Raw genomic sequence first — 112,065 nt, 5'->3', positions numbered from 1 at the left:
AAAATGTTCCGCCGGTGTGGGTGAGGACCACGGCGCGGACGTCCCGATCCGCGCCCGCGTCGCGGAGCCCCGCCGTCAGGTCGTCGACCAGGGCGGTGGAGAGGGCGTTGCGATTGTGCGGGGTGTCGAGTGTCAGAGTCACCACGCCCTCCGACCGATCGACCCGCACAGGTGGTCCGTCGCCCCGACCGGCCTCCGGCCTGCCCTGGCCCCGACCGGCCTCCGGCCTGCCCGCCATCAGTAGCTCTTCGGCAGGCCCAGCGAGTGCTGGGACACGAAGTTCAGGATCATCTCCCGACTGACGGGAGCCACGCGGGCGATGCGCGCCGCACCGAGCATGGACGCGAGGCCGTACTCCTCGGTCAGGCCTGCGCCGCCGTGCGTCTGGATGGCCTGGTCGATGGCCTTGATGCTGGCCTCGGCGGCCGCGTACTTCGCCATGTTGGCCGCTTCCGCCGCACCGAAATCGTCACCGCTGTCGTAGAGCACCGCGGCCTTCTGCATCATCAGCTTCGCCAGTTCGAGCTCGATCTTGCACTGCGCCAACGGATGCGCGATTCCCTGGTGCGCCCCGATGGGGCTCTTCCACACGGTGCGCTCGTTCGCGTACTTCACCGCGGCGTCGAGGGCGTAGCGGCCCATGCCGACGGCCATCGCCGCACCGAGGATGCGCTCGGGGTTGAGACCCGCGAACAACTGCATCAGCGCCGCGTCGGGCTCACCGACCAGCGCCTCGGCCGGCAGCCGGACGTCGTCGAGGAACAGCGTGAACTGATGATCGGGCTCGATGATGTCCATGCGCATCTGCGTCTTGTTCAGGCCCGGTGCATCGGTCGGCACGATGAACAGCGCCGGCTTCAGCTTCCCGGTCTTCGCGTCCTCCGTACGGGAGACGATGAGCACCGCGTCGGCCTGGTCGACGCCGGAGATGTAGATCTTGCTGCCGCGCAGCACCCACTCGTCACCGTCGCGTCGCGCGGTGGTGGTGATCTGGTGGGAGTTGGAGCCGGCGTCGGGCTCGGTGATGCCGAACGCCATGATCGCGGAGCCGTCCGAGAGGCGGGGCAGCCAGGACTGCTTCTGCTCGGGGGTGCCGTACTTCGCGATGATGGTGCCGCAGATCGCCGGGCTGACGACCACGAGCAGCAGGCCCGCACCGAACGAGGACATCTCCTCCTGGACCAGTGCGAGCTCGTAGATGCCGGCACCGCCGCCGCCGTACTCCTCGGGGAGGTTCACCCCGAGGAAGCCCAATTGCCCGGCCTCGTGCCACAGTTCGGTGAGTGCCTCACCCTTGCGTGCCTTGGGCAGCACGTAGTCGATGTAGTTGTGGCGCTTGCCCAGTCCGGCCACCGCGGCGCGGAGGCTCTTCTGCTCGTCCGTCTCGATGAAGCTCATGCCTGATCTCCTTCTGCTGCGACGACCGCCAGTACGGCGTCGACGTCCACCTGGTGTCCCACGGTGACCGTGAGCTCGGTCAGCACGCCCGCCGCGGGTGCGGTGATCGTGTGTTCCATCTTCATGGCCTCGAGCCACAGGATCGGTTGGCCGGCGGTGACGGTGTCGCCGACGGCAGCACCGATCCGCACGACGCTGCCGGGCATCGGTGCCAGCAGCGATCCGGCGGCGACGATCTCGCTCGGATCGACGAACACCGGAACCCGTTCGAGCCGTACCGGTCCGAGCGACGAGTCGACGAACACGGCGTCGCCGTGGACCGCGACGTGGAACTCGCGTCGCACACCGTCGGCCAGCAGCACCACCCGGTCGGACTCGGCCCGGACCAGCGCGCAGTCGTCGACGTCGGTGACGAGCGTTCCGCGCGACAGCCGGTACTCGGCGACGATCTCGGTGCCGTTCACCGCGTACGTCTTGCGTTGCGGCACGGAGGCGAGGTTGCGCCAGCCGCTGGGGAGGGATCGGCCCACCGTCGCCGATTCTCTCGATCGGGTGGCGTCCACGAGCGCTGCGGCGAGTGCGGACAGCCGCACACCCCGGTCGTCGACGAGCGGCCGAGCGAGGACCGCCAGATCGTGCGTCGCGAAGAACGCGGTGTCGGTGTCGCCCGCGAGGAACGCGGGGTGTCTCAGCACCGTGACGAGCAGGTCGCGGTTGGTGCGCACCCCGTGAATGCGCGAGCGCAGCAGCGCTTTCGCCAGGATTCCGGCCGCCTGCTCCCGGGTGGGCGCGTACGAGATCACCTTGGCGAGCATCGGGTCGTAGTGGGTCCCCACCACGCTGCCGTCGACGATGCCCGAGTCGACTCGCAGGCCTGTCCGCGTGAGCACCTCGAACTCTCGCGCTCCGTCGAACTCGACGTGGTGCACGACGCCGCTCTGCGGCTGCCAGTCGCGCGCCGGATCCTCCGCGTACAGACGCACTTCGATCGAGTGTCCGCGCGTGGTGGGCTGCTCGGCCGGGAGCGCGCCGCCCACGGCGACGTGGATCTGCAGTGCCACCAGATCGAGACCGGTGGTGCACTCGGTCACCGGGTGCTCGACCTGCAGGCGCGTGTTCATCTCGAGGAAGTAGAAGTTGCCGCGCTCGTCGCTGAGGAATTCGACGGTGCCGGCCCCCTCGTAGTCGAGCGCCTCGGTGGCGATGCGTGCCGCCTCGAAGAGCTTCTCCCGCATACCCGGAACGCGCTCGACGAGCGGAGACGGCGCCTCCTCGACCACCTTCTGGTGGCGTCGTTGGATGGAGCACTCCCGCTCGCCCACCGCCCACACCGTGCCGTGGCGGTCCGCCATGACCTGGACCTCGATGTGGCGGCCCGTCTCGAGATAGCGCTCGCAGAAGACCGTCGCGTCACCGAAGGCGGACAGCGCCTCCCGCGACGCCGCGTCGATCTCGTCCTGCAGTGCGTCGAGTTCACGCACCACGCGCATACCGCGACCACCACCACCGGCGGACGCCTTCACGAGCACCGGCAGATCGTCCTGCGTGACGGACGCGGGGTCGAGCCGATCGAGCACCGGCACACCGGCGCTCTGCATCATGGCCTTGGACTCGACCTTCGACCCCATCGACTCGATCGCCTTCACCGGCGGACCGATCCAGGTGAGGCCCGCATCCTGCACGGCGCGCGCGAACTCCGCGTTCTCGGACAGGAACCCGTAACCGGGGTGGATCGCGTCGGCGCCGGCGCGCTGCGCCGCCTCGATGATCAGGTCTCCGCGGAGGTACGTCTCCGACGACGCGGAACCGGGCAACCGGACGGCGACGTCGGCGTCGGCGACGTGCGGTGACGCGGAGTCCGGATCGGAGAACACGGCGACCGTGTCGATGCCCTCGGCGCGGCAGGTCGTGAACACGCGGCGGGCGATCTCGCCGCGGTTGGCAACGAGTACTGACGAAATGGTCATGACGGTCACATCCGGAAGACACCGAAGTTGGCGGTGCCCTCGATCGGGGCGGAGGCGATGGCCGACAGGCACATCCCCACCACCGTGCGGGTGTCTCGGGGGTCGATCACGCCGTCGTCGTACAGGCGTCCGGACAGGAACATGGGAACCGACTCGGCCTCGATCTGCTGCTCGATCATCGCGCGCAGACCCGCGTCGGCCTCCTCGTCGAACGCCTGTCCGCGGGCCTCGGCGGAGGCGCGGGAGACGATCGAGATGACACCTGCGAGTTGGGCACCGCCCATGACCGCGGACTTGGCGCTGGGCCAGGCGAAGAGGAAGCGCGGGTCGAAGGCGCGACCGCACATGCCGTAGTGCCCGGCGCCGTACGACGCACCGAGCAGCACCGAGATGTGCGGGACGGTGGAGTTCGAGACGGCGTTGATCATCATCGACCCGTGCTTGATCATCCCGCCCTCCTCGTACTCCTTGCCCACCATGTAGCCGGTGGTGTTGTGCAGGAACAGCAGTGGCGTGTTCGAACGGTTCGCCAGTTGGATGAACTGCGTCGCCTTCTGCGACTCCTCACTGAAGAGGACGCCGCGGGCGTTGGCGAGGATGCCGACCGGATACCCGTGCAGTTCCGCCCATCCGGTGACCAGAGACGAGCCGTAGAGCGGCTTGAACTCGTCGAAGTCGCTGTCGTCGACGATGCGCGCGATGACGTCGCGGGGGTCGAACGGGATCTTGAGGTCGGCCGGCACGATACCGAGCAGTTCCTCCGCGTCGTACCGGGGCGGGAGCACCTCGGTGCGCGGCGCAGGACCCGTCTTGTGCCAGTTGAGCCGCTTCACGATGCCGCGGCCGATGCGGATGGCGTCCTTCTCGTCCGCGGCGAGATGGTCTGCGAGACCGGAGGTCCGGGCGTGCATGCGGGCGCCGCCGAGCGATTCGTCGTCGGTCTCCTCGCCGGTGGCCATCTTGACCAGCGGCGGACCGGCCAGGAACACCTTCGAGCGTTCCTCGATCATGACGACGTGATCGGACATGCCGGGAATGTAGGCGCCGCCGGCGGTGGAGTTGCCGAACACGAGGGCGATGGTGGGGATGCCGGCCGCGGAGAGGCGCGTCAGATCACGGAAGATGCGGCCACCCGGGATGAACACCTCCTTCTGCGTGGGGAGGTCGGCACCGCCGGACTCGACCAGTGAGATGACCGGCAGCCGGTTCTGCATCGCGATGTCGTTCGCTCGCAGCGTCTTCCGCAGGGTCCACGGATTGCTCGTGCCGCCCCGCACGGTGGGGTCGTTGGCGACGATCAGGCACTCGACGCCGCTGACGACACCGATGCCGACGACCACGCTGGCGCCGACCGGGAAGTCCGTGCCCCAGGCCGCGAGCGGGCACAGCTCGAGGAACGGCGAGTCCGGGTCGACGAGCATCTCGATGCGCTCGCGCGGGGTCATCTTGCCGCGGCCGCGGTGCCGTGCGACGTACTTCTCGCCCCCGCCGCCCAGTGCCTTGGCGTGTTCGGTCTCCACCTCGGCGAGCTTCGCGATCATGGTGTCGGCGGCCGAGACGTACGCGTCACCGGAGCTGTCGAGTCGGGAGGTCAGAGTCGTCATGCGGTGTACCCCAGTCGCTTCGCGGCCAGCGAGGTGAGGATCTCGGTGGTGCCGCCGCCGATGCCGATGATGCGCATGTCGCGGTACTGACGCTCGACCTCGCTCTCGGCCATGTAGCCGAGTCCACCGAACAGCTGTACCGCCTGCGAGGCGACCCATTCGCCGGCCTCGACCGCGGTGTTCTTCGCGAAGCACACCTCGGCGATGCAGTCGTCGCCGTCCTCGACGTGGCGATCGATCAGTGCGTGCGTGTACGTGCGCGCCACGTCGATCTTGCGGTGCATCTCGCTGAGCGTGTTCTGCACCGCCTGACGGGCGATGAGCGGCTTGCCGAACGTCGAGCGGTCCCGCGTCCACGCCACCGTCAGATCGAGGCACCGCTGCGCCGAGGAGTAGGCCTGCGCGGCCAGCGCAGCGCGTTCGGAGACGAAGGCCTGCGCGATCTGGGCGAACCCGGAGTTCTCCGGGCCCACCAGGTTCTCCACGGGCACGCGCACGTCGGTGTACGACAGTTCGGCGGTGTCGGAGGCCCGCCATCCCATCTTGTCGAGCTTGCGGGACACCTCGAATCCCGGTGTGCCGCGCTCGACGACGAGCAGCGAGACGCCGGCCGCGCCGTCTCCCCCGGTGCGGACGGCGGTGACCACGAAGTCGGCCCGGCACCCCGAGGTGATGTAGGTCTTCGCGCCGTTGACGACGAAGTGGTCCCCGTCGCGCACCGCTCGGGTGCGCAGGTGTCCCACGTCGGATCCGCCGCCGGGCTCGGTGATGGCCAGCGACCCGATCAGCTCGCCGTCGAGCGTGGGCCGGACCCACTTCTCGAGGTGGTCGGGGTTGCCCGCAGCGACCATGTGCGGCAACGCGATCCCACAGGTGAACAAGGACGCGAACAGGCCGCCGGACGCACCCGCCTCGTGCATCTCCTCGCAGATGACCGTGGCGTCGACCAGCGAGCCGCCGCCACCGCCGACCGCCTCGGGGAACGGCGCCCCGAGCAGACCGATCTCGGCTGCCGCGCGGTGCAGGCTGCGGGGAATCTCGCCGTCACGCTCCCACTCGGTGAGGTGCGGCAGCACCTCCCGGTCCACGAACCCCCGGACCGTCTTACGGAGTTGCGCTCGGTCGGGGCCACCCCAGGTGCTCATGCGAGTCCACTTTCTGCGAGTACTGATTCGGGTATCGGGACGTGCCGCGATCGCAGCCACTCCCCCAGGCCCTTGGCCTGGGGATCGAAGCGAGCGCCGGATGCGACGCCCTCTCCGAGAATCCCGTCGACGACGATGTTCACGGCCCGCAGGTGCGGGAACTCGTACCGGTGCACGCGCAGGCCCGCCGTCTCCGGGAGCAGCGTCGTCACCATCTCGGTGGTGAGAGTCGACCGGAGCCAGGCCCACGCGGCGTCGCCGCGCACCCAGACCCCGACGTTGGCGCTGCCGCCCTTGTCACCGCTGCGCGCCGCCGCCACCGTGCCGAGCGGCAGCGTGCGTGTGGGTTCGGCCGGCGGGCGGCCTGCGGGCGCGTCGGACGGGTCCGCCTCGACAGCCCTGGTGACGGTGGGCGGTGCGATGTCGACGCGCGTGCCGTCCGCGAGAACCGCCACGTGCCGCGGCACCGCCTGATCGACGAACCCGGCCTCGAAGACGCCGTACGGCGACCCCTGACCCGGAGGCGTCGTCACACAGAAACCGGGGTAGCTCGCCAGCGCGAGTTCCACTGCGGCAGCGCTGAACACGCGACCCACACGCTGCGGATCAGCGTCGCGGACGACGACACGGAGCACCGCACTCGCGGCCTCCTCGGTGTCGGCGTCAGGGTGGTCGGTGCGCGCCAGCGTCCAGTCGACGTCGCGCGGCGGCGGCGTCAGCGCCTCGGTCATCTGGGTGCGCACCAGGTCGGCCTTGGCCTCGATGTCGAGCCCGGTGAGCACGAAGGTCATCTCGTTGCGGAACCCGCCGAGCGTGTTCCGGGAGACCTTGAGGGTGGGCGGCGGCGCCTCGCCGCGAGTCCCCGTGGCCAGCACGCGGTCGCGTCCGACCTGCGAGACCCGCACCGTGTCGAGCCGCGCGGTGACGTCCGGGCCGAGGTAGCGCGGGCCGGTGATCTCGTACATCAACTGCGCCGTCACCGTTCCGACCGTCACGGCGCCGCCGGTGTTCTCGTGCTTGGTGATCACCGACGACCCGTCCGACCGGATCTCCGCGATGGGGAACCCTGGTCGACGCAGATCCTCGATCTCACCGAAGAAGGAGTAGTTCCCGCCGGTCGCCTGGGTTCCGCATTCGATGATGTGGCCGGCGACGACGGCGCCCGCGAGTTCGTCGAGGTGATCGTGGGTCCACCCGAACCGGGAGATCGCCGGGGCCACCACCACCGACGCATCCGTGACGCGTCCGGTGACCACGACCTGCGCACCGGCGTCCAGGCACGCCGCGACACCGAAGGCGCCGAGATAGGCATTGGCGGTCAGCGGGGAGCCGAGGCCCAGTTCCTCGGCGCGGTCGTGCAGATCGTCTCCCTCCACGTGGGCGACCGAGACGGTCAGACCGAGACGGTCGGCGAGGGAACGGATCTCGTGCGCCAGTCGTGCGGGCGCCAACCCACCGGCATTGCTGACCAGGGTGACGCCCTTGTCGAGCGCAGTGCCCAGGCACTCCTCGAGCTGCCGCAGATACGTCTTGGCGTAGCCGCGCGTCGGATCCTTCATCCGGTCGCGTCCGAGAATGAGCATCGTCAGCTCGGCCAGGTAGTCGCCCGTGAGGACGTCGAGATCACCGCCGTCGAGCATCTCGCGCATGGCCGACGCGCGGTCACCGTAGAAGCCGGAGCAGTTCCCGACCCTGATCATCTCCGTCACGGCGCCACCCGCACGTCCCGGCCACCACCGGGGGACCCCGCGAACGCCTGCGCGAGACCCAGCCACATCGCCGCGTCGTCGCCGACGGCCACGAGGTCGGTGTCGTCACGGTGCACGCGCTGCGTGACGAGCAGGCAGAAGTCCGGAGCGGAACCCGTGACACTCTGCTCCGCGTCCTCCGGCCCCCACGACCACTCACTCCCGTCGGGAGCGGTGAGCACGACGCGGAACGGTGCCGACGGCGGCGTCAGGCCGCGGATCGCGTAGGCGAAGTCGCGGGTGCGTACGCCGATGTGCGCGACGTGACGCAGCCGCGCGGTGGGTTCCCGGACCACGCCGAGGGCGTCCGCGACGTCCTGACCGTGTGCCCAGGTCTCCATGATGCGCGCGGTGGCCATCGACATCGCGCTCATCGGCGGGCCGAACCAGCGGATCTTCACGCCGTCGGGCACGTGTGTCAGGACGTCGAGCAGTTGAACTCGGCCGAGCCGCCATCGCGACAACAGGGTGCTGACCTGCTCTCCGGCGAGTGCGTCGGCAGCAGAGTCCACGAACGAGTCCGGACTGCCCATCGCGTCGGCGATCACCGCGTCGAATGCCGCTTCGGCGTCCTCGTCACCGGAGGCGCCGGCCGTCGTCAGCGCGGCGACGTGGTCGGTCCAGTGCAGGTGAGCGATCTGATGCGCCACCGTCCAACCGGCCGCCGGGGTGTCCGTGCGCCACGCGGCGTCGTCGGCATCGGCGACCAGCGCGTCCAGCGCGTCGCCCTCCGCACGCAGGTCCTGCAGCATCACCTCGAGAGCAGCCATGCCTGGAACGGTCGCACCCACGGGCCAAAAAAGCAAGCATGCTTGCTTGTTCTTGGACGTTGTGACGAACTCCAAAACAATCCGTGGCACCATCCATCCGCAGCGCAGGTCCGAAAGCCTGGTTTACGGTGAATCCCACAGGCGGTTGGACGCTTTACCGCACGACACCCATCACGACGCTCGCGACACGCCGGGCGGGACGAGGCCGCCCGCGAATGCGGGCACCGAAGGGAACGGGACCCGACATGGTCAGTGCACGAGACGGACGACCGGGGCAGGCCTACAGCGCGCCGGGCGCCTTCACCACGGCCTTCAGTCCGGGCGTCGGACCCCGAGCCGAGTACCCGGTGCCGGAACCGGTGCGGCACGACGAGACCGGGTACGACGAACCCCGGTACGACGACGACGACGAGCCGATCGGCGAACTCGAGGCTCGCTACGAGTGGATCGTCGGCCTCATGTCGTCGTTCACCGATCAGCGCGTCGTGCGGTGGATCATCGCCTTCTTCACCGCGTCGATGGGCGTGTGCGCCACCCTCGAGATCCTGTACGGCTTCGGCGGCACCACCACGTTCACGGTGGGCGTGCAGATCGGCTGCGCGGCCTTCGCGTTCGCCGCCGCTCTCTGGTGGACGGTGACCTCGTGGCCGCGGCTGCACACCGCCTTCGCCTTCGTCGTTCTGTCCAACCTGGGCATCCTCGCCGCGAACCTCAGCGCCGACATGCCGCCCGCCTACGCCGTCGGGAAGACCACCTTCTTCGTGGTGCTCGGCCTGTTCGCCGGTGTCTTCCTCGATCGCTGGATGCTGGCCACTCACATCGCGATCGCCGGTGTCGCCGTCACGTCCATCATCGGCTACAACATGCTGTTCGAGGACGTTCCCCCGCTGGGCGCGCTGGTCGTGTGGGCACCGGTCATGTCACTGGTCATCGCCGTTCCCGCACTGCTCTACACGTTCGTGCGAGCGGTGCGGCTCGACCAGTCCTGAGCCACTCTCCGCGAGTACGTCCGTGCTGTCGTGATCGCGAGTGAAATCACGACACTGTCGACGTACTCGCGGTGGGGGGGTGGCCTCGGGGCTCACTCGTCGATGCTGGACATGTCTCCGTAGCGTGCTCCGGCCACGGCCGACGCGGGCACCGCTGCCTCGAGTTCGTCGAGGACCTCCTGCGTCACCGCGACGTCCGCCGCTGCCACGTTCTCCTCGAGGTAGCGCACGCGCTTGGTTCCGGGGATCGGCGCGACGTCCTCGCCCTGCGCCAGCACCCACGCCAGAGCCAGCTGACCGGGCGTGCATCCCAGCCGGTCCGCGATCTCACGGATGCGCGCCACGAGCGCCAGGTTCGCCTCGAGCGCCTCGCCCTGGAACCGCGGGAAGTACGCGGTGCGGCGCGAGTCCTTCTCCGCCAACTCCGACTCGTGCGCGATGGCGCCGGTCAACAGCCCGCGACCGAGCGGCGAATACGGGACCAACCCGATGCCGAGCTCACGGAGCGTCGGGAGCACGACCTCCTCGAGATCCCTCGTGAACAGGGAGTACTCGGTCTGCACGGCCGTGATCGGGTGCACCGCGTGCGCCCGACGGATGGTCGCGGCCGACGCCTCGGACATCCCGAGATGGCGCACCTTGCCCGCCTGCACCAGCTCCGCCATCGCGCCGACCGTGTCCTCGATGGGGACCGACTTGTCGACGCGGTGCTGGTAGTACAGGTCGATGTGGTCGACACCGAGCCGCGACAACGACGCGTCGCAGGCCGCGCGAACGTACTCGGGGGTGCCGTTGATGCCGAGACGGGTGCCGTCGGCGAGTCGCTCGTTGCCGAACTTGGTGGCGAGCACCACCTGGTCCCGACGGCCGGCGATGGCCACGCCGACCAGCTCCTCGTTGACGAACGGGCCGTACATGTCGGCCGTGTCGAGGAAGGTCACACCGAGTTCGAGAGCGCGGTGGATGGTGGCGATGCCGGAGGCGCGGTCGGTGTCGCCGTAGAACTCGGACATACCCATGCAGCCGAGGCCGAGGGCGGAGACGGTGAGAGGGGACTGCGTACCGAGAGTGCGTGAGGTGAGCGTCATGCCCCCACTCAACGTGCTGGAGTGCGCTCCAGGTCAAGCCTGTCGACGTAGAGCTCGATCTTGTGGTCGATCGCGCGCAGATGGCCGGTCACCTCGGCGAGCTGCGCCAGCACCCGTTCCCGATGTGCGCGGAGGGCGTCGAGCCGCTGCTGCTCCGTCCCCTCGCCCTGACGCACCAGGTCGGCGTAGTGCCGCACCTCCGCGATCGACATCCCGGTGGCGCGCAGTCGGGTGATGAGGACGATCCACGTGATGTCGTCGTCGCTGTAGCGGCGTTGTCCGGTGGACGACCGCGGCACCGCGCGCAGGAGCAACCCGTCACGCTCGTAGTACCGCAGCGTGTCGATGGTCAGCCCGGTCTGCTCGGACGCCTCCGCGATGCTGTGACTCACCCCGTCAGCTTAGGCATCAGCGGAAGAGCGGGAACTTCCTCTTGGTGGCGAGCGCGTCCATGCCGGACTGGATGGAGCGCCGCACCTCCTCGTACTTGGCCTCCACGTACTCCTCGTCGTCCACGCGGGCGAGATCGTGATCCACCTCGACGGGCGGCATGAAGCGGGTCCGGATCTTGGCGGGCAGCGGGATCTGCGGAAGTGCGGCCGGCGCGATGATCCACGGCAGCGACACGGCGATGGGGAACACCTTGAGTCGCGCGATCTTGTCCAGCCCCAACATCTTCGAGAGCTTGTCACCGCGGACCAGCACGGGCATGGCGTCGGCACCGCCGACGGTGGCGATCGGCACGATCGGCACCCCGCAGCGGATGGCGAGCTTGATGAAGCCGGTGCGCCCGCCGAGGGTGGCGACGTCACGTTCGCTCCACGGTCGCAGCGAGTCGACCTCACCTCCGGGCCACACGATGACGTCGCGCCCCTCGGCCAGTGCCGTGGACATCGAGTCTGGAGCAGCGGGCAGGACACCCATCGACCGGAACACCGTGCCGATGAGGGGGAAGGCCATCAGCGCGTCGTGTGCGGTGCCGTGCAACGTGCGTGACGGGCCGAACCGTCGCCACCACTGCGCCCCCACCGTCCAGGCGTCCCACACGAACGGTGCACCCGAATGCACGCCGACCAGCAGCACCGGTGGCGGCGGGATGGTCTCCCACCCGTCGATCTCCATGCGGAAGTACTTGTCGACGAGCGGGTTCCAGAACTTCTCCTGGCGCCGCATGCTGTCGACGTCCTGGTCCGTGAGGTCCCAGTCGCCGGCTCGCGAGGCGACCAGGCCACCGAGTCCACCGGACGCGTTCTCGCGCTTGTCCTTCATCTTCAGCCGGGCAGCGGCGGCGACCCGCTCGGCCTGGTCCTGCAGCTCGGGATCGCGATGGTCGGCAGGGGAAATGTCTGTGTGATCGGCGCCACTCATGAGGCCGAACCTACTGCACGGTCAGATGCGCCGTACCCCGGTTGCACACAGGCCGTGACGAATCAGCACATCCACCCCCGGGGCGGTGGTTCGTGTGCAGCCTCGCTCGCCTCACCTCGTCGAGGTCCGCCGCACGACGTGCCACTCCGGTGTCGCGACGGGCTCACCCGCGAGCACGGCCCGCGCAGCGCTGCGCCCCTGCTCGTACAGCGACTGGGCCACCGTCGTCAGCCCTGCGCCCGCCGCTTCCTCGGTGTCGTCCCACCCGACCATCGCCAGGTCGCCCGGCACCTGCAGGCCGCGGTCCCGCACCACCGACAATGCCCCGAGCGCCATCTCGTCACTCATCGCCAGCACCGTGTCCGGCAGCGCGTCCAGGTGATCCTGCATCGCGCGCATCCCCTCCGAGCGGAAGCTGCCGGTGCCGAACGCGACGGGCACCGCGGACCAGTCGAGCCCCAGCGCCTCGGCAGCCGCGCGGTAGCCCCGCAGACGGTTCCTCGTCACCGGGAAGTCGATCGTCTCCGGATCCGGTCCGTGCACGAGGCGCCGCTCCCGATGCTCGTCGGCAGGAAAAGCGAGCACCAGCGGTCGCGCGGCACCCGCGAGGGCGATCAGGGCGACCGCCTCGGCCGCGGCGGCGTCGTCGATGCTGACCAACGTCGTGCCGTCGTGCTCCGGACCGCCCTGCACGCACACGGGTCGCCCAGTGGCGACGGCCGCATCGAGCAGTGGGTCCCCGGTGACCGTGGTCCAGAAGACGTACCCGTCCACGGCGGCGTCGCGCACCCGGTCGACGTCGCGGGCGACGCGCGTGTTCGGCAGGATCACCAGGCCCGTGTCGGTGTCGAGGCACGCATCGGCCACCCCTGACAGAAACCGGCGGGCCTGCGGGTCGTCGAACGCGTACGTCAGCTTCTCCGTCAGAAGCACGGCGAGGTTGTTGCTGCGGCCGCTGCGCAGCGACTGCGCGCCCCGGTGCGGGCCGGTGTAGCCGAGTCGCTCGGCGGCGTCGAACACCTTCGCCCGCGTCTCGTCCGAGACCCGCTCCGGCCGCCCGTACGCGTAGGACACGCTCATGACCGAGACGCCGGCCGCCGCCGCGACGTCGGCCATGGTGACGCGTGTGTGCGAGGTCATCGATCGCCACTCTATCGCCCACCCGCGTCCGTGTGTATCGTTACACAGCATGTCCACGGCACCTCCGCGCGCGAACACGCCCGCTCTGCTCGTCCTCGGCGCGACCGCGTTCATCTACGTCACGGCGGAGACGCTGCCGGTGGGACTGCTCCCCGAGATGTCCGCCGACCTCGGTGTCGGCGAATCGGCCATCGGGCTGCTGCTGACCTTCTACGCGTACGCGGTCGCCGTGATCACGTTGCCGCTGATGGCAGCGGTGAAGTCGTGGGACCGTCGCAAGGTCGTCGTCATCACCGCCGGCGCACTCGCGGTGTCGCAACTCGTGTCGGCGGTGTCCGTCGGCTATCCGATGCTGGTCGGAGCACGACTGATCTGCGCGGCCACCCACGGTGTGTTCTGGGCCGTGGTGGCTCCGGTCGCGGCGTCACTCGCCGCACCGGGCAAGCGCGCGAAGGCGATAGCGCTCGTCTACGCCGGGACGTCGTTGGCACTCGTCGCGGGCAATCCGCTGACCGCCGCCCTCGGACAGTGGACGCACTGGCGCGTCGCCGCCGCGACGCTCGGCGTCGTCGCGCTGGCCATCACCGTCGCCCTGACCCGGTTGCTGCCCGCTCTCCCGGTCGAGGCTCCGGTGGCCACCGCGGCCACGTCGCGCCCCGGCATCAGCCGGGTGCTCGTCCTGCTGTGCGGCATCACGTTCCTCGCCGCGCTGGGCCACTTCGCCGGCTACACGTACTTCGCGCTCGTGGTCGGCGAGGGCATCGGCACATCGGGGAGCGTGCTCTCGACCATGCTGTTCGTCTACGGACTCGCCGGCGTCGCCGGCATCTGGCTCATCGGTCGCACGTACGACCGCGGTCCGTGGCGCTCGACGATCGTCGTCCTCACCGCCATCACCACGGCGCTCGCGGCGCTGGTCCTGGCGCTGTCCACCGGATCCGGCGTGCTGGCGATCGTCGCCATCGCTCTGTGGGGCATGGCCTTCACCACCATCCCGGTGTGCATCCAGTCCGCCGTCCTGCACTCGGCACCGGCCGGGGCCGCGGCGGACCGCGCGTCGGCGATCTACGTCGTGACCTTCCAGGTGGCCATCGCGACGGGTGCCCTGGTGGGCGGCGGCATCGTCGACACCCTGTCGGTGACGGCGGTGCTGGTCTTCGCGGCCGTCACCATGCTGCTGGCACTGCTCGGGGTCCTCGCCGGGCGGTCGGCCTTCACGGCTCCGACGGCTCCCGTGCCGGTCGCTGCGACCGCATCCGCTCCCTGACCTCACGCCAGGTCCGGGGCGAGATCCCCGCGTCGCGACGGGTCTTGCGGCGGGCCACCAGCACACCCGTCGCCGCCACGGCCCAGACCGCGTACTGCGTGAGCCATGCGACGCGGAACGCCTCGAAGGTGTAGCCGCCCATCGCGTTCAGAATGGCGCCCATGGCCTGCATCACCAGCAGCGACGCGAGGAATCCGCCGATGTTCACCATGCCCTGGGCGGTGCCGAGCGCGACCGACGGGTTGAACGTGCGCGCGTAGTCGAAGCCGATGGCCGACCCCGGGCCACCGACCGAGATGACGATCACCAGGACGAACAGCAACCACGTCGGCGCGGGTCCCGGAAGAGCGAGCACCACCGCCCACATGAGGGCGTTGCCGGCCATGATCGCCAGCACCATCCACGACCGACGCATGGGATAACGCCCCGTCAGGATGCCGACGACGATGCCCGACACGATGGCCGACACCACCGACGTGGTGAGCAGCGCGCCCACCACTGCGGACGACACGCCCTGCGCCGAACTGAGGTAGGGCACTCCCCACATCAGCGCGAACACGGTGATGGAGAACTGCGTCCCCATGTGGGAGAAGAAGCCGAGCCGGGTACCGGGCCGTGACCAGACGACGGAGATGTTGCGCACCGTCTCGCGGAACGTCACCCGCGGCGCGCTGCCGGGTCCGGGATCGGGCGAGTTCGAGACGGCGAGGAACGCCGCCAGCGCGACCACCACCCCGCTGGCTGCGGCCGCGCCGTAGGCGACGGACCACCCCCCGCCGTGCAGCAGCGTCAGGAACGGCACCGCGGACAGCACCTGCCCGACCTGCCCGAAGATGCCCGTCAGCTGCGAGACCAGCGGAACCCGGCGGGGCGCGAACCACTTCGGCACCAGCCGCAGCACCGAGATGAACGTCAGCGCATCACCGACACCCACGACGGCACGGGCCGCCACCGCCACCGGCAGCGAGTCGGTGAACGCCAGGATCATCTGCCCCGACGCCATGACCAGCGCTCCCGTGACGATCATCGCGCGCGGACCCACCCTGTCGAGCAGCACTCCCGCGGGGATCTGCATGGCCGCGTAGACGACGACCTGCAGGACGACGAACGACGACAGCACCGACGGACTCGCGGCGTACCGATCCGCCGCGTCGAGCCCCGACACACCGAACGACGTGCGATGCAGGACGCCGACGATGTAGGCGAGGACACCTGTTCCCCAGACGATCCACGCGCGCATGCTGCTCAGTCTCCCGGGTAGAGTCCGCACCCATGACCCACGGTCACGCCCACCACGACACGCTGCCTGACGACGGCCGGCCTCCGGCCTCCCCGCTGCCCATCCTGGTGCTCAACGGTCCGAACCTGAACATGCTCGGAACCCGCCAACCCGAGGTCTACGGCACCGAGACGCTCGACGACGTGGTCGCGCTGTGCCGCGAGACCGCGGAACGCCACGGACGCACGATTCGTGCCGAGCAGTCCAACCACGAGGGCACGTTGATCGACTGGATTCACGAGGCGCGCGGGACGGCGTCGGGAATCGTCATCAACCCGGGCGGTCTGACCCACACGTCGGTCGTTCTGCGCGATGCTCTGGTCGTGCCCGAGATCCCCGTCGTCGAGATCCACATCTCGAACGTGCACGCCCGCGAGGAGTTCCGACACCACAGCTTCGTCTCGGGGATCGCCGTGTCGGTGATCGCCGGGTGCGGCGTCCGCGGGTACCGCTACGCCGTCGACGAGATCTGCGCCCGCACGTCCTGACCATCACGTCGGAAATGAGCACCATGGACCTCTCCCCCGTCACCAGCCACGAACTCGCACCACAGCCGCCGACGGGCGAGGGGTTCGAGACCGCGTGGCCCATCCGCGCCGGCGACGTCGACACCGCGAACCGGCTGCGCTACGACTCCGTCGCCCGGTACCTGCAGGACATCGGGTCGGACAACCTCGACGCCTCCGGACTCGGGGAGACGGATCCGTTCTGGATCGTGCGCCGCACGATCATGGACATCGACCGACCGTCGGTCTGGCCCGAGCGGATCACGTTGCGGCGCTGGTGTTCCGGTCTGTCGACGCGATGGTCGAACATGCGCGTCGACATCACCGGCGACAAGGGCGCGCACATCCGCACCGAGGGATTCTGGATCAGCATCTCGTCGACGACGGGCATGCCGACGCGCATCTCCGACGAGGGGCTCGCGCTGCTCACCCGCACGGCGGGCGAGACCAGACTCAAGTGGAAGCAGTGGCTCCGCGATCCGGCCCCGGAGTCCTCACTGACAGATCTCGCGTTCCCGCTGCGCATCACCGACGTCGACGCGTTCAACCACGTGAACAACGCCGCCTACTGGCAGGCCGTCGAGGAGGTGCTCGCCCGCGCGGAGTCCGGCGAGATCACCGGCGGACCGCACCGCGCGGTCATCGAGTACCTCTCGCCGATCATGGCGCCGGACCACGTCACGCTCCGCTGGCGTCGGCACGACGTGGACGGTGCACCGGCGGTGACGGTGTGGTTCATGGTGGACGACACGGTGCGCACGATCGCGTGCGTGGTGGCGCGCGCCGGCGCGAGTGGCGTTTCTGCTCCTCTCGCCGACTGAATCGGCGGGATCCCGCTCGCGGGCGGCGCGAGGAGAGCAGAAACCCCGGAGGCCGGTCGCCTACTGCCAGGGCAGGCCGTCGAGCCAGCTCAGCACCATCGTCTCGTAGGCGATGCCGAAATCGAGGGTGGCCGCGGCGTAGGGATCGTCGAGCGCGGCGTCCTTCTGCTCGCGATACCGGCGCAGGTTCTCCTCGTGCGTGCTCCGGTGCGCCGCCACCGCCTCGCTCAGCACGGACGCCGGCACGTGCTCGCCGAAGGAGATCATCAGCAGCAGCGGATGACGAATGACCTCCGGCTCGGGGAGCACCGAGATCCAGGCGGCGAACTCGGCTCGCCCCGCGTCGGTGATGCGGTACGGCTTGCGATCACGCGCCTGCGTCTCGAGTTCCTCCACCAGTCCGGCGCGGGCGAGGCCGGAGAGTTCGCGGTAGACCTGGGACCGCGTGACCGTCCAGAAGCCGCCGATGCAGACCTGCGCCGTGGCAACGAGGTCCCATCCGGACATGGGCCCGTTGTGCAGGAATCCCAGCAGAGAGGCCGCCGTCGCGTTGACGGTGGTGCCACGAGTGTCGGCCATGGCGTCATCGTCCCACACCTTGACAGTCCACAGTGGACGGTGCAGTCTGAGATCGGACATTCCACAGTGGACTGTCGACCCCCGATCTCGACCACCCCGATCTCGACCACCCCGACGAATCGAGCGTTCGATGACCGCACCGCAGACACACGAGCAGGCACTCGCACTCCTCACCGCCGCGGTGGGAGACGGGCGCCTGACCCTGGACGAGTTCGACACCCGCTCCGCGGCCGTGGTCTCGGCTCGCTCCGATGCAGACCTGGCCGCCGTCACCGCCGATCTGCATCCAGCGCCGTCCACACCCGGACATCCGACGACCGTGCCCGCGGCCGCGTGGCTGCGGTGGGCGTCGGTGGTCGCGCTGTGCAGCGTGATCTACGTGATCACCTGCGTCGCCTCGGGATCGATGCTGTACCCCTGGCCCGTCTGGGTGGCCGGGCCGTGGGGCATGGTGCTGCTCGTACACAGCATCGCCGCGGCGACACAGGGCCTCGGCACCGTCAGCTGCGGCGCTGCAGCCGCACGGGCTGCCCGTCCTTGGGATACGGCAAGGAGGTGAAGTCGATCGGTGTCGCACGATCGGCCGGCACCGACCACGTGTGGTGGCGCAGGAGGTGGTGCAGCACCATCGTGATCTCGATGGCCGAGAAGAACTGACCCAGGCACGTGTGGACCCCGCCGCCGAACGGTTGCCACGCGAACTTGTGCGGCAGCGCGCGACCGTCGAAGCGGGTGGGGTCGAAGACCTCGGGATCTGACCAGTAGGTGGGATCGTGATGCGTGTAATGCGGCGTGGCCACCACCATCACGTCGGCAGGCACGTGATGGCCGCGGATCACCGTGTCCCGCACCGTCCATCGCGCCATGGTGGGCAGCGGAGCGAGCATGCGCAGCGATTCCTTCATCACCGCGTCGAGTGCCGTCAGACCCGCCCGCGCCTCGGGTGCGGAGACATCGGGGCCCGCAGCCAGCGACTGCCGGCGACATTCCTCCTGCCACTGCGGGTGTCGGCCGAGCTGATCGACCATCGTGGAGATGGTGATGGTCGACGTGTCGTGCGCTGCCATCAGCAGGAAGATCATGTGGTCGATGATCGCGTCGTCGGAGAAGCGCTCGCCGTCGTCGTCCTCGAGGTGGGCGAGCACCGAGAACAGATCTCGGCCGTCGCCGCGCCGCCGATCCGGAAGATAGTCCCGCAGGAAGTCTTCGAGGAAGCGTCGACCCTTCAGACCCCGGCGCCACCGACCACCGGGCACGTCGAGCCGGACGATGGACGTCGCCGCCTGAACACAGTCGACGAAGGCCTTGTTGACGGCGTCCAGCCGGGTGTCACCGTCGCGCACCCCGCCCATGAACACCTCGGTCGCGAGGCCGAGCGTCAACGACTTCACGGCGGGATAGATCTCGAAGTGCTCCGACGAGTCCCACTCCTGCACGGTGCGGGCAATCAGCGGTTCCATCGCCGCGGCGTAGGACGCGAGACGGTCCTTGGTGAACGCCTGCTGCAGCAGCCGCCGGTGGTGGCGGTGCTCGCCGAGGTCCATGAGCATGAGCCCGTTGTCGAAGAACGGCCCGATGAGCGGCCGCCAGCCGAGTGCGTTGCTGAACGCCTTGTCCCGGTTGGTCAGGATCTCCTCGCACCCGTCGGCGCCGAGCACCAGCACCACGCGCCGGCCCGCCATCGTGTGCCACGAGACCTGCCCGTAGCGCCGCTCCTGCTGCCGCCACAGGGCGAGGGGGTCCCGGATGTACTGCATCGAACGGCCGACGTAGGGGATGCCCGCGCTGCCCATGACGGGACGGAGATCGGAGCCGAGCGGTGGGGCGGCGAGCGCGTGAGCCATGGGGCCTCCTGAGTATCTGACAGGGCGTCCTGTCAGATGTAGTGTGCGTCACAGGAGAGGCGCTCGTCAAGACCTGCGAGACTGACGGCATGGCGGAACCCGCGAGCAGGACCTACGGCGGAGTGGACGCGGCGGACCGCGCCGTCCGCCGCCGGGCCGCACTGATCGAGGCGGGCCTGGACCTCATGTCCTCGGTGGGCACCGACAAGACCACGATGACCGCGGTCTGCGCGGCCGCCGGGCTCACCGAGCGGTATTTCTACGAGAGCTTCCGCACCAAGTCGGACCTGCTGCTCGCCGTGCTCGACAGCGTTGCCGACGAGGTGAGAAGCGCTGCGATCCATGCCGTCTCGTCCACGGACGGAGACGTCGCCGACCGCGTGCGGGCCGCTCTGAGCGCCGTGGTGTCGATCATGCTGTCCGACCCCCGCAAGGGCCGGATCGCGTTCGTCGAGTCGATGGCGTCACCGACCCTGCGAGCTCGACGTCAGGCGACCATCGACGCCGTCGCGGACGTGGTCGTCGAACGCTCGCACGAACTCTGGGCCGACCGCGCACTCCCGCCGCCGCAGGACCGGCTCATGGCGCTGATGTTCATCGGCGCCTGCTCCGAACTCGTCTCCGCCCGGTTGCAGGACCACATCGGTGCGACCCCCGACGAGATCGTCGATGCTGCGACGCAACTGTTCCTCACCGGAATGCTGCGCCCGACGAGCTGACTCAGAGATGGCCCTTCAGCAACAGGTGCCAGTACGTGAACGGCAGGCCGAACCGGTCGCCCGCCCACGAGAGCCGACGGGGCTTCAGCGGGTCCAGGAACGACGGCAACGACGACGTGATCTCGCCGGTGCGATCGAACTCGGCCGCGATGAGACGCCGCGCGTCCACCGGGATCGGCGCCACGGTGTAGCCGTCGTACTCCCCCAGCGCCTCGTTCGATCGTTGCGCCAGCACGTTGTCGACGAGGATCGACACCTGGCGGCGTAGTCCGCCGCCCGAGGGGTCGGTGTCGATGGACGCGCCGTCGCCCACGGCCCACACGCCCTCGTGTGTGCGGTGCCGGAAGGTCCGCGGATCCACGTCCACCACTGCGTGCGTGCCGGGATCAGCGCTCGCCAGGCCGGTCTCCTCGACCCACCGCGGTCCGCGGTAGGGCGGCACCAGATGCAGCATGTCGTAGCCGATCCGCTCGGTGCGACCGTCCGCGCCGGTCACCGTGATCGATCGCTCGCCCGGCGCGAGCGCCGTCACGGCGGTGCGGTGAAGCACTCGGACATCCAGCTCCCGCAGGTACTTCCGCAGCCGGGCGTCGAGCGCCGGCACTCCCACGAGATCCGGGCGGTCGACCACCAGCGTCATAGACGGCGCGGCACCCACCTTCCGCCAGTGCGCGGCGGCGAGGAACAGCGGCTTGATGGTGGTGGCGGTGCAGCTCACCGGCGCACGAGGAACCGTGAAGACGGCGTGCCCGTCGGGACGCATCGTCTGCACGAGGTGCCAGGTACGCGTCGCCTCGTCGAGGTAGTTGCTCGCCACCGACGACGACGCGAGCGCCGCGTCGATTCCGGGCAGTGCGTCGTGATCGGGCACGAGACCGGATCCCACGACGAGGTCGCGGTAGCGCACCTCCGTGCCCGACTCGGTGCGCACCGTCCGCGTCACGGTGTCCACCGAGACGACACGCTCCTGGATCCAGGTACAGCCTTTCGGTGTCACCGAGCGCTGGGAGCGCTGCGCGGACGCGAGGGACGCCTGCCCGCCGCCGACGTAGGACAGCAGCGGCCGATAGGTGTGCACCTCCTGCGGTTCGATGACCACCACGTCGGAGACGCCCTTGTTCAGGAAACGGGCGGCGGCGCTGATGCCCGCGTTGCCCCCGCCGATGATGACGATGTCGTGCTCGGTGGTCATGATGCCTCCGGTGTCCTGTGACTCGAATGGTTCGGGGGTCTCACCACGACAGGTCCGGCTGATGCGGACCCGCGGCGATGCCGACCTCGTCGGCCGGTACGTCCGTGATGCCGAACAGGTCGGCGAGGGCCTGCTGCGGGGTGCGATCCAGTGCGTCGGCCCACCGGCGGGCCCGGCGCACGGCGCGCCACGACCACCACTCCACACTGCCGCCGGGCACGGTCGACCGCACCAGACCGGGGCCTTGCGGAGGCGTCGACGCCGCCAGCGTCCGCGCTGCATCCGGGGCCAGGACGACCGGACCGACGAGGTCGAGCCCGAAGCGGCTGCGCCGTACGTCGTCGCCGCCGGGGACACCGAGGCGGATTCGCGGGTCGTCGGTCCGCCACGACGCGACGAGATCCGCGGCGTCTGTTCCGTCCACCCACACGGTGACGTCCCCCTGCGCGAGCACCGATCCCACCGTCACCAACAGCGATGCGGCACTGTGTCCGTCGGCGTGCACGACGGCCGTGAGGTCGGGAACGGCGTACCGGACGCCGTGGGTGCGCGCAGCGGGGTCGGTGACGAGTGGAAGCAGGGACAGAGCCTCAGCGTTCTTCTGCTCGGTGCGTTGCTCACCGGGTCGGCCCGCCCAGTCGGGACCGTCGTGCCAGGCGACGGCGTCCGGCACGTGCGCGATCAGGGCGCCGGCGAGGTAGGCGCGATTGGCCAGCTCCCAGTCCTCTCCGCCGTATCCGCCGAACGACTCGTCGAAGCCGCCGATCTCCTCGAAGAATGCTGCGGTGCAGCACATCACCGCGCTGATGACGTGGCGATAGGAGCGATGATCGGCATCGAGCAGATCGCGCGAACCGCGGTACGCGTCGATCAACCAGCGCGGCTCGTCGAGGATTCCGTCGTCCGGCCCCGGAAGTCGGCCCAGCGCGGACAGGTCCGCGTGTCGCCGTCGACCGACCGTGAGTGCATCGGGAACCAGCGACGGCAGACGCACGAGCGCCTGGAGGTACCCGGGCTCGGGAACCGTGTCGGCGTCGAGGAAACAGAGCACGTCACCGGACGCGGCACGCGCCCCGAGATTGCGCGCCGCGGCGGCGCGGAAGCCACGGTCCTCCTGCGAGACCACCGTGACGTCGAGTGCACTGCGGACGAGCGGCGCCGTGGCCGAGCCGTCGTCCGCGACGATCACCTCGAACGCGCGGTACGTCTGCTGCTCGAGCGCCGCGAGAACCAGATCCAGAGACCGTTGCTGTTCGAAATAGGGCACGACGACGCTGACCGACGGGCGCGGAGCATCGATGTCGCGCAGCAGGTCCCACCTGTTGCCGGGCACCGCGTGGCCGAGCGGGGTGGGGACGGCGGTGGTGATCACGCGTGCACCACGGCCGACCTCGCGTACACCCGCACGTGCGCGGCGCCGACCTCCGCGCGCGTGGGGTGCGCGACGACCCCGTCCTCCAGCCACGTCGACTCGGGGTCACCCGCCGCGTCGGCGAGCGCCTCGGCGAGTCGGTCCTCCTCGTACAGGGTCACGGTGCCGGGCGAGCGCCGGGCGAACTCACGGGTGTACGCGCCGGCCACCACCAGCGGTCGACGGCCGTGCTCGATCCAGGTGTTGATCGACCCGGAGGCGGACATGTGCCGATGATGCGCCACGGGAACGGTGACGCGGCCGAGTTCGACCGGAAGGTCGGCGTCGTCGATGTAGCCGGTGACACGCACGGTGGTGCCGTGTGCCGCTGCGGACTCGGTCAGCTCGTCGACCAGATGATCGTGTCCCGGCGACGGCGTTCCCAGTGCCAGCAGGTGCGCGCCCGGGGGCAGCGCGTCCAGCACCTCGGCGTGTCCCTTGCCCGGGTACAGGAACCCGAGGACGCCGACGGTCACCTCGCCGCTGTCCGTGCGGATGCCGGCCCCCGTCGCGACGGGAAGCGGGATCACGACGGACGGGGTACCGATACCGGCCTCGCGCGACAGGTCTCGTTCGTGCTCGCTGCTGACGATCACGGTGTCCGCGCACGCGACCACCCGTCGGTAGCACTCGACGCGCGCGGACGCGGATCGACCGTCGGACGGCTGCGGCAGATCGTGCAGCGTCACCACGAAAGCGGAACCCGATGCGTGGATGCGCCGCGCCAGGTCCTCGACCACCCCGGCCGCAGCCGTCGCCGGTGACCCGAACAACCGGTCCGTCACGTGCAGGTGCACGACGTCGACGTCCGGAATCGACGTGACGTCACTCGCGGACTCGTGACGCAGGAGCGTCGACTCGAGACCGGCGTCGGTGATGCCGTCGCGGATGCGGAGCGCGAACTGCACCACCCCGTGTCGCTCGGGACCGATGACGAGATGCGCGACCGACGTCACGAGTCGACCTCCGGTAGCAGCAGCGAGAGCGTGTCCGCGTGTCGGGTGAGCGCGGCGTCCACGAACGCGGGATGCTCGGCGTACCACTGCAGTTGGCGACGGTGAATGTCCTCGGCATCGACGACGGAGCCGCCGATCACCCAGTCCGGCCGGGGCGCGGCGCCGAGGTCGAGCGCGTCGATGACAGCGGACTCCAGCAGCGTGTGCACAGAATCGAGCAGTACGCGGCCGGGATCCGCCGCCGCAGCGTCGACACCGGCTGCCGACAGGATGCGCGTGGCCAGCTCGAGCAGCACCGGATTGCCGGGGTGGTTGATCGTGTGTGCGGCGTCCGCTCCATGGGCGGTCAGGACGTCCGAGATCGCGACGTCGCAGTCCCGGCGCTCGCGTCGTGCGAGTTCGGCGATGCTCACCTCGGCGTTCGCGCGCAGCGCGTCAGGGGCGACGGGAGCGGCGCGCCACTCCTCGGATGCCACCCTGCCTGCGGCCACGAGCACCGTGCGCAGATCGTGGTACGGAGCGCCGGCGGGAGACGCCGACGGGTCGCTCGGGTGCCGCACGATCACCTGGAACGGGTACAGCCCGCTGTACCGGAAGACCGGCCACCGCACGACCCGGGCGTGCTCCGGCAGCATCGACGCCACCTGGTTCGTCCCGATCGGCAGGTCGCGGTAGTCGTCGCGAACCGGCTGCGCCAGCAACACCGAGGCCCGGCCGGCCAGCTCGGCGAGGTGCCGCACGTCGGCCGAGTCGAGTTCGTGCACCGGCGGCATGCGCACGGTCCGGAACGGCGCGTCCGGCACCTCGTCGAGCATCACTCGCACGGCCTCGGCCTGGCAGTTCCCGAGCACGATCCACAGCGGTGGATCGTCGGGCACCGGGTCGAGACCGTAGAACTCGCCGTAGTGACGCGTCCGGCCGTCCGGCTCGGTCGACGCAGAGTGAGGCATGACGTCGGGTTACCCGGACAGCGCGCAGGCGAAGCGGTGAGAGACCTGCACGACACCGCGTTTGTGGACGAGCCCCCCGGGGCATTCCTCTTGTGTCGTGGTCCAGAAGGCGGCCCGATCCCTGTTCGTACACCCGTGCCGCCCTGCCCACCCCTCGGGCGCGCGCGTCTGCCCCCGAGAGGATGACCCGAGCCGTGATCGCCGTCGCATCCATCCCTGCTGCGCACCCGTACGTCGCCGCTGTCGTCGCCACGGGCGACGACATTCTTCTGCTCGACGATCCCCGGCCCCTCGAGGCGACCACGCCCGGGCAGTGGTGGCCGCCGCGCCTGCTCGAGCCCGACTATCTCCGCGCGCACATCGACGACATCGACGTGGTGCACCTGCACTTCGGCTTCGACGCCGCCACACCGGACCGTCTCGCCGACGTCGTCTCCGTGCTGCGCGAGTCGTCGACCCCCCTGGTTCTCACGGTGCACGACCTGCACAATCCACACTTCGCCGAGCTCGACATGCACCGGTCCCAGCTCGACGTCCTCGTCCCCGCCGCGGCCGCCGTCATCACGCTGACCGACCGCGCCGCTCGGGAGATCGAACGTCTGTGGGGCCGCTCGGCAATGGTGATCCCGCATCCGCACGTCGCACCGCTCGACGTCATCACCGCACGCGACACCACGGCGCACGAGCGCGCAGTCGTCGCCGTGCACGCCAAGTCGTTGCGCGCGAACCTCGATCCCGAGGCGGTCATGGCGACCGTCGTGGCGGCCGCGTCGGCACGCGACGCCGTGGTGCGTCTCGACATCGACGACGACGTGTTCGACCACACGAGCCACTGGTACGCACCGGAGCGCGGCGAGCGATTGCTGGCCTTCCGTGATCACCCGGACGTCGACGTGCGGGTGCATCGTCGGTTCACCGACGCGGAGCTGTGGCAGTACCTGTCCGAGATCGACGTGTCCGTGCTTCCGTACCGCTTCGGTACGCACTCTGGCTGGATGGAGGCGTGCCGCGACCTCGGCGTCGTCCCCGTCGTCCCGGACATCGGCCACTTCGCCGATCAGTTCCCGTGCCCCACCTTCGTGTTCGGACCCGGCCTCTTCGATCCCGCGTCGCTCGATGCCGCGGTGGGCGAGGCGCTGCGCACCGAGCCGACCGGCCCGGACTTCGCCGACTACCGACGCCATCAGCAGAGCGCGATCGCCGCCGAGCACGCCGCGCTCTACCGTGCCCTGTCCGCTCCCGTCGCCTCGGGCCGCGCGGACGGAGCCGTGCTCGTATGACGGTCGCCGCCGCCGCACGTCCACTGCGCATCGCCCTTCTCGGATCGTCGCGCTTCCCCATCGCGCAACCGTTCGCGGGTGGCCTCGAGGCACACGTGTGGCATCTCGCCCATGCCCTCACCGAGCGCGGCCATCGCGTCACTCTCTTCGGTGCCGAAGGCACGTCGACCGACGTCGCGCACGACGTCATCGACGTCCACACGTTCCAGATGAGTCCGCACGCGCGGACCGAACACATGGGACCGTCGTGGGTGGTGCACGAGCATCACGCCTATCTGTCGGTCATGCTCGAACTGGCCGGGCCCCTGGCACAGTCGTTCGACGTGATCCACAATCACAGCCTCCACTACCTGCCCATCGCGATGTCCTCGATGGTGCCGGTCCCCATGCTCACGACGCTGCACACGCCACCGCTCGCCTGGCTGGAGTCGGCGGCCGCGGTGCCGCTCAATCCGAACACCGGGTACGCCGCGGTGAGCGAGTACACGGCGCAGCAGTGGCTACCCGTCGCGGGTCCGATCCCCGTGGTTCCCAACGGGATCCCGCTCGAACGGTGGCCGTTCGGCCAGGGCACCGGCGATCGCGGCGGGGCGGGCGAGTACGCGGTGTGGACGGGCCGGTTGGTTCCCGAGAAGGGGGTCGATCTCGCCATCGACGCCGCGCGGCGCGCCGGTTACCACCTGCGCATCGCCGGACCGGCAGCCGACGACGACTACTTCCGGACGGCGGTGGAGCCCCGCCTCGACGACGGCGTCACCTACGAGGGCCACCTGATGCAGAAGGAACTCGCCGATCTGGTCGGCGGAGCCGCCGTCGCACTGGTGACGCCGCAGTGGGACGAGCCGTACGGGCTCGTGGTCGCCGAAGCACTCGCGTGCGGCACACCGGTCGCGGCCTTCCGTCGCGGCGGCATCCCGGAGATCCTCGACGACACGTGCGGCCGGATGGTGCCCGCCGACGACATCGACGCTCTCGCCGGGGCCATCGGAGATGCTGCGCGCCTCCCCCGTGCGCACGCCCGCGCTCGCGCGGAGCGCATCTGTTCGGACGCGACGATGGTGGACAGCTATCTCGACCTCTACCGCGAGTTGCTGACGACGTCGGGCCGAACCGCCGCTGTCCCTGCATGATCGGGTACTACGTCCACCACCACGGCGTGGGGCATCTGACCCGCGCCCGGTCCGTCGCACGGGCGCTCGCCGAGCCGGTGACGGTGCTGTCCTCGCGGCCCCGGCCGTCGGACATCGACCCGTTCGCGGGCTGGATCACACTTCCTCCGGACACACCCGCCGGCGGTGACGATCCGGACGACCCCACCGCTCACGGGGTCGTCCACTGGGCGCCCACCTCGGTCCCCGGGATGACCGACCGCATGGCCGCCCTCGCGCGGTTCGTGGACGAGCTTCGCCCCCGATGCGTCGTCGTGGACGTGTCCGTCGAGGTTGCGATGTTCGTGCGACTCATGGGTGTTCGGGTGGTCGTGTTCGCGATGCCGGGCGAGCGCACCGATGCGCCCCATCAGCTGGCCTATCGCGTCGCCGACCGCATCGTCGCTCCGTGGTCGGCCTCGGTGTACCGGCCGGAGTGGTTGCGCGAGTTCGAGGACAGGACCGTGTACGTCGGCTCGATCAGTGCCCACGCCGATCGTGCCCGCGCCGGAACCGACCGCGACCTGACGTCCGTCGTCGTGCTCGCGGGCGCAGGGGGCTCAGCTCTCACCCCGGACCACCTCGCCCGAGCGGGTGCTGCCACGCCGACCCGCACCTGGCGCGGTGTCGGCGTGCCCGGCACTCCCTGGGTGGACGACGTGTGGCCGCTGCTGACCGGTGCCGGCGTAGTGGTCACGCACGGCGGGCAGAACGCGGTGGCCGACGTGGCCGCATCGGGTGCGCCCGCGGTGATCGTGGCCGAGAGTCGCCCGCACGGTGAGCAACTCGCGACCACTTGCGCGCTGGGGGCCGCGGGGCTGGCGATCTCGCTCGAGTCGTGGCCCGATCCGGACCGGTGGCCCGAGATCCTGAACCGTGCCGGTGCGCTGACCGGCGACATCCGGGCACGGACCGAGGTGGACGGCGCAGCGCGTCGTGCGGCAGCGGCGATCGAGGACGTGTGGGCGTGACGTCGGTGCGGACATGACGTCGGTGCTTACATGACTTCGGTGGCCGTGGTGACCATCGTGTCGGGTCGCGCGGGGCACCTCGCTGCGCAACGCCGCGGTCTCGCTCGCTCGACACGGCGAGCCGATCTGCACGTCGTGGTGTCGATGGGTGACCCGACGGTCGTGGACGCCACCGCCGTCGTTCCCCGCGTCGGCGACGCGCTCCCCCTGGCGCGGGCGCGCAACGAGGGTGCCCGCCTCGCCCTCGAGGCCGGTGCCGATCTGCTGATCTTCCTGGACGTCGACTGCATCCCGAGCCGCGAGATGATCGACCGGTACGTCCGTCGTGCGCGCGACGGAGCCGTGCTGTGCGGGCCGGTCACCTACCTGCCCGAGGTCTCCGGTGGGTACCCGGACGACCTCGACGGATGGACGAATCCCCATGCGGCGCGCCCGAATCCGGCGCCCGGGCACGTCGAGATCGGAACGAACTGGGATCTGTTCTGGTCGCTGTCGTTCGCGGTCACGTCGGCGACGTGGCACACGCTCGGGGGGTTCTGCGAGGACTACACGGGCTACGGCGGCGAGGACACCGACGTCGGCCGCGTCGCGGAACGATCGGGTCTGGATCTGCTGTGGGTCGGCGGAGCGCACGCGCACCATCAGTGGCACCCCGTGTCCTCGCCGCCGATCGATCATCTCGACGACATCGTGACCAACGCCGCCATCTTCCACGGTCGATGGGGACACTGGCCGATGATCGGGTGGCTGAACGCTTTTCGCGAGCGCGGCGACATCGACTGGACGCCCGAGGGCAGCAGCATCGCTCGCCGCCCGGTCGGGCACTAGCATCGAGCGATGTCCGACACCCGCACCCTGATCCTGATGCGCCACGGCAAGTCCTCGTACCCGGACGGGGTGGACGACCACGACCGGCCGCTCGACGAGCGGGGCCGTCGCCAGGCCGCCGCGGCCGGCGACTGGATCCGGGCGAACGTCGGCGCCGTGGACGCGGTGATCTGCTCGACGGCGACGCGTACTCGCCAGACTCTCGAGCGCACGGCCGTCGACGCGCCGGTGCGCTTCGAGGGCACCGTCTACGGGGGCTCCCCCGACGACATCGTCCGCGAGATCACCGCGACAGACGACTCGGCGGCCAGCGTGTTGGTGGTGGGCCACGCACCCGGAATCCCCTTCACGGCACTGGAACTCGCCGACGATCAGGAGTCGGACGCGGCGGTGTGGATCCGACGGGGCTACCCCACCTCCGCGCTGGCGGTGCTGGAGTTCACCGGCGACTGGTCGGATCTCGGGCCGGGGCGCGCCCGCCTGACTCACGCGCTCCGCGTCGACTGACCCTCCACCACAGCACGATTGCGCGCGCTCTCCGAGCGACCCAGCGCCTTCACCTCGGCGTCCATCTTCGGCAGGATGCGCGGCACGTGGCGCAGCGTCGTGGCCTCACCGAGCCGAGTGGTGAGCACGGAGCGCACCCACCCGATGCCGCCCACGATGCCGGGAACGTAGACCCGGCGTGACCGCCGCTCCACCGCGCGGACGAAGGCATCGACACACGCCTCGACCGGCAGGGTGCGGCCGAGCGGCCAGGGCAGCACGGACAGCAGATCCTGGAACGCGGTGAGGTCGGACTTGGCGTCCTGCACCAGTGGAGTGTCGATCCACGCCATGTGGGCGGAGCCGACGTCCACACCCTGGTACTTCACCTCGAGGCGCAGGGCGTTGGCGAAGTGTTCGGCTCCCGCCTTGCTCGCGTTGTACGACGCGAGGCCGGGGCACGCGGTGAAGGCCGCGAGCGACGAGACGACGAGCACGTATCCCTTGCGCTCGATGAGCGAGGGCAGCGCCGCGCGGACGGTGTGGAAGACGCCCGTGGTGTTGATGTCGATCACGCGCTTGAACGTCTCCGGATCGACGTTGAGCACCGACCCGTAGCTCGAGATGCCGGCGTTCGCGAGGACCACGTCGATGCCTCCGAATCGCGCGATTCCCGCGTCCACGGCGGCCTGCATGTCCGCGAGATCCCGCACGTCGGCGCGCACCCCCACGGCGACGTCGCCCAGATCGGCCACGAGTGCCGTCAGAGGCGCCTCGTCCACGTCGGTCAGCACCAGCTTCGCGCCCTTGGCCGCGAGAGCCCGCGCCGTCGCCTCGCCGATACCGCGGCCCGCTCCGGTGATGAGCACGACCTTGTTGCGCACGCTGACCATGTGAGTCCTCCTGACGACGAATGTCCGGTCACAGTACCTGTGACCGGAGATGACACCTACTGTTCCTCGGAATCGGCGGCGCATTGCGGACCGTGATCGTCCTCGATCGGGAGCAGAATCTCGGTCATCATCCGACACGAGGAGAGGCCGACCATGACCGCCACGCACCCGCTCACCATGGAGATCCAGCTCGTCATGCTGCCCGTCACCGACGTCGACTGCGCGAAGGAGTTCTACACGCGCATCGGCTTCCACGCCGATCACGACGCCACTCCCTTCCCGGACGTGCGCTACGTACAGCTCACCCCACCCGGTTCCGCGTGCTCGATCGCGATCGGGAAGAACATCACCTCCGCCGCACCCGGATCCGTCGAGGGCATGCTCGTCGTCGTGCAGGACGCGCAGGCCGCGTACGAGATGCTGCTGTCCGCCGGCGTCGAGGCCACCCCGGTGAAGGACGAGGGCTGGGGGTTGTTCACGTACTTCGCCGACCCGGACGGCAACAGGTGGGCGGTGCAGCAACTGCCGGTGGGCTGACGCCCCCGTGCGCCTTTCGCGCATCCAGGGATACGCAGAAGGCGCACGGGGGTGACGGAGCAAGGGTCCGGGCGGGCCCGATGGTGGGTCCGCCCAAGCTTCTCCCGACGACGGCACCCGGGCGTTTCGCCGGAATAGGCTGCGCCCGAATCGGCAGGCGCGCCGGTCGGACGGGGGCGGCAGTGACGGAGACCGAGAATCGGACCGAGCGGGGTGCGGCGGCGACGCGGGCACCGCGGTGGCGCACGATCGGGGCGCGGCGCGACTCCCTCACCCTCCCGTACGGGTGGGGACCCGCGATCGTGCTGGTGCTGGTCTCCCTCGTAGACCGCATCGAGTTCAGCCTGGTCGCCGCCGTGCTGCCGCAGCTGCAGGCGGAGTTCGGGTTCGGCGACACGGCGGCCGGTTCCATCCCCACCGCGGCCGCCGTCGCCGCGGGCCTCCTCGCGATGCCCGCCGCCTACCTCGCCGATCGCCACGACCGCGGCCGCATCATCACCGTCGTCGTGTTCCTGTGGGCCCTGGCGACGGTCGGTTCCGCGCTCGCTCCCACCTTCGCCGTCTTCTACCTGGTGCGCATGGGCCTCGCCGCCGCCGAGGCCATCGACAACCCGGCCAGCGCCAGCATGCTCGCCGACTTCCACCCACCCGCGACCCGCCCGACGGCCTTCGGGTGGTGGCGGACCGCGGCCTACCTCGGCGGCGCCGGCATCGTGCTGGGCGGAGTGCTCGCCGAGTGGCTCGGGTGGCGCGGCGCCTTCCTCGTCATGGCGATTCCCGGTGTGGTGGTCGCCGTCCTGATGTCACGCGTGCGCGAGCCCGAACGGGGGTACGCCGACAGACTGGCCGCGGGCAGCGCGGACACGCCTGCGCCGGAGGCCACCACCGACCCGATGCCGGTCCAACTCCGCCGCGTCGCACCGATCCGGACGCTGTGGTTCACCGGCGGCGCGCTCACCGTCATGAGCCTCGCGGTCGGTGGCCTGACGTTCTGGGTGCCCAGCCTGTTGCAACGCCGATTCGGCCTCGGCGAAGCGGCCGCCGCGTCCGCGGGCGGTGGTCTGACACTGATCGGCATCGTCGGCGGCACGCTCGTCGGATCCCTGCTCACCCGGCGAACCCTGTTCTCGACGCCGTCGCAGTGGCGCGTCCTGGTGGGCGGCACCGGAATCCTGCTGGGCACCGCGGCCATGGCGGGGGCGTTGGCCTCCGAGAGCTGGCTGCCCTTCACCGTGCTGCTCACCGTGTTCGGCTTCTTCACCGCCTGGGCGATCCCCACCCTCACCTCGTGCGTCGCCGACGTGCTCGCCCCGCGCGACCGCGGACTGGGTTACGGACTGCTGCAGATCGCCGCGACCGTGGGCGGCGCCGTCGGACCGCTCCTCGTCGGCGCGGTGTCCGACGCGTACGGCTCCCTCACCACCGGCATGGTCCCGCTGCTGCCCCTGCTGCTGATCGGGGGCGTGCTCGCCCTCTGCGCCTACCCGTACGTGTCGCCGGACGCGCAGCGGGTGCTGGACGGCGTGGCCTGACGCGCCCCTGCCCGCCCCCTCGTGTTCGCCCGTCTGTCAGGGCGGCGCGATAGCGTCCCGCACCATGCGACTCACCCGCGTGCTTCTCGCCGCGTCCGTCCTCGCCGCGTCCGTCCACACCCTGACCGCCTGCAGCGCGCCTGCCGCCGACGAGCCGCCCGGTGACCCGCGCACCGTCCGCGTCGCGACGTACAACGCCAGCATGAACCGCCCCGCCGCCGGCGATCTGGTCGCGGCCCTGCGGTCCGGAACGGATCCGCAGATCCGGTCGGTGGCCGACGTGGTTCAGCGCAACGCCCCGGACATGCTGCTGCTCAACGAGTTCGACTACTCTGACGGCGCCGTCGACCTCTTCCGCGACAACTACCTCGCCGTCGGCGACGCACCGATCGACTACCCGTTCGCGTACACGGCGCCCGTCAACACCGGCGAGCCGTCCGGGCTCGACCTCGACGGGGACGGGCGGTCCGACGGACCGAACGACGCCTGGGGCTTCGGGCAGTTCCCCGGCCAGTACGGCATGGTCGTCCTCTCGAAGTTCCCACTCGACGCCGCCGCGGTCCGCACGTTCCAGACCTTCCGCTGGGCCGACATGCCCGACAACCTGCTCCCGCGCGAGTACTACGGCGCGAACTCGGACGCCCTGCGCCTGTCGAGCAAGTCGCACTGGGACGTGCCCGTGGACATCGACGGGCGGGTGATCCACCTGCTCGTCTCGCACCCCACGCCACCCTCCTTCGACGGGCCCGAGGACCACAACGGCCGACGCAATCACGACGAGATCCGGCTCACCGCGGACTACATCGCCGGCGCCGATTACCTCGTCGACGACACCGGACTCGCCGGCGGCCTGCCGAACGGTTCCTCGTTCGTGGTGTTGGGGGACCAGAACAGCGATCCGGTCGACGGGGACTCCTATCCGGGCGCCATCGCGCAACTGCTCGACAGCCCGGCGCTGCAGGACCCGGCGCCCACCTCGCCGACCGCCGGCACCGACACGGCGGACTTCGCCGATCCGGTGCCGGGTGATCTGCGGGTGGACTACGTCCTGCCGAGCACCGATCTGACGGTCACCGGGTCGGGGGTCTTCTGGCCCGCGCCGGGCGAGCCGGGCGCCGAGTTGCTGTCGGCGAGCGATCACAGACTGGTGTGGGTGGACCTGCAGGTCTGACCCGTCAGCGCAGCAGTGCGGCCAACGACTCGTCGGACGCACGCAACGCGTCGCGGTCGAACGTCGATGCCGAGGACAGGATCTCGTCGGCACCGGTGCGGTCGACGAGGTCCTCGAGCCGGCGGCGCACCGTCGCCGGACTGCCGTGCACGCTGCCGTCGAGGGAGCGCTGGGCCGACTCCCGAGCTCGCGGAGTGAGACCGTCGGGCATCTCGGTGACCGCCCGCAGCGGTGGGAACTCCCCGGTACGGCGGGACTCCGCCATGGCCACCGCCTCCGCCATGGCGAGTCGGCGAGCCTCGGCGTCGGTGTCGGCGACCAGGACGTCGAGCGACACCGTCACGGACGGCTGCGCCGCGAAGGCCGAGGGAACGAACTCGCGTCGATACGGCTCCAGTGGAGCCAGGTCCCCCGACAGCATCGGACCGCCCACCACGACGGGGAGCCCGCGCTGCGCGGCGATCGCCAGCCCGTGACCCGTCGCGAGAACGTGGATCGGGATCAGTCGCTCGGGCGCGGGCTGCACGGTCACCGGACCGGTGCCGAGCAGGAAGTCCTGCAGATCCGCGAGGTCGTCGGCGAAGCGCTCGGCGTCCTCGGTGTCCGCCCGCAGCACCTTGCGTATCGGCGGAGTGAACCCCAGCGACCGGCCGACACCGAGGTCGACCCGGCCGGGACACAGCGCGTCGAGCATCGCGAACTGCTCGGCGACGACGATGGGCGAGTGGTTCGGCAGCATGACGCCGCCCGACCCCAGCCGAATCCGCGACGTCGCCGCGCCGATCGCGGCGAGCAGCACCGCGGGTGAGCCGCTCGCGATGCCGGGGACGGCGTGATGCTCGGCCACCCAGAACCGCTCGTAACCCGCCGCCTCGGCCCACCGCGCACGCTCGATCGTGTCCGACACCGCGGCGGCGGCAGACCGATCGGTGCGGGTACGGGAGCGATCGAGAAGGGACAGACGCATACTCTGCACAACCCTCGCGGGAGCCGCCCTGTTCCGCCCCGACCCGCCCGAGAAACCAGCACGAAGATTGGTAACAGTCATACAATCCGGTCGAGTGGTTCCATCACCTGCACCATTCACGGGACACTGACCGTTCGACTGTTCTCGATCGATGGTGGGTGTGCACGTGAAGCGCAGGCAACTGCTGCAACTGGCCGCAGCAGGAATGGTGGGCCTCGCGGTCCCGCCCGCGATCACCCGGTCGACGGCGTCCGCACTCCCGCTCGGCGTCCCCTCGATCCGGAACCTCTTGCCCGAACTGTTCGCCGACCCTCCGCGTCCACCGGACCACTCACCCGCCCTCGTCATCGGATCGGGCTTCGGAGCCAGCGCCGCGGCGTTGCGGCTCGCGCAGGCCGGTACGTCGGTCACCGTGCTCGAACGAGGACTCCGCTGGCCGCGCGATCCGTTCCGCGACATCTTCACCGCCGACATGACGGCCGACGGGCGCGGCCTGTGGCATCAGCGCTCGTTCACCAACCTCACCGGCATGCCTGTCGGGCCCGTCGACTGGTTCAACGGCGTCCTCGACACCACGCGATACGAGAACCTGTCGGTGTGGCGTGCAGCCGCGGTGGGCGGCGGCTCCGTCGTCTACACCGGCGTCAGCATCGCCCCGGACAAGCGCTTCTTCGATCTCTCGTTCGGTGGCCGCGTGGACTACGACGAGATGGCGTCGCAGTGGTACCCCAAGGCTCGCTCGGTGCTCCGGCCGTCGACCATGCCCGACGACATCTACGCCTCCCCCGGGTTCGCCCACTCGCGGACGTGGGACGACCACGCCCGCCGCGCCGGTTTCGACCCGCAGCGCGTCGACGGAGGCTGGAACTGGAACGTGCTGCGTGACGAGATGTCGGGTCGGTCCCGGCCGTCCGCCACCGTCGGTTGCAGCACGTTCGGCAACTCCAACGGGGCGAAGCACGACCTGACGCAGAACTACATCCCGCAGGCCGAGGCCACGGGCAACGCCGTGGTGTGTCACAGCCACGAGGTCGTCGCCATCGGTATCGAGAGCGGCGGCCGCTACCGCGTGGAGGTGCGGCGCCTCGATCCCGAGGGCAACGCACTCGAGACGCGCACGCTGACCTGCGACTCGCTGATCCTCGGCGCCGGATCCATCGGCACCACCGAACTGCTGGTCCGCGCGCAGGCCACCGGCGCGCTCCCCGAGCTCAACGAGTTCGTCGGACGCGGATGGGGCACCAACGGCGACGCCTTCATGACCCGCTCGCTCGGCCCCATCGGCGGCGGACCGCAGGGGGCGCCGTGCGCCTCGCGCATAGTCGACGACACGGGCCTGCCTCTCAGCGTCGAGAACTGGTACGTCCCCGGTGTTCCCACCGAGATGGGTTTCCTCGGATCGCTCGGTATGACCATCGACCCGCTGCGGGCCGATTTCCGCTACGACCGTGCGACGGACGGGATGAGCTTGACCTGGCCCAAGGGCGGCAGCCGCGACACCGTCGAGGCACTGCGCGCGGTGCAGAACCGGATGGCACAGGCCGGCCGCACCGTCGTCTCCGCGGAGCCGTTCACTCGCGACGTCGACGACACGTTCACCGCGCACCCTCTCGGCGGTGCGGTCCTGGGCGACGTCACCGATGCGTACGGACGAGTGAAGGGGCACCCCGGCCTGTACGTCATGGACGGAGCTCTCGTTCCCGGCAGCACAGGTGCGGCCAACCCGTCTCTCACCATCACCGCGCTCGCCGAGCGCAACATCGCAGCCGTCATCGCTGCGGGCGGCTAGGCGTACCCGGCCGTCCGCTAGGCCAGGCCGATCTCCGGCCGACCCTCCGGCACCGTCACGGTCGCTGCCGTGCGGACCGGCGCGCCGGGAACCGAGATCGCGTCCAGGACCCGGACCTCGGAGCGCCACTCCGTCGGCGTCAGCGTCGCACGCAGGTAACCGCGTCGGGCATTGCCGAACTTGACGTGCGGTGACGCCGCCGCGATGTCCGCACCGGCCGTGTCGACGTCCGCACCGTCCTTGCCCGACGCGATGGATGTCGACGCGATCTCGACTCCGACCACCGGGGCGGAGTCGTCCTGATAGTCGCGGCGCAGTTCCGACACGATGGTGCGGTGGATGTCGCCCACGATGGACGCGAGGGTGATTCCCCGGTCGCGGGCGCCGTCGAGGATGCGGTGCCGTGACGCCTCGTACCCACTCCACGGGTCCATCCCGACCTTCCGCTCGCCGTCACTGATGCGGGCGAGGTCGGAGATCACCGTCTGGTGCGCGAGGAACTTCCACGTGGCGCCGGACCCGAAGCCGTCGAGGATCCATTTCTCCTGCGCCGCTCCGGTGATGGTGCGACTCGGGTCCGCGGTCTCCGCGTTCTGCGCGTGTTCGCCGTCCCCGTTGGCCTGATCGCTGCGGTACTGCCGGGTGTCGAGCACCGAGAAGTCCACCAGGTCACCGAAACTGAAGCGGCGGTACGCCGTCAGATCCGGTCCCGTCGGTCGCTGGGCCATCCGCACGGGAGTGTTCTCCCACCACGCCTTGAACGCATCGGCGCGGCGCAGGAGGAACAACCGCGGATCACCCGCAGGATCGCCGGGAGCGGCGGTGCCGGCATCCTGGCTGATCGCCCCGGCCCAGTTGTTGTCCACCTCGTGATCGTCGAAGGTGGTGATCCACGGCGCCGCTGCGTGCGCCGACGCCAGGTCGGGATCCGACTTGTACAGCGCGTACCGATCGCGATAGTCGTTCAGTGCCAGCGTCTCTCGTTCCGCGGACTCGGGCCGTGGCTGCGACGCGCGGGCGCCTGTACCTTCGATCGCGTACTCGTAGATGTAGTCGCCGAGGAAGAACACGACGTCCGGGTCACTCGCCGCGAGATCGGCATAGGCGCCGTAGAACCCGTCCTCCCACTTCTGGCACGACGCCCACGCGAACGACAGTGACGCAAGGGGTGATCCCGGTGCGGGCGCCGTCCTCGTCCGTCCGACGGTGCTCACGTGCGGACCGACCATGAAGCGGTAGAAGTACTCTCGCGCCGGAGCCAGACCCCGCACGTCCACGTGCACCGACCAGCCGTCCGCATCGGATGCCAGTTCGATGCCCTGGCTCACCGTCCGCCCGAACCGTTCGTCCTCGGCGATCTCCCACCGCACCGGCACCACACCCGGCCGCATACCGCCGACCGGAGCGAGTGGGTCGACCGCGAGACGAGTCCACAGCACCACCGAGTCCGGAAGCGGATCGCCCGACGCGACGCCGAGGCGGAACGGGTAGTCGGCCGGGGTGCCGCGTTGCGGCTGCGCGTGCGCCGTCGCGCTCGACAGTTCCGGTGTCATCGCGAGCGCACCGACCAGTGCGGTCCACGTGAGGAACGAACGACGCGTGGTGCCGGCACGCAGAGAACGATCGGCACCGATGACGAGATCACGACGGCTCATGGACCGAACGGTGCCCCTCGAAAGGAAACTCCGTGTGGATCGGAGGCTACGCGCGCGTGGCCGGGCCGCGAGCACTCGCGCTGAAACCACACGAATCGGGTACGCCGTCGACATGGACGACAAGCGAGAGATGGGCAGACGCGACGTCGAGAAGCGGTGGCGCGATCCGCGCGCGATCCGGCACGCGGCCACGTACGACGGGGCAGTGATCGGCATCGCTGCCGTCGCGGTGGCCGTGTTCCTCGCAGCGGGCGCGTCCAGCGTCGCGATCGCTGCGCTCATACCCGGTGTCTGACTGCTCGGTGGAATCGGCGCACTGTGGATCGGCTACCGCTCCTACCGCCACGGCGGGACGTGGCCCGTCTGGCAGGGCGCCGCCTGGCTGCTGTTCGCGCTGATGCTGGTGAGCTTGTCCCTCCCGACCCTCGCTCTGCGCTGAGCCGGGAGGGAACGGATCACGCCTGCACGACGGTGATGACGTTGCCGTCGGGATCCTTCAGCATGAACATCGGCGGCACCTCCGGATCGTCGTCGCCGCCGAGCGGTTCCATCTCGAACCCGTCGAAGGCACTCAGGCGAGCGTGCTCCGCGCGGACGTCCGACGTCTCCACACCGATGGACGAGCCGCCCGGCGTGTCGTACATCGGCGGGTTCAGCGCCAACCGCGCAGTGGACCCCGGCGGCGCCACCTCCAGCCAGCGGTACTCCTGGTTCGGACCGAAGCGCGTATCTCCGCGTACCTCGAATCCGAGTACACGTGTGTAGAAGTCGAGGGCCTTGTCCTGGTCGGCGACGGTGAACATGGCCACGCCGATGTTCGTGATGGTGCTGGGAGTCTCGGTCATACAGGTGCCGACTCCGCGGTGGCCCGGAACTCATCGCGGCTGCTGCACCGGGACCGCCGCGCGCTGCGCCCGGCCATCAGCGCACTCTGCAACCTGCGCACACCACCGTGCGCAGCGCGCGGCGCAGCCCAGCCGAGCGGCGCGAACACGCTGGAAACGACACGAGCCCCACCCCGCCGAAGCGGGATGGGGCTCGTGCGTTGCTCGTCTCTAGCGGTAGTCGCCGGAGAAACCGTAGTCGTCGAGCGGCACTGCAGCACCGGTGTTCTGGCCGAAGCCGTCCGCGCTGTAGTACTGATCGTCGTACGACGGCACCGCGTAGGCCGCGGCACGTGCTTCCTCGGTGGGCTGAACCGTGATGTTCCGGTACCGGTTGATGCCGGTGCCGGCGGGGATCAGCTTTCCGATGATCACGTTCTCCTTGAGACCGATGAGCTTGTCCGAGCGGCAGTTGATCGCCGCGTCGGTCAGCACTCGGGTGGTCTCCTGGAACGACGCCGCGGACAGCCACGAGTCGGTCGCCAGCGATGCCTTGGTGATACCCATCAGCACCGGACGTCCGGCCGCGGGCTCGCCACCCTCGGACACGACGCGACGGTTGCTCGACTCGAACTCACTGCGCTCGGTCAGCGATCCGGGCAGGAACTCCGTGGAGCCCGAATCGATGATGGTCACGCGGCGGAGCATCTGACGAACGATCGTCTCGATGTGCTTGTCGTGGATGGACACACCCTGGCTGCGGTACACCTCCTGGACCTCGTTGACGAGGTGGATCTGCACCTGGCGCGGGCCCATGACTCGCAGGACCTCGTGGGGATCGGCAGCACCTTCCATGAGCTGCTGACCGACCTCGACGTGGTCACCGTCCGACAACAGACGCTCCGTGCCGTCGTCGTGCTTGAAGACACGCAGACGCTGACGCTTGGAGAGCTTGTCGTAGACGACCTCTTCGCCGCCGTCGTCCGGGACGATGGTGATCTTGTAGAAACGGTCACCGTCCTCGAGCTGGATGCGACCCGAGACGTCCGCGATGGGCGCCTTGCCCTTGGGCACACGAGCCTCGAAGAGCTCCTGCACTCGGGGCAGACCACCGGTGATGTCGTCGCCGGCCACACCACCCTGGTGGAAGGTACGCATCGTGAGCTGCGTGCCGGGCTCACCGATCGACTGTGCCGCGACGATACCGACGGCCTCGCCGATGTCGACGAGCTTGCCGGTGGCCATGGAACGGCCGTAGCAGGTGGCGCAGACGCCGGTTCCGGTGGTGCAGGTGAGCACCGAACGGACCTTGACCGACGTGATGCCCGCTGCGAGCAGCGCGTCGATGGCCGGGTCGCCCAGGTCGTGTCCACGCTCGACGATGACGTTGCCGTCGGCGTCGACCGCGTCGGCGGCCAGGGTGCGGGCGTACGTCGAGGTCTCGACGTGCGCGTCGCGGATCATCGAGCCGTCGGCCAGCTTCTCCGCGATCACCGTGGTGATGCCGCGCTCGGTGCCACAGTCGGTCTCCCGAACGATGACGTCCTGCGAGACGTCGACCAGACGACGCGTCAGGTAGCCCGAGTCGGCGGTACGAAGCGCCGTGTCGGCCAGACCCTTACGAGCACCGTGCGTGTTGATGAAGTACTCCAGGACCGTCAGGCCCTCCTTGAAGGAGGACTTGATCGGGCGCGGGATGAACTCACCCTTCGGGTTGGTCACCAGACCCTTCATGCCGGCGAGCGACCGCACCTGCGTCATGTTTCCGGCCGCGCCGGACTTCACGATCATCGGGATCGGGTTCTCGTCGGGGAAGTGGGCCTCCATGGCCTTACCGACCTGCTCGGTGGCTTCCTGCCAGATCTTGACCAGGGCCGAGTTGCGCTCGGTCCGGTCGAGAGCGCCACGCTGGTACTGCTTCTCCAGGCGGTCGGCCTGAGCCTCGAACTCCTCGAGGATCTGCGGCTTCTCCGGCGGCACGAGGACGTCGGAGATGGAGATCGTGACACCCGAACGCGTGGCCCAGTAGAAGCCGGCGTCCTTGAGCTTGTCGACGGTCTGCGCGACCACGATCATCGGGTACCGCTCGGCGAGATCGTTGATGATCGTCGCCTGGCGCTTCTTCGGCATCTGCTCGTTGACGAACGGGTAGTTCGTCGGGAGCAGCTCGTTGAAGAGCACGCGGCCCAGCGTCGTCTCGGCGGTCCAGGCATCGCCCGGGGTCCAGCCGTCGGGGAACAGCTCCGCCTCGATCTCGCGCGACGGACGCTGCTGCGTCAGACGCACCTTGATCTGCGACTGCACGGTCAGGACGCCGCGATCGACGGCCATCTGCGCCTCGGCCGGGCTGGCGTAGATGCCCAGCTCCGCCGAGTCGGACGTCGAGGCCTGGAACTCGCCCAGAGCCTTGTCGTCGAGACGCGTCAGGTGGAACAGACCCGTCACCATGTCCAGACGCGGCATGGCGAGCGGTCGGCCCGATGCCGGCGACAGGATGTTGTTCGACGACAGCATCAGGATGCGTGCCTCGGCCTGCGCCTCGGCGGACAGCGGCAGGTGTACTGCCATCTGGTCACCGTCGAAGTCGGCGTTGAACGCCTCGCACACGAGGGGGTGCAGCTGGATGGCCTTGCCCTCGACCAGCTGCGGCTCGAATGCCTGGATGCCCAGACGGTGCAGCGTCGGTGCGCGGTTCAGCAGCACGGGGTGCTCGGCGATGACCTCTTCGAGGACGTCCCACACCTGTGCGCGCTGACGCTCGACCATGCGCTTGGCCGACTTGATGTTCTGCGCGTGGTTGAGATCCACCAGACGCTTCATCACGAACGGCTTGAACAGCTCGAGTGCCATGAGCTTCGGCAGACCGCACTGGTGCAGCTTGAGCTGCGGTCCGACGACGATGACCGAACGGCCCGAGTAGTCGACGCGCTTGCCGAGCAGGTTCTGACGGAAACGACCCTGCTTGCCCTTGAGCAGATCGGACAGCGACTTGAGCGGGCGGTTGCCCGGTCCGGTGACCGGACGGCCGCGACGACCGTTGTCGAACAGGGCGTCGACCGACTCCTGCAGCATCCGCTTCTCGTTGTTGACGATGATCTCGGGAGCACCGAGGTCGATCAGTCGCTTGAGGCGGTTGTTGCGGTTGATGACGCGGCGGTACAGATCGTTGAGGTCGGACGTCGCGAAACGTCCACCGTCGAGCTGCACCATCGGACGCAGCTCCGGCGGGATCACCGGCACGGCGTCGAGCACCATGCCCATGGGCGAGTTGCCCGTGGACTGGAACGCGGCGACGACCTTGAGACGCTTCAGCGCGCGGAGCTTCTTCTGGCCCTTGCCACTGCGGATGGTCTCGCGCAGGCTCTCGGCCTCGGCCTCGATGTCGAAGGTCTCCATGAGCTTCTGGATGGACTCCGCGCCCATCGCACCCGTGAAGTACTCGCCGTAGCGGTCGATCAGCTCGCGGTAGATGAGCTCGTCGACGATGAGCTGCTTCTTGGCCAGCTTGGTGAAGGTGGTCCAGATCTCCTCGAGACGATCCAGCTCACGCTGCGCGCGGTCACGGAGCTGACGCATCTCGCGCTCGCCACCGTCCTTGACCTTGCGACGGACGTCGGACTTGGCGCCCTCCGCCTCGAGCTCGGCGATGTCGGCCTCGAGCTTCTGCGCACGGGCCTCGAGGTCGGCGTCACGCTGATCGGCGACGGCCTTCTTCTCGACCTCCATCTCGGCCTCGAGAGTGGAGAGCTCGTTGTGGCGCAGCTCGTCGTCGACCGACGTGATGACGTAGGCGGCGAAGTAGATGATCTTCTCGAGATCCTTCGGCGCCAGGTCCAGCAGGTAGCCGAGGCGCGACGGAACACCCTTGAAGTACCAGATGTGCGTGACCGGTGCGGCCAGCTCGATGTGGCCCATGCGCTCACGACGCACCTTGGCGCGAGTCACCTCGACGCCGCAGCGCTCACAGATGATGCCCTTGAAGCGCACGCGCTTGTACTTGCCGCAGTAGCACTCCCAGTCGCGAGTAGGTCCGAAGATCTTCTCGCAGAACAGGCCGTCCTTCTCGGGCTTGAGCGTGCGGTAGTTGATGGTCTCCGGCTTCTTGACCTCGCCGTAGGACCAATTGCGGATGTCGTCCGCGGTCGCGAGACCGATGCGGAGTTCATCGAAGAAGTTGACGTCCAGCACGTCGTACTTCCTTTCCCCTTCTCAGGGATAGTTTTCTGCTGCTACGAGTGATCGGGGGTGGGCCGACGCGAGTCCCCTCGCGCCGGCCTGTCACCGATTACTGCGCGAGATCGTCGACGGTCGCGGACTCGTTGCGGGAGAGATTGATTCCCAGGTTGGCCGCGGCACGCTCGAGATCCTCGTCGTCGCCGTCCGCCATCGTGATGGCCGCGCCGTCCGAGGACAGCACCTCCACGTTGAGGCACAGCGACTGGAGCTCCTTGAGGAGCACCTTGAAGGACTCGGGGATACCGGGCTCCGGGATGTTCTCGCCCTTGACGATGGCCTCGTAGACCTTCACGCGGCCGACCACGTCGTCGGACTTGATGGTGAGGAGCTCCTGCAGCGTGTACGCAGCGCCGTAGGCCTGCATGGCCCAGCACTCCATCTCGCCGAAGCGCTGTCCACCGAACTGCGCCTTACCACCGAGGGGCTGCTGCGTGATCATCGAGTACGGACCGGTCGAACGAGCGTGGATCTTGTCGTCGACGAGGTGGTGCAGCTTGATGATGTACATGTAGCCCACGGAGACCGGGTACGGGAACGGCTCGCCGGAACGGCCGTCGAACAGGGTGGCCTTTCCGTCCGCGCCGACCATGCGCTCGCCGTCGCGGTTCGGGATCGTGCTCGCCAGCAGGCCGGTGAGCTCGTCCTCCTTCGCACCGTCGAACACCGGGGTGGCGATGTTGGTGTCCGCCTCGGCGGCCAGCATCTCCTCGGGCAGCGTCGCGGCCCAGTCGGGTCGGACTCCGTCCGCGGCCACCTGAATGTTCCATCCGGTCTTGCCGATCCAGCCGAGGTGGGTCTCGAGGATCTGACCGATGTTCATACGACGTGGGACGCCGTGCGTGTTCAGGATGATGTCGACCGGGGTGCCGTCGGACAGGAACGGCATGTCCTCCTGGGGGAGGATCTTGCCGATGACGCCCTTGTTGCCGTGGCGGCCGGCGAGCTTGTCGCCGTCCTGGATCTTGCGCTTCTGGGCCACGTAGACGCGGACCAGCTCGTTCACGCCGGGAGGCAGATCGTCGTCGTCCTCGCGCGAGAACACGCGAATGCCGATGACCTTTCCGTTCTCGCCGTGCGGAACCTTCAGAGACGTGTCGCGGACCTCGCGGGCCTTCTCGCCGAAGATGGCGCGCAGCAGGCGCTCCTCCGGGGTCAGCTCGGTCTCGCCCTTCGGCGTGACCTTTCCGACCAGGACGTCGCCGTCACGAACCTCGGCACCGATACGGATGATGCCGCGCTCGTCGAGATCGGCGAGGACCTCGTCCGAGACGTTCGGGATGTCACGGGTGATCTCCTCGGCACCGAGCTTGGTGTCGCGGGCATCGATCTCGTGCTCCTCGATGTGGATCGAGGTCAGGACGTCCTCTTCCACGAGGCGCTGCGACAGGATGATCGCGTCCTCGTAGTTGTGGCCCTCCCACGGCATGATCGCGACGAGCAGGTTCTTGCCCAGCGCCATCTCACCGTTCTCGGTGCAGGGACCGTCGGCCAGGACCTGGCCGGCCTCGACCCGTGCGCCCTCGTCCACGATCGGACGCTGGTTGGCACAGGTGCCCTGGTTCGAGCGCGCGAACTTGCGCATCCGGTAGGTGTTGCGAGTGCCGTCGTCCGCCATCACGGTGACGTAGTCGGCGGACACCTCCTCGATGACACCGGACTTCTCGTTGACGATGACGTCGCCGGCATCGACAGCGGCACGCAGCTCCATGCCGGTTCCGACGAGCGGAGCCTCGCTGCGCACCAGCGGCACGGCCTGACGCTGCATGTTCGCGCCCATCAGAGCGCGGTTGGCGTCGTCGTGCTCGAGGAACGGGATCATCGCCGTGGCGACCGAGACCATCTGCCGAGGCGAGACGTCCATGTAGTCGACGTCCATCGACGAGACGAATTCGACCTCTCCACCCTTACGGCGGACGAGGATCTTCTCGTCGACGAAGCGACCCGAGGTGTCGATCGACGAGTTGGCCTGCGCCACGACGTGGCGGTCCTCCTCGTCGGCGGTCAGGTAGTCGACGTCGTCGGTGACCTGTCCCTGGACGACCTTGCGGTACGGCGTCTCGATGAAACCGAACGGGTTCACACGGGCGTACACCGAGAGCGATCCGATCAGGCCGATGTTCGGGCCTTCCGGGGTCTCGATGGGGCACATGCGGCCGTAGTGCGACGGGTGGACGTCGCGGACCTCGAGGCCGGCGCGCTCACGCGACAGACCGCCGGGGCCCAGCGCCGACAGGCGACGCTTGTGCGTCAGACCCGACAGCGGGTTGTTCTGGTCCATGAACTGCGACAGCTGCGAGGTTCCGAAGAACTCCTTGATGGCAGCGACCACGGGACGGATGTTGATCAGGGTCTGCGGCGTGATGGCCTCGACGTCCTGGGTGGTCATCCGCTCGCGGACCACACGCTCCATGCGGGACAGGCCCACGCGGATCTGGTTCTGGATCAGCTCGCCGACCGTGCGGAGACGACGGTTGCCGAAGTGGTCGATGTCGTCGACCTCCACGGGAACCTCGACGCCGTCGGGTGCCGTCATCGACTTCTCGCCCGCGTGCAGACGCACGAGGTACTCGATGGTGGCGACGATGTCCTCTTCGGTCAGCGTCGACGCCTCGATGGGCAGACCCGAGTTCAGGCCCAGCTTCTTGTTGATCTTGTAGCGACCCACGCGTGCGAGGTCGTAGCGCTTCTCCTTGAAGAACAGGTTCTCCAGCAGGGTCTGCGCGCTCTCCTTCGTGGGCGGCTCGCCCGGGCGGAGCTTGCGGTAGATGTCGAGCAGCGCCTCGTCGGTGCCGGCCGTGTTGTCCTTCTCCAGCGTGGCCATGAGGATCTCCGAGAAGCCGAAGCGCTCGGTGATCTGCTCGGTGGTCCAGCCGAGTGCCTTGAGGAGCACGGTGACGGGCTGACGACGCTTGCGGTCGATGCGGACACCGACGGTGTCGCGCTTGTCGACGTCGAACTCGAGCCAGGCGCCGCGGCCGGGGATGACCTTGACGCTGTGCAGATCCTTCTCGGTGGTCTTGTCGACGGCGTGGTCGAAGTAGACACCCGGGGAACGCACGAGCTGCGAGACGACGACGCGCTCGGTGCCGTTGATGATGAACGTGCCCTTGTCGGTCATCATCGGGAAGTCACCCATGAAGACCGTCTGGCTCTTGATCTCACCGGTGTTGTTGTTGATGAACTCCGCGGTGACGAACAACGGCGCCGCGTAGGTCATGTCCTTGTCCTTGCACTCGTCGATCGAGGCCTTGACCTCGTCGAAGCGCGGATCGGAGAAGGAGAGGGACATCGAGCCGGAGAAGTCCTCGATCGGAGAGAGCTCCGTCAGGATGTCCTCGAGACCGCCGCTGCGAGAGCTGTCGCCACGTGCTTCCGCACGTGCGCGCCACTCCGGCGTGCCGACGAGCCACTCGAACGAATCGGTCTGAAGATCGAGCAACCCCGGTACTTCGAGGGGTTCGCGAATCTTCGCGAACGACACCCTCTTCGGGGCTCCGGGAGTTCCGGCGTTTTCCTTGGACTGGGTGGAGACTGCCAAGATGCGTCCTTCCAGCACCTCACGCGGGCCGCTTCGTGCACTGCGCGACCGTCGCTAATCTGCTTCTTTGTGTGGGAACTTCGCTGGTCACTACCCGTACGAAGTCCTCGCTCAGCAGAGATCGACACACGTGTCGATTCAGGCAAAGTCTGGAAGTGGACAGGAGGCACCCAGCGCAACGTCCAAAAGTACCCCAATGCGGCGGATATGGCAACCGCGTCCGCGCGGGGAGCGCGCTCGGCCCGGAGACTGCACGGGCCGTGATCCACGAACTGCCGTACGCCCCTGCCCGTCGATCCCGGCGCCCGGTGCCTCCATTTGCTCCGGCGTCGATCTCGATCATGGCAGCGGGGTCGCACCCGCGTTCGATGAATCCGGTAATCAGAGTGGACTCCCGAAGCCCTCGCGTCAAGAGCGAGAGCGGCGTTTCGTCCCCCGAATCCGCTCGAAGCGGGCGATCAGCGGTTGTCGATGGTCGCGAGCAGCCACTTTCCGTCGACACGTTCCATGGTCACCGAGACCGGCGTCTGCACCGTTCCCTGGTCGACCGTGTCCTGCGTCGCGGCGATGTCCATGCTGGCCAGCAGCTCGGCCCGGTCACCGTCGAGCAGTGACACCCCGATGTCGGTGACCGTGGCCGTCGTGGTGGTCTGCGTCTGGATGACGCCCTGCTTGGTCTGCTCCGCGGTGGAGTCGTACTCCCCGCGGCGCTCGTCGTTCAGCACCGCGCGGGCGGCCGCCTGATCCTGGTCGATCGTGTCGAACTTGTAGCTGAACACCGTCTGCAGGGCGTCGCGCCCGGCCGACGTGACCTCGAGTGTGGCCGGAGTGTCGACCCATGCCTGGTTGCTCACCTCGGACGTACCGGGGCGCACCACGGCGAGGAGCGCGATGACGGCGAACACCACCGCGAGTGCGGCGAGCAGCATCGTGCGGGGAGTCCACCAGGCCGTGCGGCCGGCGGGGGCGCCGTCGTCCGCCTCGGTCGTCTCGTCCACGACCGAGTCCGTGGCAACGCTGTCGACCGCAGCGGTGTCGGCCGACGACTTCGACAGGTCGACGGTCGAGGCCGCGTCGGTGGACGCAGTCGTGGTCTCGTTCTCGATCGCGTCGCCGCCCGCGGGGGGCGCCGTGGAGCGTCCAGCGACCTTGGGTCGACGAACGCTGCCGGCGGGGACACGGGGAGCGCCTGTGGGGGGTCTACGGCGTGCGGGGGGCATAGGGAGAACTCCTGGCTGGTGCGAGGCGAGCGGGACGGACGGCGTCGTGACAGCGAGGTGTCACTGACCGCCGTCGGTCGGCGCGGGAGCGGGATCGACGGGCGCGGCGGGGTCGACCGGAGCTGCGGGGTCGACCGGAGCTGCGGGGTCGACCGGGGCTGCGGGGTCGGTGGCGGCGGGATCGGTGGGTGCAGCGGGATCGCCCGTCGCAGCGGGTGCGCCCGGGACCTCGAGGGGGATGCGCTGCCCGATGGGCTGGATACGCGTGGCCTTCCACGTGCCGTCCACGTCCTGGAGTTCGAGACGCAGGGTGCTCTGGTACCGCTCGTTGCCGTCCGGCTTGGTGGTGTCGGTGGTGAGGACCACGAGCGACTGCGCGGTGCCGTCGTCGGAACTGAACCCGACGAGCGACGCATGCTGCACCGCCGCGGTGGTGACCACACCGGTCTCCGCGAACTGCTGGCGGAACTGATCCTTGGTGTCGTTCAGACCGTTGGTGAGCTCGTCACCGGTGATGGAGGACTCGATGTCGGCGAACGTCTTGTCCAGATCGTTCGAGTCGACGGAGTTCAGATTGATCGCCGCCTGCCGGGCGCCGACAAGGGCGTCGTCCCGCAGGGAGGCGTCCGACGACTCCTGGTACGCGAGGAACCAGAAGATGCTCAGCACGACGGCCGCGATCAACGTGATCGCGGCGGCCGCGGCAGTCACCGCCGTGGCGACCGGAGACGTGCGCGGCGCCGGTGCGGGCGTGGACTCGGACGTGCCGTCACCGGTGTCGGTGCCGTCGAGGTCCGGGTCGGAAGGAGAGGTGGTTGGCGTCACAGCAGACACCCTACTTGAGGGTAACTTCTCGCTGCCATCACCGCGCACCTCTCCTCACCCGACTCGACGGTCAGGGGCGGACCGTCACACCGAGCAGTGCGGCCAGCTGCGTCGCGATCGGGTTCAGATCCAGGGGGTCCGGCGCGACCTTAGGCTTGTCGTCCCACGGCTGCACCGTCTGCGGATCGGCGAAGCGCACGCTGTTGGCGCCGCGCACACCCGTCAGGGATCCCTGCGGCACAGTGCAGTTCGCGTCGAGGTTCAACGGGAAGTCCTGCTGCGTCGGATCGAAGTCGGGATTCTTGGCGTACTCCGCGTCGAGGATCGCCTGCGTGCCCTCGTAACCCTGGGTGCACGACGGCGGGTTGTTCACCTCGAGCGCGATGCCGAAGTGAATGGTGCCGTCACCCGGACTCGCCGAGTTCGCTCCCTGCGCCAGGGCCGGGAGGAACTGGAGCAGCGGACGCAGTGCGAACGTGCGCGGGCTCAGTGCACTGGTCACACCCGCGAGGTTCGTCAGGTTGGTCGTCAGACCCGGGCCGGCCTGGTCGACGAGCGCGCCGACCTGGTCGCTGGCGGGAAGCCCGTTGTCGATCAGTCGTCGGATGTCCGGATCGCTCGACCGCAACTGCGCGGTGACCAGATCCAGATCCGAGCTGAACTGCTGAATGGACGACGACTGCTCGGACTGGGTGTCCAGCACGACGCGGCTGTCGCGGATCAGCGTGAGGGTCTGCGGCAGGTTGGCGAGACCGTCCTCGGAGAAGCTGTCGAGCGAGGTGACGAGCTGCTGCAGTGAGTCACCCGTGCCGGCGAAGCCGGTACCGAGCTCGGTCACCACGGTGTGCAGATCGTCGACCGGCACGGAGTCCGCGAGCGTCTTGACGTTCTTGAGCAGGCTCTCCACCGGCGTCGGGATGGACGTGTCGTCCTGCAGGATGACGTCGCCGTCCTGCAGGAACGGGCCCTGATCGGTGCGCGGCTGCAGATCGACGTACTGCTCACCGATGGCGGAGCGGTTGGCCACCACGGCGATGGTGTCGGCCGGGACGTCGGGAGCGCTCTTCTCGAGCTTCAGTTCGACGTCGACGCCCTGCTCGGTCAGCTTCAGCTCACCGACGCGCCCTACGGGAATGCCGCGGTACGTCACCTCGGCGTTGCTGAAGATGCCGCCGGAATCGGCGAACTGACCGGTGACCGTGTACTGGCCGAAACCGAACAGCTGGTCGACGCGCACGTACTTGGCACCGACGTACACCAGGCCGAGCACGGCGATGACGACGAAGAGGATCAGCTGTGTGCTGACCAGCTTGGATCTCACTGTCCACCTTCGTTCTGAGGAACGATCCCGAACTGCTGCAGGATGCCGTCCAACGGGTTCGCCGACGGTGCGGCGGCGGGTACACCCGGCGCCGGGGTCGGCGACGGGATGATGGGCGGCAGAGGCAGCAGCGAGATGGTCGGGAAGGAGTTACGCGGGCCGTTGCCGTTGTAGTACGGGTTCGACGGATCGACCCGCGGCTTGGGATCGCCGTTGCGGGGCGCGCTGTAGATCGGGTTACCCTGGCCGACGCCCAGCGCGGTGAGCTGGTTGCCGATCTGCAGATCCACACTGAGGAACAGATTGACCGCGTTGCCCTGGGTGATCTTCTCGACGCCGTCGGGGAACGGGAACGTGGGCACGAACGCGAGGTCCGTGATCAGCTCGTCGCCGTAGGTCGAGAGCTCCTGCAGGGTCGGGCGCAGTGCGCGCAGGTCGGCGATCAGATCGTCCTTCGAACGCTCGATGACGTCGGTCCCGACCTGCCCGAGGCGATCGAGCTGACCGAGAAGCTGTGTCAGCTGCGGACGCTGCTGTTCGAGCACCTCGGTGGCGACCGGCAGATCGACGAGGATCCGGTCGATCTTCTCGGTCTGCTGGTTGAGCGTGCCGGTGAGGACGTCGAGACCGTCGATCGCGCGCGTGATGTCGGCCTTCTGATCCTCGAGGCCGCCGATGAGCGAGTTGGCCTCCTCGAGCAGGTTCCGCACCCGGTCCTCGCGGCCGCCGAGCGCGGTGTTCAGCTCCTTGACGATCGGAGCGAGCTGCGCGACGCCGCCGCCGTTGAGCAACATCGACAGCGCGCCGAGCACCTGCTCGATGTCGGTGGCGTGGCGGGTCCGCTCGACGGGGATGGTGTCGCCCGAGGCGAGGCGCGCGGACGCCGCGTCGTCGGCCGGAACGCTGAGCTGGACGAACTTCTCGCCGAGCAGGTTGGTCTGCTGGACGGACGCCATGGCGTTGGCCGGCAGGTCCACGGACGAGTCGACCTCGACCTCGACGTCGGCGATCCACGAGTCGTTCGGCACGGAGACCGAGGTGACCCGACCGACCTGGACACCGTCGACCTTGACGGTCGACTGCGGAACCAGGTCCAGCACGTCGTCGAACTGCAACGTCAACCGGATCGGATCCGATCCGACGTCGGCACCGCCGGGCAGCGGGATCCCGTAGATACCGCTGGATCCGCAGGCACTGAGCGTCACGGCGACGACGCAGGCACCGGAGGCGGCCATCAGGCCACGCGAGCGCACTCTCATCGTCACTCCCCTTCCGCAGGAATGTTCAGGCCCGGAAGCTGCAGGTCGTCGACCCGCGGCGATTCGACACCGGGCACGGTGCCGGGCTCGACGTTGCGCTGGATGTTGTCCGCACTGAGCAACCCGAACGGCAGAACCAGCGTCGGCGTCTTCACACCGGCGACGGCCTGGTCGATGATCGCGCCGCAGTTGTCGACGATCGGCTGCATCTGACGGCCGAGCGCCTCGAACTGCGGATCGCCCGGGCGCAGCTTCTGCAGATCGATGAGACTGCAAAAGAACGTCTTCGGATCCTGGAACTCCTGGAAGATCAGGCGCGCGTCCAGCGATCCGGACTCGGCGTTGTAGGAGTTCGCGACGTTCGCGACGGCCAGCGGCAGCAGCGTCAACGTGTCCGCCAGGTTCTGGCGGTTGTCGGCGAGCAACTGCGTGGTCGGAGCGAGGTCGTCGAGATCGTTGGACAGCTGGTCCCGGTTGTCCCGCACGAAGGTGGCGACGTCACCGAGCGTGACCGAGAGCTGGTTCAGCGCGAGGCCGAGGTTCTCCCGCTCCCCCGCCAGGAAGCTCGTCAGCGAGGACAACTGATTGTTGAAGGCACGCACCTGCTGGTCGTTCGCCGACAGTGCACTGACGAACGTCTGCAGATTCTGGATCGTGCCGAACAGATCGCCGCGGTACGAGTCGAGCGTCTCGACGGCACCGGAGAGCTGGGTCAGCGAATCGTTCAGCGCCTCACCGTTTCCGGCCAGGTTCTGCGCGCCGGTGGTCACGAGGTCGGAGACGGCGCCGTTCTGGTTGGCACCGTTCGGTCCGAGCGCGGCCGACAGCTCGTCGATGCTCTTGTACAGCTCGTCGACCTCGACGGGAGTGGCCGTGCGCTCGCGTGGGATCACGGCACCGGACTCCATCTTCTCGCCGCCGGTGTACGCCGGCGCGAGCTGGACGTAGCGGTCGGCGACGACGGACGGCGCGAGCTGGACGGCGCGGGCATCGGCGGGGATGTCGACGCCGCGATCGACGCGCATGTCGACCTGCACCTGATCGCCCAGGCCCTCGACCTTGGTGACGGTGCCGACCTTGACGCCGAGGACGCGAACCTCGGTGCCCTCGTACACGCCGACCGTCTTGTCGAAGTACGACGTGATGGTGGTGGTGCCGAGGCGGGTGAAGGCCCACCACAGCGCGAACACGACCAGCACCACGACAGCGACGACGGCAGCGATGATTCCCAGGTTGCGCTTGCTGAAGAAGCCGCCGTTCGACGGGGCTTCCTGGTCGGTGGATGCGGTCACTGGCCTGCTCCCGGACTACGGACGGGATCCACACCGAGGGTGCGAATCGGCTCACGGTATCCCGGAATGTCCGGGAGACCGGGCGGGAAGGTGTTGACGATGACCTGATCGAACCAGCGGCCGTTACCGACGATGTTGGTGTACAGCCGGACGAACGGCGAGTACAGCTTGATCGCCTCGGCGATGTTCTGGTTGTTGGTCTTCAGGGTGTCGATGACCTGACCCAGCGACTGGAGTGCGGGACCGATCTGTGCCTCGTTGTCGCGGATCAGACCGGTCAGCTGAGTGGACACCCGCTGCGTGCCGATGAGCAGCTGCGAGATGGACTGCTGCCGATTGTTCAACTCCTGCAACAGGACCGAGGCGTCACCGATCAGCTTGGTGAACTCCTGGTTGCGGTCGGCGAGGACCTGCGTCGTCTTGTCGGTCGCGGCGAAGAGCTTGCTCAGCTCGTCGTCACGGGAGGAGATGGTCTCGGACAACCGCGTGACGCCGTCGAGCGAGGCGCGGATGTTCTCCGGCGTCTCGGAGAACGCCTGCGACAGCGTCTCCATGCTCGTCGCGAGCTGCGTCGTGTCGATGTCGCCGGTGGTGCGGGCGGCGTCGGAGAACGCGTCGATGACGTCGTAGGGGGCCGTCGTGCGGTCGATCGGGATCGCGTCGCGCGGGTTCAGCCGCTCCTCGCCCTTGGGCTCGAGCGAGAGGAACTTCTGGCCGAGCAGCGTCTTGATCTGGATGGACGCCGACGTCTTGTCGCCGACCCACGCGTCACTGACCGTGAACTCGACCTTCACCTTGTCGCCGTCGAGGGCGACGTCGGTGACCTTGCCGACCTTCACGCCGGCGATCCGCACCTCGTTGCTGACGCGCAGACCGGCCGCTTCGGAGAAGTTCGCGGTGTACTTCGATCCGGCACCGATGATCGGTAGCGAGTCGAGGAAGAACGCGGACAGCGTCGCCATCAGGATGATGAAGATGCCGAGGGCACCCAGCACCGCGGGCTTGCGTTTCGTCACGAGATACCTCCTGCGGCGCAACGCTTCGCGGAGTTGGTGTACAGCGGCTGATTGATGGTGGGCAGTCCTGTCGGGAGGTTGAGCTGCGGCGCGTAGCCCGGCCCGGCGACGATGTCGATGCCGCACAGGTAGAACTGGAACCACGAGCCGTAGCTGGCGACGCGGATCAGCTTCTCGAGCTTGACCGGGAAGTTCGACAGGATGTTGTCGAAGTCCTGCTGCCGGTTGTTGATCTTGGTCGACAGTCCGTCGATCGACGAGATGGCCGACTGGATGGACGGACGGGTCGGCTCGAGCAGATCCGCTGTCGCGTCGGTCAGACCGGCCAGCGAGGTGACCGCCGAGCCGACGGTGTCACGATCCGCCGACAGCCCCGACACCAGCGCCTGGGTGTTCACGATCAACTGGTCGAGTTCCTTGTCGTGCTGGTTCACCGTGTCGAGGACCCCGTTGAGGTTGTCGATGACCGCCCCGATGACCTGATCCTTGTCCGCGACCGTGTTGGTCAGGCTCGCGGTGTCGCGCACCAGATCGCCGATGGTGCCCGACTCACCCTGGAAGACCTGGATGATCTCGTACGACAGCTTGTTCACGTCGTCGGCCGTCAGCGTCTGGAACAGCGGACGGAAGCCGTTGAACAGCGTCGTCAGGTTCACCGCGGGGGACGTCCGATCGAGCGGGATGGTGGCTCCGCTGGTGATCTTCTCGCCCTGGTCGCCCGTGCCCTGCTCGAGCGCGATGTAGCGCTGCCCGATCAGGTTCCGGTAGCGGATGGTCGCGGTGGTGGAGGCCGGCAGCCATTCACGCTCGGTCAGCGCGAAGTCCACCTGAGCCAGGTCACGCTCGTGGATCTCGATCTTCTCCACCTGGCCGACGCGCACACCGGCGATGCGCACCTCGTCGCCCTCGTTGAGCGAGGAGACGTCGGTGAAGATGGCCGAGAACTTGGTCTTGCCGGACCCGGCGCCGTTGGCGATGGTCAACGCCAGGGCTGCCGTCGCCAGAATGGTCACCACCGCGAAGATGATCAGCTTGATCAGCGGTGCCGCTAGGCCTCTCATCGCACACTCACTTCCGTGCCGCGGAGCGCCGGAGCGCCCACCAGGGTGGTCCACGCGGGGACCTGGTCCGGCGAGATGCCGGAGCCTCCGCCGTAGACCACGGCCAGCGTGTCCCGTTCGATGTCCGATCCGGCGTAGGCCGCCGGGACGAGCGACTGCAGCGGGTTGGGCAGCGCGCCGGGGTCGACCGCGGGACCGGGGTTGCGCGACGGCACCTGGTAGGAGCCGTCGTTGACGCCGCTGCCCGGGTACTGCGGGAAGAACTTGCCGGGTGTGGTCACGTTCTCGAAGCACGACGGGCCACGGGTGTCGAACAGTCGCGGCTCGTCCTGGTTGGGGATGTAGCGCCCCTTGGGGTTGACGAAGTTGATCGACGCACGGACGCCGGGGTACGCGTCGTCGACCGAGAGGATCTTCTTCGCCTCGTCGGCGACACGGACGAACTCGGTGAACGTGCAGCCGAACGACGGGGAGAACTCGGCGAGCAGTTCGAGCGCCTCGCGGGAGTCCGCCGCGATGGACACGATGGACTCGGCGTTGGTCTGCACCAGGTCGGCCAGCGAGCCCGACGACGCGGTGGCGCTCGCCAGGAGCGTGGTGACGTCGTTCTGCTTCTCCACCACCGTGTTCCCGGTGACGCGCAGGTTGTCGAGCGCGTCGATCAGATCCGGAGCCGCGGTCGAGTACGTCTCCGACAGGTCGGCGATGCCGACGAGATCCTGCTGGATGTTCGGCAGCTCGTCGTTCAGACCCGAGAAGATCTCCTCGAGCCGGTCGAGAGTCAGACCGAGCCGCTCGCCGTTGCCCTCGAGAGCCTGCGACAGCGCACCGAGCGTGTTGGCGAGATCCTGCGGCGGGATGGCGTCGAGGAGCGGGAGCAGCGAGTCGAGCAGCTGCCCGACCTCGACCGCGTTGCCGCTGGTGTCCTGACGGATCACCGCGCCCTCGGCGAGAGGGCTGGCGCCGGCGGAGTTCTCGGGGATCTGGAGCGCGACGTAGCGCTCGCCGAAGAGCGTCTTCGGCAGCAACCGGGCGGTGACGTTGGAGGGGATGGTGCCCACGAGACCGGGATCGAGTGCCAGCTCGGAGGTGACCTCACCGTTCTCGGTGGTGGCGGACCGCACCTCGCCGACGATCATGCCGCGCGCCTTCACGTCCGCGTTGGCGGGCAGCGCGTTGCCGACGGTGTCGGTGATCAGGTCGACCATGACGACGTCCTTGAACGTCTTGTTGAAGGTCGTGATGCTCCAGGCGACGAAGAGAACGACGACGAGCAGGAATCCGATTCCGAGGAGGCGACGACGCGTCGCCGACGGAGCGTGGTTCATCCGGCGACCCTCACCGTCGTCGTGGTGCCCCAGATGGCGAGGCTCAGGAAGAAGTTCAGCACCGCGACCGTGACCAGTGCGGCACGCACGGCACGACCGACGGCCACGCCGACGCCGGCGGGTCCGCCCGACGCGGTGTAGCCGTAGTAGCAGTGGATCATGATGAGCACGAAGGCGAAGACCAGCACCTTGGCGAAGGAGTAGAGCACGTCCTCCGGGGGCAGGAAGAGCGTGAAGTAATGGTCGTACGAGCCCGGTGACTGACCGTTGAAGACGGTGCTCACCAAGCGGGACGCGAGATAGGCGGACAGCAGGCCGACGATGTACAGCGGAATGACGGCGATGAATCCGGCGATCATGCGCGTCGACACCAGGAACGGCACGGACGGAACGGCCATGACCTCGAGTGCGTCGATCTCCTCGGAGATGCGCATGGCGCCGAGCTGGGCGGTGAAGCCGCAGCCGACGGTCGCGGACAGCGCGAGGGACGCCACGATGGGCGCGATCTCACGGGTGTTCACGTACGCCGACAGGAAGCCCGTCAGCACCTGGCTGCCGAGCTGTTCGAGCGCCGCGAAGCCCTGCAGACCGACGACGACACCGGTGAACCCGGACATCATCAGGATGACGCCGATGGTGCCGCCGATGACGGCGAGAGCGCCGGAACCGAACGTCACCTCCGCGAGCAGGCGGAGGGTCTCCTTCTTGTAGTGCACGGCCGTCTTCGGGATCCACCCGATCGCGCGTCCGTAGAACGACATCTGTTCACCGGCACGGTCCAGCACACCGAGCGGAGCCGAGGCCGCGCTACGGAGCCGGAGCAGGGTGCGGTCTCCACGACCACGAGCGATGGTCATCGCTCACCCTCCCTTCGCAGGGACGACCTGCAGGTAGACCAACGTCATGATCAGGTTGGCGAAGAACAGGATCAGGAACGTGATGACGACGGTCTGGTTCACCGCTTCACCCACGCCCTTCGGACCGGGATTGGGATGCAGCCCCTTGTAGGACGCGATGACGCCGGCGATGAGACCGAACACGACGGCCTTGAGCTCACCGACCCACAGGTCGGGCAGCTGCGCCAACGTGGAGAACGACGCCAGGTACGCGCCGGGCGTTCCGTCCTGCAGGATCACGTTGAAGAAGTAACCACCGGCGATGCCGATGACCGACACCAGGCCGTTGAGCAGCAGCGCGACGAGAATCATCGCGAGCACGCGGGGAACGACCAGGCGCTGCACCGGATCGATGCCGAGCACCCGCATGGCGTCGATCTCCTCGCGGATGGTGCGTGAACCGAGGTCGGCCGTCACGGCCGATCCCGCCGCACCCGCGATGAGCAACGCCACCACGATGGGACTGCCCTGCTGGACCACCGCCAGCACGCTGGCGGCACCGGTGAAGGACTCGGCGCCGAGCTGCTTGATCAGCGACCCGGTCTGCAGGGAGACCACCGCGCCGAACGGAATGGCGACCAGCGCGGTCGGAAGAATGGTGACGCTGGCGATGAACCAGGCCTGTTCGATGAATTCGCGGAATTGGAAGGGGCGCCGGAAGGTGTTGCGCGCGACATCGACCAGAAGTTCGACGATGTTTCCTGCCTGGGCCAGCGCTGCAGTGCCCGACTTGAGAATCGGGTTCTTCGTTTTAGCCATTGTTTTCGGTCAGCCCCGCGAGCCACTGGAAGGAAAACCGTCGTTCCGGTCCTGGCCGGGCTCACTCCACCCCTGGTTGCTGTAGCCCTGATTCTGGTCGTACGTCTCACCCTGGTCGTAGCTCTGGCCCTGGTCGTAGCTCTGGTTGCCGTAGGCCGGCTGCTGGTCGTGGCCCGACTGCTGACCGTACGACTCCTGGTAGCCCTGCTGAGCACCCGCGTACGCCGGCTCCGCCTGACGGCCGTCCTGGCCGTCCGCCTCGTCGAGGCTCTGCTGGATGGCGTGCTGTGCGTGCTCGGGCAGCGTGTGCATGATGCTGCGCACCCGGTCGCGACGACGATCCACGGCCTGACGACGCGGCATGCCGGGCGTGGGATCCATCTGCGGCATGATGCCCTCCACGTCCTCGACACCGCCGAGGTTGTGGCCGGCATCGGAGAGGGCCTGCTCCTGGCGCATCTGCGCCTCGTCCTTCTCCTCGCTCATGCCGATCGGCCCGATCATCGTGCCGTTCAGGAACTGCTTCACGGCGGGCTCGTCGGAGGTGAGCAGCACCTCGCGCGGACCGAACATGACGAGGTTCTTGCGGAACAGCATGCCGATGTTGTCCGGCACCGTGCGCGCGAGATTGATGTTGTGCGTGACGATCAGCATCGTCGCGTCGATCTGGGCGTTGATGTTGAGCAGCAGCTGGCTGATGTAGGTGGTGCGTACCGGGTCGAGGCCCGAGTCGGGCTCGTCCACCAGGATGATCTCGGGGTCGAGGACGAGCGCACGCGCCAGACCGGCACGCTTGCGCATACCGCCCGAGATCTCGCCGGGGAGCTTGTTCTCGGCACCGGTCAGACCGACCAGCTCGAGCTTCTCCATGACGATGCTGCGGATCTCGTCCTCCTTCTTCTTCGTGTGCTCACGAAGCGGGAAGGCGGTGTTGTCGTACAGGTTCATGGAGCCGAAGAGGGCGCCGTCCTGGAAGAGCACGCCGAACAACTTGCGGATCTCGTAGAGCTCCTTGGACGAGCACTCCATGATGTCCGTGCCGTCGACGACGATCGAACCCTCCTCCGGTCGGAGAAGGCCGATGAGCGACTTGAGGAAGACGGACTTACCGGTACCGGACGGCCCCAGGAGAGCACTGACCTCACCCTTCGGGAGCGTCAACGTGACGTCCTGCCAGATCTTCTGCACACCGAACGACTTGGTCAATCCCTCGACCGAAACCTCGACACCCATGTGGATCCCTCCCACTGCTCGTCGCACACGACGCGAACGCGTCGACACCTGTGTGCGTCGCGTCACTCTAACCCAGCCGAGTGGTCGCAACGACCACGGACCTTACCGCCCAGTAACACGTCCCCCGACCTGGCCGCAGTCTCCGGATAGAAGTGTGACCCATGAACGCCCGATTCACGAGGGAACGGAGCCGACAAGGCCGAAATTGGTGGCGGCGGTGCACGCGCGGGCGGCCCGGGCTCACGCCGCGTGGCGCGGGACGGGCGCTCCCACCTGCAGCGTCGTACGGCGTCACCGGCTCGCTGACGCAACTCTGTGACGTCACACCGACTTCTCCCGCGCTCCCGCCGTTAGCGTCGACAGTGCCGTCGTGACACCTAGCGTTGCGCTCGCGCACGACACTCGCCGCGCTGCATCCGCGGGCGGGGTCCGGGGGGAATACGGGGGATCACGCCATGGGCAGCAGCTCGAAGGACGACACGGGCACGCCCGGGTCGAGGGGGCACTCGACGTTCGGTGTCCGCACCGAGATCGGTCGGCGTCGCCAACTCGCGGCCTTCGGCGTCATCTGCATCGCCGAACTCCTCATCGTCCTCGACATGACCATCATCAACGTGGCGCTGCCGTCCATCGGCATCGAGTTGGCGACGGGCATCTCGGGCCTGCAGTGGGTCGTCGACGCGTACACCCTCACCTTCTCCGGCCTGCTCCTGGCGTTCGGCAACCTCGGTGACCGGTACGGGCGCAAGCTGTTCCTCGTCGTCGGCCTCACGGGCCTGGGCACCGCGTCGGTGATCGGTGCGCTCGGCGACTCCCTCGCCCACGTCCTGACCTCACGCTCGGTCATGGGCGTCTTCGCCGCGATGGTCCTGCCCGCCACCCTGGCCGTCATCACCAACCTGTTCCCGAAGCCGCAGGAGCGTGCTCTCGCCATCGGCGTGTGGTCGTCCATCGCCGGCGTGGCCGTCGCGATCGGACCGGTGTCGGGCGGCTGGCTGCTCGAACACTTCTCCTGGCACTCGGTGTTCTGGATGAACGTCCCCGTCGCCCTCGTCGCCGTCGTGCTCGTGGTGCTGATCGTCCCCGAGTCGAAAGCCTCGGCGGTGGGCCCGCTCGACGTGCCCGGCGTGATCCTGTCGATCGCCGGCGTCACCCTGCTGGTGTTCGTGGTCATCGAGGCACCGAACTTCGGCTGGACGTCGTGGCGGACGATCGGCGGTCTCGTGCTCGCCGCGGTGTTCCTCGTGCTGTTCGTCCAGCGGGAGCGACGCATCTCGTCCCCCGTGCTCGACGTGTCGCTCTTCCGCATCCGTCCGTTCGCGTGGCCGGCCGTGTCGATCGCGGTGGGATTCTTCAGTCTCTTCGGCTTCCTGTTCCTCATCACCCAGTACTTCCAGGGAGTGCGCGAGTACTCACCTCTCGCATTCGGCATCGCGACACTGCCCTTCGCCGCCGCGCTGGCCGTCAGCTCCCCGGTGTCGACGATCGTCGCGCAGAAGATCGGCACGATGCCGGTTCTCGTGACCGGGCTCGTCCTCATCGGCGCGGGACTGCTCGTCGCGGGCCGCGTCGAGATCGACAGCTCCTACCTGACGCTCGTCCTGCCCGCGATGCTGTTGCTCGCGGTGGGCATCGCGATCATCCAGGGCCCCGCGACGGAATCCATCATGTCCTCGCTCCCCCTCGACGAGGCCGGAGCCGGTGCCGCAGTGAACGACACCACCCGCGAGATCGGCGGCACTCTCGGTGTCGCGGTACTCGGGTCGATCGTCGCCTCCTACTACGTGTCGACGGTGCGGCCGCTCGTCGAACGGATCCCCACCGCCATCATGAGCGAGACCGAGAAGGGCTACGCGCAGTCCAGCGTGCTCAGTGTCATCGAGATCCAGAAGCGAGACCTGCCCGCGATGTTCGAACCGCAACGCGCACAGTTGATCCTGGAGATGAAGGAAGCCGCTCTGCGCGGATCGTCCATCGCCGCGTACGTGGCGGCCGGAGCCGTGTTCGTCTGTGCCGCACTGGTCTTCTTCTTCTTCCCCGCCTCGTACCGCACCACGGGCATGCTGGCACCGCAGACCTCGGACGAGCGCGCGGTGGACCGTCTCGCCGCAACGAAGGACGTCGGCTCCGCACCGGGCGGCGGCCCGGACTCGCCGTCATGACCGGCCGACACGCCGCGCCGCCGCCGCGGTCGTCGTCCCACCTCCTCTCGTCACCGCGGCGGATGATCGCCTTCCTCGTCATCTGTCTCGTCGAGCTGCTGGTCGTGCTCGACAACACCGTCGTCAACGTCGCTCTGCCCGACATCTCCACCGACCTCCGCGCCGGCTTCACGGGGCTGCAGTGGATCGTCGACGCGTACATCCTCACGTTCTGCGGTCTGCTGCTGGCGTTCGGCAACATCACCGACCGCATCGGGCGGCGCCGCATGCTGCTGATCGGCGTCGTGGGTCTCGCCGCGATGTCGGTGGTGGGCGCGGTGGCCGACGACCTGCCGCAACTGATCGCCTCGCGCGCACTGATGGGGGTCTTCGCCGCCGCCGCGCTGCCCGCGACTCTGGCGGTGATCATCGACCTGTTCCGTACTCCCGCGGACCGCGCCGTGGCCATCGGGGTGTGGGCCTCGATCGCCGGTGTCGCCATCGCGATCGGACCGGTCTCGGGCGGGTGGCTCATCGAACACTTCACCTGGCACTCCGTGTTCTGGCTGAACGTGCCGGTCGCCGTCGTCGCGGTGATCGGCATCGTCGCCGTGGTGCCCGAATCACGCGCTGCGGCCACCGGTCCGCTCGATCTGCCGGGTGTCGCCCTGTCCTTCTCGGGGGTCTCGCTCCTGGTGTACGCACTCATCGAAGCGCCGGGTCACGGTTGGGTGACCGTGCCCACGCTCGGCGGGATCGCGGTGTCCCTGGTTCTGTTGTCCGCCTTCGTCGTACGCCAGTCGCGCGTGTCCAGCCCGATCCTCGACGTGCGCCTGTTCCGGTTGCGACCCTTCGCGATGCCGGCGCTCGCGATCTCGGTCGCCTACTTCTCGCTCTTCGGGTACGTCTTCCTCATCACCCAGTACTTCCAGGGCGTCCGCGGCTACTCGCCGCTCGAGTTCGGTGTCGCCACACTGCCGTTCGCGGTGGCCCTCGCGGTGAGCGCACCGACCGCGACCTCGCTGGCACAGCGGATCGGCACCATGCCGGTGATCGTCGCGGGCCTGCTGTTGGTGGGCATCGGCATGATCATGGCGGGTCAGGTCGGCATCGACAGCTCGTACGTCGGGCTGTTGCTGCCCACGATGATCGTGCTCGCAGTCGGCATCGCCGTGATCCAGGGTCCCGCGACCGAGTCCATCATGTCCTCCGTGCCCATCGACGAGGCCGGCGCCGGCTCGGCCGTGAACGACACGACGCGGGAACTCGGCGGCACTCTCGGTGTCGCGGTGCTCGGATCCGTGACCGCGTCGTACTACAACACCACCGTCGGCCCACTCGTCGCGACCATTCCGTCGGAAATCCTCTCGGACCGCGACCGGGAGTACGTGAACGGCAGCTTCCTCAGCGTGCAGCAGATCCAGCAGTACCCGCTCCCCGAGATGTTCTCCGCGGTGCGCGACAACCTCGTCCTGTCCATGAAGGAAGCCGCGATGGCCGGGTCCGAGGTGGCGTCCTACCTCGCCGCCGCGGCCGTCTTCGCCTGCGCCGTCGTCGTCGCGGTCCTGCTTCCCCGCCACCACCGCACCACAGGAGTCGTCATGACGGACCCACAGGACACCACCCGACAGTTCAGCTCGGACGAACGGTGAGCGGCCTGACCGTCGCCGTCACCGGTGCGACGAGCGATTTCGGTGCTGTCATTCTCCCTGTGCTGCTGGATGATCCGGAGATCGACCGGGTCATCGGGCTGGGTCGCCGGGCACCGCGCGTGCGGCACCCGAAACTCCGCTCGATCTCGATGGACATCCGCTCCCCCGAACTCGAGACTGCCTTCGCCGGCTGTGACGTGGTGATCCACCTGGCTTTCGTCGTGGAGGAGCAGCGCGACAAGGCCGCGATCCACGAGACCAATCTGGAGGGCTCGCGCAACGCCGTCGAGTGCGCGCACCGGGCCGGTGTGCGGTCGATGGTCATCGCCTCGAGTGTCAGCGCGTACGGACGCGAGGACCTTCCGGTGCCCGTCACCGAGGAGGAGTTCCCGACGTCGGATCCGTTGCGCTACTACTTCTTCGACAAGGCAGAGGTGGAACACTTCGTCGAGTGGTGGCTGCGCCGGCACGAGGGCGGCATGACCATCTCGATGCTGCGCCCCACCTACATCGTGGGCACCCACTTCTCGAACGACGGCATCGACACCCTCACGCAGTCCGTGGTGGCCTTCCCCGATCCGGCGCAGTCCCGCTACCAGTTCCTGCACGAGGACGACCTGGCCGACGCCTTCCACCGGGCCGTCCGGACACCCGTGAACGGCCCCTTCAACCTGGGTCCGCGCGACTGGCTCGGGGTGCGCGAACTCGGTGCGATGCAGGGCCAGTTGGTGCTGCCGATCCCGCTTCGAGTCCTGCGCACCGTGGTCGATCTCGCGTACGCGCTCCGCATCCTGCCGTTCTCCAGCCACTGGATCTCCTCGGGCGAGGCGGCCGTCGACTCGACGGCCTTCGAACGCGCCACCGGGTGGACCCCGACGATGTCGTCCGCCGAGGCCGCGGCCGTCATGGTGTTGCTCAACGGGCGCCCCATCCTGTCGACCCGCCACGCGCCGGTCCGTCATCACGTGTGCGAGGCGGCCCTGGACGGCGCCACTCGCCGCGTACGGACGTGGGGCGACGTGGACCCGGACATGAAGCCCTTCAGCGCCGAGCTCGATCGCGCGGTCTCCTCGTGCGAGCACCGCCAGATCCGCACGTCGACGGGCTCGGTGCACGCCGAGATCCACGAGGGGACCGACACCTCGGCCCCGACGGTCGTTCTCGCGCTGCCCCGCGGCTCCCATGCGCGGTACGCCACCGGTCTGGCACGGACACTGGCCGATCACGGCCCGCGGGTGGTGCTGCTCGACGCCCCCGGCCACGGTCTCGGTACCGGCATCCGGGGGCGCGCCGGACGCCGGGCACGAGCCGAGGCGATCGACGCTGCGGCCGGTGAGTTCGCGGGGACCGACGTTCTTCTCGTGCGGGTTCCGCGCACCAGGACCCGACGGACGGCCGCGGCCCTCCGCCGGGGAGACGACACGTTGACGGCGGTGCCGGGCACGGACGGTCTGCTCGCCGCACGGAACGGACCGCGCCTGCCCCGACGTCTGCGAGGAGTCGAACATCAGGCAGCGCAGCCGGTCTCGGGTTCCTACCGGACCGTGTCGGTGCCGCGCGGAACCACCGTCACGTCCGGCCGTGGTCAGCGCCAGGTGCTGGAGGCGATCCTGCGCGCACTCCCGCGCCGCAGATGAGAGGGCTCAGGTCCGGAGGGCGAGCCACGACTGGGTGAACTCGCGCTCGGCAGAGAAACTCTTGTCGATCTCGCCGACCATGATCTTCTCGACCACCGGACCCATCACCGGGATCGACGCGTCGACCGTACCGACGAAGTGGAGCACGCACTGCTGCGCTCCGGTCGCGAGAAGTTCGAGTTCCCCGTCGATCACCACGGGCATCCGGGCGACCCGCAGGGTGTAGTGGCCCTGCGCGGACCCGTCCTCGCGCACCGACTGCCACGACTCGGTGCACCGTGCCGACATCGACGCTCCGGCGAAGCGCTGCAACGCCTTCGGTAGTGCCGCGGCCTCGAGGTCCTGGTCGACCACCGAGGTGGTCAGGCCCTCCTCGACGCGATGCTCCACCACTCGACTGCCGCCACCGATCTCGGCGATCCGGTCCTGCCAGTATCTCTCGTCGGTGAGGGTCGCGTGCAGCACCGCGGCGGCACAGTCGTACGTCGTGCGCTGGTCGACCTGTGTCACCACCGGGTCAGACCGATGCCGGCGCCGGCGCGGCGAGCGCTGCCCCCACCTCGGCCGACGCCGCCTCGGACGTGGACGAGTTCTCGCCGAGGAACAGGCCCATCTGCTCCACCACGTAGTCGAGCTGGGTGGTGGTGTGATCGGGCTGGACGCACAGACGCAGGAGTGCACCGTCGCGGGCCACCGCCGGGAACATGGCGGCGGATGCGAAGATGCCCGCGTCCCACAGCTTCCGCCACGTGTTGACGGTGCGCAGGTCGTCACGGACGTTCACGGGGACGATGGGCGAGACCATGTCCGTACCGTCCGGGAGAGGGCTCGGCGCGTGCACGTCGACACCGGCCGCCACGAGCCCGTCGTGCAGGTAGCGCGCGTTCGCGAGTGTGCGGGTGGCGCGCTCGGCTCCCTCCTCGGTCTGCATGAGCTGCACGGAGGCGAGCGCCGCGCCGAGGGCAGCAGGCACGCCCGCGGTGGTGAACAGGAACGTGCGCGCATGCACGCGCATGGCGTCCACGATGTCCTTCGAGCCGGCCACGAAACCACCCGAGGACCCGAGTCCCTTGGAGAGGCAGCCCATCCGGGCGTCGATGTCGTCCTCGATACCGAACAGCTCGGCGGCACCGGTGCGCTTCGCGCCCATGACCGCGACGCTGTGCGCCTCGTCGACGAACAGTGCCGCGTCGTACTTCTCGCAGACCGCGGCGATCTCGTCGAGCGGGGCCAGGTCGCCGTGCATCGAGTAGAGGCCGTCCACCACCACCATGACGACGCCGGTGGAACGGGAGAGCTTCTCCTCCAACAGGTCCACCCGGTTGTGACGGAAGGCGCGGATGGTGGCACGTGAGAGGCGGCAGGCATCGTAGATGGACGCGTGCGCGGCCGAGTCGACGATGATGGTGTCACCGACACCGCACAGCGCGCTGATACCGCCCAGGTTCGCCTGGTAGCCGGTCGTGAAGACCAGCGCCTGCTCGGTCCCGTGCCAGTCGGCGAGTGCTTCCTCGAGTTCCGTGTGCAGCGAGATGGTGCCGTTGAGCAACCGGCTGCCCGTGACCGTTGCGCCGTATTTGTCCAGTGCCGCAGCGGCTCCCGCGCGCACCAGCGGGTGGTCGGCGAGGCCGAGGTAATTGTTGGAACCGAGCATGATGACGCTGCGGTCCTCCACGTCGACGACCGGCGCGTTGACCGATTTCATGACGCGGAAGAACGGGTTCTGGTCGTGCTTCGTCAGCACACGATGGGCCCAGATCCTCTTGTCGTGGCGGATTCGGTCGAGCATTCTCTGCGAGCTCATGTTCGCTCCAAGATTGGGGGATCGGTACGTGACGCGAGTGCGCTCGCCGGTCCGGGAGACCCGTGCGACGGGAGACGCCTGTGATTCGAGCCTACGGTCAGCACAGGCGGCCCGAGGGTGCCGCGACCTGTGAGTAGTTGCCAACGAACACGACTGCACTTGTGTCATGCAACAGCAGTTGAGACGGGCGCCATCGAGGCCGTCGCCGACCCCGAATACTGCGGTATCGAGTGACGTGCTGGCACGTGTCCCACACCCGTCCCAGCCACGGTCACCCTTCTTCGACGAAAGGCCGGTACGTGTCCGTTCTCGCTGACAGAGCAGCTCTCGCGTCCGACGGGACCGCGCAGCCGTCGCGGCTCATGTCCACCGAACGCGCCACGCTCCGTCGCTTGCTGCCCGCCCTCGCCACCTACCTCGAGGCCACGCCGCTGTCCGTGCTCGAGGCGCCCGGCAGCGACGCCATCGCGACGTTCCGCGACGCGGGCGGGTGCGGACTCATCGCACCCACCTCGCTCGGCGGACTCGGCGCGACCGCCGTCGAGGCACTGCGCGTCCACCGGGCCATCGGCGCGGCCTCCCCGTCGCTCGCCGCCGCCGTCACGATGCACCACCTGTCGATCGCCACGATCATCGAGATCGCCATGGCGGGTCCCGAGGAGGAGCTGCCGCTCGTCGCCGGCCTCATCGAACAGAGGTCGATCATCGCGTCCGGCTTCGCGGAGGGCGTGGGCAGCACGCTGGTGCCGTCCGTGGACGCCTACTACGACGACGGCGACTACGTCGTCAACGGCAGCAAGAAGCCGTGCAGTCTGTCGGCCTCGATGGACTTCCTCGCCGCCAGCGTCGCGACACGCGAGAAGAAGGGCGGCAAGACACGCAAGGCGGTCGCCCTCATCCCCGCGTCGATGCCCGGTGTCTCGGTGCGTCCGTTCTGGACGACGCCCGTTCTCGCGGGTGCGGAGAGCGAGGAGGTCGTCCTCGAGGACGTGCGCGTGCCGGTGTCGCTGACCATGGTCGGCGCGCTGGACGATCCGGAGGGCATGCACGAGCTCACCGGGTTCCTGTGGTTCGGCATCCTCGCCTCCGCCGGGTACATCGGCGCGGCCACCGCGCTCGTGGAGCGTCTCGTGGGACACCCGAAGGTCAGCGACAGCGTCTACACCTCGGCGGCCGCCGAACTCGAAGCGGCGATCGCGGGCCTCGAGGCCGTCGCCGCAGCGATGGACTCGGGTGAGCGCGGCGCCGACATCTCGGCTCGACTGTTGTTCTGCCGCATTGCGCTTCGAGGCGCACTACGGCGCGCGGTCGATGCCGCCGTGACAGCACTGGGCGGCATCGCGTTCATCACCGACCCGGACATCGCGTACCTGCAGTCCGTCGTGTCGGCGTTCGCGTTCCACCCGCCGTCGATCCGCGAGACCGAGTCGTCCCTGGCGGCCTACCACCGCGGCGAGAACTTCTCCCTCGCCTGAGGTGTCGCATCACCCCACGCGGGTGCCGAAGACGACGAGGTTGTTCTCGTAGGACCCCGCGTCGTCGTCGAACACTCCGGCACACGTGATCAGTCGGATCTCGTCGCGCGGGACGGCGCCGAACACGCGCGCCGTCGGGAACTCGGATTTCGCGTAGTCGCCGATGTCCGTCACCCGGTACCTGGCCTCGATGCCCTCTGTCGTGGTGACCGTGACGTCGTCTCCCACCACGAGGTCGCGGAGTCGGAAGAATACGGAGGGACCCGTGGTCGAGTCGACGTGACCGGCCAGCACCGTGGGTCCGACCTGATCGGCCGCACCGGGACGCCCGGGCCGCCCGCCGCCGGTGAACCAGCCGACGTCGTCGTGGTCCTCGGGAACCGCCATGGTGTTGTCCGGGTTCAGACCCAGCTCGATCAACGGTTCGTCCAGACCCATCTCGGGTGCCGACACCCGCGCCGGGACGAGAGGTCCCGTCTCGGACACGGTCGCGGCAGCAGGAGACGTGACGGACACCGCTGTCTCGGTGGGCGGTACGGCCGGTGGTCGCGCGCAGGCGACCACCAGCCCCACCAGGAGGAACGCACTCGCGCGCGTCGACCATCTCATCCGCGTCGGTCGATCAGGAGTTCCGCCGACGGGCGACGCCCAGCCCGACGAGGGCCGCCACGCCCAGAACGGCGGCACCGGCACCCGCGACGGTCGCGGTCGAACTGTCGGTGACGGATCCACCGGCGCCCGTCTCCACACCGCCGACGGGAATCGGGGTCAGCTGTCCGCGCACCGCGCCGGCGGCGAAGGCGGTGGTGTGACTGTCCGCGGCGAACCCGGCGGCGTTCGCCTCGATGGCCGCGAGGTCGAAGTTCGTTCCGGTGTCGGCACCGTTCGCCATCACGCCGGTCGTGAACGGCCCCTGCAGGCAGCCGCTGCTGGTGCGAGGTCCGTCGCCGACCGGGGACGGGTTCGGGAACGCGATGCGCGGCGGGCCCGCGGCACCCACTGCTGCCTGATGAATGTGCGTCGCCGTCTTCGCCGGCGACATGTAGTCGCCGGTGACGCCCTCGAGGGTGATGTCGTAGCAGATGATGTTCTCGTCCGAGTTGATGCGGAACGTGAACGTTCCGGTCGCGCCGGGCTCACCCGGCGTCGCGACGCCGTCCGCGTTCAGGACCTGGTCCGGAGTCGCCATGGCCGTGAAGGCACTGGTGAACGACGACGGTTCGCCGACCGGCGTCTCTGCTGCCGCGGGAGCAGCGGTGAGCGCGAGGAACGCCGCAGCGCCTCCCGCAACGATGATCGTTCCTCGTGCAGTGCGTGTCGTCATGGTGGTCGTACCTTCCGATCGGGATGCGCGGACGTCCTTCGAGAGGGGATACGTCCGGAATGACCGAAACGTTCACCACGGTCGAACGTCGTCGCACTTCTCGACGTACACCCACCATGGAGGTCGGAGCGGCGTCGACGGTGAGTAGGGTTCGTCCTGCACGGGCACCGGCGGGGTACACCCCTCCCCCGACATCGAGGGGGCAGACGCTGGCGATCTTCCGGTCGCGCGAGAGCGGGACGTTCGATCTCACGGCCGCCTACGACGCCCACGCGTCGTCGCTGCTGGGTTTCGCCGTGAACGTGTTGCACGATCGTGTCGCCGCCGAGGACTGCGTGCAGGAGACCTTCGTACGTGCGTGGCGAGCGCGGGACAGGTTCGACGAGTCCCGGGGTGGAACTCGGACCTGGCTCTTCGCCATCGCACGCAACGTCGTCGCGGATGCTCTGCGGTCGCGAGGCCGTACTCCGCTGGTCGCGTCCTCCCCCGTCGCGGAAAGCGACGCCGTGGAACCCGATCGAAGCGATCACGTCCTGACCCGGATGCGGGTAGTGGAGGGTCTGGCCACCCTGTCCCCCGAACATCGACAGGTGGTGGTGGCCATCCACCTGACCGGCCTGTCCTACGCGGAGCTGTCGGCCGGCACCGGCGTCGCGATCGGCACCCTGCGCACCCGCGCGTACTACGCACTGCGCGCCCTGCGCGTTCACTTCGACGGTCAGGAGACCTGATGACTCCGGGACATCCGCGACGAGAGGAGTTGATCGCGGCTGCGGTGGCCGGCGACCTGACCGACGCCGAGCGGCGCGAGCTTCGCATTCTGGAGGCCGAGGACACCTCGGTCGCCGACGAGATCCGTGAGATGCGCGAGACGGTCGCGTCGCTGGGGTCGGCAGCGGGACTGACCTGGGTCGATGCGCAACCCGGTGACCTGCTCCGACGACGAGTCGTCCGGCACTCGGGGCGCGTCCGGCGCACGACGGCCGCGGCGGCCGCCGCCGGAATCGCGGTGGGCGTCGCGGCGGTGCTCGGTGTGCAGATGGTCGGCACCCAAGGCGACGCGACACCCGCCGACAGCGCGATCGCAGCGCCCGAAGTCGAGGGACCACCGGGCGAGCTGGGCGCGTTCGAGGCGATCGACTTCACGGAGACGGCGCCCGACGTGAGCGTCGACGGTGGTCTCGTCGCCCACACCTGGGGAACGGAGACCGTCCTGGAGATGCAGGGCGTCCCGCAGAACGCGGCCTTCGAGGTGGTGTTGGTGGACCGCACCGGCGCGGATCGTTCCTCGGGCAGCTTCCTCGGCAGCTCCGTGACCATCGACTGCCGCATGAACGCCGCGGTGCTGCGTCCCGACGTCGCGGAGATCGAGATCCGGGCCGCGAGCGGAGACCTTCTCGCCCGCGCCGCACTGCCCACCGTGGGCTGATCTGGCGCACCGTCCCGAGAAACGAAAAAAGCGGCCGCACCCCGAGGGGTACGGCCGCTTCTCGCGCTGTGGGGCTAGATCACTTGATGGAGATCTTCGCGCCGGCAGCTTCGAGCTTCTCCTTGGCGGCGTCGGCCGAAGCCTTGTCCACCTTCTCCAGGATGGCCTTCGGAGCGCTCTCGACGAGGTCCTTGGCTTCCTTCAGGCCCAGGCCGGAGACGACCTCACGGACGACCTTGATGACCTGGATCTTCTTGTCGCCGGCGCCCTCGAGGACGACGTCGAACTCGTCCTGCTCCTCAGCGGCCTCGGCGGGAGCAGCTGCTCCGCCTGCGGCAGCAACGGCGACGGGGGCAGCTGCGGTGACCTCGAAGGTCTCCTCGAATGCCTTCACGAACTCGGAGAGCTCGAGGAGGGTGAGCTCCTTGAACTGGTCGAGCAATTCTTCGGTGCTGAGCTTCGCCATGGTGGCGGTCCTCTCTGTAAGTCCTTGTCGCCGATCCGGGGACAGGAGATTGCGTGCAGGCCGGAGGCCGGCCGCACGGGGTGGTGTGCAGTCCTTGCGGATCAGCTAGTCGGCAGCTGCGGCTTCCGGCGCCGAAGCGCCCTCTTCTGCAGCCTTCTTCTCCTGCAGCGCAGCCGCGAGACGCGCGACCTGCGAGGCGGGAGCGTTGAACAGGCCTGCGGCCTTTGCCAGGTTGCCCTTCATCGCGCCGGCGAGCTTGGCCAGCAGGACCTCGCGGGATTCGAGATCCGCGATCCTGTTGACCTCGTCCACGGACAGCGCGCGGCCGTCCATGTAGCCGCCCTTGATGACGAGCGCCTTGTTGTCCTTGGCGAACTGCTTGATCGCCTTGGCAGCGTCGACCGGCTCACCATCGATGAATGCGATGGCGGTCGGACCGACGAACAAGTCGTCGAGGCCTTCGATGCCCGCATCAGCTGCGGCACGCTTGACCAGGGTGTTCTTGGCGACGGAGTACGTAGCTCCGGTACCGAGGGCCCGACGGAGCTCCGTCAGACGGGTGACCGACAAGCCACGGTATTCCGTGACGACGGCCGCCGTGGCGCCCTTGAACTGCTCGGAGATCTCCGCGACCGCGGATACCTTCTCAGCCTTTGCCATACTTCGCCTCCTCTCGTTGCGTCGAGTCGGCCCGGCCCGAACAAGCAGAAACGCCCCGGTGCAGGGCACACGGGGCGTCGGAATGCGGGCGGCGCGACTCGGAGAGAGTCAGCAACACGTATCCCTGGTCCTCGTCCTCCTGCGTGGGTCGCCGGCTCGGCCGGACCTTCAATCGCCATCTCCGACGAGGCGAACCTCTTCGGAGACCACGATGACCAACGGTCTTGGGTGGAACAGATCAGGTGAACATCGCACGATCGCAGATCACGACCGCACGGTGTCCGGAGAGAAGAGTACCCCGGGGCCGCCGGAGACACCAAAAGGGCTACGCCCCTGTGCGCCTTGTGCGCATCCCCGGGTACGCAAAAGGCGCACGGGGGCGGAGCCCCCTCGGTTTGAGAGGTGCTCTCCCGAGGGAACACGGTGCTCATGGCCAATTATCGCGTACTCGACCCCACCGGATCCGTCGTCGCCACCAAGGAGATCCCCAACTCCACCGACGCCCACACCTGGTTCAAGGAGAGCAAGTCCGACGACGCCGAGCTCGGCTGGCGCCTCGAAGTGGAGCACGACGGCGAGTGGGCCTTCTTCAGCGACAGCGAGGGAACCCCCGAGGGCGGCAAGTAGCAGCGCACTCACCTGGTGACATCGAACGACGACGTGCCCTGGTCGTTGTCGAAGGGCCGGGAATGGCGTGTTGTGTACCGCGTGTCACAGCAATGAGGTTGACTCGACGTTCATGACGACGACATCGGCCCATGCACTGGTGCAACCCGAGCACGTCGTCTCGCCCTTCCACCGTGATCCCACCGGCGGCGCCGACGGCCGAGCATGGGCAGAACTCGTGGAGTCCGCTCCCGAGTTCCCCCGTGTGCACATCGACCGCGGCGCCGCCGTCACGATGACGGACGGAGCCGTTCTCCGCGCCATCGTCGTGTCCCCTGCTGACGCGAGTGGACGATCGGTCTCCTCCCGCTTCCCCGTCGTCCTCAACATCACCCCGTACAACTCGGTCCTGCTCGACTCGATCGACGCACTCCTCGCCGCACCCGTGCTGGGGCCGGCGCTGCGTCGCGTGTCCCGCTCCGTCGACCTCTCGGGAACCCCGTTCGACGGCATCTCCGAGATCACCCGCGTCGTCGCGGGCGGTGCGGCGGATCTGCTCACCGTGAACCGCCATCTCGTCCGCAGCGGCTACGTGCAGGTCATCATCGACGCGCGCGGCACCGGTTCCTCGTCCGGCGTGTGGGACACCCTCGGCCCGCGTGAACAACTCGACACCCTGGAGATCCTCGAGTGGATCCGGGCGTCGCCGTGGTGCGACGGGCGCGTCGGCATGGCCGGCATCTCCTACTCCGCCATCAACTCCCTGCAGGCCGCCGCCGCGGGCAGCGCGGGACCGGACGCCGTGTTCGCCGTCGAGGGATCCGAGGACATCGTCCGCGAGATCTTCGCCACCGGCGGCGCACCGTCGCTCTTCATCCCCCTGTGGCTCACCGCCGTGAACACCCTCAAATGGGTTCCGGCAGTACAGATCCTGCGACGCGGCGGAGTCGGCTGGCTCGCGGATCGCGTACGGTCCCCCGCCACGAACATCAGCAATCTGGTGAACGGGTTCCTCACCGGTTCGGACCCGCGCATCTACGACGACCCGTCCTTCGACACCATCGATCCCACCATCGAGGACATCGCGGTCCCCACGTTCCTCTACGGCTGCTGGCACGACATCTTCGGCGGCGCGGCACCCGACATGTACAACCGACTCACCGTCGAACGCGGGCGCAAGCAACTTCTGGTGGGCGACGGGTACCACGGCAACCCCGGGATCGGCTTCGGTGAACCCGGGTTCCCGCCGCGACTCGACGTGCTCGAACGCGCCTGGTTCGACAAGTGGCTGCGCGGCATCGACAACGGTATCGACCGCTACGGACCGGTCACGCTGCGTCAGCAGGGCGGCGGGTGGGAAGCGCACGGCCGATTCCCCGCGCCCGCCGCCGTGGCTCGGCGCCTCTACCTGAGCGCCGACTCGTCCGGTACCGCGTCGCACAGTCGGCACGACGGGTCCCTGCACTTCGAGGCGCCGACCGACACGGCCCGTCTGACGGTGAAGCCCGGGTTCCGCACCGTCGTCTCCCGCGACACCACGCAGGTGCTGGCCGGTGTTCCGGCCGTTCTCGGCGGCGGCTTCACCTACGACAACCGCTTCGCGGAGGGTGACGCGCTCACGTTCACGACGCCTCCCGTCATGACCACCGTCGTCTACTCGGGCCCCGCCAACGTCCACGTCCGCACCGTCGCGCGCGCCCGCGAGTCGATGTGGGCCGTGATGCTGTGCGACGTCGCTCCAGACGGCACTCCCACCGTGCTCACCAACGGTGCGCTGCTGGCGTCGCGCCGCGCGATCGACGACGAGGAGAGCATCCGCACCGAGTCGGGTGACTACCTGGTGGCCCACCACCCGCTCACGCGCGAGTCACTGCTCCCCGTGGTCCCCGGCGAACCGATCGTCCTCGACATCGAACTACTCTCGACCGAGGCGGTCCTGCACCCCGGACACCGCCTGCGACTCGACATCTTCGCGGCCGACGCGCCTCGATTCGTGCCGATCCTGCCCGATCGCCTCCGCACCCGATGGCGAGCGCAGGACGTCGACCTCGACCCGACGGACCCCAGTTTCATCACGTTGCCGCTGCTCGGTGAGCCCGGCTGGTAAGGAGATCCACGTATGACAGGCACACCCGAGACCGGCCGTTCCGAGACCGAGGTCGAGGTCGAGGTCCGTACCGGCACCGCGTCGGTCGGCGCGGTCGACATCGCCTACGAGGACATGGGCGACATCGAGAACCCGCCGATCCTGCTCGTCATGGGACTGGGCTGCCAGCTGCTCACGTGGTCGATGCCGTTCTGCCGCAAGCTGATCAACGCCGGCTATCGCGTGATCCGCTTCGACAACCGAGACATCGGACTCTCGGGCAAGCTCGACGGGCAGCGCGTCACGGGGAACATCCTGCTGCGACTGGTCCGCCACGAACTCGGGCAGTCGAGCTCGGTTCCGTACACGGTGGTGGACATGGCCGAGGACACCGTCGGCCTGCTCGACCACCTGGGCATCGAGTCGGCCCACATCGTCGGCGCCTCGATGGGCGGCATGATCACGCAGGTGGTCGCGGGGTCGCACCCGGAGCGCATCCGCTCGGTCTCCATCCTCTTCTCCAGCACCAACGAGGCGTTCCTGCCGCCGCCGGACGTCCGCGCGCTCGCGCCGCTGCTCAAGCCGCCGCCCAAGAACGCGACGCGCGAGCAGATCATCGAACACCAGGCGACCACGTTCCAGACGATCGGCAGCAAGCAGTTCCCCACCACGCGGGACGAACGTGTCGCCGACGCGACCGAGGCGTACGACCGCGGCTACTACCCGGCCGGCATCGTCCGTCAGCTCGCGGCGATCACCGGAACCGGGAGCCTCGCGAAGTACACGAAGCGGATCACGGCGCCGACGGTCGTCATCCACGGCACGGCGGATCCCCTCGTGCGTCCCGCCGGCGGGAAGGCCATCGCGCGCCACGTGGTCGGATCCGAGCTGGTGCTCGTCGACGGCATGGCGCACGACATCCCGAACGCCCTGGTGGACCGCGTGGTCGACACGATTCTCACGAACGTCGCCAAGGCCTGAGAACGCGACGAAGGCCGGCACCCTCACGGGGTGCCGGCCTTCTTCGGTGCTGCGAGTGACTCAGGCGGTCGCGTCGTCCTCGAGGAGGTTCCGAGTACGGTTCGGGTCCACCGGGATGCCCGGTCCGGTGGTGGTCGAGACCGTGATCTTCTTGACGTAACGGCCCTTGGCCGACGACGGCTTCGCACGCAGGATCTCGTCCAGGGCTGCGCCGTAGTTCTCCACCAGCTTGGCGTCGTCGAACGACGCCTTGCCGATGACGAAGTGCAGGTTGGCCTGCTTGTCGACGCGGAAGTTGATCTTGCCGCCCTTGATGTCGCCGACGGCCTTGGTCACGTCGTTGGTGACCGTGCCCGTCTTCGGGTTCGGCATCAGGCCACGCGGTCCGAGAACGCGGGCGATGCGGCCGACCTTGGCCATCTGGTCAGGGGTGGCGATCGCTGCGTCGAACTCCAGCCATCCGCCCTGGATCCGCTCGATCAGGTCCTCTGCGCCGACCTCGTCCGCGCCGGCGGCGACGGCCTCGTCGGCCTTCGCGCCTGCGGCGAAGACGATGACGCGGGCGGTCTTACCGGTGCCGTGGGGCAGGTTGACGGTGCCGCGCACCATCTGGTCCGCCTTGCGGGGATCGACGCCGAGACGCATCGCGACCTCGACGGTCGGATCGAACTTGCTCGACGCGGTGTCCTTGGCCAGCTTCGCCGCCGAGAGCGGCGAGTAGAGCTGGTCCTGATCGATCTTCGCTGCTGCGGCCTCGTAGGCCTTGCTGCGCTTTGCCATGATGATGTCCGTTCGTTGTTCGGAGCGTGGTTGACGAGCCTGGCCGGCTCTCCCACGTGATGCTGTGGAGCTGGTGAGCCGGTGGCTCAGCCTTCGACCGTGATACCCATCGAGCGAGCAGTGCCGGCGATGATCTTCGCGGCCTGGTCGATGTCGTTGGCGTTCAGATCCTCGGCCTTGGTCTTGGCGATCTCGCGCACCTGGTCCATGGTCACCGTGGCGACCTTGGTCTTGTGCGGCTCGCCCGAACCCTTGGCGACGCCGGCTGCCTTGAGCAGCAGCTTGGCGGCAGGCGGGGTCTTCAGCTTGAAGTCGAAGGTCCGGTCCTCGTAGACCGAGATCTCCACCGGCACGACGTTGCCACGCTGCGACTCGGTCGCGGCGTTGTACGCCTTGCAGAACTCCATGATGTTGACGCCGTGCTGACCGAGGGCGGGGCCCACGGGCGGTGCCGGGTTGGCCTGACCGGCCTGGATCTGAAGCTTGATGATCCCGGCTAGCTTCTTCTTCTTGGGGGGCATCTGTGATTCCTAGGTTGTTGCGTGGTTCTCGGATGTCTTGCGGTACTGCCTGCAAGTTGTGGGGGGTTCTGAGCGCCCTAGATCTTCGCGACCTGGGTGAAGCCCAGCTCGACCGGAGTCTCGCGGCCGAAGATGGACACCAGCACCTTGAGCTTCTGCTGCTCGGCGTTGACCTCGCTGATGCTGGCGGGAAGCGTGGCGAAGGGGCCGTCCATGACGGTGACGGACTCGCCGACCTCGAAGTCGACCTCGATGGTCGGCTTCGACGACGTCTCGCCCGCACCCTCGGCACCGGTGGTGGCGCCCGCGGTGGCCTTCTTCTTGTCCTCCTGCGGCATGAGGAACTTGACGACCTCGTTGATGGTCAACGGGGACGGGCGCGACGTGGCGCCGACGAAGCCGGTGACACCGGGAGTGTTGCGGACAGCACCCCAGGACTCGTCGTTCAGTTCCATGCGCACCAGGATGTAGCCCGGCAACACCTTGCGGTTGACCTGCTTGCGCTGGCCGTTCTTGATCTCGGTGACCTCCTCGGTGGGAACTTCCACCTGGAAGATGTAGTCACCGACGTCGAGGTTCTGGACGCGGGTCTCGAGGTTGGTCTTCACCTTGTTCTCGTATCCGGCGTACGAGTGGATGACGTACCAGTCGCCGGGGGCGCGCCGCAGCGCAGCCTTCATCTCGGCGACGGGGTCGACCGGCTCCGCGTCGATGGGAGCGTCGTCGGCGACGACGGCGTCCGCATCGGCGTCGACGGTCTCCGACTCGTCGGTGTCACCGGTGGCGGCAGCGACGTCGGCCGCGATGGCCTCGTCGGTCTCGCGGTCCTGTGCGGCCTGCTCCGCTTCGAGGCCCTGCTTGGTCGCCTCGACCTGAGCGTCGTAGGCGGCCACTTCGGTGGCGTCGTTATGGGGCGTGCTCACGAAAGGCACTCGCTTCCTGTAATCGTTCCGGTCGTACTCGGGGTGGTCGTGCGGACCTGCGTGTCCGGCGTCAGCCGAACAGCCACTGCACTCCCCTGATGAACGCCAGGTCCAGCCCACTGATGTAGGCCACCATGAACGTCACGAACACCAACACCACAGCGGTGTAGGTGACCATCTGCTTGCGGTTGGGCCAGATGACCTTGCGCAGCTCGGCGACGACCTCGCGCAGAAACTTGCGGAGCCGCTTGAAGATGTTCATCTTCGGCGTCGCTTCGGCGCGGGTGCGGCCCTCGACACGAGAGGCGGTGGCGACGGACTTGCCGGCGGTGGTCCTGGCACCATCCTTGATCAGCGACGGAGCATCGTCCGCGGACCGGGTCCGGCGGGCTGCGCGCTTGCCGGAGGGCCGGCTCGACCCGGCGGCATCGTGGGCGGCAGCAGCATCGTCGGCGACGACAGCATCGTCCGCACCGAGATCCTCGGAACCGTCGGAGCTGCTGTCGCGCGCGCCGCGCTGATCGCTCACGTCGTTCCTCTCGGTCGTCGGCAGGGTGTCTGCACTCGAATGCTCTGCATGACCACTGTCCGAAGCACCGCTTTCGAACGTGGCAGGGGCGACAGGACTTGAACCTGCAACCTACGGTTTTGGAGACCGTTGCTCTACCAATTGAGCTACGCCCCTTCGGCCGGATCGAAATCCGGTCGTACCGGCGACGGACAGCGCACAGCGCTGTACGACCCCGGAGATCTCAGTGTACTGCACTCACGGACGCCCCCGAAATCGCTGACTCGAGTCGGCGATCGGAGAGCCGGATCACGCGAGCTGGACGGTCGCGACGGCGCGACCGAAGATCTTCTTGCCCTCGTATTTCGCGGTGATGGCGACGACGGCCTTGCGGGTGTCCGCGTCGACCGACTTGATGCGACCCGTGAAGTCGACCTTGGCCGGCTCGGTCTCCTTGACCAGCACGGGGCTGGTGAAGCGCACGTTGTACTCGGTGATGGCGCCCGGATCACCCGACCAGTCGGTGACGAAACCGGCGCCGAGTCCCATGGTGAGCATGCCGTGGGCGACGACGTCCGAGAGTCCGGCGAGCGTGCGCGCGACCGGATCACTCCAGTGGATCGGGTTCGGGTCGCCGGAGACGCCCGAGTAGTTCACGAGGTCACCGCGGGTGAGCTCGTAGGTGCGCTCGGGAAGGTCGTCGCCGACGGTGACCTGGTCGAACTGCTTACGAGTCATGTTTCATGACACCTTTCGCCATCTCCAGCGCGTCCTGATCGGAACCGCCGCCGGTCTTCGCCACGAGTGTCGTCCAGGACGTCATGACGTCCTCGCCGGCCTCGTCCGTGACCATGTTCTTCGTGATGATGATGTCGCTTCCACCCATCTGGCGGAAGGACTCCAGGCTCACGTCGACGGTCAGGCGGTCCCCCGCCACGATCGGACGGTGGAACTCGAGACGCTGATCCGCCTGCATGATCTGCGACAGGTCGTACCCGGTGATGACCTCGTCGAACATGGCCTTCTGCGCGATTATGCCGACGACCGAGATGAAGGTGGCCGGTGCGACGAGATGCTCGTACCCGAGCTCGGCCGCGGCGTCCTCCGAGGAGTGCGCGGGATGATCGTTCTGCACGGCCCGTGAGTACTCGCGCACCTTCTCGCGCCCGATCTCGTAGAAGTCGGGCATGCGGTAGTGGTGCCCGACCATGCTGGCGGTGTGCACCGCCGGGTCGACGGCAGGCGTGTCGCCCCGGTCGGTTGCGGTTGCGGTGACTGTCACGTCGTCGACTCCCCCGAGAATGATGTGGAACTCACCACGGGACACCCGAGCGTGGGACGAGAGACAGTCCGGACGGCTCTGTCGGGCGAGTTCGAGACGGACGGCGCCGAGCCGACTGGGTCACCGGCACCTGGACACACGTCAGCGCTGCCACGGCGACTGTGCCGGGGCAGCGCTGCTGTGCGAATGATCAGCGAGATTCGCGGTGCGCGCGATGAGTTCCGCAGTTCGGGCAGAACTTCTTGATCTCGAGGCGATCGGGATCGTTGCGGCGATTCTTCTTGGTGATGTAGTTACGGTGCTTGCACACCTCGCACGCCAAGGTGATCTTGGGCCGAACGTCAGTGGAGGAGGCCACGTCGATGCCTGCTTTCGGGTAGAGCGCGATACGGGTGCTGCGTCGGTCATGAATACCGGACCCCACTGCGCGCAGCAGCGGCGGAGTCCTCTGTCGAGTAGCGATGGCCGGACTTGAACCGGCGACACAACGATTATGAGTCGTTTGCTCTACCGACTGAGCTACACCGCCTCGGTGCCGGACGCCGGCCGGCGCTCGGTCCCGCGAGCCCCCTAACGGAATCGAACCGTTGACCTTTTCCTTACCATGGAAACGCTCTACCGACTGAGCTAAGGGGGCAGGATCGGCGCACACGAGGTGCACGTCGAAGCCTTCGAAGACATTACACAGGGGTCAGACCGCTCGCCAAATTGCCTGGTGAACGAGTTGCACGCGGCGTTTCGCGTGCCGCCTGCCCCCACCCCGACGACGAGACCCCGGCGAGGATTCTCGCCGGGGTCTCGTCGGGTGTGGCAGATGTAGGATTCGAACCTACGTAGGCATAAGCCGACGGATTTACAGTCCGCTCCCATTGGCCGCTCGGGCAATCTGCCGGGATGCTCCATGGCGCCGGACACTCGTCGAGTGACCGCTCCAGGTGCGATACGCAGAATACAACGACCGCACCCCTCGATGGCAAACCGGCTGGACACGCTACCGTCGGCACCGTACCGATCACGCACGAAGGAGTGTTGTCAGTGGCTGATTCGTCGTTCGACGTCGTGAGCAAGGTGGACCGCCAGGAGGTCGACAACGCTCTGAACCAGGCCGGCAAGGAGCTGTCGACCCGCTTCGACTTCCGCGGCACCGGCGCGAGCATCGAGTGGTCCGGAGACGAGGCCATCGTCATCACCGCCGAGGCCGAGGAACGCGCGAAGGCCGCCCTGGACGTCTTCAAGGAGAAGCTCATCCGACGCGACATCTCGCTCAAGGCCTTCGACGCCGGCGATCCCGTGCAGTCGGGCAAGACCTACAAGATCACCGGCACGCTGGTGCAGGGCATCACCACCGAGAACGCCAAGAAGATCTCGAAGAAGATCCGCGACGAGGGCCCCAAGGGCGTCAAGGCGCAGATCCAGGGCGAGGAACTGCGGGTGAGCAGCAAGAAGCGTGACGACCTCCAGGCCGTTCAGCAGCTGCTCAAGGGCGAGGACTTCGGCATCGCCCTGCAGTTCGTCAACTACCGCTGACTCAGCGGTAGGGCCCCGCCATGCGCTCGAGGCGGGCGATGCGCTCCTCCATCGGCGGGTGCGTGGAGAACAGCTTGCTCGCGCGGTCACCCGCCCGGAACGGGTTGGCGATCATCAGGTGCGACTGGGCCGTGAGGCGCGGCTCGGGGGGCAGCGGGGCGGCCTGGGTGCCGCTCTGCAGCTTGCGGAGCGCGGAGGCCAGCGCCAGGGGGTCGCCGGTGAGCTCGGCACCCGACTGGTCCGCCTGGTACTCCCGCGAGCGCGACACGGCCAGCTTCACCAGGGACGCCGCGATCGGTCCGAGCATCGACACCAGCAGCAGGGCCAGCGGGTTGGCGCCCTGCCCGTTCCCGCGCCCGCCGAAGACGTTCGCGAAGAACGCGAAGTTCGCGAGTCCGGACACCACGGCCGCCATGGCGCCCGCCACGGACGAGATGAGGATGTCGCGGTTGTAGACGTGCGAGAGCTCGTGGCCGAGGACCGCGCGCAGCTCACGCTCGTTCAGCAGTGCCAGGATGCCGCTGGTGCAACACACCGCGGCGTTGCGCGGGTTGCGTCCCGTGGCGAACGCGTTGGGGGCGTTGGTGGGGCTGATGTAGAGCCGCGGCATGGGCTGATGCGCCGCGGTGGCCAGCTCGCGGACGATCGCGAAGATGCGCGGGTACTCGACCTCGGTGATCGGCTGGGCGTGCATCGACTTCAGCGCCAGCTTGTCGCTGTTGAAATAGGCGTACCCGTTCATGCCGACGGCCAGGACGACCGCGACCACCAGGATGGTCGAGTTCTGGAACAGAGCGCCGATGAAGACGATCAAAGCCGACATCCCGACCATCAGGCCGAACGTCTTCATGCCGTTCGCGAACTTCATCGTGTGTCGCCGATCCTCTCGCCGCAGTGCTTCCTGCACGAACAACGACCGAGGTGACGCGGGTAGTTCCCGTCAGCTGATGCGGGCGACCGTGTACTCGACCAGCTTGCGCAGCGCGTCGTTGGCCGGGCCCTGTGGCAGAGCGTCCAGCTCGGTGCGCGCCCGCTGGGCGTAGGTGTCGAGCGTCTCGCGTGCCTTGGCCATGCCCGGCGAACGACCCAGCAGAGTCAACGCCTCGGCCACGTCCGCGTCGTCGGTGATGGGGCCGCGCAGCAGGTGGCGGAGCCGGTCGCCGTCCGCACCCTCGTCGCGCAGCGCGAACAGCACGGGCAGCGTGTGGACGCCCTCGCGCAGGTCGGTACCCGGCGTCTTGCCGGAGTCCGACGCGGCGGACGAGATGTCGATGATGTCGTCGGAGATCTGGAACGCGGTGCCCACCGCGTCGCCGAGACGCTCGAGCCGCTCGATGTGCTCGTCGTCGCCCCCGGAGAACGTGCCGCCGAAGCGACCGCTCGTCGCGATCAGCGAACCCGTCTTCTCCCACACCGTGGTGAGGTAGTGATCGACCGGATCCTGATCGGGCTTGCTGCCGATCGTCTCGCGCATCTGGCCCGTGACCAGCGCGGCGAACGTCTCGGCGATCGTACGCACGGCGGAGGGGCCCAGCGTCGAGACCAGGCGCGACGCGTGTGCGAAGAGGTAGTCGCCCGCGAGGATGGCGACGCTGTTGCCCCAGCGCGCATTGGCGGACTCCACGCCGCGGCGCATGGCGGCCTCGTCCATGACGTCGTCGTGATACAGCGTCGCGAGGTGCACCATCTCGAGCACGGTGGCCGCGGTGACGATGTCCGGACTGGACGCCTTGGGGCCGAGCTGACCGGTGAGAATGGTGAACAGCGGGCGGAACCGCTTGCCGCCGGCCTTGGCGAGGTGCAGCGCCGCCTCGGTGAGGAAGTCCTCACCGTCGGACAGCTCGGTCACGAGCAGGCTCTCGACCTCGGCCATCGCCGCGCGCACGATCTCTGCGAACTCCGCATTCCCGAGATCCACGCCCGCCACCACGGTGGCCCCACTCGCACTCGTCTCGGTCACCGCGCTCGCACCCATTTCTCGTCGTCGAACACCTCGCGCGGCTCCGGGCCTCGGCGCCGCGTCTGCCTCCAACCTATCGTGCCTGCAAGATGGAACGATGACGGATGGACGCGCACAGGGTGTGACACCGGGAACTCGACGCGTGACCGACGTTCTCGTCGTCGGAGCGGGACCCGCGGGCAGCGCCGCCGCGGCCTGGTCCGTACGAGCTGGTCACGACACGATTCTCGCGGACGCCGCCACGTTCCCGCGCGACAAGACCTGCGGTGACGGACTCACGCCGCGTGCCGTGGCCGAGCTCGACGAGCTGGGGCTCGGTGAGTGGGTGCGCTCGCGGGCGATCAATCGTGGCCTACGCCTCACCGGATTCGGTCAGGAACTCACGCTGCCGTGGCCGGGTGGCTCCCTGCCCGACATCGGTTCTGCGGTACCGCGTACCGAGTTGGACGACCGGATCCGCCGGGTGGCCGTCGACGACGGCGCGGTGATGATGGAGAACGCCAAGGCCGTCGATGCGGTGCTGGTGAGCGGGCGGGTCACCGAGGTGATGTTCGACACCGCCGACGGCCCTGTCGCCGTGGCCTGCCGCACGCTGATCGTGGCGGACGGGGTGCGCTCGCCGCTCGGCAAGATCCTCGGCCGTACGTGGCACCGCGACACCGCCTTCGGGGTCGCGGCACGGGCGTACGTCACCAGTGACCGCAGTGAGGACGAGTGGATCACCTCGCACCTCGAGCTCCGCGACGGGGAGGGCACCCTGCAGGCCGGCTACGGGTGGGTGTTCCCGCTGGGCGTGAACGACGAGGGCACCGGCGAGGTGAACGTGGGGGTGGGAACGCTCGCCACCTCGAAGCGCCCGGCTGCCGGCGCGCTGCGACCTCTCCTGAATCTCTATGCGTCACAACGGGAGTCCGAGTGGGGCCTGAGCGGCGGCGTGCGGCGCGTGCAGTCCGCCCTGCTGCCGATGGGCGGCGCGGTCTCGGACGTGGCGGGCCCTAACTGGGCGCTCGTCGGCGATGCGGCGGCCTGCGTGAATCCGCTCAACGGTGAGGGCATCGACTACGGACTCGAGGGTGGTCGACTGATCGCCGAACACCTGGACGGCGCAGACCTGACGCAGGTGTGGCCGGCGGTGCTCCGCGAGCACTACGGGCAGAGCTTCTCGGTCGCTCGTCGCCTCGCGGGACTGCTGACGGTGCCGCGGTTCCTGCCCGCCACGGGGCCGATCGGCATGCGGTCGCGCGCGATCATGACCGTCGCCGTGCGGGTGATGGGCAACCTCATCACCGACGAGGATCGCGACGTGGTCGCGCGCGCCTGGCGGGCCGCGGGATCGACGTCGCTGAAGGTGGACGACCGGCCACCGTTCTCCTGAGAGTGCCCGGCTGCCTCAGGAGCCGGGCCCGGTCAGCGTCCCGGCCGGAAGGCGTACACGGTGGTGCCGTCCGGCAGAAGTATCCCGTCGCGATCGCGGAAGCCGCACTCGAGAGACGCCACGACGCGTTGCAGCACGGGGAGCCGTGCCTGCTCGTCGAGTCCGGCGTGGACGGCGAGGGACAGTTCGGCTCCGTACAGCGCCAGGATGGCCTCGACCGCGCCGGCGAGCGCCGGGTCCTTGGCCTGGTAGAACGCGAAACGGTCCGCCTCCATCGTGTAGTCGCGCTCGTTGCCGCCCGCCAGTACCCGCACCCCGAACTCGGCCAGGTACTCCACCATGCGGCGCTCGGTGGCGCCGAAGCCGATCGACCGGCGGTCCGGCGAGAGGGTGTCGACGACGCGCTTGGTGTCCATGATCAACAGGCCGAGGTCGTTGGCGTCGAGCAGACCGAGGTCGGCGCGCATGGCGTCGCGCAGCAGACGCTGGATCTCGATCAGGAACCCGTGCTCACGGTTCAGCCGCTCGACGGCCGGACCTGGCATCGCGCCCGTCGTGGAGTAGGGCACCAGCACCCGGAGATCGAGCGACATGAGCATCTCGAGCAGCGGCGCGACGCGCTGGCGGGCCACGACGACGGTGATCGTCGAGATGCGCAGCAGTTCCTGATAGGCGGCGTCGACGTCGGCCTGCAGGTCGTCGGCACCCGGCGGCAGTGCGGTCGCGTCGGGGGCGGTCCGGCGACGTACGGCGTCGATCCAGACCCGCTGGAAGGTGGTCAGCGCGACCGACAATTCCTGGTAGCGCTCGGTGACCTGGTCGCGTACCAGCGACGTCTCGACGGCCTGGCGACCGGAATCGTGGGTCAGCTCGGCGCGGATGGTGCGCAGCTCGCGCGCGCGGCGCGTCTCCCTGGTGAGGTGCATGCGCGTGGTGCTGACGGCCCAACCGGCCCCGCCGGCGGCGACGGCCGAGGCAGCGAGGGTGGCATAGGGCAGCCAATCCGGTACGGGCATGCGCAGATCATGCCGTATCCGGACACGGTACGAACACCGATAGGTGCGTTCTCCGTATCTTTCAGTACACCGGTTTCACGGCGCTGTGCAAGGTGACGATGCCGCCCGTGAGATTGCGCCACTGCACGCGGCCCCATCCCGCGGACTGCATGCGCCGCGCGAGCTCCGCCTGGTCCGGCCAGGCGCGAATGGATTCCGCCAGGTAGACGTAGGCGTCGGGATTGCTGCTGACGGTGCGGGCCACGGCCGGGAGCGCCTTCATCAGGTACTCCATGTAGACGGTGCGGAACGCCGGGAAGACCGGTGTGGAGAACTCGCACACCACCAACCGTCCGCCGGGCCGGACCACCCGCAGGATCTCGGCGAGGCCGGCGTTGTGATCGGCCACATTGCGGAGACCGAACGAGATGGTGGCGGCGTCGAACACGTCGTCGCCGTACGGCAGGTGCATCGCGTCGCCCGCGATCATCGGGACGCCGCGCGAGAGGCCCGCGCGGAGCATGCCCTTGGAGAAGTCGGTGGCGACGCACCAGGCGCCGGACCGGCCGAGTTCCTCCGTGGACACTCCGGTCCCGGCCGCGAGATCGAGCACCGCTTCCCCGGGCTTCAGCGCGAGCGCGTCGCGCGTCGCGCGCCGCCAGCCGCGGTCCTGCCCGAAGGACAGGACGGTGTTGGTCAGGTCGTACCGCTTCGCGACTCCGTCGAACATGGACGCGACGTCGTGCGGTTGCTTGTCCAGTTGCGCTCTGGAGCCGTGTGCTGCCACACCTGAACAGTACGTGGGCCGCGCACTCACCTAGGCCGCCGTCGTCCGCCGTCCGACGTCCGAGGTGCCGATGACCGCCTCGTAGTGGCCGATCAACTGGCTGCACAGCGCGGGCCAGGTGCGATGCAGGACGGACTTGCGCGCGGACGTGGCGAACCTCGCACGCGTGGTGGGGTCGGCGAGGGCCTGCACGGCGCTCGGCAGCAACTCCTCGTACCGATCCACGGGCAGCAGGTACCCGTTGCGGCAGTGGCTCACCAGATCGCGGGGACCGCCGGCGTCGGGTCCGATCACGGGGACACCGCTCGCGAGCGCCTCCTGGACGGTCTGGCAGAACGTCTCGTGCTCACCGGGGTGCGCGAACACGTCGAAGGACGCGTAGGCCTCCGACAGAGCCTGCCCGCCCAGTTGACCGGTGAACACCGCGGACGGCATGAGCGCCTCGAGCCGCGCGCGCTCCGGACCGTCACCGACGATCACCACACGCACGCCCGGTGTCCGCTCGAGCACCGCGAGGCGTTCCACGTGCTTCTCCGGTGCCAACCGGCCGACGAAGCCCACCACCAGCGCGTCGCCCGCGTCCCACTGCGCACGACGCTCCGCGTTCCGCGACGACGGCGCGAAGCGCACGGTGTCCACTCCCCGACCCCAGCGATGCACGCGGGGGATGCCGTGCGCGGCGAGTGCGTCCATCGCCGACGTCGACGGTGCGAGGGTGCGGGCACTGCCCTTGTGGATCCGGCGGGTCCACGCCCAGCAGGCACGCGAGGTCAACCCGAGGCCGTAACTCTCGGCGAACCCGGCGACATCGGTCTGATAGACGGCGACGGCCGGGACGTCCAGCCTCCGCGCGGCCGCGAGGCCACCGGCACCGAGCGAGAACGGCGATGCCAGGTGCACCACGTCGGGCGCGAACGAGCGCAGCGCGGCGGTCATACCGGGGCTCGGCACGCCGACGGGCAGCGAACTCACCTTGGGGACCATCACCGACGGCACTCGCAGAACCGGGAACGAGCCGTGCGAGGTCGGTGCCGCGGGCACCCCGGCCGGCGTGTCCGGCGCGACGATCATGGCATCGTGACCTGCGGACTCCGCATGTTCGAGCACGCGGAGAATCGAGTTGGTGACACCGTTGACGTGAGGCAGGAACGATTCGGCGACCACGGCTATGCGCACACCGTGGACTGTTCCGCGCCGCGACGACCGCGATGCGAGGGCGACGTGACCAGCGGGCGAACCCCGGGCGAACCCTCCGGTACCGGGTCAGACGCGCGCGTCGCGGCGCCGCAGGTAGAGGATCGACGGGCCGGCGATCAGCCACGTGACGACGATGACGGAGAGCGCGGGCACGACGGCCACCGAGGCGTCACGGCCGGCGACCCGCACCAGGTCGGGATCGCTGCGGGAGTACTCGACGTCGATGCGCTGACCGGCGACGAGGTTGGTCGGGTACAGCACTCCGAGCTTGGGATTGTGCATCTCGCCGTCGGGAGTCACGAAGCTCACCGCCGAGCGCAGACGTCCGGCCGACAGCACCTCGGCCGTGGCGACGCCCTCGTCCGAGGAGATGGTGTGGTCGTTGCGCCACGCCGCGAGGACCAACAGGACCGCGAGCACCGAGACGACGGTGGCGATCACCAGGAGAACGGTGGGAACGCGCGAGCGGCGCCGCACGGGGGCCTCGTCCGCCTCGGAGTTCTCGACAGCAGGCATGTCGCCACCGGACATCTCGGCACCGGCCGGACTCGGGACGACGGGGTTCACCAGGACAGGCTAGCGACCGCACCACGCAGGACGTCGGCAGCGGTACGCCGAGTAACGTCTCCCGCCATGGGGCGGAAATTCAGTTACACCGAGGACTTCGACGTGACACCGGCGCAGGCGCACTCCGCCTTGACGGACGAAGCGTTGTGGGACAAGCGAACCAAGGAGGTCTCCGACCGGGCCAGCGTGGAGTACTCGCACCGGCCCGACGGCGGCTTCGACGTGGTGATCTCCGAGGGGGTCGGCGCGTCCGTGCTGCCGGGGTTCGTCCGGAAGGTGATTCGCGGCGACCTGGTGATCACGCGCAAGGACAGCTGGGGACCGCTCGAAGGCGACCGTGCGAACGGCACGCTCGAAGGCGGATCGACGGGCTTGACCTCGAAGGTGCGCGGAACGTTCGAACTGGTGCCTCACGGCACCGGATCGCGCCTGACCCTGAAGGGGACGGCCGAGGTGAAGGTCCCGTTCGTCGGCGGCAAGATCGAGGGCATGGTCACCGAGATGATCGGCAAGATGGTGCACTCCGAGAGCAAGCAGGCACGGGAGTACCTCGCCGACAGGGCCTAGAGGGCAGCGCGGATCGACGCGTGCAGATCGCGTAGACCGGACCGATCGGTGGTCACCTCGAGCACCCGGGTGCCCTCGGCGTGACCCGTGAGCAGCTTCGCGAGCTCGTCGGGATCGACCCGCCGGTGCGGGATCCGGTAGGCGGCACACAGCGCCGCGAGGTCCATGCCGTGCGGAGTGCCGAACACGCGCTCGAAGACGCCCGCGTACTGGGGATCACCTTGCTCGAGCAGTTCGAAGATGCCGCCACCGTCGTCGTTCGCGACGACGATGGTGAGGTCCCGCGGTCGGGGCTCCCCGGTGCCGATGAGCAGTCCGGACGCGTCGTGCAGGAACGTCAGGTCCCCCATCAACGCGATGGTGCGGCCGTCGTGTGCCAGCGCAGCGCCCACCGCGGTGGAGACGGTGCCGTCGATGCCCGCCACACCGCGATTGGACAGCACCCGGACGTCTTCCGCCGGGTAGCCGACCAGCGCCATGTCGCGCACCGGGTTGGAGGCGCCGAGCACGAGCAGATCACCCGGCCGACGTGCCGACGACACGGCGGCGGCGACGTGCAGACCCGTTGGAATCGAGAGCGAGTCGAGCTGCCCGCGGACCGCGGCATCGGCCGACTCCGAGGCGTCGGCACAGCGACGCAGCCACTCGGGTGACGGTGTCCCGGTGCCCAGCGCGCGCGTTCCGGTCGCCACGACGTTGCCCGAGACGTCGGGCCAGCGGGGTCCGGTGGTGAGAGCGATGACGGAGACGGCCGGGTCGGCCAGCACCTTCGAGACCTGACGATGCAGCGTGGGACGCCCGGTGATGATGGCCTGGCGCGGCGACAGCGCACCGAGCGCGAGCGGGTTGAGCGGGTGGCCGTGCAGAGGCGCGGTCGGCTCGGCGACCGTCGGCAGCCCGGCGAGTTCCGGCCGATAGGCGGCGCCGTGTCCGGAGATGACGACGGTGTCCACCGAGAGGTCCAGGTCCACCGGAACGTCGAGCGTCGCGTACTGCGTGGTGGTCCACGGGGAGCCGTCGGGACGTCCCTCCGGGGCGGGGCGGGAGTCGGCCGGGTCGGGCGTGAGGGGCTCGCGCAGCGGCATGTCGAAGTGGACCGGGCCGGCGTTGCCCGAGCGCGTACCGCGTGCGGCAGCCAGGACGCGGCACACGGCCGACCGCCACTGGCTGTTGACCTGGTCGGACTCCTCGGCGAGACCGAGGCTGATGGTCGCGCGCACCTGACCCGCGAACAGGCCGAGTTGCTCGACCGTCTGGTTGGCGCCGGTGCCGAGCATCTCGTAGGGGCGGTTGGCGCTGAGCACGACCAGCGGAATGCGGGCGTAATTGGCCTCGAGCACGGCGGGTCCGAGATTGGCGACGGCGGTTCCGGACGTCATCACGACAGGGACGGGTCGGCGGCCGGACACGGCGAGTCCGATGGCGAGGAAGCCGGCGGTGCGTTCGTCGATGCGCATGTGCAGGCGGACGCGACCGGCGCGGTCGGCGGCCTCGAGCGCGAACGCGAGCGGCGCGTTACGCGATCCGGGGCACAGCACGACGTCCTGGACGCCGCCGCGGATCATCTCGTCGACTACGACGGCGGCTTGAGAGGTGGACGGATTCACCATTTCAGAGTGTCACAGATGCCGGACCTGCCTGAATGATCGGCCGGCCTCCAGGGCGCGCGTGGCCCTGGCACGATGAACCGGTGCGCACACACTTCGATCCGCAGACCATGGACGCCGGCGACTACTACAAGCTTCTCACCACGTCAGTGGTGCCCAGACCCATCGCGTGGGTGTCGACGGTCTCCGCGGACGGCGTACCGAACCTGGCGCCGTACAGCTTCTTCTCCGTCTCCTCCAGCGCACCCGCCGTGGTGCAGTTCACGTCGGTCGGCCGCAAGGACAGCCTGCGCAACATCGAGGAGACGGGCGAGTTCGTCGTCAACCTCGCCACCGAGTCGTTGTTCGAGCAGATCAATCAGACGTCCGCGAACTACGACGCCTCGGTGAGCGAGTACACCGCGGTCGACCTCGAGAGCGAGCCCAGTGAGACCGTCCGCCCGCCGCGCGTCGTCGCGTCCCCGCTCTCGATCGAGGCGACGCTCCATCAGGTGGTCGAGGTGGGCAACTCGTTCGTCGTCATGGGCGCGGTCACGATGATCACGGTGCGTCCGGAGTTCCTCGCGGAGGACGGGTTGCCCGACTTCGGCGCCCTCGCACCGCTGAGCCGGCTCGGCCGCGACGAGTGGGGCATGCCCCCGGCCGTGCGACGAATCCAGCGCCCCGACAGGCCTTGAATCCGGATCGGGTCCCGTTCGACCGCTCGCGCACGGTGCGCTGGGCCTCGCTCGCTCTGGCGACCGTCGTCGTCGCCGTCCTGGCGGAGCGGGTCGGCGTTCCGTCGGCCGCGCTGTTCGTCGCGCTCGCCGTGGCGACGGTGTTCGCGTTGTGCGGGTGGGGCCCGGGGAAGGTTCCGCGCACCGCGTCGATGGGCGCGCAGGCCGTGCTCGGCGTCGAGATCGGCACCCTGCTCGATCGGGACACGATGTCCTCGCTGGGGTCCGACTGGATCTGGGTGGTGGTCGTCTCGCTCGGCACCCTGGTGCTGTCCATCGCGGCCGGCGCTCTCCTCGGACTGCATCGTGACCTCGACGCCACCACCGGCGCCCTCGCACTCGTGGCCGGGGGTGCGTCCGGCATGGTCGCGATCGCCCGTGATCTGGGCGGCGACGAGCGGGTGGTCGCCGTGGTGCAGTACGTCCGGGTGCTGCTGGTCACCGCGTCGCTACCGTTCGTCGCCACGGTGGTCTTCTCGGCGGACACCGGACAGAGCGGATCGCTCGACACCGCCTCCGCCCCGCTCTGGACGGACGCGCTCTTCATCGTTGTGTGCCTGCTGGTGGGCATCCCGCTGGGCCGACTGATCCGCCTGCCCGCGCCCGCCCTGCTCGGACCGTTGCTGATCTCCGGTGCCGCGGACCTGCTGGGGTGGACGGGCGACGCCGGCGTGCCGTTTCTGCTGCTCCAGCTCGTCTACATCGTCATCGGGTGGCAGGCCGGCCTGCAGTTCACCCTCGACAGCCTGAAGTCCATCGGCCGCATCATCCCGTGGGCAGTACTGCTGATCATCGCCATCGCGGTGGGCTGCGCGCTGCTCGGCCTGATCCTGGTGGGCACCACCGGTATCACCCCGTACGAGGCCTACCTCGCCACGACGCCGGGCGGTATCTACGCGGTGCTCGCGCTGGCGGCGGCGAGCAGCGTGAACGTGACCTTCGTCGTGGCGGCCCAGGTGCTCCGGGTGTTCATGATGCTGCTGGTGGTCCCGCTGTTCACCCGGGCACGCGGGCGCGGCTAGCCGTTCGCGTCCTGCACGAGCCGCGCGACGACATCGGGTGTCAGGGTTCCGTCGCCGAAGGCCACCATGCGGGCGAGCGGGACGCTCGACAGGAAGACTGCCGTCTCCGGGTTGCCCATCATCGCCTGTGCCACCGACGGTCCGTCGCCGTCCTCGATGGCCGTCCGCAGCAGGTCACCGCCGCGCGGATCGTCCAGCCACTCGGTGACGGTCGACTCGGCCGTCAATGGCAGGCGGACGTCGTCGCCCGTCACGGAGACGATCGCGACGCTCCGGAGATCGCGCGACGATGCCGCCGCGGCCACGACGTACTCGCCCGGCGCCACGATCCAGGACGACACCCGGGTGTCCCAGTACGCCAGGTCGGCACGCCGGACGGTGAGAGTCACGGTCTCGGTCGCACCCGCGGCGATCTCGACCGACTCGAACGCCGCGAGCTCACGCGGAACACGGTGCGCGTCCTCGTCGGGCGCGGACACGTAGATCTGCACGACCTCCCGGCCGTCCCGGTTCCCGGTGTTGGTCACCGGCACCGTGACGTCGATGCCGTGCTCCCCCACCGTCGCGGTCACGTCGCCGTACTCGAACGTCGTGTACGACAGGCCCCATCCGAAGGGGTACGACACGTCGGTCTCGCGCGCATCGAAGCCGCGGTAGCCCACGTGGATGCCCTCGCCGTAGCGGACGACCCCGTGCTCACCGGGGAAGTCCAGGTAGGACGGGTGGTCCTCGAGCCGGAGCGGAACGGTCTCCGCGAGCCGTCCCGACGGGTTCACGACGCCGAACAGCACGTCGGCGATCGCTCCGCCGCCGGCCTGTCCCAGCAGCCACGTCTCGAGGATCGCGGGGACGTCGGTGTCCCACGGCGACGTCAGGACCACGCCGCCGTTCGACAGCACCACCACGGTGTTCTCGTTCACCGCGCGCACTCGCTCGACCAGGGCCAGATGGCCTTCCGGCAGCGCCAGCGTGGTGCGGTCCATGCCCTCGGTCTCGGGATCGTTGCCGACGAAGACGAGGGCGATGTCGTGCGTGCGAGCGAGCTCGACGGCCTCGTTCAGCAGTCCGTCGTCGGCGTCGGTCTCCTCGGTCGACGCGTGGTCGGCGTCGTACCCGGGCGCGAACGCCACCTCGCCCTGCGCGGCAGCGGTGATCGCCGACAGCGCGTCGTCCAACCGGGTCGGGGTGATCTGCGAACTACCGCCGCCCTGGTAGCGCGGGGTGCGGGCGATCTCGCCGAGCACGGCGATCGACCCGGAACCCGGCTCGAGCGGCAGCAGACCGTCGTTCTTCAGCAGGACGATCGCCCGGCTCGCGATCTCTCGGGCCAGCGCATGGTGGGCATCGTGATCGACGTCCACGGAACCGCTCGCGTCCTGCGCGCGCTCGATCAGTGCGCGCACGCGCGCCGCCGCCGTCTCGAGAGCGCCCGGATCGAGCGCACCGGACTCCGCCGCGTCGGCGACCCGCTGGTCACCGGCAGCGTCGGGTCCGGGCATCGTCAGGTCGAGGCCCGCGGCGATCGAGTCGACCCGGTCCACGACGGCGCCCCAGTCGGACACGACGGCGCCCTCGAAACCCCACTCGCCGCGCAGCACGTCCGTCAGGAGCCACCGGTTCCGCGAGGCGTGGACGCCGTTGATGCGGTTGTAGGAGCACATGACGGTCCACGGCTGCGCCTGCTCCACCACACGCTGGAACGCCCTGAGGTAGATCTCGCGCAGGGTGCGTTCGTCCACCTCGGCGCTCACGCGCATGCGGTCGGTCTCCTGGCTGTTGACCGCGAAGTGCTTGAGCGAGGTGCCGACGCCCCGGCTCTGCACGCCCTGCACGTAGGCGGCGGCGAGCGTGCCCGTGAGCAACGGGTCCTCCGAGAAGTACTCGAAGTTGCGGCCACCGAGCGGGCTGCGCTTGATGTTGATGCCGGGGCCCAGCAGGACGGACACGTCCATCGACCGGGCCTCGGTGGCCAACGCCTCTCCCATCCGCCGCAGCAGGTCGGGATCCCAGGTACTCGCGGTGGCGGTGGCCGGCGGGAAGCATGTCGCGGGTCGTCCGGAGAACATGTCGCTGTCGCTCGCCTGCATCCGCACGCCGTGCGGGCCGTCGGTCAGCGTGATCGCCGGGAGCCCGCCCTGCTGCTCGGTGCTCCAGAAGTTGCGTCCACTGGTGAGGGCTGCGAGATCGTTGCGTGGAGTCATGGCTCCATCATCGACGATCCGGCCCTCCGTGCGCCTTTCGCGCATCCGGGGATACGCGAAAGGCGCACGGGGGTCAGGCTGCGTACTTCTGCACCAGGGCGCCGACGCGCGGGAGAGCCTCGGTGACGTTCTTCTTCGCCGACGGGCGGAGCGAGGAGTACGCCTTCTTGATGGTCGACTTGCTGGTCTCGTCGATGCGCGCGTCGGTGACGGACAGCAGCGCGTCGGACGCCTCGTCACCGTTCGCGGCGAGGAACTCACCGAACGTGCCGGTCGGCGCGGCCTGGTACCGCTGCCAGAACGGGTCGAGCTTCTCGACGAAGCTCGGCCACAGCTTGGCGACCGCATCGTCGACGACGCTGGGGCTCACCTTCTTCACGGCGCCGTATCCGCCCTTGACCGCCAGGCCGGAGGCGCCCTTCTTGTCGGAGACCTCGGCGTCGATGAGCGCGCGGACGTCCGCGCGCACGGCCGGTGCGGTGTTCTCGTCGAGGAGGGTGGTCTGCAGTGATGCCACGGGAAACAATCCTGTCGTCGGGAGTCAGGCCGGAGGCCGTTCTCTTGGTTGGAGTCGGGCGCAAACGCCGTTCTCGGAGAAGGTTTCTGGTCGGCGCGACCCTACAACAGAGCGAGGGGATGGCACCGGGCGAGACGCTCCAGCCACCACGTCCGCCGATCGTCCGGGGCGGCGAGCTCGCGGAGTCGATCCGCATCGGGGACGACGGTGTCGACCCGCAGACGACCGTCGACGAGTGCTCGCGGCTCGGCCACGTCGGTGACGAACAGTGCGCCGGTGCCCAGGCCGCACGCGGCACTCGACGGCAGGGCCGCCGCCGCAGCGAGTCCCGCGGACATGCCGATCGCCGAGTCGAGGGCGCTCGACACGACCACGGGGACGCCGTACTGCGCCAACTCCTCGGCGAGCCGCAGCACCGCCCGCACCCCGCCCAGCGGCGGCACCTTGACGACGGCCACGTCGGCGGCCCCGGCCCGCACCACGCGCAGCGGGTCCTCGGCTCGCCGGATGCTCTCGTCGGCGGCGATCGACACTCCGCGCACGCGTCTGCGCACCTCGGCGAGTTCCTCGACCGTCGCGCAGGGCTGCTCCGCGTACTCGAGGTCACCGTTCTCGGTGAGGGCGCGCAGGGCCGTCTCGGCCTCGTCGACCGTCCAGCCCCCGTTGGCGTCGACACGCACGGTGGGGACGAGCGCCCGGACCGCCTCTACTCGTGCGACGTCGTCGTCGAGGGTCTGGCCCTTCTCGGCGACCTTGACCTTCGCCGTGCGCGTGCCGGGATAGCGCGCGAGCACGGCGGGCACCTCGGCGGCGGGCACCGCGGGCACGGTGGCGTTGACCTCGACGTGGTCCCGCACCGGATCGGGCGCGCCCTGCCAGGCCATCTCGATGCCGGCACGCAGCCACGCCGACGCCTCGGCGTCGTCGTACTCGGGGAAGGCGCCGAACTCGCCCCATCCCGCGGGTCCGGAGAACACCAGTACCTCCCGCGTCGTGATGCCGCGGAACCGGGTGCGCATGGGCAGCGACAGCACGTGGGCCGACGCGACGATCTCGTCGAGCCCGGGAGCGGGTGCCGCCGTCACTGCTGGCCGGGGAGCAACTGCACCATGAGGGCGTTGCTCTCGGCGACGAGCGTGCCGTCCTGCTTGGTCAACCGGGCCTCGATGAACGTCTTGCGACCCTCGACCTTCGTCACGTGCCCCTCGGCGACGAGCTGCTCGTTCAACGGGGTCACGGCGCGGTAGTCGATGTGCAGGAAGGCGGTGCGGCTGATCGGGCGACCGTACGCGTGCTGGATCAGCCCGAAGAGGTCGTCGAACAGCAACGGCAGCGTGCCGCCGTGGGCTGCGCCGTTGCCGCCGAGATGGAACCGGCGGAACACACCGGTGGACCGCACGCCCTCGGCGCCGTACTTCTCGATGGTCCACGGCAGCATCAGCAGACTGCCGCGGCCCGGGAGCTCCAGCGCGCGGCCCGCCGGTGACAGACCCTCCGGCACCACGTACGGCGCCATGGTCGCAGCGAGTTTCTCCGCCTGGTCGGCGGCCAGGGCGAGCTGGTCGTCCGGCAGGTCCGTGGACACCGCGAGGTCCTGGACGGTGCGCAACGCCTCGATCAACCGGCCGTAGTCCGGCGGCGGCGTGGCCCTGGTGAACTTCGGGAATCCGCCGTGGGGGGAATCGTCGGTCATCGGACGACGGTAACGCGGAGTCCGATTCGGTCCGTCGTTAGGCTGTCGAGGGTGACCGATCAGACCTCGCCGTTCCAGCCCGAGCAGTGGACCGCGGTCCCCGGCTTCGAGGACCTGGTGGACATCACGTACCACCGCCACGTCACCGACGGCACCGTGCGCATCGCGTTCGATCGCCCCGAGGTACGCAATGCCTTCCGCCCCGGCACCGTCGACGAGCTGTACCGCACGCTCGACCACGCCCGGATGACCTCCGACGTCGGCGCCGTCCTCCTCACGGGCAACGGGCCCAGCGAGAAGGACGGCGGGTGGGCCTTCTGTTCCGGCGGCGACCAGCGCATCCGGGGGCGGTCCGGCTACCAGTACGCCAGCGGCGACACGGCCGAGACCGTGGACCGGGCGCGCGCGGGACGGCTCCACATCCTCGAGGTGCAGCGCCTGATCCGCACAATGCCCAAGGTCGTGATCTGCCTCGTCAACGGGTGGGCCGCGGGCGGCGGACACAGTCTGCACGTGGTCTGCGACCTGACTCTGGCGAGCCGGGAACACGCCCGCTTCAAGCAGACCGACGCCGACGTGGGCAGCTTCGACGGCGGATACGGCAGCGCGTACCTGGCGAAGATGGTGGGGCAGAAGTTCGCTCGCGAGATCTTCTTCCTCGGTGACACCTACACCGCCGAGGACATGCACCGGATGGGTGCTGTGAACAAGGTGGTCGATCACGCCGACCTCGAGACCGTCGCCATCGAGTGGGGGCGCACGATCAACGGCAAGTCCCCGCAGGCGCAGCGAATGCTCAAGTACGCGTTCAATCTTCAGGACGACGGGCTGGTGGGGCAGCAGCTGTTCGCGGGCGAGGCGACGCGGTTGGCCTACATGACCGACGAGGCCGTGGAGGGTCGCGACTCGTTCCTCGAGAAGCGTGAGCCGGACTGGTCTCCCTACCCCTGGTACTTCTGAGAGGCGACCGACGATGGAGGTGCTGGCGAGCCGGATCATTCTGCGGCCGAAAAACGTCGACGCGACACTGAGCTTCTATCGGGACCGGTTGCGGCTCGGCATCTTCCGCGAGTATCCCGGTGGCGTGGTGTTCTTCGCGGGGCAGTCGCTGATCGAGGTGGCGGGACACGGGCAGGCCGGAGGCCGGTCGACAGCTGACGGCGAGCCGACGGCGGGTGCGATGGCGACGATCCTGCTGCAGGTGCGTGACGTCGAGGCGGCACGCGCCGAGCTCGAGGCGGCGGGCGTCGAGATCGTGCGGCCCCCGCAGACCGAGCCCTGGGGACTGACGGAGATGTGGATCGCCGACCCCGACGGCACACGCATCGTCGTGGTCGAGGTTCCGCCTGACCACCCGCAACGCCGTGGCTGATCTGACCGTCCTCCCGGTGCCCAGCGGAGACGCGGTGCTGGGTCTGCTGCCGCGACTGCGCGCCGTGCTCGACGGCACCGCCGAGCCGGTCCTGCCGGTCCCCGCCGACGACGATCGTGAGCGTCGACGCCTCGCCGACGCGCTGTCACCGGGCACTCCCGCGGAGCCGGGTACCGCGATGGTGCTCGCGACGTCCGGGTCGACGGGAACCCCGAAGGGGGCCCTGCTCGGGGCGGCCGCACTCCGGGCCAGCGCCGCCGCCACCCATGCCCGGCTGGGTGGGCCGGGACAGTGGTTGCTCGCGCTGCCGGCCCATCACATCGCCGGGATGCAGGTGGTGCTGCGCTCCCTCGCCGCCGGCCACGAACCCGCGGTGGTGGACGTGTCGACGGGGTTCGACCCCGCGCACCTCGTCCGCGCGGTCGCGTCGATGAGCGGGCCCCGGCGCTACACCTCCCTCGTCCCCACCCAGATGGTGAAGGCGCTCGATCGTCCGGACGCCGTCGCGGCGCTCGCGTCCCTCGACGCCGTTCTGCTCGGCGGGGCCGCGACCCCGGCTCCCGTGCTCGACCGCGCACTCGCTGCGGGGATCACCGTGGTCCGCACCTACGGGATGAGCGAGACCTGCGGCGGGTGCGTCTACGACGGCGTTCCCTTGGACGGCGTGACCGTCGGCCTCGAGGCGGACGGCCGGGTGCGCCTCGGCGGACCCACACTGGCGAACGGTTACCGCGGAATGCCTGATCACCCGGCGTTCGCCGAGGCGGGGTGGTTCCGCACCGATGATCTCGGACGCCTGCAGGGCGACCGTCTGCAGATTCTCGGGAGGGCCGACGACGCCATCACCACGGGCGGACTCACCGTCGTACCGCGAGTGGTGGAAGACGCCGTCGCGGGGATCGACGGGGTCGCCGAGTGCGTCGTGGTCGGTGTTCCCGATCCGCGCCTGGGCGAACGGGTGGGCGCACTGGTGGTGCTGCGGCCCGGTGTCGAGCTGTCGCCGGAGTCTCTCCGGGCGGCCGTCGCCGACGCGCTCGGCCCTGCCGCGGCACCCCGGCAGGTGCTGTTCGTGGACGCGCTCCCGGCCCGCGGCCCGGGCAAGGTGGACCGCGCGGCGGCGCGAACGACGCTGGTCGCGTGTGGTCCGACCGAATGACATCTTCCCCAGCACGCCGAGGGGCGAGCCGCCCGAGACCGTGACGGTGAGTAAGGTCCTCCCGGTACATCCGGGTCGGGGGCTTGGTTGTTCGTGGGTTCGGAGGACAGTGACGATGGCGAGGCAGGCGACGGGAGCAGCTCCCGACGCGCACGACGGCTGGATCGTCGTGGAGACACTCGCCGAACCGCCCGACGGCGATGCCGGTCCCGTGGGGACCGTCGTCGCCAAGGACGGTCGGGCGAAGGACTGGACGGCGCTCTCCCGCGCCGTCGGCAGCAAGCGCATCGCGGACGCGGCGCGGGCGATGACCGCGTTCGTCGCGGCGAGCGGCGAGGACGCGGCCGAGACCGTGCCGGGACTGAACGGTCCGCTGCGGGCCGTCGCGGTACCGGGTCCCCGGAAGGCCGTCCACGGCGTGATGCTGTACGCCGGTGACGATTCCGACGCACCGCCACCCCTCGTCGTCGGCTACGACTGGTCCTCGTCACGTCGACAGTTCGCGTTCACGCCCGGCATCGCCGGCGTCACGGGCCGGGAGCCGGCATCGAAGCTCGCCGCACCGGCATTCGAGCTGTTCGACCACGCGGACGACGCCGACAGCGCGATGTATCTCCTCGTCGCTCTGCTCGACGCGGAACCCGGAACCCGCTGGGACGGCACCGTGGCGCTGCGTACCCCGCGCGGTGCCCGGCCCCTGCGCAATGCGGTGCGGACGGTGCTCGACACCTCGTCCGCCGACGACGCCAGCCGGTACGTCGACACCGTGTCGCACGCGTTGGCGATCTCGCTCCGCGCGGACGAACTCGTGGTGGCCGGACCGTCGGTCGAGGCGTTCGCGCTGCGGTCGCTGACGCGCAACTCCCCCACCGCGATCGCACTCATCGACACCGAGCGCGTGCGCGTCGTCCGGTGGCTGACGGATCCGGTGGAGAACATCCTGTGGAAGGGGCAGGTCGATCAGCGCGACACCCCGCACCCCTCGGACATCGCCCGCATCGTGTCGGCCTATCGCCGGATGCACGAGTGGGCGGACCATCGCACCGAGATCCCCGGCGTGCGACTGCGCCGTGTCGACGGCGGGTGGACCGTCGTCGACCTGCGGGCGACACGTGTTCCGGGACAACGCTTCCTGATGGTGGAATTCCAACCGGTCGGATTCTCCGACGAGGACGATCCCGTCCCGCCCACCGACACCGGATACCCGGGTCGTGGGCCGCGCAGGCGGTCCAGCTGAGCCTCTTCTGGGGCTCGAGCGTGTCAGATTCGCGGCATACCGCACCGGGCGGCGAGGCAGCGCTCGAGATCCTCGGTGACCGCCCAGGCCGTGTCGAGGTCACCGCCGAGCAGCAGTGACCGCTGGCGCAGTGTGAGCGCGCGGATGGCGCGGTCGAGTTCGACGTCCGTCATGGCCGCGACGGCGTCGTCGATCGTGGAACTGGTGATGTCGTCCATCGTTCATCCCCGGGGTGCGACAGGTGAACCGATCGAAGAACCGGTTCCGCATTCGTGTGCCACGTTCACGGCCGACGGCGACAAGCCTGTGAGAAACCCCCGAGGTCGAGGGCGCATCCGGAGTGTACGCCGGGAGCGGTGGGCCTCACAACACGACCGCGCGGGGCCGCATCGGCATGCGTAGGCAATGATCCACACATGGCGACAGCATCCCAGTGGCTCGAAGGCGCACGGCCGCGCACACTTCCGAACGCGATCGCACCGGTCGTGGCCGCGGCGGGTGCGGCAACGGCGGCCGGCGACGTGACGTGGTGGAAGGCCCCGGTGGCACTGCTCGTGTCGGTCGCCCTCATCGTCGGCGTGAACTTCTCCAACGACTACTCCGACGGCATCCGCGGAACCGACGACGACCGAGTCGGACCGATCCGCCTCGTCGGCTCCCGGCTGGCGACGCCGTCGGCCGTCCGCGGCGCGGCCGTGGCGTGCTTCGCACTCGCTGCCGTCGCGGGGCTCGTCCTCGCCCTGACGACGGCCTGGTGGCTGGTTCTCGTCGGTGTCGTGTGCATCGCGGGAGCCTGGTACTACACGGGCGGATCGAAGCCCTACGGCTACAGCGGCCTCGGAGAGATCGCCGTCTTCGTCTTCTTCGGCCTCGTCGCCGTGCTCGGCACCCAGTTCGTGCTCACCGATCGCGTCGACCTCGTGGGACTCGCGTGCGCCGTCGCGATGGGCTGCTTCTCGAGCGCCGTCCTGGTGGCCAACAACATCCGCGACATTCCCACCGACACCGAGGCGGGCAAGCTCACCCTCGCGGTCCGGCTGGGCGACGCCCGGAGCCGCGGTCTGCACGCCGCGCTGCTCGGCGTGCCGTTCCTCGTCAGCCTGCTGCTGCTCCTGCACTCGCCGTGGGCCGTACTGGGCGTCGTCGCCTTCCCGTTGGCCTGGCGTGCCAACGCCCCCGTCCGCACCCGGCAGCAGGGCCTCGCGCTCATTCCGGCGCTGCGCGACTCGGGTCTCGCGATGCTCGTCTGGGCGGTGGCGACCACCGTCGGCCTGCTGCTCGGATAGTCGCGGCGCGACGGGTAATTCCGTTGCCGACGGTCATGATCTCCCTCTACGGTCGTCCCATGGACCCCGTGACCGAACCCGAGATCCGGGCATCGTTCGTCAACTGCTCGAAGGGCGAGGCGAAGCGCATCCCCGTCCCCACCGATCTGGACCGTCGCCCGTGGGACGACCTGGACTTCCTCGGCTGGAGCGACCCCGCGTATCCGGGCCGCAGCTTCCTCGTCGTGCCGACCGCGGATCGGCTCGTCGGAGTCGCCCTGCGTTCGGAGAGCAGTTCGCGCCGGTCTCAGATGTGCAGCATCTGCACCACCGGGCATCAGAACGGCGGTGTCACGCTGATGGTGGCCCGCAAGACCGGTGAGTCCGGCCGCCGCGGCAACACCGTCGGCACCTACCTGTGCTCGGATCTGGCCTGCTCCCTGTACGCGCGGCGGATCAAGACCCCGACGCTGGGACGGCAGTACCGCGACGACACCCCGGTCGAGGAGCGCGTCGGCAAGCTTCGCGAGACCATCACGGCATTCGTGGCGCGGCTGGACTGACCGCGGTCGGCGGCAGCCTCAGCGGCGCGCCGATCGCCGGTCCGGCACCAGTCCACCGAGAACCCAGTTGACGATGGACACGATCACCGCGCCCCAGAAGGCGGACCCGAAACCGTCGACGGTGAGCCCGTACCCGGTGCTCTCGGTGACGGCGGCGGTGAGCAGCAGCATCAACGCGTTGATCACCAACAGGAACAGCCCGAGGGTCAGCACGATGAGGGGCAGCGACAACAACTGCACGATCGGCTTGACCAAGGCGTTGATCACGGTGAACACGGCGGCGATCCCGATCAGCACCACCAGGTCCCAGCCCTGCCCGCGCCCCGAACTCGCGATCGAGATGCCGTCCACCCAGGACGCCGCCAGCCAGATCGCGAACGCCGTGACGATCAATCTGAGCACCAGAATCATGCGCCCCATGATGGCACGGGTCGCCGCGACGGTGGTGTGTCGCGAGCCGCGCCTCCGGTGGTGTTGCATGAAGGTGTGAGTACCGCGAACCTGACCCGCGCCGAGACCGCCGACCGCGCCCGGGTGGTGTCCGACGTGCGATACGACGTGGCGCTGGACCTGACCGAGGCACGGACCCGAGCCGAGTTCGGCACCGTCACCACCGTGAGCTTCGCGGCCACCGCGTCGTCGACGTGGATGGACTTCCTCGGTGCCGGCGTGGACCGCGTGATCGTCAACGACCACGAACAGGAGGTGCAGTACGACGGTGCGCGGGTGCTGCTGCGTGATCTCGGGAGCCGCAACACCGTGCGCATCCACGCCCGCGGCTGGTACAGCCGCACCGGTGAGGGCCTGCACCGATTCGTCGATCCGGCGGACGGCGAGACCTACCTCTACACGCAGTACGAGCCCGCCGACGCGCGGCGCGTCTTCGTGAACTTCGAGCAGCCGGACCTCAAGGGACCGTTCGTCTTCCGGGTGAGCGCACCGGACGAGTGGACGGTGCTGTCGAACGAGCGGGTGGAGAAGACCACCACCGACGACGCAGGGTCGTCCACCCGTGTCTTCGCCGCCACGCAGCCGATCTCCACGTACATCACGGCCGTCGTCGCGGGCCCGTACCACCGCGCCACGTCGGAGTACCGCCGCGGCGACCTCACCATCGAACTCGGCGCGTGGTGCCGTGCGTCGCTCGGCGAGTACCTCGACCACGACGACATCTTCGACGTCACGCGCGCCGGGCTCGACTTCTTCCACGACGCGTTCGAGTTCCCCTACCCCTTCGGGAAGTACGACCAGGTGTTCGTGCCCGAGTACAACCTCGGCGCCATGGAGAACCCCGGCTGCGTCACGTTCACGGAGTCGTACGTCTTCCGCAGCGCGGCCACCCGAGCGCAGTACGCACGGCGCGCGAACACGATCCTGCACGAGATGGCGCACATGTGGTTCGGCGATCTGGTGACCATGCAGTGGTGGGACGACCTGTGGCTCAAGGAGTCCCTCGCCGACTACCTGGGCGCGTACGCCTCGGTCGCGGCCACCCGGTTCACCGACGCGTGGGTGTCGTTCGCCCTGCGCCGCAAGGCCTGGGCCTATTCGCAGGACCAGCTCCCGACCACCCACCCCGTCGTCGCCGACATCGTCGACCTCGAGGCGGCCAAGCTCAACTTCGACGGCATCACCTACGCCAAGGGCGCCAGCGTGATCAAACAACTCGGGGCCTTCGTCGGTGACGAGGCCTTCTTCGAGGGCGCCCGCGCGTACTTCCGGGCTCGGGCCTTCGGGACGGCCACCCTGCGCGACCTGCTCGACGCCCTGGCCGCACCGGCCGGCCGGTCGCTCGACGACTGGTCGGCCGCCTGGCTCGAGACCACCGGCGTGTCGACCGTGCTGTACGACCGCACCAGAGGTGTTCTCACGCAGACGGATCCGCGTCCTCAGCGGTTGGACATCGCGTGCCTGTCGCCGGACGAGAACGGCCACCTCGTCGATGCGGAACCGATCTCGGTGCACACCACCGACGCGGAGACCCCGCTCGCACTGCCCGACGCCGCGGTGATCCTGCCGAACGACGGCGATCTCACGTACGCGAAGGTGCGCCTGGACGCGCGGTCGATGGAGGCGACGATGCAGTCGCTGGACCGCATCCCTGACGACCTGCGCCGCGCGCTGGTGTGGTCCTCCTGGTGGAACGCGACGCGTGATGCCGAACTGCCTGCGCAGACGTACGTCGATCTCGCCGTCCGCTTCGCACCCACCGAGTCGCATCCGGCCGTGCTCGGATCGATTCTCGCGGACACCGCGGTCGCGGTGGAGCACTACGCCGCGGACCGGGACGGTGTCCGGCAGCGGTGGACCGCGACGGCGGCCGAGCAGCTCGCCGGGGCGCCGGCCGGGTCGGACGCGCAGCTCGAGTGGTTCCGGGCGTTCTCCGCCGCGGCGTCACACGACCCGTCGCACGCCGGAAGGGTGCGCGCGTTGCTCTCCGGCGAGGACTCCGTCGACGGTCTCGACCTGGACGCCGAGCAGCGCTGGGGCCTGTGGTTCGCCCTGTCGGCGACCGGTCACACCGACGAGGCCGAGCTGGCGACGGTGCTCGAGTCCGACCGCACGGGGGCCGGTGAGGTGCAGTACGCCGCCGCGGTGGCGGCGCAGCCCGTCGCGTCGGTGAAGGAGGCGACCTGGGCCGCCCTGACCGGTTCGGACGCCCTGAGCAACGAGCGGGTGGGGGCGCTGATCCGCGGCTTCACCGCCGGACCGTCACGCACGCTGATCGAGCGCTTCGACGAGCAGTACTACGCCCTGCTGGAGACCTTCTGGCGGGAGCGGAGCATCGAGATCGCTCGACGACTCGTCATCGGGCTCTTCCCGTCGGCCGCCCACAGCGAGGACGCCGATCGCTGGCTCTCGGGTCACCCGGACGTACCCGCGGCTCTGCGACGGTGCGTGATAGAGCAGCGCGACCACCTGGCCCGCGCACTCGCCGCACGGTCACTCTCCGCGCAGGCGTGAGTGCAGATCCTCGCGGTCGCGGCGACGCTTCTCGTCGACGGCGGCGATGTCCTCGTTGACGCGTCGGCGCAGTCCCTTGAAGAGCACGAGCGACAGGGGGAACGCGACGACCAGGGCGAACACCATGGCGATCAGCAGCGGCACGGTCACCCCGACCAGCGCGGCACCGAAGTAGATGACGGCCGCGACCACAGCGATGAGACCGAGCCGGGCGGCGGTGTAGAGGCCGAGATCGCGGACCAGTCGGCCCTTCGCCGACCCGCTCGGGGTGCTGCCGGTGGGGATGGGATCGGTCATGGACACAGATTACCGGAGCCGTTCGACGTATCCGATTTGTCCATTACCTCCCCTTTACCAACATTAGAAGAGTCGAGTACCCGGGGGTCTCGGTGCCACCATGGGCAACGGATGCGGACATACAGCCGCATTCGACCGAGATGAAGACTGTGTCCCTGGAGGATCGCGATGAGTGCACCGGCTTACACCCCCACGCAGGAGAACCTGCTCACCCCCGGCCAGGTGGCCGCACTCTTCCATGTCGATCCGAAGACCGTCACGCGCTGGGCCCACGCCGGCCGGCTCGGATCGCTCCGCACTCCCGGCGGCCACCGTCGCTTCCGCGAGTCCGAGGTCATGCAGCTCCTGACCTCGCTCACCACCGAGGCGCACCGCTGATCACGCGTCACCCCTAGAGCGCCACCCACTCGTCACCGAGTCGACCATCGGTCGCCACTCGCGGTGTTCGTGCCGGACACCAGTGCGTGCGAGCAGATTCTCAGGATCTTGCGAGCTCGACTCGAGTGCCCCGGCGCTCCGCCACGACTACGCTCGGTAGTGGAGGTGCGTGATGATCTATGTTCTGGCTCTGATCGGGCTCGTGGTCGTGATCGTGCTCCTCTGGAAGTCTTTCGGCCCCGAGACCGGGGCACCCAGAGGACGCGTCACCGGACCGGACGACGACCCGGAGTTCCTGTGGAAGATCAGGAACAACCCTGCACGTGATCGTGGCAACGGTCCCGAGCGTCCCGATGCGGGAACGCCCGGTTCCGTCGACTGAGTCCCGTCACGCGGTGCGGTGCGGTGCAGCGGACGACCGTCACCGCGTGACGTGGGGCGGGAACTCGGCGGTCATCGCTGCTGCCGTCTCGAGAAGCGCCGTGCGCGTCGCCGGCGCGAGAGCGTCGAGGTCGACCTCCGCCCCCTGAGCGAGATGGTCGTCGTACGGGATCACCCGCACGGCGCGACATCGCTGACCGAAGTGGTCGACGATCTTCGAGACGTCGATGACCTTCGACCCGGGCCGCACCATGTTGACCACTGTCAACGACTGCTCCACCAGATGCCGGTAGCCGTGCGCGTCGAGCCAGTCCATCGTCGCCGATGCACTCCGCGCACCGTCCACCGATCCGCTGCTCACGATCACCAGCCCGTCGGCGCTGCGCAGGATCGCCCGCATCGCCGAGTGCAGAAGTCCCGTTCCGCAGTCGGTCAGCACGATGTTGTAGAACCGCTCCAGCACGGCCACCGTGGTCTCGTAGTCGTACGCGTCGAACGCCTCCGACATGGCCGGATCGGACTCCGACGCCAGCACTTCGAGCCGGTGGTGATTCTGGGACGTGAAGTCGCGGACCGCGCTGTACTTGTCGATGTCGCGGGCATCCTTCAGCAGGTCGCGCACCGTCTTCTCGGTCTCCAGCGGAACCCGGGAGCTCAGCGTTCCGCGGTCGGGGTTCGCGTCCACGGCGATCACACGGTCGCCCCGGACCGACGAGAACGTCGATCCCAGCGCCGCCGCCACCGTGGTCTTCCCGACGCCTCCCTTGAGGCTCAGGATCGCGATGCGATGACACCCGTGCAACGGGTTGCCGACCTGACGGATCAACGCGAGCCGCCGCTGCTCCTTGGCGCTGTTGCCCACGTTCACCCGGCCACCGGTGACGTCGAAGAGCGTGCGGCGCCAGCCGCCTGTCGGTGGGGGCGGCGAGGTCCGCAGCAGCCGTGACGTCGAGAGGTCGTGCGCCGTGGGCGGTTGCATCGGCGAGGCAGGCACCTGCTGGATCGCCGGATCCGTCGGCGTCGACGCGGACGGGATCCGCCCGTCGTCCTGCGGGCCGGGCGACCACCCGTCCCAACGATCGTCCGTCACCGATTCCCCCCGGCGGTCATGTCGAGCCGACGGTCAGTTCAGACCCGCGTACGAGTGCAGACCGGAGACGACCATGTTGATGATGAAGAGATTGAACAGCATGGCGACGAAGCCCGCGACGTTGATCCACGCCGCGCGGGTGTTCCGCCAGCCCGACGTCGCCCGTGCGTGCAGGTACGCCGCGTAGACGACCCACGCGATGAAGGACACCGTCTCCTTGGGATCCCAGCCCCAGAAGCGTCCCCACGCGGCCTCGGCCCAGATCGCACCGAGGATGACGCCGGCGCCGAACAGCGGGAAGCCGATGATCGTGGTCTTGTAGGCCAGGCGGTCGAGCGTGCGGGCGTCCGGAAGACGCTGGGCGAACCGGGCGAGTGCACCCGTGTTCGCGCCGTCCTCCGCGGCGGGGAAGCGCATCCGCAGCAGGAACAGCAGCGACGCGACGCCGGCCACCAGGAAGATTCCGCTGCCGATGCTGACGATGGTCACGTGGATCGGCAACCAGTACGAGCGCAGGGCCGGGACCACGGGGGCCGCGTCGGCGTAGAGGACCGTCGCCGCGAGGAACATCAGGATCATGACCGGGACGACCACGAAGATCAGCGTCGGGCGCATCTTCCGCAGCGCGATGATCGAGGTCGCCGTCGCGGCGGCCGTGGCCATCGTCACGAACTCGTACATGTTGCCGAGCGGGAACCGGTCGGTGGCGAATCCGCGCAGCACGATCGACGTGACCGTGAGCAGCAGACCGAGCACCACCAGCGCGTAGCCCATGCCGCCGTAGCGCTCGGACGCGGGACGCCGGGGCGCCTCCTCGATCCGACCGGGACCGGTGGGCCGCACGGGCGCCTTGCCCGCCGCGACGAGCTGCCGCTCGGACTTCTGCTCCGCAGCCGTGACGGTCTGCGTGGCGTACTGGGCGATGAGGAACACCGCCGCGAGCAGGTAGACACCGAACGCCGACCGGAAGGACCAGTCGCTGAACTGCGCGAGTGTGGCGTCGATCGGCATGGTCACTCCCTGTTGTTCGAGGTCGGTACGTCATCGGCGTCGGGTCGGTCGAGCACCCTCGCGGTGAGGCGGTCGAACTCGTCACCCCAGCCGGCCTGATCGGTCCGGGCGAGTCCGCCCACTTCTACTACGGTACGTCGTCGGTCGTCGTCCGTGCTCACGCGGACCCAGATGCGACGGCGCTTGATCACCAGGGACACCAGCAGACCGGCCATCATCGACAGCGCGAACACCAGCACCCACGTCTGCGCGGGGTCGTGCGAGACCTGCAGGTTGACGAATTCCTCGGCACCGTCGAATCGCACCTGCGTGCCGTCGGACAGCGTGGTCGACTCCCCCGGTGTCAGGTTGACGCGATCCTGCTTCACCAGCCGGCCCTGCTCCACCAGCACCTGGCTCAGCGAGAACAGCGACTGTGGATTACCGGTGTCGAGGCCGGTGTCGCCCTTGTAGATGTCGACGGCCACCGCCGGATCGTTCGGGGCGGGGAAGCTCGACGACAACAGCGAGCCGTGGAAGAACGCGGTGGGCGCGAACAGCCCTTCGATGGCGATCTGGTTCTGGCGGCGGACATCGGGATCCGGGTACAGACCGCCGGGCGGATCGAAGCGGTGCACTCCGCTGGAGAGGAACGTGGTGCCGTCCGTGGGCTCCCACTGGACCGTCTCGGTACGGGTCTCTCCGTTGGGGAACGTCACCGTGAACGTCGGCGCGTATCCGTGTCCCTGCAGGTAGACGCGGTCACCGGCGACCCGCAGCGGATGGTTGACCTGCAGGGTGTCCGGGCGCCAGGTGTTCGTGACCAGGTCGTCGCCGGCCTGGTACTCGATGTCGGACGTGAACTGCTCGGCCTGCCCGTTCTCGAGGTAGTCGGCCGTGAAGTTCTTCACCCGCACGCAGAGCGGGGTCATGCCCGTGCCGTCCTCGCTGTTGCCGGCCCGGAACGAGTCGAACTGGGCGGGCGAGGTGGTGCAGATGCCCGGGCCGTCGTTCGCGATGACGACGACGTTGCCCTCGTAGCTGAAGAGCTTCCCGACGGCGATGGCCACGAGCAGACCGACGAGCGACAGGTGGAACACCAGGTTGCCTGCCTCGCGCAGGTACCCCTTCTCCGCGGACAGCGTCAGGGCGCCGCTCTCCTCGGTGCGCCGCATCTTCCGCCAGCCGCGCATCCGGCCGTCGATCTCGTCGAGGAGAACGTCGGGTGCCGTGTCGACCTCGGTGCGCAGGTGGTGGGGCAGCCGCCCCAGGTTGCGCGGGGTGGCGACCGGCGAGGTGCGCAACGCGCGGGCGTGGTCGACGCACCGCGGCAGGATGCAGCCGACCAGCGAGACGAACAGCAGGACGTAGATCGCCGTGAACCAGAAGCTGCCGAAGACGTCGAACAACTCCAGCCGGTCCATGACGGGCCCCAGGGACGGGCGGTCCGCGATGTACTGGTCCACCTTCCCCGAGTTGAGGCTGCGCTGCGGCAGCAGCGCACCCGGGATCGCGGCCAGGGCGAGGAGGAACAGGAGCACGAGTGCCGTGCGCATCGAGGTCAGGCCGCGCCAGGTGTTCCGGACTGCGGCGACGACGCGCCCCGCCGGAGACTGCCGCGGCGGGCGCGCCTCGGCGTCCGGGCGGGCCGACAGGTCAGTGCTCATATCTCTTTCTCGTCCACTAGATCGGCAGGGTCACGCTGGTCACCGCTCCGTCGCGGATCCAGCTGACGAACAGGTCCCAGGCGCCGGTCACCAGTGCGATGCCGACAGCCACCAGCATCAGACCGCCGAACACCTGGATGGCACGGGCGTTGCGGCGCAGCCATCCGACGCCGCGCAACGCGCTGACGGAGCCGAACGCCAGAACGACGAAGGGCAGTCCCAGTCCCAGGCAGTAGGCGACGATCAGCACCACACCGCGCGCCGCGGTGGTGCCCTCGGTGCCGGCCGTCAGCGAGATGACGCCCGCCAGCGTGGGTCCGAGACACGGGGTCCATCCGAGCGCGAACACGCCACCGAGCAGCGGTGCCCCGAGGATGCTGCCGACGCGGCGCGGTTCGAAGCGCGTGTCGCGCTGCAGGGCGGGGATCAGACCGAGGAAGACGAGACCCATCGCGATGGTGACGACGCCGCCCACACGCTGCAGGATCTCGCGGTTCACCGACAGCACCGAGATGGCGCCGAAGACCGAGGCCGTGGCCAGGACGAACACCACGGTGAATCCGAGAACGAAGAGGGCCGCGGCACCGGCGACGCGGCTGCGACCCCGCACCAGAGTCTTGGTGGCCGCCTCGTCGGCGGTGACGGACGGGGAGTCCGCTCCGACGACTCCGGCCAGGTAGGACAGGTAACCCGGAACCAGGGGGACGACGCAGGGCGACGCGAAGGACACCAGACCGGCGAGCAGGCAGGCACCGAGAGCCAGGAACAGCGGCCCCGACGCGGCAGCCGACTGGAACGCCTCACCCATCGGACACGTCGGGTGGCTCGGCTGCGATGCGCTCGACCACGGGCTGCAGGTCGCTCGCGAGAAGCTCCGTCAGGAACACCGCGGCGACGCGGTGCTCACGGTCGAGCACGATCGTGGTCGGGATGACGGTGGTCGGGTAGTTCGATCCGAGAGCGAGGAGGGTGCGCAGCGGCGGGTCGTAGATGGACGGGTACGTCACGTTGTTGTCGATGACGAAGTCCTGCGCCTTGTCCTGCTGGTTGTCGCGCACGTTGATGCCCAGGAACTGCACACCCTGGTCCTTCGTCGCCTCGAAGACCTGCTCGAGATCGTCGGCCTCACCGCGGCAGGGGCCACACCACTGACCCCAGATGTTGAGGACGACGACCTGGCCCTCGTAGTCGGACAGCGACGTCGTCGTGCCCTCGGTCATGAGGTCGGGTCCGGAGAGGTTCCCCACGGTGCCGCGGTCGGCGGGCGGGTCGTAGAAGATCGACGTCTTGCCGCCGGGTGAGACGAACTCGAAGGTCCCACCCTGTGCCACGGCGTCGGTACCCGTGGCGCACCCGGTGAGAACGGTGGCGGCCACGAGCAGCGGCGCGAGCAGGCGGGCGGGTCTCATGCGCCGGTCTGGAGGGGGTCCGACGCCCCTGCGGGCTCGGAGTAGACGATGTCGACGAGGGTGTCGCCCTCGTAGATCAGCGAGGTGAGCGACGCGAGGCCGCACTGGCGGTTGCGGGGGTCGTGCCACAACCGGTCGCCCTGCAGGAAGCGGCGCAGGGTCCACACGGGCAGCTGATGACTCACGCACACGGCCTCGTGGCCCACGGCCGCGACGCGAGCCGCGTTGACGGCGGCCAACATCCGGTGGGCGATCTGCAGGTAGGGCTCGCCCCACGAGGGGGTGAACGGGTCACGCAGCTTGAGCCAGTGGCGGGGCCGGCGCAGCGCACCGTCTCCGACGGCGACCTTCAGACCCTCGAAGTCGTTCCCGGCCTCGATGAGGTTCTCGTCCGTCTCGATGGTGAGCCCGAACGCCGACGCGATGGGCGCCGCCGTCTCCTGGGCGCGCTGCAACGGGGAGGCGACGACGTGCGTGACGTCGTGCCCGGCGAGCACGTTCGCCACCGTGCGCGCCTGGGCCTGACCGTTCACCGACAACCGGAAGTTCGGGAGGCGCCCGTAGAGGATGCCCTTGGGGTTGTGCACCTCGCCGTGCCGCATCACGTGCACGATCGTGCGGGTGTCGGCGTGCGGGTGCCCGGAAGTGTCGATACCGGACGCGTCGCTGTTTGTCGGGTCGGTCGGGGACGACGCGGTCATGACGGTGCTTTCTGCTCGGCAGCGGCTGCTGCGGCGGCGGCGTGGGGAGCGGCCGCCTCGATGATCTCGAACGCGCGGTCGTCGAGCGCCGCGGAGACGAACCAGGCCTCGAACGCGCTCGGCGGCGGGTACACGCCGCGGCTCAGGAGCGCGTGGAAGAACGCGGGGAAGCGCCAGGTGGCGGCCGCCTTGGCGCCCGCGTAGTCGATCACCGGTTCCTCGGAGAAGAAGACGCTGACCATGTTGGCGGCGTACTGCACGCGGTGCGGGACGCCCGCCGCGGTGAGCGCGTCACCGAGGATGCCGCCCAGACGGGTGGAGTTCGCGTCGAGTGCCGCGTAGACGTCGGCGTCCGCCGCGCGCAGCGTCGCCAGACCGGCGGCGACCGCGACGGGGTTACCCGACAGGGTGCCGGCCTGGTAGACGGGGCCCGCGGGGGCGAGGTAGCTCATGATGTCGGACCGGCCACCGAACGCGGCCGCGGGCAGGCCGCCGCTCATGACCTTGCCGAAGGTGTAGAGGTCACCGGCGATGCCGTCGACGCCGTACCACCCCGACGCGCTGACGCGGAAGCCTGTCATGACCTCGTCCATGATCAGCAGTGCGTCGTGCGCACGGGTCAGACGCTGCAGACCCTCGTTGAAGCCGGGCTGCGGCGCCACCGCACCCATGTTGCCCGCCGCGGCCTCGGTGATGACGCACGCGATCTGACCCGGGTGGTCGGCGAACGCCTTCGCGACCGCATCGAGGTCGTTGTAGGGAACGACGATCGTGTCGGCCGCC

108 protein-coding genes and 4 tRNA genes (2 of these 112 only partly in view) are annotated in these 112,065 nt (G+C 69.0%); 39 read left to right on the top strand and 73 right to left on the bottom strand.

From position 1 onward, the window contains the following. The 7 genes in view from QRN16_RS01475 to QRN16_RS01445 are tightly spaced (at most 5 nt apart) and all read right to left on the bottom strand, a layout consistent with a single transcriptional unit that may run on beyond the window. Positions 1-238, bottom strand: the 5' portion of a protein-coding gene (locus tag QRN16_RS01475; protein ID WP_285184380.1) for an enoyl-CoA hydratase family protein. The gene continues 611 nt to the left of window position 1, outside the view; the window shows 238 of its 849 coding nt (coding positions 1-238); the start codon lies at positions 236-238; its stop codon lies beyond the left edge, outside the window. After that, positions 238-1,398: an acyl-CoA dehydrogenase family protein gene (locus QRN16_RS01470; RefSeq protein WP_027504609.1), complete on the bottom strand. Its 1,161-nt coding sequence runs from the start codon at positions 1,396-1,398 to the stop codon at positions 238-240. The genes QRN16_RS01475 and QRN16_RS01470 overlap by 1 nt, the downstream gene beginning before the upstream one ends. Next, the gene (locus QRN16_RS01465) at positions 1,395-3,365 is read right to left on the bottom strand and encodes an acetyl/propionyl/methylcrotonyl-CoA carboxylase subunit alpha (RefSeq protein WP_285184379.1); all 1,971 of its coding nucleotides are present in this window, start codon (positions 3,363-3,365) and stop codon (positions 1,395-1,397) included. Before QRN16_RS01465 ends, QRN16_RS01470 begins: the two co-directional genes overlap by 4 nt. Before the next feature lie 5 nt (positions 3,366-3,370). After that, positions 3,371-4,969: an acyl-CoA carboxylase subunit beta gene (locus QRN16_RS01460; protein WP_285184378.1), complete on the bottom strand. Its 1,599-nt coding sequence runs from the start codon at positions 4,967-4,969 to the stop codon at positions 3,371-3,373. After that, the gene (locus QRN16_RS01455; protein ID WP_027504606.1) at positions 4,966-6,114 is read right to left on the bottom strand and encodes an acyl-CoA dehydrogenase family protein; all 1,149 of its coding nucleotides are present in this window, start codon (positions 6,112-6,114) and stop codon (positions 4,966-4,968) included. Before QRN16_RS01455 ends, QRN16_RS01460 begins: the two co-directional genes overlap by 4 nt. After that, positions 6,111-7,814 (bottom strand): acyclic terpene utilization AtuA family protein, encoded by a 1,704-nt coding sequence (locus tag QRN16_RS01450; RefSeq protein WP_285184678.1) that lies wholly within the window; start codon positions 7,812-7,814, stop codon positions 6,111-6,113. The genes QRN16_RS01455 and QRN16_RS01450 overlap by 4 nt, the downstream gene beginning before the upstream one ends. Before the next feature lie 5 nt (positions 7,815-7,819). Further along, positions 7,820-8,632 carry a TIGR03084 family metal-binding protein gene (locus QRN16_RS01445; protein ID WP_285184377.1) on the bottom strand — a complete coding sequence of 271 codons (813 nt, stop codon included), beginning with the start codon at positions 8,630-8,632 and terminating at the stop codon, positions 7,820-7,822. 245 nt (positions 8,633-8,877) lie between these two features. Between QRN16_RS01445 and QRN16_RS01440 the strand changes: the two genes are divergently transcribed. Beyond that, positions 8,878-9,621 (top strand): giguanylate cyclase, encoded by a 744-nt coding sequence (locus tag QRN16_RS01440; RefSeq protein ID WP_222645500.1) that lies wholly within the window; start codon positions 8,878-8,880, stop codon positions 9,619-9,621. A 92-nt stretch (positions 9,622-9,713) separates the two neighbouring features. On the opposite strand, the gene QRN16_RS01435 is transcribed toward QRN16_RS01440, so the two are convergent. The 4 genes from QRN16_RS01435 to QRN16_RS01420 all read right to left on the bottom strand — a co-directional run bounded on the left by QRN16_RS01435 (position 9,714) and on the right by QRN16_RS01420 (position 13,217). Next, complete coding sequence (locus tag QRN16_RS01435) at positions 9,714-10,709, bottom strand: aldo/keto reductase (protein WP_285184376.1); 996 nt, start codon at positions 10,707-10,709, stop codon at positions 9,714-9,716. Between the two features lie 8 nt (positions 10,710-10,717). Further along, positions 10,718-11,101 carry a MerR family transcriptional regulator gene (locus QRN16_RS01430; RefSeq protein WP_037184717.1) on the bottom strand — a complete coding sequence of 128 codons (384 nt, stop codon included), beginning with the start codon at positions 11,099-11,101 and terminating at the stop codon, positions 10,718-10,720. 16 nt (positions 11,102-11,117) lie between these two features. Continuing rightward, positions 11,118-12,077, bottom strand: a complete 960-nt coding sequence (locus QRN16_RS01425) for a lysophospholipid acyltransferase family protein (protein WP_285184375.1) — start codon at positions 12,075-12,077, stop codon at positions 11,118-11,120. Positions 12,078-12,188: 111 nt separating this feature from the next. Then, the gene (locus QRN16_RS01420; protein ID WP_285184374.1) at positions 12,189-13,217 is read right to left on the bottom strand and encodes a LacI family DNA-binding transcriptional regulator; all 1,029 of its coding nucleotides are present in this window, start codon (positions 13,215-13,217) and stop codon (positions 12,189-12,191) included. Between the two features lie 49 nt (positions 13,218-13,266). Here QRN16_RS01420 and QRN16_RS01415 point away from each other — a divergent pair, with 49 nt between their 5' ends. Continuing rightward, positions 13,267-14,484 (top strand): MFS transporter, encoded by a 1,218-nt coding sequence (locus QRN16_RS01415; RefSeq protein ID WP_285184373.1) that lies wholly within the window; start codon positions 13,267-13,269, stop codon positions 14,482-14,484. Here QRN16_RS01415 and QRN16_RS01410 read toward each other — a convergent pair. Continuing rightward, positions 14,432-15,724 (bottom strand): MFS transporter, encoded by a 1,293-nt coding sequence (locus tag QRN16_RS01410; RefSeq protein WP_285184372.1) that lies wholly within the window; start codon positions 15,722-15,724, stop codon positions 14,432-14,434. The genes QRN16_RS01415 and QRN16_RS01410 overlap by 53 nt on opposite strands. A gap of 32 nt (positions 15,725-15,756) precedes the next feature. Here QRN16_RS01410 and aroQ point away from each other — a divergent pair, with 32 nt between their 5' ends. After that, on the top strand, positions 15,757-16,251 hold the full coding sequence (aroQ, locus tag QRN16_RS01405) for a type II 3-dehydroquinate dehydratase (RefSeq protein ID WP_285184371.1): 495 nt from the start codon (positions 15,757-15,759) through the stop codon (positions 16,249-16,251). A gap of 14 nt (positions 16,252-16,265) precedes the next feature. Then, the gene (locus tag QRN16_RS01400; RefSeq protein WP_502943969.1) at positions 16,266-17,090 is read left to right on the top strand and encodes an acyl-[acyl-carrier-protein] thioesterase; all 825 of its coding nucleotides are present in this window, start codon (positions 16,266-16,268) and stop codon (positions 17,088-17,090) included. 60 nt (positions 17,091-17,150) lie between these two features. Here QRN16_RS01400 and QRN16_RS01395 read toward each other — a convergent pair whose 3' ends face one another. After that, positions 17,151-17,669, bottom strand: coding sequence for a PadR family transcriptional regulator (locus QRN16_RS01395; protein ID WP_156380457.1), 519 nt, complete (start codon positions 17,667-17,669; stop codon positions 17,151-17,153). 130 nt (positions 17,670-17,799) lie between these two features. Between QRN16_RS01395 and QRN16_RS01390 the strand changes: the two genes are divergently transcribed. Then, positions 17,800-18,228, top strand: coding sequence for a DUF1707 SHOCT-like domain-containing protein (locus QRN16_RS01390; RefSeq protein WP_056441748.1), 429 nt, complete (start codon positions 17,800-17,802; stop codon positions 18,226-18,228). On the opposite strand, the gene QRN16_RS01385 is transcribed toward QRN16_RS01390, so the two are convergent. Next, the gene (locus QRN16_RS01385) at positions 18,170-19,513 is read right to left on the bottom strand and encodes a cytochrome P450 (RefSeq protein WP_222631775.1); all 1,344 of its coding nucleotides are present in this window, start codon (positions 19,511-19,513) and stop codon (positions 18,170-18,172) included. The two genes, QRN16_RS01390 and QRN16_RS01385, sit on opposite strands and share 59 nt — an antisense overlap. Before the next feature lie 89 nt (positions 19,514-19,602). Between QRN16_RS01385 and QRN16_RS01380 the strand changes: the two genes are divergently transcribed. Then, positions 19,603-20,232: a TetR/AcrR family transcriptional regulator gene (locus tag QRN16_RS01380; protein WP_027504593.1), complete on the top strand. Its 630-nt coding sequence runs from the start codon at positions 19,603-19,605 to the stop codon at positions 20,230-20,232. Position 20,233: 1 nt separating this feature from the next. On the opposite strand, the gene QRN16_RS01375 is transcribed toward QRN16_RS01380, so the two are convergent. The 4 genes from QRN16_RS01375 to QRN16_RS01360 are packed head-to-tail and all read right to left on the bottom strand — an operon-like array spanning position 20,234 to position 24,741. After that, positions 20,234-21,424, bottom strand: coding sequence for an NAD(P)/FAD-dependent oxidoreductase (locus QRN16_RS01375; RefSeq protein WP_285184370.1), 1,191 nt, complete (start codon positions 21,422-21,424; stop codon positions 20,234-20,236). A gap of 40 nt (positions 21,425-21,464) precedes the next feature. Further along, positions 21,465-22,796 (bottom strand): glycosyltransferase family 2 protein, encoded by a 1,332-nt coding sequence (locus tag QRN16_RS01370; protein ID WP_285184369.1) that lies wholly within the window; start codon positions 22,794-22,796, stop codon positions 21,465-21,467. Then, the gene (locus tag QRN16_RS01365) at positions 22,793-23,791 is read right to left on the bottom strand and encodes a glycosyltransferase (RefSeq protein WP_285184368.1); all 999 of its coding nucleotides are present in this window, start codon (positions 23,789-23,791) and stop codon (positions 22,793-22,795) included. Before QRN16_RS01365 ends, QRN16_RS01370 begins: the two co-directional genes overlap by 4 nt. Continuing rightward, a complete protein-coding gene (locus QRN16_RS01360) occupies positions 23,788-24,741 on the bottom strand; it encodes a WcbI family polysaccharide biosynthesis putative acetyltransferase (RefSeq protein ID WP_285184367.1) in 954 nt (317 codons plus the stop codon). The genes QRN16_RS01365 and QRN16_RS01360 overlap by 4 nt, the downstream gene beginning before the upstream one ends. A gap of 194 nt (positions 24,742-24,935) precedes the next feature. Between QRN16_RS01360 and QRN16_RS01355 the strand changes: the two genes are divergently transcribed. The 5 genes from QRN16_RS01355 to QRN16_RS01335 are packed head-to-tail and all read left to right on the top strand — an operon-like array spanning position 24,936 to position 29,475. Continuing rightward, entirely contained in the window at positions 24,936-26,021 is a 1,086-nt protein-coding gene (locus QRN16_RS01355; protein ID WP_231476217.1) for a hypothetical protein, read from the top strand. After that, positions 26,018-27,151 carry a glycosyltransferase gene (locus QRN16_RS01350; protein ID WP_285184365.1) on the top strand — a complete coding sequence of 378 codons (1,134 nt, stop codon included), beginning with the start codon at positions 26,018-26,020 and terminating at the stop codon, positions 27,149-27,151. The genes QRN16_RS01355 and QRN16_RS01350 overlap by 4 nt, the downstream gene beginning before the upstream one ends. After that, positions 27,148-28,140, top strand: coding sequence for a glycosyltransferase (locus QRN16_RS01345; RefSeq protein ID WP_285184364.1), 993 nt, complete (start codon positions 27,148-27,150; stop codon positions 28,138-28,140). The genes QRN16_RS01350 and QRN16_RS01345 overlap by 4 nt, the downstream gene beginning before the upstream one ends. Before the next feature lie 30 nt (positions 28,141-28,170). Then, entirely contained in the window at positions 28,171-28,968 is a 798-nt protein-coding gene (locus QRN16_RS01340) for a glycosyltransferase family 2 protein (protein ID WP_285184363.1), read from the top strand. Positions 28,969-28,977: 9 nt separating this feature from the next. Beyond that, complete coding sequence (locus tag QRN16_RS01335; RefSeq protein ID WP_027504585.1) at positions 28,978-29,475, top strand: SixA phosphatase family protein; 498 nt, start codon at positions 28,978-28,980, stop codon at positions 29,473-29,475. On the opposite strand, the gene QRN16_RS01330 is transcribed toward QRN16_RS01335, so the two are convergent. Then, positions 29,454-30,347, bottom strand: coding sequence for an SDR family oxidoreductase (locus tag QRN16_RS01330; RefSeq protein ID WP_027504584.1), 894 nt, complete (start codon positions 30,345-30,347; stop codon positions 29,454-29,456). The two genes, QRN16_RS01335 and QRN16_RS01330, sit on opposite strands and share 22 nt — an antisense overlap. A 153-nt stretch (positions 30,348-30,500) precedes the next feature. On the opposite strand from QRN16_RS01330, the gene QRN16_RS01325 reads away from it, so the two are divergent. From QRN16_RS01325 to QRN16_RS01315, 3 genes are all read left to right on the top strand, one after another. Continuing rightward, positions 30,501-30,884: a VOC family protein gene (locus tag QRN16_RS01325; RefSeq protein ID WP_285184362.1), complete on the top strand. Its 384-nt coding sequence runs from the start codon at positions 30,501-30,503 to the stop codon at positions 30,882-30,884. Positions 30,885-31,066: 182 nt separating this feature from the next. Continuing rightward, positions 31,067-32,416, top strand: a complete 1,350-nt coding sequence (locus tag QRN16_RS01320; protein ID WP_027504582.1) for an MFS transporter — start codon at positions 31,067-31,069, stop codon at positions 32,414-32,416. A gap of 64 nt (positions 32,417-32,480) precedes the next feature. Continuing rightward, positions 32,481-33,587: an endonuclease/exonuclease/phosphatase family protein gene (locus QRN16_RS01315; protein WP_285184361.1), complete on the top strand. Its 1,107-nt coding sequence runs from the start codon at positions 32,481-32,483 to the stop codon at positions 33,585-33,587. Between the two features lie 4 nt (positions 33,588-33,591). Here QRN16_RS01315 and QRN16_RS01310 read toward each other — a convergent pair whose 3' ends face one another. After that, positions 33,592-34,554, bottom strand: coding sequence for an MsnO8 family LLM class oxidoreductase (locus tag QRN16_RS01310; RefSeq protein ID WP_285184360.1), 963 nt, complete (start codon positions 34,552-34,554; stop codon positions 33,592-33,594). A gap of 166 nt (positions 34,555-34,720) precedes the next feature. Between QRN16_RS01310 and QRN16_RS01305 the strand changes: the two genes are divergently transcribed. Next, on the top strand, positions 34,721-36,343 hold the full coding sequence (locus QRN16_RS01305; protein ID WP_502943968.1) for a GMC oxidoreductase: 1,623 nt from the start codon (positions 34,721-34,723) through the stop codon (positions 36,341-36,343). Positions 36,344-36,360: 17 nt separating this feature from the next. Here the strand turns inward: QRN16_RS01305 and QRN16_RS01300 are convergent, their stop codons facing one another. Next, complete coding sequence (locus tag QRN16_RS01300) at positions 36,361-37,998, bottom strand: alkaline phosphatase D family protein (RefSeq protein ID WP_285184359.1); 1,638 nt, start codon at positions 37,996-37,998, stop codon at positions 36,361-36,363. A 112-nt stretch (positions 37,999-38,110) separates the two neighbouring features. On the opposite strand from QRN16_RS01300, the gene QRN16_RS01295 reads away from it, so the two are divergent. Continuing rightward, positions 38,111-38,293 (top strand): hypothetical protein, encoded by a 183-nt coding sequence (locus QRN16_RS01295; RefSeq protein WP_285184358.1) that lies wholly within the window; start codon positions 38,111-38,113, stop codon positions 38,291-38,293. 160 nt (positions 38,294-38,453) lie between these two features. Here QRN16_RS01295 and QRN16_RS01290 read toward each other — a convergent pair whose 3' ends face one another. The 14 genes from QRN16_RS01290 to QRN16_RS01225 form a co-directional block, all read right to left on the bottom strand. Continuing rightward, entirely contained in the window at positions 38,454-38,843 is a 390-nt protein-coding gene (locus tag QRN16_RS01290) for a VOC family protein (RefSeq protein ID WP_285184357.1), read from the bottom strand. A 210-nt stretch (positions 38,844-39,053) separates the two neighbouring features. Next, complete coding sequence (locus QRN16_RS01285; RefSeq protein ID WP_027504575.1) at positions 39,054-43,010, bottom strand: DNA-directed RNA polymerase subunit beta'; 3,957 nt, start codon at positions 43,008-43,010, stop codon at positions 39,054-39,056. 97 nt (positions 43,011-43,107) lie between these two features. Continuing rightward, positions 43,108-46,614, bottom strand: a complete 3,507-nt coding sequence (rpoB, locus tag QRN16_RS01280) for a DNA-directed RNA polymerase subunit beta (protein ID WP_285184356.1) — start codon at positions 46,612-46,614, stop codon at positions 43,108-43,110. Positions 46,615-47,054: 440 nt separating this feature from the next. Then, positions 47,055-47,816: a hypothetical protein gene (locus QRN16_RS01275; protein ID WP_285184355.1), complete on the bottom strand. Its 762-nt coding sequence runs from the start codon at positions 47,814-47,816 to the stop codon at positions 47,055-47,057. A 60-nt stretch (positions 47,817-47,876) separates the two neighbouring features. After that, a complete protein-coding gene (locus tag QRN16_RS01270; RefSeq protein ID WP_285184354.1) occupies positions 47,877-48,641 on the bottom strand; it encodes an Rv1363c family protein in 765 nt (254 codons plus the stop codon). Positions 48,642-48,711: 70 nt separating this feature from the next. Further along, positions 48,712-49,962, bottom strand: coding sequence for an MCE family protein (locus QRN16_RS01265; RefSeq protein ID WP_027504573.1), 1,251 nt, complete (start codon positions 49,960-49,962; stop codon positions 48,712-48,714). Then, positions 49,959-51,221 carry an MCE family protein gene (locus QRN16_RS01260; RefSeq protein ID WP_027504572.1) on the bottom strand — a complete coding sequence of 421 codons (1,263 nt, stop codon included), beginning with the start codon at positions 51,219-51,221 and terminating at the stop codon, positions 49,959-49,961. Before QRN16_RS01260 ends, QRN16_RS01265 begins: the two co-directional genes overlap by 4 nt. Before the next feature lie 2 nt (positions 51,222-51,223). Continuing rightward, positions 51,224-52,453 (bottom strand): MCE family protein, encoded by a 1,230-nt coding sequence (locus QRN16_RS01255; protein WP_027504571.1) that lies wholly within the window; start codon positions 52,451-52,453, stop codon positions 51,224-51,226. 56 nt (positions 52,454-52,509) lie between these two features. Beyond that, entirely contained in the window at positions 52,510-53,529 is a 1,020-nt protein-coding gene (locus tag QRN16_RS01250) for an MCE family protein (RefSeq protein ID WP_285184352.1), read from the bottom strand. After that, the gene (locus tag QRN16_RS01245; protein ID WP_222639268.1) at positions 53,526-54,590 is read right to left on the bottom strand and encodes an MCE family protein; all 1,065 of its coding nucleotides are present in this window, start codon (positions 54,588-54,590) and stop codon (positions 53,526-53,528) included. Before QRN16_RS01245 ends, QRN16_RS01250 begins: the two co-directional genes overlap by 4 nt. Continuing rightward, complete coding sequence (locus QRN16_RS01240; RefSeq protein ID WP_285184351.1) at positions 54,587-55,918, bottom strand: MCE family protein; 1,332 nt, start codon at positions 55,916-55,918, stop codon at positions 54,587-54,589. Before QRN16_RS01240 ends, QRN16_RS01245 begins: the two co-directional genes overlap by 4 nt. After that, entirely contained in the window at positions 55,915-56,775 is an 861-nt protein-coding gene (locus QRN16_RS01235) for an MlaE family ABC transporter permease (RefSeq protein WP_027504567.1), read from the bottom strand. Before QRN16_RS01235 ends, QRN16_RS01240 begins: the two co-directional genes overlap by 4 nt. A 3-nt stretch (positions 56,776-56,778) precedes the next feature. Beyond that, positions 56,779-57,573 (bottom strand): MlaE family ABC transporter permease, encoded by a 795-nt coding sequence (locus QRN16_RS01230; RefSeq protein WP_027504566.1) that lies wholly within the window; start codon positions 57,571-57,573, stop codon positions 56,779-56,781. 9 nt (positions 57,574-57,582) lie between these two features. Then, a complete protein-coding gene (locus QRN16_RS01225; RefSeq protein WP_285184350.1) occupies positions 57,583-58,806 on the bottom strand; it encodes an ABC transporter ATP-binding protein in 1,224 nt (407 codons plus the stop codon). Between the two features lie 455 nt (positions 58,807-59,261). Here QRN16_RS01225 and QRN16_RS01220 point away from each other — a divergent pair, with 455 nt between their 5' ends. The 3 genes from QRN16_RS01220 to QRN16_RS01210 are packed head-to-tail and all read left to right on the top strand — an operon-like array spanning position 59,262 to position 64,236. Continuing rightward, on the top strand, positions 59,262-60,968 hold the full coding sequence (locus QRN16_RS01220) for an MFS transporter (protein WP_081821122.1): 1,707 nt from the start codon (positions 59,262-59,264) through the stop codon (positions 60,966-60,968). Continuing rightward, positions 60,965-62,599, top strand: coding sequence for an MFS transporter (locus QRN16_RS01215; RefSeq protein WP_056441696.1), 1,635 nt, complete (start codon positions 60,965-60,967; stop codon positions 62,597-62,599). The genes QRN16_RS01220 and QRN16_RS01215 overlap by 4 nt, the downstream gene beginning before the upstream one ends. Continuing rightward, a complete protein-coding gene (locus tag QRN16_RS01210; protein ID WP_285184349.1) occupies positions 62,596-64,236 on the top strand; it encodes an NAD-dependent epimerase/dehydratase family protein in 1,641 nt (546 codons plus the stop codon). The genes QRN16_RS01215 and QRN16_RS01210 overlap by 4 nt, the downstream gene beginning before the upstream one ends. A gap of 6 nt (positions 64,237-64,242) precedes the next feature. On the opposite strand, the gene QRN16_RS01205 is transcribed toward QRN16_RS01210, so the two are convergent. Further along, positions 64,243-64,749, bottom strand: a complete 507-nt coding sequence (locus tag QRN16_RS01205; RefSeq protein ID WP_027504565.1) for a DUF2505 domain-containing protein — start codon at positions 64,747-64,749, stop codon at positions 64,243-64,245. Between the two features lie 4 nt (positions 64,750-64,753). After that, positions 64,754-66,040, bottom strand: coding sequence for an aminotransferase class I/II-fold pyridoxal phosphate-dependent enzyme (locus tag QRN16_RS01200; protein ID WP_261775725.1), 1,287 nt, complete (start codon positions 66,038-66,040; stop codon positions 64,754-64,756). 299 nt (positions 66,041-66,339) lie between these two features. Between QRN16_RS01200 and QRN16_RS01195 the strand changes: the two genes are divergently transcribed. Further along, entirely contained in the window at positions 66,340-67,515 is a 1,176-nt protein-coding gene (locus QRN16_RS01195) for an acyl-CoA dehydrogenase family protein (protein WP_285184347.1), read from the top strand. Between the two features lie 9 nt (positions 67,516-67,524). Here QRN16_RS01195 and QRN16_RS01190 read toward each other — a convergent pair whose 3' ends face one another. Next, a complete protein-coding gene (locus tag QRN16_RS01190) occupies positions 67,525-68,124 on the bottom strand; it encodes a class F sortase (protein ID WP_051613091.1) in 600 nt (199 codons plus the stop codon). A gap of 13 nt (positions 68,125-68,137) precedes the next feature. After that, on the bottom strand, positions 68,138-68,839 hold the full coding sequence (locus tag QRN16_RS01185; protein ID WP_027504563.1) for a CHRD domain-containing protein: 702 nt from the start codon (positions 68,837-68,839) through the stop codon (positions 68,138-68,140). Between the two features lie 59 nt (positions 68,840-68,898). Here QRN16_RS01185 and QRN16_RS01180 point away from each other — a divergent pair, with 59 nt between their 5' ends. Then, complete coding sequence (locus QRN16_RS01180; RefSeq protein ID WP_285184346.1) at positions 68,899-69,570, top strand: sigma-70 family RNA polymerase sigma factor; 672 nt, start codon at positions 68,899-68,901, stop codon at positions 69,568-69,570. Further along, positions 69,570-70,268: a hypothetical protein gene (locus tag QRN16_RS01175; RefSeq protein WP_285184345.1), complete on the top strand. Its 699-nt coding sequence runs from the start codon at positions 69,570-69,572 to the stop codon at positions 70,266-70,268. The genes QRN16_RS01180 and QRN16_RS01175 overlap by 1 nt, the downstream gene beginning before the upstream one ends. A 79-nt stretch (positions 70,269-70,347) precedes the next feature. Here QRN16_RS01175 and rplL read toward each other — a convergent pair whose 3' ends face one another. Continuing rightward, positions 70,348-70,734 (bottom strand): 50S ribosomal protein L7/L12, encoded by a 387-nt coding sequence (gene rplL / locus QRN16_RS01170; protein WP_027504561.1) that lies wholly within the window; start codon positions 70,732-70,734, stop codon positions 70,348-70,350. Positions 70,735-70,839: 105 nt separating this feature from the next. Then, positions 70,840-71,394 carry a 50S ribosomal protein L10 gene (rplJ, locus tag QRN16_RS01165; protein WP_027504560.1) on the bottom strand — a complete coding sequence of 185 codons (555 nt, stop codon included), beginning with the start codon at positions 71,392-71,394 and terminating at the stop codon, positions 70,840-70,842. Between the two features lie 429 nt (positions 71,395-71,823). Here rplJ and QRN16_RS01160 point away from each other — a divergent pair, with 429 nt between their 5' ends. The 3 genes from QRN16_RS01160 to QRN16_RS01150 all read left to right on the top strand — a co-directional run bounded on the left by QRN16_RS01160 (position 71,824) and on the right by QRN16_RS01150 (position 75,067). Continuing rightward, positions 71,824-72,021: a hypothetical protein gene (locus tag QRN16_RS01160; RefSeq protein ID WP_027504559.1), complete on the top strand. Its 198-nt coding sequence runs from the start codon at positions 71,824-71,826 to the stop codon at positions 72,019-72,021. Between the two features lie 112 nt (positions 72,022-72,133). Then, positions 72,134-74,107, top strand: coding sequence for a CocE/NonD family hydrolase (locus tag QRN16_RS01155; protein ID WP_285184344.1), 1,974 nt, complete (start codon positions 72,134-72,136; stop codon positions 74,105-74,107). Between the two features lie 114 nt (positions 74,108-74,221). Continuing rightward, positions 74,222-75,067: an alpha/beta fold hydrolase gene (locus QRN16_RS01150; RefSeq protein ID WP_051613162.1), complete on the top strand. Its 846-nt coding sequence runs from the start codon at positions 74,222-74,224 to the stop codon at positions 75,065-75,067. A gap of 60 nt (positions 75,068-75,127) precedes the next feature. On the opposite strand, the gene rplA is transcribed toward QRN16_RS01150, so the two are convergent. From rplA to QRN16_RS01095, 11 genes are all read right to left on the bottom strand, one after another. Beyond that, positions 75,128-75,847: a 50S ribosomal protein L1 gene (gene rplA / locus QRN16_RS01145; protein ID WP_027504557.1), complete on the bottom strand. Its 720-nt coding sequence runs from the start codon at positions 75,845-75,847 to the stop codon at positions 75,128-75,130. An 86-nt stretch (positions 75,848-75,933) separates the two neighbouring features. Next, positions 75,934-76,368: a 50S ribosomal protein L11 gene (gene rplK, locus QRN16_RS01140; protein ID WP_027504556.1), complete on the bottom strand. Its 435-nt coding sequence runs from the start codon at positions 76,366-76,368 to the stop codon at positions 75,934-75,936. Positions 76,369-76,445: 77 nt separating this feature from the next. Further along, positions 76,446-77,291 carry a transcription termination/antitermination protein NusG gene (nusG, locus tag QRN16_RS01135; protein WP_056442340.1) on the bottom strand — a complete coding sequence of 282 codons (846 nt, stop codon included), beginning with the start codon at positions 77,289-77,291 and terminating at the stop codon, positions 76,446-76,448. Positions 77,292-77,361: 70 nt separating this feature from the next. Continuing rightward, positions 77,362-77,820 (bottom strand): preprotein translocase subunit SecE, encoded by a 459-nt coding sequence (secE, locus tag QRN16_RS01130; RefSeq protein ID WP_285184342.1) that lies wholly within the window; start codon positions 77,818-77,820, stop codon positions 77,362-77,364. Between the two features lie 80 nt (positions 77,821-77,900). Beyond that, positions 77,901-77,976: transfer RNA gene (locus QRN16_RS01125), tRNA-Trp, on the bottom strand. Between the two features lie 132 nt (positions 77,977-78,108). After that, complete coding sequence (gene hadB, locus QRN16_RS01120) at positions 78,109-78,537, bottom strand: (3R)-hydroxyacyl-ACP dehydratase subunit HadB (RefSeq protein ID WP_027504553.1); 429 nt, start codon at positions 78,535-78,537, stop codon at positions 78,109-78,111. After that, a complete protein-coding gene (hadA, locus tag QRN16_RS01115; RefSeq protein ID WP_051613161.1) occupies positions 78,527-79,081 on the bottom strand; it encodes a (3R)-hydroxyacyl-ACP dehydratase subunit HadA in 555 nt (184 codons plus the stop codon). Before hadA ends, hadB begins: the two co-directional genes overlap by 11 nt. A gap of 190 nt (positions 79,082-79,271) precedes the next feature. Next, a complete protein-coding gene (rpmG, locus tag QRN16_RS01110; RefSeq protein ID WP_027504552.1) occupies positions 79,272-79,439 on the bottom strand; it encodes a 50S ribosomal protein L33 in 168 nt (55 codons plus the stop codon). 98 nt (positions 79,440-79,537) lie between these two features. Further along, positions 79,538-79,610, bottom strand: a tRNA-Met gene (locus QRN16_RS01105). A 35-nt stretch (positions 79,611-79,645) separates the two neighbouring features. After that, positions 79,646-79,718: transfer RNA gene (locus tag QRN16_RS01100), tRNA-Thr, on the bottom strand. A gap of 171 nt (positions 79,719-79,889) precedes the next feature. Beyond that, positions 79,890-79,972: transfer RNA gene (locus QRN16_RS01095), tRNA-Tyr, on the bottom strand. Positions 79,973-80,116: 144 nt separating this feature from the next. On the opposite strand from QRN16_RS01095, the gene QRN16_RS01090 reads away from it, so the two are divergent. Beyond that, positions 80,117-80,608: a YajQ family cyclic di-GMP-binding protein gene (locus tag QRN16_RS01090; protein WP_056441678.1), complete on the top strand. Its 492-nt coding sequence runs from the start codon at positions 80,117-80,119 to the stop codon at positions 80,606-80,608. A gap of 1 nt (position 80,609) precedes the next feature. On the opposite strand, the gene htpX is transcribed toward QRN16_RS01090, so the two are convergent. Together htpX and QRN16_RS01080 are read right to left on the bottom strand one after the other, a co-directional pair. Then, positions 80,610-81,476: a zinc metalloprotease HtpX gene (gene htpX, locus QRN16_RS01085; RefSeq protein ID WP_027504550.1), complete on the bottom strand. Its 867-nt coding sequence runs from the start codon at positions 81,474-81,476 to the stop codon at positions 80,610-80,612. 72 nt (positions 81,477-81,548) lie between these two features. Beyond that, positions 81,549-82,583, bottom strand: coding sequence for a polyprenyl synthetase family protein (locus tag QRN16_RS01080; protein ID WP_051613090.1), 1,035 nt, complete (start codon positions 82,581-82,583; stop codon positions 81,549-81,551). 82 nt (positions 82,584-82,665) lie between these two features. Here QRN16_RS01080 and QRN16_RS01075 point away from each other — a divergent pair, with 82 nt between their 5' ends. Then, the gene (locus QRN16_RS01075; protein WP_056441675.1) at positions 82,666-83,943 is read left to right on the top strand and encodes a geranylgeranyl reductase family protein; all 1,278 of its coding nucleotides are present in this window, start codon (positions 82,666-82,668) and stop codon (positions 83,941-83,943) included. 32 nt (positions 83,944-83,975) lie between these two features. Here QRN16_RS01075 and QRN16_RS01070 read toward each other — a convergent pair whose 3' ends face one another. The 4 genes from QRN16_RS01070 to QRN16_RS01055 all read right to left on the bottom strand — a co-directional run bounded on the left by QRN16_RS01070 (position 83,976) and on the right by QRN16_RS01055 (position 87,438). Further along, positions 83,976-84,959: a hypothetical protein gene (locus QRN16_RS01070; protein WP_222631853.1), complete on the bottom strand. Its 984-nt coding sequence runs from the start codon at positions 84,957-84,959 to the stop codon at positions 83,976-83,978. Between the two features lie 61 nt (positions 84,960-85,020). Further along, positions 85,021-85,725 carry a demethylmenaquinone methyltransferase gene (locus tag QRN16_RS01065; protein WP_027504546.1) on the bottom strand — a complete coding sequence of 235 codons (705 nt, stop codon included), beginning with the start codon at positions 85,723-85,725 and terminating at the stop codon, positions 85,021-85,023. Positions 85,726-85,755: 30 nt separating this feature from the next. Then, positions 85,756-86,901: a glycosyltransferase family 4 protein gene (locus QRN16_RS01060; protein WP_027504545.1), complete on the bottom strand. Its 1,146-nt coding sequence runs from the start codon at positions 86,899-86,901 to the stop codon at positions 85,756-85,758. A gap of 87 nt (positions 86,902-86,988) precedes the next feature. Then, positions 86,989-87,438, bottom strand: a complete 450-nt coding sequence (locus QRN16_RS01055) for a DUF3592 domain-containing protein (protein WP_051613160.1) — start codon at positions 87,436-87,438, stop codon at positions 86,989-86,991. A gap of 117 nt (positions 87,439-87,555) precedes the next feature. On the opposite strand from QRN16_RS01055, the gene QRN16_RS01050 reads away from it, so the two are divergent. Further along, positions 87,556-88,056: a DUF2505 domain-containing protein gene (locus QRN16_RS01050; protein WP_027504543.1), complete on the top strand. Its 501-nt coding sequence runs from the start codon at positions 87,556-87,558 to the stop codon at positions 88,054-88,056. Here QRN16_RS01050 and menD read toward each other — a convergent pair. Next, a complete protein-coding gene (gene menD, locus QRN16_RS01045) occupies positions 88,053-89,663 on the bottom strand; it encodes a 2-succinyl-5-enolpyruvyl-6-hydroxy-3-cyclohexene-1-carboxylic-acid synthase (RefSeq protein ID WP_285184341.1) in 1,611 nt (536 codons plus the stop codon). The genes QRN16_RS01050 and menD overlap by 4 nt on opposite strands. A gap of 83 nt (positions 89,664-89,746) precedes the next feature. On the opposite strand from menD, the gene QRN16_RS01040 reads away from it, so the two are divergent. Then, positions 89,747-90,340, top strand: a complete 594-nt coding sequence (locus QRN16_RS01040) for a flavin reductase family protein (protein ID WP_027504541.1) — start codon at positions 89,747-89,749, stop codon at positions 90,338-90,340. Further along, a complete protein-coding gene (locus tag QRN16_RS01035) occupies positions 90,337-91,401 on the top strand; it encodes an AbrB family transcriptional regulator (RefSeq protein ID WP_285184340.1) in 1,065 nt (354 codons plus the stop codon). The genes QRN16_RS01040 and QRN16_RS01035 overlap by 4 nt, the downstream gene beginning before the upstream one ends. On the opposite strand, the gene QRN16_RS01030 is transcribed toward QRN16_RS01035, so the two are convergent. The 4 genes from QRN16_RS01030 to QRN16_RS01015 all read right to left on the bottom strand — a co-directional run bounded on the left by QRN16_RS01030 (position 91,398) and on the right by QRN16_RS01015 (position 95,812). Further along, the gene (locus tag QRN16_RS01030) at positions 91,398-93,602 is read right to left on the bottom strand and encodes a glycoside hydrolase family 3 C-terminal domain-containing protein (protein ID WP_285184339.1); all 2,205 of its coding nucleotides are present in this window, start codon (positions 93,600-93,602) and stop codon (positions 91,398-91,400) included. The genes QRN16_RS01035 and QRN16_RS01030 overlap by 4 nt on opposite strands. Before the next feature lie 73 nt (positions 93,603-93,675). After that, positions 93,676-94,119, bottom strand: a complete 444-nt coding sequence (locus QRN16_RS01025; RefSeq protein WP_037184699.1) for a DUF6918 family protein — start codon at positions 94,117-94,119, stop codon at positions 93,676-93,678. Positions 94,120-94,220: 101 nt separating this feature from the next. Beyond that, the gene (locus tag QRN16_RS01020) at positions 94,221-95,204 is read right to left on the bottom strand and encodes an o-succinylbenzoate synthase (RefSeq protein WP_285184338.1); all 984 of its coding nucleotides are present in this window, start codon (positions 95,202-95,204) and stop codon (positions 94,221-94,223) included. Then, the gene (locus tag QRN16_RS01015; RefSeq protein ID WP_027504536.1) at positions 95,201-95,812 is read right to left on the bottom strand and encodes a PaaI family thioesterase; all 612 of its coding nucleotides are present in this window, start codon (positions 95,810-95,812) and stop codon (positions 95,201-95,203) included. Before QRN16_RS01015 ends, QRN16_RS01020 begins: the two co-directional genes overlap by 4 nt. A 51-nt stretch (positions 95,813-95,863) precedes the next feature. On the opposite strand from QRN16_RS01015, the gene QRN16_RS01010 reads away from it, so the two are divergent. The 4 genes from QRN16_RS01010 to QRN16_RS00995 all read left to right on the top strand — a co-directional run bounded on the left by QRN16_RS01010 (position 95,864) and on the right by QRN16_RS00995 (position 99,577). Beyond that, positions 95,864-96,772, top strand: a complete 909-nt coding sequence (locus QRN16_RS01010; protein WP_373425200.1) for a 1,4-dihydroxy-2-naphthoyl-CoA synthase — start codon at positions 95,864-95,866, stop codon at positions 96,770-96,772. Between the two features lie 13 nt (positions 96,773-96,785). Then, on the top strand, positions 96,786-97,184 hold the full coding sequence (locus tag QRN16_RS01005; protein ID WP_285184337.1) for a VOC family protein: 399 nt from the start codon (positions 96,786-96,788) through the stop codon (positions 97,182-97,184). Then, positions 97,177-98,340 (top strand): o-succinylbenzoate--CoA ligase, encoded by a 1,164-nt coding sequence (gene menE / locus QRN16_RS01000; RefSeq protein ID WP_056441660.1) that lies wholly within the window; start codon positions 97,177-97,179, stop codon positions 98,338-98,340. Before QRN16_RS01005 ends, menE begins: the two co-directional genes overlap by 8 nt. Before the next feature lie 115 nt (positions 98,341-98,455). Beyond that, positions 98,456-99,577, top strand: coding sequence for a GAF domain-containing protein (locus QRN16_RS00995; protein WP_285184336.1), 1,122 nt, complete (start codon positions 98,456-98,458; stop codon positions 99,575-99,577). Between the two features lie 23 nt (positions 99,578-99,600). Here the strand turns inward: QRN16_RS00995 and QRN16_RS00990 are convergent, their stop codons facing one another. After that, positions 99,601-99,795 carry a hypothetical protein gene (locus QRN16_RS00990; protein ID WP_285184334.1) on the bottom strand — a complete coding sequence of 65 codons (195 nt, stop codon included), beginning with the start codon at positions 99,793-99,795 and terminating at the stop codon, positions 99,601-99,603. A 198-nt stretch (positions 99,796-99,993) separates the two neighbouring features. Between QRN16_RS00990 and QRN16_RS00985 the strand changes: the two genes are divergently transcribed. Further along, positions 99,994-100,863, top strand: a complete 870-nt coding sequence (locus tag QRN16_RS00985; RefSeq protein WP_285184333.1) for a 1,4-dihydroxy-2-naphthoate polyprenyltransferase — start codon at positions 99,994-99,996, stop codon at positions 100,861-100,863. Between the two features lie 59 nt (positions 100,864-100,922). Continuing rightward, positions 100,923-101,405 carry an FBP domain-containing protein gene (locus QRN16_RS00980; RefSeq protein ID WP_027504530.1) on the top strand — a complete coding sequence of 161 codons (483 nt, stop codon included), beginning with the start codon at positions 100,923-100,925 and terminating at the stop codon, positions 101,403-101,405. An 18-nt stretch (positions 101,406-101,423) separates the two neighbouring features. Here the strand turns inward: QRN16_RS00980 and QRN16_RS00975 are convergent, their stop codons facing one another. Then, complete coding sequence (locus tag QRN16_RS00975; RefSeq protein WP_056442327.1) at positions 101,424-101,816, bottom strand: phage holin family protein; 393 nt, start codon at positions 101,814-101,816, stop codon at positions 101,424-101,426. 75 nt (positions 101,817-101,891) lie between these two features. Between QRN16_RS00975 and pepN the strand changes: the two genes are divergently transcribed. Then, the gene (gene pepN, locus QRN16_RS00970; RefSeq protein WP_285184332.1) at positions 101,892-104,369 is read left to right on the top strand and encodes an aminopeptidase N; all 2,478 of its coding nucleotides are present in this window, start codon (positions 101,892-101,894) and stop codon (positions 104,367-104,369) included. On the opposite strand, the gene QRN16_RS00965 is transcribed toward pepN, so the two are convergent. Continuing rightward, positions 104,349-104,666, bottom strand: a complete 318-nt coding sequence (locus tag QRN16_RS00965) for a DUF4229 domain-containing protein (RefSeq protein ID WP_027504527.1) — start codon at positions 104,664-104,666, stop codon at positions 104,349-104,351. The two genes, pepN and QRN16_RS00965, sit on opposite strands and share 21 nt — an antisense overlap. A gap of 168 nt (positions 104,667-104,834) precedes the next feature. Between QRN16_RS00965 and QRN16_RS00960 the strand changes: the two genes are divergently transcribed. Further along, positions 104,835-105,044, top strand: a complete 210-nt coding sequence (locus QRN16_RS00960; protein ID WP_042574081.1) for a BldC family transcriptional regulator — start codon at positions 104,835-104,837, stop codon at positions 105,042-105,044. A 172-nt stretch (positions 105,045-105,216) separates the two neighbouring features. Beyond that, complete coding sequence (locus QRN16_RS00955; RefSeq protein ID WP_027504525.1) at positions 105,217-105,426, top strand: hypothetical protein; 210 nt, start codon at positions 105,217-105,219, stop codon at positions 105,424-105,426. A 39-nt stretch (positions 105,427-105,465) separates the two neighbouring features. Here the strand turns inward: QRN16_RS00955 and QRN16_RS00950 are convergent, their stop codons facing one another. From QRN16_RS00950 to hemL, 7 genes are all read right to left on the bottom strand, one after another. After that, positions 105,466-106,515: a MinD/ParA family ATP-binding protein gene (locus QRN16_RS00950; protein ID WP_051613086.1), complete on the bottom strand. Its 1,050-nt coding sequence runs from the start codon at positions 106,513-106,515 to the stop codon at positions 105,466-105,468. 33 nt (positions 106,516-106,548) lie between these two features. Continuing rightward, positions 106,549-107,526, bottom strand: coding sequence for a c-type cytochrome biogenesis protein CcsB (gene ccsB, locus QRN16_RS00945; RefSeq protein ID WP_285184331.1), 978 nt, complete (start codon positions 107,524-107,526; stop codon positions 106,549-106,551). A gap of 2 nt (positions 107,527-107,528) precedes the next feature. Beyond that, complete coding sequence (gene resB / locus QRN16_RS00940; RefSeq protein ID WP_222631882.1) at positions 107,529-109,172, bottom strand: cytochrome c biogenesis protein ResB; 1,644 nt, start codon at positions 109,170-109,172, stop codon at positions 107,529-107,531. 16 nt (positions 109,173-109,188) lie between these two features. Continuing rightward, a complete protein-coding gene (locus tag QRN16_RS00935) occupies positions 109,189-109,980 on the bottom strand; it encodes a cytochrome c biogenesis CcdA family protein (RefSeq protein ID WP_027504522.1) in 792 nt (263 codons plus the stop codon). After that, the gene (locus tag QRN16_RS00930) at positions 109,973-110,581 is read right to left on the bottom strand and encodes a TlpA disulfide reductase family protein (protein WP_027504521.1); all 609 of its coding nucleotides are present in this window, start codon (positions 110,579-110,581) and stop codon (positions 109,973-109,975) included. Before QRN16_RS00930 ends, QRN16_RS00935 begins: the two co-directional genes overlap by 8 nt. Next, entirely contained in the window at positions 110,578-111,183 is a 606-nt protein-coding gene (locus tag QRN16_RS00925; protein WP_051613157.1) for a histidine phosphatase family protein, read from the bottom strand. The genes QRN16_RS00930 and QRN16_RS00925 overlap by 4 nt, the downstream gene beginning before the upstream one ends. Positions 111,184-111,278: 95 nt before the next feature. Beyond that, positions 111,279-112,065: the 3' portion of a glutamate-1-semialdehyde 2,1-aminomutase gene (hemL, locus tag QRN16_RS00920; protein ID WP_285184330.1), read on the bottom strand. The gene runs 551 nt beyond the window's last position; the window shows 787 of its 1,338 coding nt (coding positions 552-1,338); its start codon lies off the right edge, out of view — the gene reads right to left on this strand; the stop codon is at positions 111,279-111,281.

The organism is Rhodococcus sp. MEB041 (genome assembly GCF_030208955.1).
Taxonomy (GTDB): domain Bacteria; phylum Actinomycetota; class Actinomycetes; order Mycobacteriales; family Mycobacteriaceae; genus Rhodococcoides.
This window is presented reverse-complemented; position numbering and strand designations above follow the sequence as displayed.

What these genes read in the sequence shown, in the direction of transcription:
- QRN16_RS01470 (WP_027504609.1), bottom strand. Translation starts at nt 1,398, where the DNA reads ATGAGCTTCATCGAGACGGACGAGCAGAAGAGCCTCCGCGCCGCGGTG.
- QRN16_RS01465 (WP_285184379.1), bottom strand. Translation starts at nt 3,365, where the DNA reads ATGACCATTTCGTCAGTACTCGTTGCCAACCGCGGCGAGATCGCCCGC.
- QRN16_RS01460 (WP_285184378.1), bottom strand. Translation starts at nt 4,969, where the DNA reads ATGACGACTCTGACCTCCCGACTCGACAGCTCCGGTGACGCGTACGTC.
- QRN16_RS01455 (WP_027504606.1), bottom strand. Translation starts at nt 6,114, where the DNA reads ATGAGCACCTGGGGTGGCCCCGACCGAGCGCAACTCCGTAAGACGGTC.
- QRN16_RS01450 (WP_285184678.1), bottom strand. Translation starts at nt 7,814, where the DNA reads ATGATCAGGGTCGGGAACTGCTCCGGCTTCTACGGTGACCGCGCGTCG.
- QRN16_RS01445 (WP_285184377.1), bottom strand. Translation starts at nt 8,632, where the DNA reads ATGGCTGCTCTCGAGGTGATGCTGCAGGACCTGCGTGCGGAGGGCGAC.
- QRN16_RS01440 (WP_222645500.1), top strand. Translation starts at nt 8,878, where the DNA reads ATGGTCAGTGCACGAGACGGACGACCGGGGCAGGCCTACAGCGCGCCG.
- QRN16_RS01435 (WP_285184376.1), bottom strand. Translation starts at nt 10,709, where the DNA reads ATGACGCTCACCTCACGCACTCTCGGTACGCAGTCCCCTCTCACCGTC.
- QRN16_RS01425 (WP_285184375.1), bottom strand. Translation starts at nt 12,077, where the DNA reads ATGAGTGGCGCCGATCACACAGACATTTCCCCTGCCGACCATCGCGAT.
- QRN16_RS01420 (WP_285184374.1), bottom strand. Translation starts at nt 13,217, where the DNA reads ATGACCTCGCACACACGCGTCACCATGGCCGACGTCGCGGCGGCGGCC.
- QRN16_RS01415 (WP_285184373.1), top strand. Translation starts at nt 13,267, where the DNA reads ATGTCCACGGCACCTCCGCGCGCGAACACGCCCGCTCTGCTCGTCCTC.
- QRN16_RS01410 (WP_285184372.1), bottom strand. Translation starts at nt 15,724, where the DNA reads ATGCGCGCGTGGATCGTCTGGGGAACAGGTGTCCTCGCCTACATCGTC.
- aroQ (WP_285184371.1), top strand. Translation starts at nt 15,757, where the DNA reads ATGACCCACGGTCACGCCCACCACGACACGCTGCCTGACGACGGCCGG.
- QRN16_RS01400 (WP_502943969.1), top strand. Translation starts at nt 16,266, where the DNA reads ATGAGCACCATGGACCTCTCCCCCGTCACCAGCCACGAACTCGCACCA.
- QRN16_RS01395 (WP_156380457.1), bottom strand. Translation starts at nt 17,669, where the DNA reads ATGGCCGACACTCGTGGCACCACCGTCAACGCGACGGCGGCCTCTCTG.
- QRN16_RS01390 (WP_056441748.1), top strand. Translation starts at nt 17,800, where the DNA reads ATGACCGCACCGCAGACACACGAGCAGGCACTCGCACTCCTCACCGCC.
- QRN16_RS01385 (WP_222631775.1), bottom strand. Translation starts at nt 19,513, where the DNA reads ATGGCTCACGCGCTCGCCGCCCCACCGCTCGGCTCCGATCTCCGTCCC.
- QRN16_RS01380 (WP_027504593.1), top strand. Translation starts at nt 19,603, where the DNA reads ATGGCGGAACCCGCGAGCAGGACCTACGGCGGAGTGGACGCGGCGGAC.
- QRN16_RS01375 (WP_285184370.1), bottom strand. Translation starts at nt 21,424, where the DNA reads ATGACCACCGAGCACGACATCGTCATCATCGGCGGGGGCAACGCGGGC.
- QRN16_RS01360 (WP_285184367.1), bottom strand. Translation starts at nt 24,741, where the DNA reads ATGCCTCACTCTGCGTCGACCGAGCCGGACGGCCGGACGCGTCACTAC.
- QRN16_RS01350 (WP_285184365.1), top strand. Translation starts at nt 26,018, where the DNA reads ATGACGGTCGCCGCCGCCGCACGTCCACTGCGCATCGCCCTTCTCGGA.
- QRN16_RS01345 (WP_285184364.1), top strand. Translation starts at nt 27,148, where the DNA reads ATGATCGGGTACTACGTCCACCACCACGGCGTGGGGCATCTGACCCGC.
- QRN16_RS01340 (WP_285184363.1), top strand. Translation starts at nt 28,171, where the DNA reads ATGACTTCGGTGGCCGTGGTGACCATCGTGTCGGGTCGCGCGGGGCAC.
- QRN16_RS01335 (WP_027504585.1), top strand. Translation starts at nt 28,978, where the DNA reads ATGTCCGACACCCGCACCCTGATCCTGATGCGCCACGGCAAGTCCTCG.
- QRN16_RS01330 (WP_027504584.1), bottom strand. Translation starts at nt 30,347, where the DNA reads ATGGTCAGCGTGCGCAACAAGGTCGTGCTCATCACCGGAGCGGGCCGC.
- QRN16_RS01325 (WP_285184362.1), top strand. Translation starts at nt 30,501, where the DNA reads ATGACCGCCACGCACCCGCTCACCATGGAGATCCAGCTCGTCATGCTG.
- QRN16_RS01315 (WP_285184361.1), top strand. Translation starts at nt 32,481, where the DNA reads ATGCGACTCACCCGCGTGCTTCTCGCCGCGTCCGTCCTCGCCGCGTCC.
- QRN16_RS01310 (WP_285184360.1), bottom strand. Translation starts at nt 34,554, where the DNA reads ATGCGTCTGTCCCTTCTCGATCGCTCCCGTACCCGCACCGATCGGTCT.
- QRN16_RS01300 (WP_285184359.1), bottom strand. Translation starts at nt 37,998, where the DNA reads ATGAGCCGTCGTGATCTCGTCATCGGTGCCGATCGTTCTCTGCGTGCC.
- QRN16_RS01295 (WP_285184358.1), top strand. Translation starts at nt 38,111, where the DNA reads ATGGACGACAAGCGAGAGATGGGCAGACGCGACGTCGAGAAGCGGTGG.
- QRN16_RS01290 (WP_285184357.1), bottom strand. Translation starts at nt 38,843, where the DNA reads ATGACCGAGACTCCCAGCACCATCACGAACATCGGCGTGGCCATGTTC.
- QRN16_RS01275 (WP_285184355.1), bottom strand. Translation starts at nt 47,816, where the DNA reads ATGCCCCCCGCACGCCGTAGACCCCCCACAGGCGCTCCCCGTGTCCCC.
- QRN16_RS01260 (WP_027504572.1), bottom strand. Translation starts at nt 51,221, where the DNA reads ATGAGAGTGCGCTCGCGTGGCCTGATGGCCGCCTCCGGTGCCTGCGTC.
- QRN16_RS01245 (WP_222639268.1), bottom strand. Translation starts at nt 54,590, where the DNA reads ATGAGAGGCCTAGCGGCACCGCTGATCAAGCTGATCATCTTCGCGGTG.
- QRN16_RS01240 (WP_285184351.1), bottom strand. Translation starts at nt 55,918, where the DNA reads ATGAACCACGCTCCGTCGGCGACGCGTCGTCGCCTCCTCGGAATCGGA.
- QRN16_RS01235 (WP_027504567.1), bottom strand. Translation starts at nt 56,775, where the DNA reads ATGACCATCGCTCGTGGTCGTGGAGACCGCACCCTGCTCCGGCTCCGT.
- QRN16_RS01230 (WP_027504566.1), bottom strand. Translation starts at nt 57,573, where the DNA reads ATGGCTAAAACGAAGAACCCGATTCTCAAGTCGGGCACTGCAGCGCTG.
- QRN16_RS01225 (WP_285184350.1), bottom strand. Translation starts at nt 58,806, where the DNA reads ATGGGTGTCGAGGTTTCGGTCGAGGGATTGACCAAGTCGTTCGGTGTG.
- QRN16_RS01220 (WP_081821122.1), top strand. Translation starts at nt 59,262, where the DNA reads ATGGGCAGCAGCTCGAAGGACGACACGGGCACGCCCGGGTCGAGGGGG.
- QRN16_RS01215 (WP_056441696.1), top strand. Translation starts at nt 60,965, where the DNA reads ATGACCGGCCGACACGCCGCGCCGCCGCCGCGGTCGTCGTCCCACCTC.
- QRN16_RS01200 (WP_261775725.1), bottom strand. Translation starts at nt 66,040, where the DNA reads ATGAGCTCGCAGAGAATGCTCGACCGAATCCGCCACGACAAGAGGATC.
- QRN16_RS01190 (WP_051613091.1), bottom strand. Translation starts at nt 68,124, where the DNA reads ATGAGATGGTCGACGCGCGCGAGTGCGTTCCTCCTGGTGGGGCTGGTG.
- QRN16_RS01185 (WP_027504563.1), bottom strand. Translation starts at nt 68,839, where the DNA reads ATGACGACACGCACTGCACGAGGAACGATCATCGTTGCGGGAGGCGCT.
- QRN16_RS01180 (WP_285184346.1), top strand. Translation starts at nt 68,899, where the DNA reads ATGACCGAAACGTTCACCACGGTCGAACGTCGTCGCACTTCTCGACGT.
- QRN16_RS01175 (WP_285184345.1), top strand. Translation starts at nt 69,570, where the DNA reads ATGACTCCGGGACATCCGCGACGAGAGGAGTTGATCGCGGCTGCGGTG.
- rplL (WP_027504561.1), bottom strand. Translation starts at nt 70,734, where the DNA reads ATGGCGAAGCTCAGCACCGAAGAATTGCTCGACCAGTTCAAGGAGCTC.
- rplJ (WP_027504560.1), bottom strand. Translation starts at nt 71,394, where the DNA reads ATGGCAAAGGCTGAGAAGGTATCCGCGGTCGCGGAGATCTCCGAGCAG.
- QRN16_RS01160 (WP_027504559.1), top strand. Translation starts at nt 71,824, where the DNA reads ATGGCCAATTATCGCGTACTCGACCCCACCGGATCCGTCGTCGCCACC.
- QRN16_RS01155 (WP_285184344.1), top strand. Translation starts at nt 72,134, where the DNA reads ATGACGACGACATCGGCCCATGCACTGGTGCAACCCGAGCACGTCGTC.
- QRN16_RS01150 (WP_051613162.1), top strand. Translation starts at nt 74,222, where the DNA reads ATGGGCGACATCGAGAACCCGCCGATCCTGCTCGTCATGGGACTGGGC.
- rplA (WP_027504557.1), bottom strand. Translation starts at nt 75,847, where the DNA reads ATGGCAAAGCGCAGCAAGGCCTACGAGGCCGCAGCAGCGAAGATCGAT.
- rplK (WP_027504556.1), bottom strand. Translation starts at nt 76,368, where the DNA reads ATGCCCCCCAAGAAGAAGAAGCTAGCCGGGATCATCAAGCTTCAGATC.
- hadB (WP_027504553.1), bottom strand. Translation starts at nt 78,537, where the DNA reads ATGACTCGTAAGCAGTTCGACCAGGTCACCGTCGGCGACGACCTTCCC.
- htpX (WP_027504550.1), bottom strand. Translation starts at nt 81,476, where the DNA reads ATGAAGTTCGCGAACGGCATGAAGACGTTCGGCCTGATGGTCGGGATG.
- QRN16_RS01080 (WP_051613090.1), bottom strand. Translation starts at nt 82,583, where the DNA reads ATGGGTGCGAGCGCGGTGACCGAGACGAGTGCGAGTGGGGCCACCGTG.
- QRN16_RS01075 (WP_056441675.1), top strand. Translation starts at nt 82,666, where the DNA reads ATGACGGATGGACGCGCACAGGGTGTGACACCGGGAACTCGACGCGTG.
- QRN16_RS01070 (WP_222631853.1), bottom strand. Translation starts at nt 84,959, where the DNA reads ATGCCCGTACCGGATTGGCTGCCCTATGCCACCCTCGCTGCCTCGGCC.
- QRN16_RS01055 (WP_051613160.1), bottom strand. Translation starts at nt 87,438, where the DNA reads ATGCCTGCTGTCGAGAACTCCGAGGCGGACGAGGCCCCCGTGCGGCGC.
- QRN16_RS01050 (WP_027504543.1), top strand. Translation starts at nt 87,556, where the DNA reads ATGGGGCGGAAATTCAGTTACACCGAGGACTTCGACGTGACACCGGCG.
- QRN16_RS01030 (WP_285184339.1), bottom strand. Translation starts at nt 93,602, where the DNA reads ATGACTCCACGCAACGATCTCGCAGCCCTCACCAGTGGACGCAACTTC.
- QRN16_RS01015 (WP_027504536.1), bottom strand. Translation starts at nt 95,812, where the DNA reads ATGACCGACGATTCCCCCCACGGCGGATTCCCGAAGTTCACCAGGGCC.
- QRN16_RS01005 (WP_285184337.1), top strand. Translation starts at nt 96,786, where the DNA reads ATGGAGGTGCTGGCGAGCCGGATCATTCTGCGGCCGAAAAACGTCGAC.
- QRN16_RS00995 (WP_285184336.1), top strand. Translation starts at nt 98,456, where the DNA reads ATGGCGAGGCAGGCGACGGGAGCAGCTCCCGACGCGCACGACGGCTGG.
- QRN16_RS00990 (WP_285184334.1), bottom strand. Translation starts at nt 99,795, where the DNA reads ATGGACGACATCACCAGTTCCACGATCGACGACGCCGTCGCGGCCATG.
- QRN16_RS00985 (WP_285184333.1), top strand. Translation starts at nt 99,994, where the DNA reads ATGGCGACAGCATCCCAGTGGCTCGAAGGCGCACGGCCGCGCACACTT.
- QRN16_RS00980 (WP_027504530.1), top strand. Translation starts at nt 100,923, where the DNA reads ATGGACCCCGTGACCGAACCCGAGATCCGGGCATCGTTCGTCAACTGC.
- QRN16_RS00975 (WP_056442327.1), bottom strand. Translation starts at nt 101,816, where the DNA reads ATGATTCTGGTGCTCAGATTGATCGTCACGGCGTTCGCGATCTGGCTG.
- QRN16_RS00965 (WP_027504527.1), bottom strand. Translation starts at nt 104,666, where the DNA reads ATGACCGATCCCATCCCCACCGGCAGCACCCCGAGCGGGTCGGCGAAG.
- QRN16_RS00960 (WP_042574081.1), top strand. Translation starts at nt 104,835, where the DNA reads ATGAGTGCACCGGCTTACACCCCCACGCAGGAGAACCTGCTCACCCCC.
- QRN16_RS00955 (WP_027504525.1), top strand. Translation starts at nt 105,217, where the DNA reads ATGATCTATGTTCTGGCTCTGATCGGGCTCGTGGTCGTGATCGTGCTC.
- ccsB (WP_285184331.1), bottom strand. Translation starts at nt 107,526, where the DNA reads ATGCCGATCGACGCCACACTCGCGCAGTTCAGCGACTGGTCCTTCCGG.
- resB (WP_222631882.1), bottom strand. Translation starts at nt 109,172, where the DNA reads ATGAGCACTGACCTGTCGGCCCGCCCGGACGCCGAGGCGCGCCCGCCG.
- QRN16_RS00935 (WP_027504522.1), bottom strand. Translation starts at nt 109,980, where the DNA reads ATGGGTGAGGCGTTCCAGTCGGCTGCCGCGTCGGGGCCGCTGTTCCTG.
- QRN16_RS00930 (WP_027504521.1), bottom strand. Translation starts at nt 110,581, where the DNA reads ATGAGACCCGCCCGCCTGCTCGCGCCGCTGCTCGTGGCCGCCACCGTT.
- QRN16_RS00925 (WP_051613157.1), bottom strand. Translation starts at nt 111,183, where the DNA reads ATGCGGCACGGCGAGGTGCACAACCCCAAGGGCATCCTCTACGGGCGC.